Consider the following 111082-nt stretch of genomic DNA (forward strand, 5'->3'; position numbering starts at 1 on the left):
AGCCGCCAAGCAACAGGGCGCGCTATCAACGCCGTTGGCTGCCGATGGCGACGTCGAGCTTCCCACATCAGCCGAAGCGCCAAAGCCCAAACCAGCAAATGCGCCGAAACCCAAGGTCTCGAAGTCCGCATCGCAGCGCGACTCGGGCCTTCCGGGCGTTCGCAAACTCTACTCGCAGGGTGCCACTGACGATGCGTTGGCCACGACCTCGATGGGTGGTTTGCCGCGCAGTCAGCGGGGAGCCAAACTTTGTGCCAGTGTGTTGCAGCAGCAATTGCTGGACGCCTCTTACTTTCCCGACCTGATCCCAAGTGTCCCACTTAGAGCGGGCAATGTTGTTGACGGCTCGGATGTAGCCTTCCGCACCACAACTGCCTGGTATCATCTGGGCTTCCGGTGCGAGGTCGACACCAATGCGACGAGGGTCCTGTCCTTTAATTTCCGTGTGGGGCCAGTGATCCCGCGCGACCAATGGGCCCGCCTTAGGCTTTACTAGCTACGCCGGTACACCGAGCCCCGACAATTGCCGGCTCACTTCACTCCAGTCGGCGCAGACGAAATCGGCACCGGCGGCCATCAGCCGTGCGGCATGCTCCGCATAAGTATGTCCGCCACCTGTATAGCCGACCGCCGTCATGCCGGCGGCAACCGCGCCCTGGATGCCGAAAGGCGAATCCTCGATGACGACGCAGTCGGCCGGACTGGCGCCCATCGCCGCCGCGGCGAACAGGAAAATATCAGGCGCGGGCTTGCCGTTCTTGACCATCGAAGAGCTGTAGATCGCATCGCCGAAGAACCGCGCCAGCCCGGTGATGGCCAGGCTGTGGTTGATGCGTTCGACGGAGGACGACGAGGCAACGCAGCGGTCGCCGTCGAGCGTCTCCAGGAATGCGGCGATTCCCGGTGTCGGCTTCAATTCCTGCGAAAACAGGATCTTGGTCTCGGCCCAGATATCGCTGTCGGCGGCCGCGGGAAACTGATGGCCGGTCAATTCCTTGATCCTGACGATGATGTCGGCCTGTTTCATGCCGACGCACTGCGCGATGATGCCGCCGTGAACGCCCGGCATGCCATGCTTTTCATAGACGCGCTCGTAGGCCCTGGCGGCCAGGGGCTCGCTGTCGACGAGAACGCCGTCGCAATCGAAGATGATGGGCCTTGCTCGCGCCACGCGCTTGTCTCCTCAACTCAAATTTCGCACATCGCTATCGGCAAAAAGTCAGATGTTCAATAGCGCGGTGTTTTTTGGGGACATGCGAAAACCGGCGATGCTCAAAGCTGGCGCAACACGTCGCTGGCGCGGGAGGACCTCAGTGCCCGTTGCATGGCCTGCCGCGACTGCGCGCGGTCGGGCGTGATCCAGTTTGGCTCCGCGCCCAGGAAGCGGTCGAGGAACGCCACGGCATAGGCCGGGATTTCGGTGACGTTCTCGCGATAGGACCACCAGGTGCGCAGGTCGTCGGCGCATTTGTCGATACTGGGCGCCGAGCCGAACTCCTGCTCGTAGATGGCCGAAATCACCGAGACGCAGTAGTTGGTGTAGAGAAAGCCTTCCGGCCAGAAGCGGATGATGTCCAGCGTGCCGGCATTCTGATCCGTTTCGACGAGCTGGGTAAGACCGGAGATCTCCCTGGCCGGCGCCTGTTTTATCAGTTCGCGCAACACAAGGCCGGCGGCAAAGACGATGAAGTCGGCCCGGTCGATCGCGGCAAACCGCTTCTGCGCTTCCATGACCTCGACCCAGTCGAGAAAAGCCCGCGTCAGCTTCGCCTCGTCGATTTCGAAGCGTACGCCGAAAGTGTCCGAGACCACCTTGGCGCTGCCACGAAAGGTGGCGCGGAACCAGCGCAACTGCCGCAGCCGGTGGCGCAGGTCGGGCATGAGGGCCAATTCGTCCCTGAAGGGCAGTTCCATTGTATGCATCCCGTTTCACGACAGGCTAGCACAGCCGTGCCGCCGCCGAAATCGGCCGACGGCCCTGTGGATGACCGAGGTCGAGGTCAATATCATACATATTGACATTCGCGGAAACAAATGTTCTCACTTTGCTGTTGTTGCGTGCCGGTCCAAGGTGCGCCTCGACTGAGGCTTCGGGAGGAGAACCGAATGGCGATTTGGCAGTGGGGACTGCTTCTGCTGGTTATTGTGTGGGCGTTGCAGTCGCTCGGCGTCTGGCTGCAGATGCGGCACTATTCGGATGTCTTCCGGGGCGTCACTGACCAATACAAGGACGGCTTCGTCGGCGCAGGCAATTTTCGCGGCCGATTTGCCAAGGGGACCATCGCGCTGGTCGTGGTGACGCCTGACCTGATCGTGCGCCGGATGATGGTGATGAGCGGCCGTTCCGTGTTCACCAAATTCAAACGACATGAAGAATTCGAGGGTGTTCCCCTCGATCGACTCCGGTCCAACCCTGCGATCATGGGGGAGGGGGAACCCGGTGTGGCCGAGGCCGTGAAGCGGGCGATCGAACAGATCGACAAAGCACGGTCGGAGCCGGGGAAGAAGCCGGGCCTGGCCGGCTTGAACGTAGCAAGGGCATAGAGGAGGCCGTGCGCCGACTGGGACCACCCGGCGGGCCGGCATAAGGAGGAGAAATGTCTGTATTTTCGTTGTTGGCGCAGCATGCCGACATGGCCGTGCACAATCTGCATGTCGCGGGTGCCATGGTTTCGGATGCTGCTTTGCATGGTAAGCTCGCCGTCGAGCATGCTTCCGACCATCTCGTTGTCCTGGCGCAGGCCGACAGCGGGCCGATTACCGTCGATCAATTCAAGGAAAAGCTGAAGGACGTCCAGCAGGAAGAGCAGCTCGGCTGGCTGACCGCCATCGGCAAGTACTTCATCGGCATCTTCCAGAAGGGCGGCGAAGTGTTCGCCGGCTTCGTCACCGGTATCATCCCGACGCTTGTGGTGCTTATGACCGCCTTCTATGCCGTCACCGAACTGGTCGGCGAAGAGCGCGTGCATGGCCTGGCGCGCGGTGCCGGCAGGATCGCGCTGACGCGCTACACGCTGCTGCCGCTGCTGGCTGTGTTCTTCCTCACCAATCCGATGGCCTATACGTTCGGATCGTTTCTGGAAGAGAAGCACAAACCCGCCTTCTATGACGCGGCGGTCTCCTACGTGCATCCGCCGCTCGGCCTGTTCCCGCACATCAACCCCGGCGAATATTTCGTCTGGGGCGGCATTCTGGTCGCGCTGCTGGAGCTGGAAAAGAAGGGCGCCGTCGTCGCCGGTTACCACGTCAAGGTGGCGATCTGGTACGCCATCGTCGGCCTGGTCGTCATTCTGCTCAAGGGCATGCTGACCGAGCGCATCACCGCCATCATGGCACGCCGTCAGGGCGTCGAGCTGTAAGGGCGGGGAGGACATCATGGACAAGACATTCAAAGCCGTAAAGATCTCCCGGGGTAACACAGGCTGGGGCGGCCCGCTCGTCATCGAGCCGACCGCCCAGCGCGACAAGATCGTCTCCGTCACCGGCGGCGGCATCCATCCTGTCGCCCAACTTATCGCCGACATGACCGGCGCCACGGCCGTCGACGGCTTCAAGGCGCCGCCGATCGAAGGAGAGATGGCGGTCGTCGTCGTCGACTGCGGCGGCACCGCACGCTGCGGCGTCTATCCGCGCAAGCGCATCCCGACCGTCAATCTGACGCCGGTCGGACAGGCTGGGCCGCTCGCCCAGTTCATCACAGAGGATATCTACGTTTCGGGCGTGAAGCCGGCCAACGTCGCAATGGCGGACGGATCCGAAGCGGTCACCACTGCGGGGGGAGCAGCGCCGATGAGTTCAAACAACAGCACTTCAGCCGCCGCGCCACAGCCGCTGCCGAGCGAAGGCGGGCTTATCGGCCTGATCAGCTCGATCGGCCGCGTCATGGGCCGTGTGGTCGGCATCTTCTTCAATGCCGGCCGCCGCACGATCGACCAGGTGGTTCGCAACGTGCTGCCGTTCATGGCCTTCGTGACCATGCTGATCGGCCTGATCCTGTACACCGGCATCGGCGACGTGCTGGCGCAGCCGATGGGACCGCTGGCCAACAACATCGTCGGCCTGCTGATCATCTCGGCAATCTGCGGACTGCCGTTCCTGTCGCCCATCCTGGGACCAGGCGCCGTCATCGCGCAGGTCATCGGCGTGGCCATCATCGGCCCGCAGATCGCCAACGGCACGATTTCGCCGGCAATGGCGCTGCCGGCGCTGTTTGCCTACAACACCCAGGTGGGCTGCGACTTCGTCCCGGTCGGCCTGGCGCTCGGCGAAGCCAAGCCGAAAACCATCGAAATCGGCGTGCCTGCGGTGCTCATCAGCCGCCAGATCATGGGTCCGGTCTCGGTGCTGATCGCCTGGGTCGTCTCCCTGATCGTGTTCTAAACACCTGATAACGAGGTTCGCCATATGTCGGTTTTTCTCAAGACACGGGTCACGGCGATAGGACCCGAAGTGGCGGACCTTGCCGAAGGGGGCGTGGTCATCCTGTTCGCGGATGGCTCGCCGCCGGAGCTTGCCGAGGTCTCGGTGCTCCACAAGGCGGAGCTCGGACCCAGTGACGGCGCGCCTCAAAAGGGCGCGTCGATCACCCTTGGTCCGGTTACCGCCGTCATAACCGCCGTCGGCTCCAGCGCCTGGAGCAAGGTCCTCGAGATGGGCCACGTCGTCATCTCGTTCAACGGGGCCACCGAGGCCGAAAGGCCGGGCGAGATCTGCGCATCGCAGATCGATCGCCAAGCCCTCGTGGCCGCCCTGAAAACAGACGCGATCATCACCATCGCCGCCTGAAAGCATTCGCGCCCCGTCCAGTCTGGCTTTGGCGCCCAAAAAAGCAGAGTATTTGCCATGGAACGCTCGACCATCGTCAGAGTGCATGAAGGTTTGCACGCCCGCCCCGCCACACGCTTCGTGAAGCTCGCGAAGGGCTTCGAATCCGATGTCGAACTGGTCAAGGACGGCAAGGCGGTCAGCGCCAAGAGCTCGGTCAAGCTGATGCTGCTGGCGGTCAAGGAAAACCAGGAAGTCACCGTGCGGGCGAACGGCGCCGATGCCATCGAGGCGATCGAGGCGTTGATCGGCTATCTCGAGAACCCAACGGCCGGCCTCGACGACGAAGACACCCACGCTCCGGCGAATGACGCAGGCAAGGAAGCGGCGCCCGCGCCCCAATCCGCGCCGGCGGTATCAGGCGAGGCGAATGGTTTGCGCGGTGTCGCCGCAAGCGAAGGCGTCGCCATCGGACCCGCCTTCGCGCATTTCCCGCCTGATATCGCGGGACAGGGCCGCATGCTGCAGGCAGAAGAAATCGCCGGCGAAATCGACAGGTTCCGCGCCGCCGTCGCCGCCGTCCAGGCGCGCATGGACCGGGCGCTGGCGCAGGACAGTCTGTCGGCCGGTGACCGGGGCATCGTCGCGGCGCTCAGGGATATCGCCGCCGATGACAGCCTGACCGGCGAGGCCGAGAAGGCGATCAAGGGCGGCAATGACGCGGTGTCGGCCACGATCACCGCCGCTTCCACCATCGCCGCCGATTTCAGCGCCGTCGACGATCATTACCTCAATGCGCGGGCCGACGATGTCCAAGCGGTCGGACGGCAGATCTGCCTGGTGCTGCTGGGCCAAGACGACGTCAGCCTCGAAAATATCCCGCAGGGTGCGATCCTGATCGCCGATGATATCGGCGCCTGGGATCTGGCGCGCGCGCCGCTGAAACGCATCGGCGGCGTGGTGTGCGGCCATGGCGGCGCCACCTCGCACATCGCCATCATCGCCCGCTCGCACGGCATTCCGGCGGTGCTGGGCCTCGGCGACAAGATCAATGCCTTGCGCACGGCGCAAGAGGTGGCGCTCGACGGCAACAGCGGCCAGGTGATCATCGACCCCGATGCGGCCACACGCGCCGATTTCGCCGGCCGCGTCGAAGCGGCGGCCAAGGAGCGTGCCGGCCTGACCGCGTTCAAGACGGTGACGCCGAAGCTGGCGGACGGCAGGACTATCGAGGTCGCGGCCAATATCGGCTCGCTGGAGGAGATCGAGGCTGCGCAGGAAGCCGGCGCCATGGGTGTCGGCCTGTTCCGGACCGAGCTTCTGTTCATGCGCCATATGCACCTGCCGTCGGAAGACATGCAGGCCGAGACCTATGCGGCGCTGGCCAAAGCCTTCGCCCCCTATCCGGTCATCGTGCGCACGCTCGACATCGGCGGCGACAAGCCGATCGCCGGCATCGAGTTTCCCGACGAGGAAAATCCCTTCCTCGGCTGGCGCGGCATCCGCATGTGCCTCGACCGGCCCGATATCTTCAAGCGCCAGCTGAGGGCGCTGCTGAGGGCCGCCGTACACGGCAACATCAAGGTGATGCTGCCGATGGTGTCGGATATTTCCGAAGTGACGCGCAGCCGCGCACTGGTCGATGAATGCGCCGCCGAACTCAAGGCCGAAGGCGTGCCGCACGCCACGTTCGATCTCGGCGTGATGATCGAAACCCCGGCCGCGGTGCTGATCGCACCGGCACTGGCCAGGGAGGTGGCTTTCTTCTCGATCGGCACCAATGATCTCACCCAGTACATCATGGCCGCCGACAGGCTCAACCCGACCGTTGCGAAGCTTAACGACGTCACCAATCCGGCCGTGATGTCGGCGATCGAACTGACGGCCAGGGCCGGGGTCGCCGCCGGCATCATGGTGGGCATGTGCGGCGAGGCGGCAGGTCGGCCGGATCTCATTCCGGCCTTCCTGAAGATGGGCCTGACCGAGCTGTCGATGAGCCCGGCCTCGATCCAGCGCGCCAAGAAGACGATCACGGCGATGGCGGCCGGGGAGTAGTTCCTGCGACCGCTGCTGCTGGAGCTTACGGCAAGTGCGCAAGCAAGGTGGCGAAGACAGGTGTCAGTTCATCGACCGGGCTCGCCTTGGCGCAGGCCTGGACAATGCGCTCATGACGTATATCGGCGGCCAGCATCGCGATCTCCAGCATGTCTGGCTCCGGCGCGCCGTCGCGGCCGGTTGTCGCCAGGCCGCAAGCCAGGACGACCGGCGCCAGGCAGCTTATATCGAGCGCCCGGCCGCCAGCAGCATTCGATTCCGGCGCGGCTTCGCCAAAGCGGACCGGGCGCTGGTTGAGCAATTCGATCAAAAGCGCCGCGCAGGTGGCCGCGATTGCCTGCAGTCCGGCACCCGGCGCGGCCAGCGCGGCCAACAGATCGCCATGGCGCTTGCGCATGGCCGCGTGGACGGCGGCAAAACCGGCTTCATGGATACGGGCATTCTCGATCTTCAGCCCGGCAAGCACGGCCTTGCTCAGATAGTACATGTCGCGCCGGAACAGGCGCTCGGCGTTCAATTGCTGGTCTTCGTCCCCGGCCGGAAAATAGGTGCCGAGACCTTTGACGGTCGTTCCATCGACGCTTATCGGGCGTTCATGCGGGACGAAGGATTCGGCGATCGACAGCGCTTCGTCGACGGCGCTCGCGGCATGGCTGAGCAGGCCTTCGATGCCTTTGCCCGGAAACGGCGGAAGATGGCTGGTGGCTTCGCGCAGGGCGCTGGCGTCGCCGCTGCCGTCATGACGGCTCTGGCGGATGATGTCGCGGACTTCCCGCAGCCGGTCCTTGAGGTTGACGCGGACGTCTTCGGAGATTTGTCGGAGCATCGCGGTTTGCCTCGAATGTGCCGTGCGGGGCCAGCTGCAGTAGGGCGGCCACCGACTCTACATTGTTCCTATCGATTGGTAGATCAATAGGCGATACTAGACCAGCACGCAGAATCGGCGACGGCGCGCGTCCGCCGCCGCGGGGGAGGGATGATTTGGCCAGGGGACGACAAATCGAGGAAAAGGGGGTCGAGGAAAGGGGGGCCACCGAAAGGCGGGCAGGAGCCGAAGCGACCGAGCCGGTCATCAGCGAGAGCCGAACGGACCGCCTCAGGATCCGCGCCGCCTGGATGTATTTCGTCGAGCAGATGACGCAGAACGAGATCGCCGATGTGCTTGGCGTCGGCCGCGTCACCATCGTGCGCATGCTGGCGGAGGCGCGGTCGCGCAACGAGGTCAAGATCACCATCGAGAGCGAGCTTCTGGAGATCGTGCGGCTGGAGCGCGCGCTCGAAAGGACCTTCGGGCTGCAGCAGGCGCTGGTGGCGCCGTTGACCGCGGCCAATGCCGATCCGATCCCGGCGATCGCCGCCAAGACCGGCATGTTCCTGTCCGACGCGATGAAATCCGGCATGCAGGTCGGCGTCGGCTGGGGCAATACGCTGTTCCACACCTTGCCGTTCATCAGCGCCAAATCGCTGACCGATTTCAAGGTGATTTCGCTGCTTGGTGGCGTCGGCGTCGCGCGCCGGGTCAACCCGGCCGAGTTCGCGTGGCGCTTCGCCCAGATTTTCCAGGGCGATGGCTATCTGATGCCGACGCCGGCCGTCGTCGACAGCGTCGAGACCAAGATCGCGCTGGTCGAGCGCTGCGGCCTGCAGGAGGTTTTTGAGATGGCCGACGCGCTCGATGCCGTTCTGCTGAGTGTCGGCGGCATCGCTTCGGCCACCACCTTCTCGCGCGGCGGCTTCCTCAGGGAAGCGGACCGCGAGGCGCTGCTGGCGCGCGGCGCCGTCGGCGACCTTCTGTTCCATTTCTACGACCGCAATGGCGATCTGGTCGACCATCCCGTCAACAACCATGTGATGTCGGTGGATGTCGACCGGCTGCGCAAGGCGCCGATCCGCATTCTGACCTCCGGCGGCGCGGAGAAGACCGACGCGCTGCTCGGCGCCATGAATCTGATTGCGCCGACAATCCTGATCACCGACGAGGAAAGCGCAAGACGTATGCTGAATGCGGTCAGCGAAAGCTGAACGATCCCGTGATGTAGTCCGGCCAGGCCTTGTGCTCGCCGAAAACAGCGGCGAGGTCAGGCGCGCCGGCCAGGATCCCACCCAATACCAACGCGGTGGCGATGCCGACACCATTGCCGCCTGCAATATCGTGTTCGACGCTGTCGCCGACGCAGACCACGCTGTGGCGGTCCGGCTCGCCTGCCAGTGCAAGTGCGGCATCGAAGATCGCCGGATAGGGCTTGCCGATGCGGGTAACGCCGCCGCCCAGGTTCTCGTAGAGATCGGCGATCTCGCCGGCGCCGAAGCGCGGTCCGACCGCCGTCAGCATGATCCTATCGGGATTGGTACAGAAGCACGGCACTTGCCGCGCCGCTGCCGGGCCCAGCAGCCGGCGATAATGGTCGAGGTCGTGGCGGTCCCCCTCACTGGCCGAGATCAGCACCAGTTCGGCGTCCTCGCCGGCCTCTGTCAGCGCGAAGGGCAGGCCGTCGATCGCGCTGCGGTCGCCGTCGCGGCTGATCAACAGGCATTTCGTGCCGGACCGCAACACTCCTGCCGCCGCCATGTCATGGAAACGTCGCCACGCTACCTCGCCGGAAGACACAAAATGGTCCCAGCTGCCGACCTCGAAGCCGAGCTTCAGCAGGCGATCCTCGTTGGGCCGGGCGCGCTTGCCGGAATTGGAGATCAGCACCACGGTCTTGCCGGCGCGCTTCAGCGTGGACAATGCCTCCGCCGCACCGGGATACGGAGCTTGGCCGTCATGCAGCACGCCGAACTGGTCGAGCAGGAGGACCTGATAGCGTTGCGCCAGCGGCCCGATGCCGTCGAGACGTTCGACCTTTTTCATATTCATAGAAGCCCTGCCTCGCTGGCGCCTTTCAGCGCCAGCCGTGCCGTACCGGCGGCGGCCTCGTCCGACAATGCCGGCAGGAACGCGACGCCGAGCTTGCGCTGCCGGATCGCGCTCCATACCGGGTTGGCGGCGCCGCCGCCGACGCTGCGAATGGAGGTCAGGGCCGGCGCGCCGAGTTCGGCCAGCCTGCCGTAGCCAAGCGCTTCGATGGCCGCCATGCCCTCGAACATCGCCTTGAGGTAATCTGCATCGTCAGCAGGCCGTGGGGTGAGACGCGGCGGCAAGGCCGGATCGGCGATCGGGAACCGCTCGCCCGCCGTCCCAAGCGGATAGTAGTCGAGGCCGGTCTCGGTTGTGGGATCGATCATCGCGCTGAGTTCGATGATCCGCGTGAGCGGAAAATGCTGCGCCAGCACCTTGCCGCCGGAATTCGAGGCGCCGCCAGCCAGCCAGGTGTCGCCAAGACGATGGCTGTAGATGCCAAAGCGCGGCGCAGAGATCGGCCGGTCGGACAGGATCTTGATGGTCAGCGAGGACCCCAGCGCCGTGACGCCGTCGCCGGCCGCCGTGGCGCCTGTCGCCAGGAACGAGGCACAGCCGTCCGTGGTGCCGGCAACCACGACCACATCGCGCGGCAGGCCGAAAAGCGCGGCGGCGGCCGCGGTGAGCGTACCGATGACGTCGCCCGGCTCGACGACATCAGGCAGCAAATCCATGCGCATGCCGGTGGCTGCGATCCAATCCGGCCAGCGGCGCGCCTCGACGTCGTAACCGGTCTTGAGCGCATTGTTCTCGTCGCTGACGTCGAAGCCCCCGGACAGGTTGCCGGCGATCCAGTCGGCCTGGTGCAGCACGGCCGCTATGCCGGGCAGATGCTGGTACCGGAGCGCCTTGGCCAGGCCTGAAGTCGCCCCGTGGGCGGCGCTCGCTTCCGGCGCCGCGCGGGCGATCGCGGCCAGGATGTCGCCGTCATCGACCTTGTCGTTGTACATCAGCGGCTCGGCCAGAGGCCGCCCATCAGCGTCGACCGGCAGCAGGGTGCCCGATGTGCCGTCGATGGCGATGGCGCGGATCGCGGCGCGGTCGACGCCCGAAATCAGTTCCGTCAGCGCCGCCTGGACCGCCTGCCACCATGCCGAGGGGTCGCGTGGGTTCTGGCCGAATTTGTCGAGCCGGACAGCGGACTGGCCGGCAATGGAAAAATCCTGACGCATGGCGACGGCGCGGGCGCCGGAGGTGCCGATGTCGATGCCGACGACAAGTGGCGTCATGTCGCCCCTCGCTAGGCCGTGCCGGCCGCATTGAGCTTCTGGCGATACTGCTCGGCGTCCCAGTTGACCAGTTCGTCATTCTCGGCGGCGGTGAGATAGTTCAGCCGCGCCTTGCCATCGACGCGCGCGGTCACGTCGGCAAGGCAACGCTGCATGGCGTCGGCACCGGCGCCGGCGTCGCCGCGCATCAGCACGCCGGCGCCGGGAAACAGGATCGCCACGGGTGCCGCGCCGAGCCGCGCGGTGACGCCGGCCACGTTCTCGCCCGGCCTCGCAACCACCGAGCCCTGGCCTAGAAAGATGATGTGGTCCGGATAAAGGCTGCCGCCCTCGGCCATATCCAGGCTTTCCGAATCGAGCGCGACCGCATGCGCTTCGACATCCGCCGGCAATCGGTAGTCGCCGGCGAGCGCCGTCAAGGCGGCGATATCAGGCGGGGCGGTGGCGCGCGCCGGCCGCGCCAGCAGCGACCGGACGCGGTGCAGCAAAGCCTCCGCCTCGGCGACGGTTTCGGCAGCAACCACCAGCCCGTGATTGCCAAGGATCAGCACGTCGACCCCGGGCCGCAATTTCGCGGCAATGCCGCGGGCGAGCGGCAGACCCGGCCGGAAATAGGGCACCCAGGCCCATTCGATGCCATCCAGTCGCCTGGCCACCTCGGCCTCGCCATCTGCTTGCACGGCAAGCGAAATCGTGTCGACGCAATGGACATGCAGCACCACGCGTTGCGGCATCAAGGCATGCACGGTGGTCTCGATCGACGGGCGCAGGCCACGCGGATTGAGGTCTTCGATGGCGAAGGCCTGTGGCCTGTCGGCGGTTGGATCGCGCTGTTCGACGGCCTCGAGCAGCGGTGCCATCGCCACCGGCACCATGATGTCGGCGCTGAGCGCATCCTTCAGCCAGGTGCCCGAGGCCTTGATCCACAGCGTGTCGCCGGCCTTCAGCGAGGTGTTGCCGCCCGCCGCCTGCGTCATGTGCGGGTTCAGCCCGATGCTGGCCGAAAGCGCCCGCAAGGCGGCCAGTTCCTGTGCATCAGCTTGGGTTGCCACGGCGCCTTTCCTCCAACGTTTGCATGCGATCCCGTCACCGGGTCGCTGCTGGCGCTGATATCGCAGATATGAGCGATCTGCGTCAACAGTGATCTACTATCATCAAAACAAGCTTGCAATCCGGCTAGTGTTGATTAAGTTGCACCAATTGCCGTGGGAGATGGCGTCAGGGAGGAAGGGTTGAGCGACTTCGGCCGCCAGCGTCAGATCGTCGAACTGCTGCGGGACCGCCCGTTCGCCTCCGTGCGCGAGCTGCAGGAGCGGCTCGGGGTCTCGGCGGCGACGGTCCGGCGCGATATCGACCGGATCGACGAGGCCGGTGAAGCCCGCAAGGTCTATGGCGGCATTTCTGCACTCGACGGGGCTTCGCATGCGGGCGTCGCCTATGCCCGGCCCTATGACGAGAACCGTGACCTTGCCGTCGAGGCCAAGCGGCAGATCGCAGCCGCCGCCGCGACCATGGTGCGCGATGGCGATGCGGTCATCGTCCATGGCGGCTCGACCTGTTTCCATCTCGGCGTCAAGCTCGCCGACCGCAACATCCGGCTCTACACCAATTCGATGCCGCTCGCGGCCTATCTCAGCGACCATGGCCATTGCAGCCTGACCGTCGCCGGCGGTGACCTGCACCGCGAGCCCGGCATCATCCATTCACCGACCCAGGCGACGCCCTTCTATGCCTCGAAATTCTTTCTCGGGACGCAAGGCCTCAACCAGGAAGGGCTGCTGGAATCGCATCCGCTGCTGGTGCGCTCCATCGTCGATCTCAGCCTCTGCGCCGATCAGATCGTGGTGCTGGCCGACAGCCGCAAACTGTCGATCCACGCGCGCAATGTCGCGCTGCCGCTGTCGCGCATCGGCACGCTGGTCACCGATGACGGCCTCTCCGATGCCGATGCGCGCATGCTGGAGGACGCCGGCGTCATGGTGCGGATCGCTTCGACCTCGGGAGCCCTCGCGTGAACGTGGCGGTGCTCGACTTCGGCAAGACCAACTCGAAGCTGTTCGTCTTCGGCCAGGACGGGCGCATTCTCGACGAACGGCGGACGCAGCCGAAATGGGTGCAACAAGGCGGCTTCAGCGTACTCGACGAGGCAGCACTCCATGACTGGGCGTTCGGCGCCGTCACCGACGCGGTCGAAAACAATGGTGTGGAAGGGGTGATGGTGTCGGGTCATGGTTGCACCTTCGCCCTTGTCGACGGCAAGGCGCTGACCCATCCGATCCTCGACTACGAGCAGGAGCCGCCGGCCGAAATCGCGGTGCGGATCGACCGCCGCATCCCGGATTTCGCCGAAACCTTTTCTCCCCGCCTGCCGCTCGGCTTCAACTATGGCCGTCATATGCTGTGGCTGCAGCAGGTCGATCCCGACGCGTTTTCGAACGCGACATCAATTCTGGGCTATCCCCAGTACTGGAGCTGGCGCCTCGGCGGCAGGCCAGTCTCGGAAGTCTCCTATCTCGGCTGCCATTCGCATTTATGGGCGCCGCGCGAACGAGATTTCTCCTCGCTGGTCGACGCCGACGGCTGGCGCGGCCAGATGCCGGCTTTCGAACGTGCCGGCGCCGTCATCGGCGAGCAGCGCTTCGGCAATACCGAGCGATCGATCGCCATCCACAATGGCGTCCACGACTCCAATGCGGCGCTGTACGCCTATCGCCGGCAAGGGCTTGGGCCGCTGACCGTCGTCTCGACCGGCACCTGGGTCGTCGTGCTCAATCCAGACTGTCCGCTCGAGGCGCTCGACCACGAGCGCGACATGCTGGTCAATGTCGACGTCGACGGCGGCCCGGTGCCGACCATACGATTCATGGGTGGGCGCGAGTTCGCCGTCATCAGCGGCGGCTGGCAAGGCGCGATCCCGCATGGCTCGATACAACAGGCGCTCGACGCCGGTCTCATGGCACTGCCGAGTTTCGCGCCGGGTGGACCGATATCGGACCGTAGCGGCGAAATCATAGGCGGTACGCCCAGCGCCGTGCAACGCGCGGCGGTGGCGTTGCTCTACGTTGCGCTGATGGTCGACCTTTGCCTCGATCTCATCCATTCCGATAACACGGTGATCGTCGATGGCGGGCTGAACACTGGCGGCCTGCTTGCCGGACTGCTGGCGCAGCTGCGCCCCGGCCAGACCTTCCTGCAAGGCGCCTCGTTGGAAGGCAGCGCCACCGGTGCCGCGGCGCTCGCCTTCGAGAGCGTGGGACGCGACTTCGCCGCCGAGCCGCCGGAGCCGGTGCGGGCGACGCAATTCGGCGGTCTTGCCGGCTATCGCGAGGCCTGGCGCGACCGCGTTGCCGGGCACGGTGCCGCCGCCAAGGCAGCGGGTGGTGCGCGATGAGCGCGGCAGTCCAAATGCAGACGACACGCCAGCCGGTGCTGGAGATGCGCCACATCTCGAAGACCTTCGGCGCGATCCGCGCCCTGCAGGACGTCTCGCTCAGCGTCCACGCCGGCGAATTGCACGCGCTGATGGGCGAGAACGGCGCCGGCAAGTCGACGTTGATGAAGGTGCTGTCGGGCGCCTATCGGCCGGACCCCGGCGGCGAGATCCTGATCGATGGCGCGCCCGCCGCGACCGGCGATCCGATCAAGGCTCGCACGGCCGGCATCGCGGTGATCTACCAGGAGCTGTCGCTGGCGCCGAACCTGACGGTGGCGCAGAACATCTTCCTCGGCAACGAGCCGCGGCGCTTCGGCGTCGTCGACCGGGACCAGTGCAACCGGCGCGCCGCCGAGATCCTCGACCGGCTCGGCGTCGCCTTCTCGGCGCGTGCCCTGGTTTCCAGCCTGTCGCTCGGCGAGCGCCAGCTGGTCGAGATCGCCCGGGCGCTGTCGACGAATGCGCGCATCATCGTCATGGACGAGCCGACCACGTCGCTGACCTCGCGCGAGACCGACCGGCTGTTCGAGGTGATCGCGACGCTGAAGGCGCAAGGCATCGCCATCATCTACATCAGCCATCGCATGGAAGAGGTCTACCAACTCGCCGACCGCGTCAGCGTGCTGCGCGACAGCGGCTATGTCGGTACGCTGGAGCGCGCCGACCTCAACGCCTCGCGGCTGGTGTCGATGATGGTCGGCCGCGATCTCTCCGCCTTCTACAAGAAGGATCATCGCCCGCCGGACGAGAAACGCGCCGTGGCGCTCTCGGTGCGCGGCATGTCCGACGCGCACTTGCTGAAGAACTGTTCGTTCGACCTCCACCACGGCGAGGTTCTGGCGCTGGCCGGCCTCGTCGGCTCGGGCCGCACGGAGCTTGCCAGGCTGATCTTCGGCGCCGACAAGCGCAGCGCCGGCACGATGGAACTCGACGGCAAGGCCGTGACCATCGGCTCGCCGCGCGAGGCGCTCGATGCCGGCATCGCCTACCTTACCGAGGACCGCAAGGAACTCGGCCTGTTCCTCGACATGTCGATTTCCGACAACATCAGCATGGGCGTGCTGGCCAGGGACGCACGAGCCGGCGGATTTCGCGATTTCACCGCCGCCGACAGGAGAGCGGCGAAGGCCATTGCCGACCTCTCCATCCGCACCGGCTCGGCACAGGCCAATGCCGGCTCGCTGTCGGGCGGCAACCAGCAGAAGGTGCTGCTCGCGCGCCTGCTGGAGACGGAGCCGAAGGTCGTCATCCTCGACGAGCCGACCCGCGGCGTCGATGTCGGCGCCAAGTCGGAAATCTACCGGCTGATCGACAACCTCGCCAACAAGGGCATCGCCATCCTGATGATCTCCAGCGAATTGCCCGAGGTGATCGGCGTCGCCGACCGCGTGCTGGTGATGCGCGATGGCGCGATCGCTGGCGAGGTGACGGCATCGGAAGGCAAGCCGCTTCGTCAGGAAGCGATCATGGAACTTGCGACGGGAGCGTCTCAGCGATGACAGACAGGACGACCGGGACGAAGAGTGTGGATCAAGCGCCGGTCAGGAGTCGGCGGCTGCGCACCGCGCTTGCGGCCCTTGGCATGCTGCCGGTGCTGGTGCTGCTGGCCGCTGGCTTCCAGTTCATCAATCCGCGCTTTCTGACCGGCACCAACCTGCTGATCGTCACGCAGCAATCGTCGATCAACATCGTGCTTGCCGCCGGCATGACCTTCGTCATCCTGACCGGCGGCATCGACCTGTCGGTCGGCTCCATCCTTGCCGCCTCCGCGATGGTGGCGGTGCTGGTGTCGCTGGTGCCGGACTGGGGCCTGCTCGGCGTGCCGGCGGCCATCCTGGTCGGCCTTGGCTTCGGGCTCATCAACGGGTTGCTGGTCGCCTATATCAGGCTGCCGCCGTTCATCGTGACGCTCGGTTCGCTGACCGCCGTGCGCGGCGTTGCCCGCCTGCTCGGGCAGGACACGACGGTGTTCAACTCCGACCTGCCGTTCGACTTCATCGGCAACGGTTCGGTGCTCGGTATCCCCTGGCTGGTCATCATCGCGCTGTCGGTGGTGGTGCTGTCCTGGCTGGTGCTCAAACGCACCGTGCTCGGCACCTGGATCTACGCCGTCGGCGGCAATGCCGAGGCTGCGCGGCTGACCGGCATCAAGGTGCCGCTGGTGCTGCTCTTCGTCTATGGCGTTTCCGGTCTGCTCGCCGGCCTTGGCGGCGCTATGTCGGCGGCCCGGCTCTACGCCGCCAACGGCCTGCAACTCGGACAAAGCTATGAACTCGACGCCATCGCCGCCGTCATCCTCGGCGGCACCAGTTTCGTCGGCGGCGTCGGCTCGATCTGGGGCACGCTGATCGGCGGGCTGATCATCGCGGTGCTCTCCAACGGGCTCATCTTGGCCGGTGTCTCGGACATCTGGCAGTACATCATCAAGGGATTGGTCATCATCGTGGCGGTCGCCCTCGACCGCTACCGGCTCCAGGCAGGGGCAAGAACGTGAGTGACCTGGTCGCCGGCATCAACGACCGGCTCGTGCAACGCACCGTGAGAGGCGCGGTGCATCGGAGGAAGTAAGCGTAATGAAGATCATCACCAGACTGCTCTGCGGCGCCGCTTTCGCGGCCGTCGCCATCGCGCCGGCATCGGCCAAGGACCTCAACAAGGTCGGTATCTCGGTCGGCCTGCTCGGCAACCCGTTCTTCGTCGCCACCATCAAGGGCATCGAGGATGCGGCCAAGAAGATCAATCCGAAGGTCGAGGTGACATCGGTATCGGCCGACTACGACCTCAACAAGCAGGTCTCGCAGGTCGATTCCTTCATCGCCGCCGGCGTCGACGTGATCATGCTCAACGCGGTCGATGCCAAGGCGATCGCACCGGCTGTGAAGAAGGCGCAGGCCGCCGGCATCATCGTCGCCGCCTTCGACGTTTCGGCGCCGGGCGCCGATGTCACCGTGATGACCAACAACGTCAAGGCCGGCGAGGAAGCCTGCCAGTACCTGGTAGACCACACGGGCGGCAAGGGCGACTACGTCATCCTCAATGGACCGGCGTCGTCGTCGATCCTGGAACGTGTGAAGGGCTGCAAGAACGTGCTTGCCCAGCATCCCGACATCAAGATCCTGTCCGACGACCAGAACGCCGAAGGTTCGCGCGACGGCGGCCTGAAAGTGTTCCAGTCGCTGCTGACCCGTTTCGACAAGATCGACGCGGTGTTCGCCATCAACGATCCGACGGCGATCGGCGCCGAGCTCGCCGCCAAGCAGCTCAATCGTTCGGAGTTCATCTTCACCGCGGTCGACGGCGCGCCGGATATCGAGAAGGAACTTTCTTCCGGCAAATCGATGATCAAGGCTTCGGCCTCACAGGATCCCTATGTGATGGCCGGCCAGTCGCTGACCATGGCGGCCGATCTGCTGGCTGGCAAGAAGCCGGCGGAGGCCACCGTGCTGCTCGACCCGAAGCTGATCACGGCCGAGAACCTGAAGGACTACAAGGGCTGGACCGCGGCCCGCTAAGCCTCCCAAGGCTGGTGCGGCCGGCGCGATCCGGCCGCACCCATTCTCCCACCTCAATGCCGGAGACGATCATGTCGCGCATCGGAATCCATTCTTTCGTCTGGTCGGCAGGCTCGGCGCAGCACGAACTCGAACGCACGCTGGCCAATACCAAGGAGGCCGGTTTCGACCTGATAGAATTCTCCTATCTCGACCCCGCCGACGTCGATATTGGCGGGCTTGCCAAACGCATCGCCGATCTTGATCTCGGCGTGGCGATCAGCATCGGGTTGCCTGGTGATGGCGACATATCGAGCGCCGACAAGGCGATCGCCGCGCGCGGCGTCGAGATCCTCAACCAGACCATCGCGTTGACGCGCGACCTTGGCGGCGGCAAGGTCGCCGGCATTCTGTCGGCCAGCCATGGGCTGCAGGTCGAGGCGCCGACACGCGATCAATGGAACCGCAGCGCCGCGGCGCTGGCCAAGGTTGCCGAGACGGCGAAGGCGGCCGGCGTCACGCTCAACCTGGAAATCGTCAACCGCTTCGAAAGCAATCTGCTCAACACCGCCGCGCAGGGCCTGGCGTTCATCAAGGACACCGGGTCGGACAACATCTTCCTGCATCTCGACACCTTCCATATGAACATCGAGGAGGCCGATCTCGGGCTCGCCATCCGTCACGCGGCAGCCAAGATCGGCTATGTCCATATCGGCGAAAGCCATCGCGGCTTCCTCGGCACCGGCAATATCGACTTCGCGGCGATTTTCGATGCGCTGACCGCAATCGGCTACGCCGACGATCTCAGCTTCGAATCCTTCTCCTCGGAGATCGTCGACGAGAACCTGTCGAAGAAGACCGCAATCTGGCGCAATCTGTGGACCGACAATATGGCGCTCGCCAAACACGCGCGCGCCTTCATCGGCCTCGGAATGGAGACGGCGCAACGCAAGGCTGAACTCGTCTCCGCGCCACACAAACCGTAGCAACTCAAGGTCGACGCGGACAGCGGAAGGCATGCCCGGATGCGCGGCCGCGCCTGTTTCGCATGGCGCGGCATTGCTCCCGTCATGTGCATCGGCTATCCGACCTCGAACATATGAAGCAAACGGAGCCCGGCATGACGAACAAGACCATTCTCAAATTCGGCGCGGTCGAGCACGCGGAAGCCGGCGATCTGCCTGGCTGGATCGCGGTCGAGGGCCAGCCGACCATGCAGACCGCCGTCCAGCACACGACCGCGGATGGCAAGGTGATATCGGGCACATGGCGGGCGTCGCCCGGCACCTATCATGCGACCTACACCGATTATGAGTTCGTGCACATGATCGCCGGCCGTATCATCATCACGCCCGACGGGGGCACGCCGATCGAAGTGGGCCCCGGCGACGCCTTCGTAGTGGAAGCCGATTTCAAGGGCACCTGGAAGATCATCGAGCCGGTGACCAAGCATTTCGTCGTCCGGGTCGGCTGAGCCGGCCTGATCGCATTCGCGCATGAAAAATCCCGCCATGGTTCGCCATGGCGGGATTTTCGTTTGCGGCATTGGTTTCGACGGGTTGTTCCCTCGTTCAATGACCAGATGCATCGTAATGGGCCAGCACGTCTGGCACGGCATTTGCTGCTGTGGCGAGGCGGCCACAAGGCCGTCCCCATCCAACGGTTGGCAACGATGCATTTTCGTCAGTTTCTCATCGGAATGACCGCAACGTCGGCGTCCGTCGCGCTCGCGGCCTATTTCAGGACGGGTTCGCCATGGGTCGCCCTTGCATGGGCCGCCGCCAGCGCAACCCTGCTGCAAGCCGGCTACTTCATGCTGATCGTCAGGGAGATCTGTCGGCCGGCCGTCCCGGAAAGAACAGCGGCAAACCAGGATGCACGCCAGCCCGAGGTTCGGCTGCCGGTGCGCCTGCTTACGCTCGTTGCGATCACCATGCTGGCCAGCGCGGCGATGACGCAGACGACCCTTGCCGATGACGATGATACTTACTTCGACTGCGTCATCGGCAAGGCCGAGGCGATCATGAAACGGCAAACGCACAGGGATGCCGAAGCAGCGCTGGGGAAGGCCTATGCGCTGTGCCAGCCGATGGAACCGTCCCAGGAAGCGTTCTTGTCGCCCGGACCTGCCGCAACTGGTTGAAGTCGTTGACAATCAATGAGGGTTGTTTGCAACACGGTGCGACGTGGTCACCGCGAAAATCAATTCCAACCCTCTGATTTCGTTGGTGATCCCGACAGGAATCGAACCTGTGACCTACAGATTAGGAATCTGCCGCTCTATCCTACTGAGCTACGGGACCACGCGGCCCGACACATAGCCGCTTCGGACCGTTTCGCCAAGAGGCCGGCCGAAGGCAATTCGGCCGGCGCTTTACATGCATCAGGCGGCTAGCGCCGTCTCCGCCAGTTTTACCCAATAGCTCATGCCGTGCGGGATGGCTTCGTCGTTGAAGTCATAGGCCGGGTTGTGGAGACCGGCGGTCTCGCCATTGCCGATGAAGATGAAGGCTCCGGGCCGGGCTTCCAGCATATAGGAGAAGTCCTCGCCGCCCATCACCGGCTGGATCGCGCGGTGCACCTGGGCATCGCCGGCCACGTCGGCGGCCACGTCGCTGGCGAACACCGTCTCATCCGCATGGTTGAACGTCACCGGGTAATTCGCGTCGTAGTCGACCTCGATCGTCGCGCCATAGGCGGTGGCCAGCCCCGCGCAGATCGCGCGGATACGCTCTTCCGATTTCTTGGCCACCTCCTTCTTCAGCGTGCGCACCGTGCCGGCGATCTCGGCCGATTCCGGGATGATGTTGTAGGCGTCGCCCGCGTGGAACTTGGTCACCGACACCACCACGGCCTCGACTGGATCGGTGCTGCGCGAGGCGATCGTCTGCAAGGCGCCGACCAGCTGGCTGGTGATGACGATCGGGTCGATCGTGCCGTGCGGCATCGCCGCATGGCCGCCCCGGCCTTTCACGGTGATGGTGAATTCGGCGGTCGCCGCCATGATCGGGCCTGGACGGATGGCGAACTGGCCGACCGGCAGGCCGGGCATGTTGTGCATGCCGAACACTTTGGCGATATCGAAACGCTCCATCATGCCGTCCTTGACCATCTCGTTGCCGCCGCCACCGCCTTCTTCCGCCGGCTGGAAGATGACCGCCACGGAGCCCGTGAAATTGCGCGTCTCGGCGAGATATTTCGCCGCACCGAGCAGCATCGCGGTGTGGCCGTCATGGCCGCAGGCATGCATCTTGCCCGGAACGGTCGACGCGTAGGGCTTGCCGGTGATCTCCTTGAGCGGCAGGGCGTCCATGTCGGCGCGCAACCCGATTGTGGGGCCTTCCCCCTGACGGCCGCGGATGATGCCGACGACGCCCGTCTTGCCGAGGCCGGTCACCACATCGTCGCAGCCAAACTCTTTCAGCTTTTCGGTGACGAAGGCCGCCGTCTTGAAGACATCGAAGTTCAGTTCTGGCGTTTGGTGCAGATGCTGTCGCCATCCGGCGACTTCGTCCTGCATTTCGGCGGCGCGGTTCAGGATTGGCATGATGGTTCCATTTCGTTGTTGGTGCAGCCGGCTTCAGCCCGATGTTTTGGAATTGTGATTGTCAGGCGCTTTGCCATGTTGGCGTCACATAGGGTAAATAGCACCGCAATAATGCGGTCCGGTTTTTGAGGGTCGGATCCTTATGCTGGCGGTCACGTAACGAAATCTTACGGAGCCAGGGGCAATCAGGGCAAGAGGCGATTTCGGATTCGATCATGCGGCACAGGCATTTCCTCAAACTATTCCCGGCTGGCGCAATCATGCTGTCGGTCCTGGCTGGGCCGGCGCTGGCCAATCCGGTGGTGGTCTTCGACCTCAAGAGCGGCCAGATCCTGCAGCATCAGGATGCGTTCAAGCGCTGGTATCCAGCCTCGCTCAGCAAGCTGATGACCGCCTATGTGACCTTCAGGGCGATCGCGGCCGGGGAAGTCCAGCTCGATTCGCCGATCAAGGTGACCAAACATTCCGCCGGCGAACCGCCGAGCAAGATGGGTTTCAAGCCCGGCTCGGTGATGCGGCTCGACAATGCGCTGAAGATGATGCTGGTCAAATCGGCCAATGACATCGCCATGGCGGTCGGCGAGAATGTCGGCGGCTCGCAGGCAGCCTTTGCCGAAAGGATGAACGCCGAGGCGGCCCGGCTCGGCATGAACGGCACCCATTTCGTCAACCCGAACGGGCTTTACTCGCCCGACCAGTATACGACGGCGCGCGATCTCTCGATCCTGGTGATGGCGATCCGCCGCGAGTTTCCGCAATATGCGCCGTGGTTCTCGATCGAGGGGCTCGCGGTCGGCAAGAAGGCCATTTCCAACTACAATCTCCTGATCGGCCGCTATCCCGGCGCCGACGGCATGAAGACCGGCTTTGTCTGCCCGTCCGGCTTCAACATGATCGGTTCGGCGACCCGCAACGGGCGTACGCTGGTGGCGGTGGTGCTTGGCGAGAAGTCGGCGATCAGCCGTGCCGAAACCGCGGCCAAACTGCTCGATCAAGGCTTTGACGCGCCTGCCGCCGGGTCGACCACCGTCACCACGCTGGCGCCCTACGGCGATCTGATCTCGCCCAACGACATGCATGACGAGGTCTGCAAGAAGAAGACGAAGGCGGAGCAGTCCGAGGCGCCGCCAGCCGTCGCCGCCAAGGACGTGCCGAAATCGCCCTATCGGGAGAAGCTCGACCATGTGCCGACACTGGTTGCCGTCGGCCTCGGCGGCGCCACCGGTCCGGCGCCGAAAGCGATCCTCGACGAGGGCGCGCAGGAATATGCCGACGTGCCGATTCCGCCTTGGCGGCCCGACAAACCCGTACCGGCCGGCACCGGTCCGAAAGTCGTGGGTGCCGCCGCGCAAGGCGACCAGCCGACCAAAGCCGCGAATTAACCCGATGAGCGGTTTCCCGATACCCGTCTCGGTGCTGACCGGCTTTCTCGGCGCCGGCAAGACGACATTGCTCAACCGGCTCCTGAAGGATCCGGCCTTGGCCGACACCGCGGTCATCATCAACGAGTATGGCGAGGTGGCGATCGACCACCTGCTGGTCGAGCAGGCCTCCGACGGCATCATCCAGCTTTCCGACGGCTGCCTGTGCTGCACGGTGCGCGGCGAACTTGTCGATACGCTGGCCGACCTGGTCGACCGGCTGCAGACCGGCCGTATTGCCCGGCTTGCCCGCGTCATCGTCGAGACCACGGGACTGGCCGACCCGGCGCCGGTGCTGCAGTCGATCATGGCCCATCCGGCGCTGGTCCAGGCTTTTCGGCTCGACGGCGTCATCACCCTGGTCGATGCGGTCAACGGTGGGGCGACACTCGATGCGCATGTCGAGGCGGTCAAGCAGGTTGCGGTGGCCGACCGTATCGTGCTCTCCAAGGCCGATCTGGTCGCTGATCCCGGCGATCTCGAAACGCTGCGGGCGCGCTTGCGCCAGATCAATCCCGGAGCTCAACTGCTCGATGTCGGGGAGACGAAGACCGGCGTGGCGGCGCTGTTCGACTGCGGCCTCTACAATCCTGCCACCAAGTCCGCCGACGTGCGGCGCTGGCTTGGTGAAGAGGCTGCGCATCACGACCATGTTGACCATCATGGCCATGATAATCACGAGCATGCCCATGCCCATGCCCATCGCCACGATCAGCGCGTAAAAACCCATTCGCTGGTGCATGACGGGCCGGTGCCGTTTTCAGCCATCGAGATGTTTCTCGATCTCCTGCGTTCGACGCACGGCGAGCACCTGCTGCGGATGAAGGGCATCATCCAATTGCAGGAGGATCCGTCGCGGCCTTTGGTCGTGCATGGCGTGCAGAAGATCCTGCATCCGCCGGTGCGGTTGCCATCCTGGCCGGACAGCCAGCGTGGCACGCGGCTGGTTCTGATCACGCTCGACATGCCGGAAGACTATGTGCGCCGGCTGTTCGCCGCCTTCACCAACCGGCCGTCGGTCGATACGCCCGACCGCGCGGCGCTGGAAAACAACCCGTTGGCGATCGCCGGACTGTAAATCTTTCGATTATTGCTCGCCGCGCTCGACCAGAAAGCGATGGCCGCCTGAAACCGACGCTGTTTCAATCAGCTGGTGGCCGGCATCCGAGCAGAAGGCGGGGATGTCGATGACGGCCAGCGGGTCGGTGGTTTCCAGCCAGAGCCGGCTGCCCGGCTGCATGCCGGCCAGCCGCTTCTTCGCCTTCAGAACGGGCAGAGGGCAATTCAGCCCCTTCAGATCATAGACGGTGTCGCTGGCCACGGCGATCAGCCGCCGAACATGCCGAGCAGCTTGTTCTTCAGCTTCGTCACCCGGCTCTCGTCCGCGCTGGCGGCCTGCGTTTCGGCCGGCTGGGCTTCCGTCGGAGCAGCAATGGTCGCGGTGGCGACGGGAGCTTCCTTGGCGGCCTTGGCCGCTTCCTTTGCAGCCACGGCTTGCGCCTTGGCGGCTTCCTTTTCTGCCAACGCCTGCGCCTTGGCGGCTTCCTTGGCCTGTTTGGCGGCCTCAATGGCTGCCAGCCTCTGCTCCTCGGCCTTCTTCTTGGCCGCTTTTTCCGCGTCGAGCGCCGCCATCTTGCGGCCGGCGGGCGAATCGATGCGGCCCATGCGCGCCGTCTCGGTCACCGAACCGTCGGTGTTGAGCGAAGGCGGATCGATCGGCACGCGTTCGCCGCGCGCCCGGCGCTTCGACCAGTCGGAGACGATGCTGGCTTCCTTGATACCGGCGATGGTTGGCTTCGGCGGCGGCACGCTAGCCTTGAGCGCGCCGTTGAACGCTGCATCGTAAGTGCTCTGATAGGCGTTGTAGGCGCTCTTCAAGGAATCCGGCTGCGTGGTCGCCGGGCAGGCGCCGGTCGGATCGAAGGTCTGGCCGTCGGCGGCAACCTGGTTGAAGACGTAGCGCTTCTCGCAGACGTCGACCTTCGGCGGCACCTTGGTGACTTCGAAATTGTCGTAGCCGACCTTCAGCATCTTCCAGAACTCATAGTTCGGATCGTTGCGGTAGCGCGCCATGTTGGCCGCGGTCATGCGGAACGGAAAAGCCTGGATCTGGAACTCGGTCTGGCCACCCTGAAAGGCGTCGCGGCCGAAGGCATAGATCTGCTCGATCTGTGCGTCGGTCATCGAATAGCAGCCCGACGACGAGCAGGCGCCATGCACCATGAGGTTCTGACCCGTGCGGCCATTGGCACGGTCATAGGCGTTGGGGAAGCCGATGTTGAAGGACAGATGGTAGTTCGAGCGCGGGTTCATCTGCGATGGCCGCACCGTATAGAACCCTTCCGGCGCCTGGCGGTCGCCCTCGGTGTATTTCGGCCCGAGCTTGCCCGACCATTTGCAGATATCGTAGCTCGCCACCATGTCGTAGCGGCCGTTGGTCTTGGCCTTCCAGATTTCGAGCTTGCCTTCTTCCTTGAAGATACGGGCCATCACCGAGGAGGTGCGGATCATGCCCTTGGCCTTCATGTCGGCCAGGATCTTGTCGGGCAGCGGCTTGTTGGCTTCCGGGGCAAAATCCTTCATCGACGAATCATTGCAGCCGGCAACGACTATCGAGGCAATGAGGACTCCGGTGCGGGCAAACTTGGCAAACATGGATACGGCTATGTCTTTTTCCTCGGTCCATGGCCTCAAAGCGGCTGGACCCGTATGCTGAACACCGACGGACCGTAAGCCCGTTAACCTTGAAAATTCCTTACCGCAAGCGTCAGCCGACACCTGGCGGCATTTTCATAGACTCGAATGCGGCGGCATTTTTGTGGCGGAATCGTGCCCGCCGCCACTTTGCCGTGCGGTGGCCAGGGCAATTCCAGGGCGAACAGACGTTTGACGGATCCGGATTTGGCGGGCTCTAGTTAATGCCGGTACCGGAGCCACTGCTATTGTCCTCTGGCAGGGAGATCGCCTGCTGAGCCCTCAGTGCTTGCAGGCGAGCCGCTTTGACCAGCGCAGGTTTCTCGTATTTCTTCATCCCAAGCCCTCCGAAAGCGAAAAGCTTTATTAGCAGCGGTTAATGTAAAGTGTCCATGGCGACCCGGCCCCAGATCACGGGATAGTCTGGTTTGAACCCGCCGAAGACAGCGGCGAAAACCGCTTCACACTTTTCGGCATCATGCTCTAAGAGCGGTTCAGAGTTTGATGGAATCTCTGACCCGCTCTAACTTCTTGTTTTTACGCAATTCCCAAGGGGAAGCGCTAGGCGCTTCTCCCGGGAAAACCGCTACGCACTTTTCCTGGAATTACTCTAGAGGCTGCGGCCCATCGCCAGGTATTTCTCGCGGCGTTGTTCACGGAAATCGGTGTTGGCGCCGGCGAATTCCTTCATCGTCTTGGCGATGAGGTCGCCGGTCGCGGCTATCACCGTTTCGGGCGCGCGCTGGGCGCCGCCCATCGGCTCGGGGATGATGGCGTCGATGATCTTCAGTTCGAGAAGATCCTGCGCGGTGATCTTCATGTTGGTCGCCGCGTCCTTGGAGCGCGTCGTGTCGCGCCACAGGATGGAGGCGGCACCCTCGGGCGAAATCACCGAATAGATGGCGTGTTCGAGCATGTAGACGCGGTTGGCGGTGGCGATCGCGATGGCGCCGCCCGAACCGCCTTCGCCGATGACGACCGAGATCGACGGCACTTTCAGGCCAAGGCAGGCCGAGGTCGAGCGGGCGATGGCTTCGGCCTGGCCGCGCTCCTCGGCGCCGACGCCGGGATAGGCGCCGGCCGTGTCGACCAGCGTCAGCAGTGGAATCTTGAAGCGGTCGGCAAGTTCCATCAGCCGCACCGCCTTGCGATACCCTTCAGGACGCACCGAGCCGAAATTGTGCTTCAGCCGGCTCGCCGTGTCCGAGCCCTTTTCCTGGCCGAGGATGGCGACAGGTTCGCCGCGGAAACGGGCAAAGCCGCCGACGATCGCCTGGTCCTCGCCGAAATTGCGGTCGCCGGCGAGCGGCGTGAAGTCGCTGAACAGACCCTTGATGTAGTCGACGCAGTGCGGCCTGTCGGAATGGCGCGCCACCTGAACCTTCTGCCATGGCGTCAGTGCCTTGTAGAGTTCGCGCAGCGCGTCGCGCGAACGCTTCTCGAGCCTGGTGATCTCGTCGGCGACATCGACCGCCTCGCCGTTCTCGGCAAGCTTCTTGAGCTCGAGGATCTTGAGCTCAAGATCCTGCACCGGCTTTTCGAAATCGAGGTAATTGTACATGCTTGAGCGGACCGATGCGTCGGAAGGCAAGGACTGCGGAACCGTTGAAACCAAGGCTCCGGGCGGTGAAATGTCGTCCTCACATAGCGATATGAGGCCTAGTCGGCAAGCGGATGATGATCGTTGACCAGCCGCACCAGCCGCTCCTCAAGCACGTGGGTGTAAATCTGTGTCGTCGATATGTCGGCGTGGCCAAGCAGTTGCTGCACGGCCCTGAGATCGGCGCCGTTCTGCAGGAGATGGCTGGCGAAAGCATGGCGCAGCACATGCGGCGATATTTTCGCCGAGGCGATGCCGGCCCTTGCTGCCAGCCCTTTCAGGTCACGGGCAAAGACCTGGCGCGAGAGATAGCCGCTGTCCGATGCCGCCGGAAACAGGAACGGGCTGTCGCCGAAGGCAGGCACCTTGGCCCGGGCGTCAAGCCAGCTCCGCATCGCCGAGCGCGCCTTGGCCGACAGCGGCACCATGCGTTCCTTGTCGCCCTTGCCGCGCACCATGAAGAAACGGTCGTCGCGCTGCGCCACCGTCACCGGCAGGCCGACCAGCTCGGAAACGCGCAGACCCGTGGCGTAGAGCACTTCGACCAGCGCATGCAGGCGCAAGGCCGCCAACCTGTCGGCATGACCGAGCCCGGCATCGCCGGCTTCGTGCGCGGCGCGGTCGATCAGCCGGCCGGTTTCGGCCTCGCTCATCGTCTTGGGCAGTGGCCGACCCTTCTTAGGGCTGTCCAGCGTGCCGGTGGGGTCGTCGGCGCGCAGGCCTTCGGCATAGAGGAACTTGAAGAACTGGCGGATCGCCGACAGTTTGCGCGCCTGCGAGGTCGGCGCGAAGCCGCGCGCGGCAATGTCGTCAAGATAGGCGCGGATATCTGCGGTAGCCGCACCGGCAAGCCCGCCATCGATTTCTTGCGAGGCATCCTCCAGATCGCGGCGATAGGAGGAAAGCGTGTTCTCGGCCGCTCCCCGCTCGGCGCTCATCATTTCCAGGAAGGCCTCGATACGGGCGGCGCTGTTCATTTCCTTGAGGCGTTCCGAGACAGTTTCGGTGTGGTTCAGTTCTTCTTGGGATTGAGCTTTTCCGGCGGAATACGCACGCTCATTTCCGCTTTTTTCGGCTCGACGAACATCACCAGCGCGAACATCGTACCATAGGCAATGCCGGCCAGAATCGCGAGGGTCACGACAAAGCGAAACAGTGTCGGCATCAATTCTCGCCCGTCTTTTTGTTCTGCGTTTCCAAACCCTGTGCCCTTATGGGACGCCAATCCGGCCAATTCAAGGAGGAAGCGGGGGCGTGTTAGCAACTTCTGATGCGAGCGCCCCTCTGTCCATATCGAGCCCACGGCACTCGGCACGCTTGACGCAAACCGGCTTTTCATGTCGATACGCCGGCAAAGAGGGCCCAAGAAACAGCTGATGAACGCGCTACAGGCAAATCCTCCAGGCGAGACCCATGCCGCGCTGCTTGGCCGGCTGGGCGGCCGGTCCATTGTCTTTGTCGGCCTGATGGGCGCCGGCAAGACGGCGATCGGCCGCAAGGTGTCGACGATGCTTTCGCTGCCCTTCATCGACAGCGACCAGGAGATCGAGAGCGTGTCGCGGATGACCGTTCCGGAGCTGTTCGAGCGCTATGGCGAAACCGAGTTCAGGGCCTTGGAGCAGCGTGTCATCCTGCGCGTGCTTGAAAACGGTCCGCAGGTTCTGTCGACCGGCGGCGGCGCCTTCATGAATGCGCAGACGCGCGAGGCCATCGCCGCGCACGGGGTCTCGGTGTGGCTGAAGGCCGAGCTCGACCTTCTGATGGACCGCGTTTCCAAGAAGCAGAACCGGCCGCTTTTGAAAAGCGCCGATCCCCGCGCCGTGCTGGAGCGGCTGATCGGGGAACGCTATCCGGTCTATGCCACTTCCGACGTCACCGTGCCGACCCGCGACGACCGCAAGGAGATCATCGCCGCCGAGGTGCTTGAGGCGCTTTGCCGGCATTTCGGCATCGATACGATGGAAGCGACGGGCGAGGTCGAATCATGAGCGCGGATCAGCCTGTCATCGTCGAAGTCGGTCTCGGTGACCGGGCCTACGACATATTGATCGGCGCCGGCCTGCTGTCGCGCGCCGGTGCTGAGATTTCGCGCCGGCTGCCGGGCACACGCGCCGCCGTCGTAACCGACGAGAACGTCGCCGCGGCGCATCTCGATACGCTGAAGGCCGGGCTCGAGAAGGGTGGCATCCAGCCCACCGTCATCACGATGCCGCCCGGCGAGAAGACCAAGAGCTTTGCCCATCTCGAAGAGGTGGTCGATGGCGTCCTGGCCGCCAGGCTGGAGCGCGGCGACGTCGTCATCGCGCTTGGCGGCGGCGTCATAGGCGATCTCACCGGTTTTGCCGCCGGCATCGTGCGGCGCGGCATGAATTTCGTGCAGGTTCCGACCTCGCTGCTGGCGCAGGTCGATTCCTCGGTCGGCGGCAAGACCGGCATCAACAGCCCGCGCGGCAAGAACCTCGTCGGCGTCTTCCTCCAGCCCAGGCTGGTGCTGGCCGACACCGAAGTGCTCGACACGCTGCCGATCCGCGAATTCCGCGCCGGCTATGCCGAGCTTGCCAAATACGGGCTGATCGACCGGCCGGAATTCTTCGCCTGGCTGGAAGCGAACTGGGAAAAGGTGTTTGGCGGCGGACCGGAGCGGGCCGAAGCCATTGCCGAGGCCTGCCGCGCCAAGGCCGACGTCGTTGCCCGCGACGAGTTCGAAACGGGCGACCGCGCCCTGCTCAATCTCGGCCACACATTCGGACACGCGCTCGAAGCCGCCACGCAGTATGACGGCGCTCGGCTTGTCCATGGCGAGGGGGTCGCCATCGGCATGGCGCTGGCGCACCGGTTCTCGTCGCGGCTCAATCTCGCCAGCCCCGACGATGCGGCCCGCGTCGAGGCGCATCTGCGTGCCATCGGGCTGCCGTGGCGGATGGCCGATATCCCGGGCGATTTGCCCGATGCGGATACCCTGCTTTCATTCATCACGCAGGACAAGAAGGTGTCGCGCGGCGCGCTGACCTTCATTCTGACGCGCGGCATCGGCCAGGCCTTCATCGCCAAGGATGTACCAGCCTCGGAAGTGCTGTCGTTCCTCAGGGAAAGCCATCCAGCCAGCCGGAAAGCCGGCTGAGATGGACAATGGCTGGACCGTCGTCGCCGTCCTTGCCATCATCGTCCTGCTGGTCGTTGCCGTGCGCAAGCGTCTCCTCGCCATGTTCGGCTATGAACTGTCGCGCATCGAGCCGCAGCGCTCGAGCCAGGACGAATTGCGCGGCGCGGTCGACGATTTCCGCCGTGACGGGCAGGTGGTGCGCGAGGACCGCGACCGCATCGGCGGCCTGTTCGACCTCGAAGAGCTCGAAGTTTCCGACGTCATGGTCCACCGCACGAATATGCGCTCGGTCAACGCCGACAATGCGCCGGAAGCGGTGGTGCGCGAGATCCTGCAGAGCCCGCACACCCGCATGCCGCTCTGGAAAGGCTCGCTCGACAACATCGTCGGCGTGCTGCACGCCAAGGATCTGCTGCGCGCGCTGAACGAAGTCGGCAACGATTTCTCGCAAATCGACGTGATGAAGATCGCCTCAAAACCCTGGTTCGTGCCCGACACCACGACCTTGCAGGAACAGCTCAACGCCTTCCTGCGCCGCAAGGCGCATTTCGCCGTCGTCGTCGACGAATATGGCGAGGTCGAGGGGCTGGTGACGCTGGAGGACATCATCGAGGAGATCGTCGGCGAGATCGCTGACGAGCACGATGTCGACATCCAGGGCGTCAAGCAGGAGGCAGACGGCTCCATCGTGGTCGATGGCACGGTGCCGATCCGCGACCTCAACCGGGCGCTCGACTGGAACCTGCCCGACGAGGAGGCGACCACCATTGCCGGCCTCGTCATCCACGAGGCGCAATCGATCCCCGAGGAGAAGCAGGCTTTTACGTTCCACGGCAAGCGCTTCGTCGTGATGAAGCGCGACAAGAACCGCATTGCCAGGGTCAGGATCCGGCCGGCCGGCGACGCCTGAAGCCTGTCTTTATGCTAGTTGCCCCAAGGCCGCTGCGCACTTTTTGATCGATATGCGCCGGGCCTGAGCCACGGCATCGGTGCAACAACCAAGCCTCATTCCGCGATCTGGCTCGTCGACCGTTCATGGACCGTCAGGCCCGTCTCAGCGTCGACGGCGGCCAGGCTGACCTCATAGCCCCAAAGCCTCCGGATGTGACGAAGCGTGGCGTCGCGGCTGGTGTCCTCAAGAAGGATGCCCTGTTTCACCTTGTGCTGCAGTCGCAAATGCCGATCGCCGAGCAGATCGACATCCACCACCTGGATGTCCGGTCGGTTCGCGCCGACGTCGTAGTTGTGAGCGAGCGCGGCGCGTATCTTTTCATAGCCGCGCTCGTTGTGGATCGAGGCGACCTCACAATGCGGCTGGTCGGCAGCGTCGCCGAGCACAAAAAACCGCCATTTCCGGATCAAGGCCGGGCTGAGGTACTGGCGGATAAAGGACTCGTCGCGGTGGTCTGCCCAGGCGTCGAGGAGGACCTCGCGCCAGTTGCCGTGGCCGGCGATGTCGGGAAACCAGTCTCGATCCTCGGCCGTCGGCTTGGTCGAAATGCGCCTGATGTCCTGCATCATGTCGAGGCCGAGAGCGTATGGATTGATGCCCGAAAAACGCGGATCATCGAACGCCGGCTGGAAGACCACGTTGGAATGATTGCGCAGGATTTCGAGCATGGCGCCCTCGCTGATCCGGCCGCGGTCGAACAGCGTGTTCATCACGGTGTAGTGCACGAAGGTGGCGCAGCCCTCGTTCATCACCTGTGTTTGCCGTTGCGGATAAAAATATTGCGCTATGACGCGAACGATCCTGATGATCTCGCGCTGCCAGGGCTCCAGGACCGGACTGTTCTTTTCCAGGAAATAAAGGAGGTTTTCTTCGGGCAGGTTGAGCGATTTCTTCCACTCCGGGTCCTGGACCTTGACGTCGGCCCTTTGCTGCGAATGCGGCAGTGTGCGCCACAGATCGTTATAGGAGCGCTCTTCGTATTCGAGACGCTCGCGAAGCCCTTCGCGCAGTCGCTCCGACGACAGCTTCGGCGGCCGCTGATAGCGGAACACGCCCTGTTCCATCAGCGCGTGGGCGGAATCGAGAACGGCCTCGACGGCAGCGAGACCGTGCCGCTCCTCGCAACGGACAATGTAGCTCTTGGCGAAGTCCAGGTAGCCGAGGATCGCCCCAGCGTCCGTCCACTGCTTGAACAGATGGTTATTCTTGAAGAAATGGTTGTGCCCGAGCGCGGCGTGGGCCGTCACCAAGGCCTGCAGGGCCATGGTGTTCTCCTCCATCAGATAGACGATGCAGGGATTGGAATTGATGACCAGTTCATAGGCAAGCCCGCGTCCGCCTTTGCGATAGAGCAGATCCTGGTGGAGGAAGTGTTTGCCGAAAGACCAATGTCGGTACATCAGCGGCATACCGACTGACGAGTAGGCGTCGAGCATCTGCTGGGAGGAGATGATCTCCATCTGCACGGGATAGATATCGAGATGGAGCTCTTCGACCGCGATCGCCTCGATCGCATCATAGACCCGCGACAATTTCGTAAAATCCCAGTCGGATCCGGAAAAAAGCAGTTCGGAATTAGCGGCTTGTGTGGCCATCAGCTCCCTCACGCTCTCTTAAGGAGAGTCGGCTGTCTGCCGAAGAGCTGGCGAAAGACCGGGTAGATATCGGCGGGCGTGGCGATGCGGCTCATCTGGAAGTTCGGCCATTTCAGGTCGATCGCGCTATAGGCACGCCATAGCGATGTCCCGTTCTCGGTCGTGCCGAATATATGGGCTTCGCGCTCGTCGATGATCTCGACATAGGCAAAATACTGGCACAGCCGCATGAGCTTGCCGTCGAGCAGGGCTATGCAGCGCTCGGAATCGGTGATGGAATTGTCTCCGTCCGAGGCCTGGGCGGCATAGATGTTCCACTGGCTGGCCGGATATCGCTGCTCGATGATGCGATGCATTTCCTCGAGCGCGGTGGAAACGACGGTACCGCCGCTTTGGGTGCAATTGAAGAATGTCTCCTCGTCAACCTCCTGCGCCTCGTGGGTATGGCGAATGAAGACGATTTCGATCCGGTCATAACGCCGTTTCAAAAACAGGTGCAGCAGCACGAAGAAGCGCTTGGCCAAATCCTTTTCGCGCTCACCCATGGACCCGGACACATCCATCAGACAGAACATGACGGCATTGGCGTTCGGCACGGGCTGGGGATCGAAGCGGTTGAATCGAATGTCGACAGGATCGACATAGGCAATTCGCCTGCGCCGCCGCTCCAATCGGTCCAGCTCCTCGCGCAATGCCGCAATGCGCTGGCGCGTTGCCGCGCTGGATTGCACCAACTCGAGCATGGCGATCTCCTCGAGGATCGCGTCCAGCTCGCCCTGCTTGGGGCGCCTCAGCGCAATACGCCGGCCATGACTGTTACGCATCGTGCGCCCAACATTGATGTTGGTGGGTGAGCCGGTAGCGGCGAAGCCAGCCCGGCGCGGCTTGAAGGCAAGGATTTCCTTGAGGTTGAGCTTGACCATATCCGGGAGTTCGAGATCCTCGAAAAAAAGATCGAGCACCTCTTCGCGTGACAGCACAAAACGAAAGTCGTCTTCAGACACGGTGTTTCCCGGGGACGACGCCCCGGCGCCGCCGCCCTGGCCGGGCTTGGGGATCAAATCTCCAGGAGAGAAATGCCTGTTGCCCGGCAGGATGTACTGGCGCCTGCCGCTGTTCCTGGCGTTGTTGAAGGTCGGCTCGCCCGTGCCTCTGTCGGGCATGGGCACTGCGTGCTCGGCATCCACGTCGGCGATCCTGCCGATGCGGATCTGATCGCGCAGGCTTCGCTTGAGTTCTTCCCGAGCGCGCCTGAGGAACCGCTGGCGATTGCCCAGGCTCTTGTCCTTCGGATTCAGGCGGCGGTCGATGAAAATAGGCATGGAACCATTCGGGCCTCTCTTAACCCGCCTTGTTCACCCGCATGTACCAGTCGACAAGCCGGCGCACCTGCCGCTCGGTGTAGCCGCGTTCCACCATGCGCTGCACGAATTCATTGTGCCGCTTTTCCGTGACGCTGTCCTGCTTGGAGCCGAAACTGATCACCGGCAAGAGGTCTTCGACCTGGCCGAACATCCGCTTCTCGATGACCTCGCGAAGTTTCTCATACCCTGTCCAGGACGGGTTGCGGCCGTGGTTTCGCGCCCGGGCACGCAACGTGAATTTGACCACTTCATTGCGGAAGTCCTTGGGATTGGCGATGCCGGCCGGTTTCTCGACCTGTGACAATTCCTTGTCCAATACCTCGCGATTGAGAATCTGGCCCGTGTCGGGATCCTTGTAGTCCTGGTCCTCAATCCAGGCATCGGCATAGGCGATGTAGCGGTCGAAGAGGTTCTGGCCATATTCGCTGTATGATTCCAGATAGGCCTTCTGAATCTCGTGGCCGATGAACTCGGCATAGCGCGTTGCCAGTTCCGATTTGATGAAGTCGAGATAGGCGCCTTCCGTTTCCTTTGGAAACTGCTCGCGCTTGATCGCCTCTTCCAGGATGTACATCAGGTGCACGGGATCGGCAGCCACCTCCTTGGTGTCGTAGTTGAATGTCTGGGACAAGATCTTGAAGGCGAAGCGTGTGCTTACGCCGGTCATGCCTTCGTCGACGCCGGCGGCATCGCGATATTCCTGGACCGACTTCGCCTTGGGGTCGACCTCCTTGAGATTCTCGCCGTCATAGGCGCGCATCTTAGTGTAGAGCGGCGAATTATCGTGCTCGGCAAGGCGGGTCGAGACCGTGAATCGGCTGAGAATGTCCATCACTTCAGGTGCGCAGGGGCTTGCGGCCAGGTCGCTCTCGCGCAGCAGCTTTTCATAGATCTGCCGCTCTTCGGTGATCCGCAGGCAATACGGTACCTTGACCACGAGGATGCGGTCGAGAAAAGCCTCGTTGTTCTTGTTGTTTTTGAACTGTTGCCATTCCGATTCGTTGGAATGGGCAATGATGATGCCCTGGTAGGGAAAGGCGCCGAAATTCTCGGTACCGTTGTAGCTGCCTTCCTGGGTCGCCGTCAGCAACGGATGCAGGACCTTGATGGGTGCCTTGAACATCTCGACGAATTCGAGCAGGCCCTGCGTGGTCCGGTTCAGTCCGCCGCTGTAGGAATAGGCGTCCGGGTCGGATTGGCTGAAATTTTCCAGCTGTCTGATGTCGACCTTGCCGACCAGGGCCGAGACATCCTGATTGTTTTCGTCGCCAGGCTCTGTCTTGGCAATGCCGATCTGGCGCAGCCGGGAAGGCATCAACTTGACCACGCTGAATTTGGAAATATCGCCGGACAGTTCGTCGAGCCGCTTGGCCGCCCAGGGTGAGATGAGCCCATTCAGCCGGCGTCGGGCTATGCCGTATTTATCCTCCAGCAGGTCGCCCATGCGATCGGGGTTGAAAAGGCCAAGTGGCGATTCGAAAACCGGGCTGATCTGGTTGCCGACCTTCAGCGTGTAGATCGGGCGCTGTTCCATCAATTTCTTCAGCCGTTCGGCCAGGGAGGATTTGCCGCCGCCGACAGGGCCGAGGAGGTAGAGGATTTGCTTGCGCTCCTCGAGTCCCTGGGAGGCATAGCGAAAATAGCCGGCGATACGCTCGATCGTTTCCTCCATGCCGTAGAAGTCGGAGAAGGAGGGATAGATTTTAAGGGTGCGGTTCGAAAAGATGCGGCCGAGCCGTTCGTCCTTGCTGGTGTCGACCAGGTCGGGTTCGCCGATCGCCTCGACCATCCGTTCAGGCGCCGAGGCATACATTGATTTGTCCTCTCGGCAGGCAAGGAGATACTGCTGGAGGCTGGTTTCTTCCTGGGCGGCGTTGGCATAAATCTCCGAAAAAAGGTCGAAGACGTCGGACTGATTGTCGCGCATAGTGCTTTGCCCTCAGAGCCGTGCTGGCTACCTAATGGCTCATCACATATTCAACTGCCGGAACGCATGGTGGTTCCCTTTATTAGGAGCGCGCGTGCATTTGGCATCGAAACCCGAGACGCCAGCCATCTGGCCGAAATGCTTACCCAATACTTAGGTGGTGATGGCCAGACGAGGTCGTCAAGGGGCAGATATTGATTTCGTGATCTGCACGGTATTGAAGCGCGTTGATGCGGCCTGAGGCGGCGAGAGTTGCGACCCGGTTCTGGACGCGCGTGGCGCCTGCGAGCACTGTTGGCCTGCACAGCCGGGAGACCGCGATGATCGATCGACGAAACCTCATCCTGACCTCCGTGGCGGCGATGCTGCCCTTGGAAGCATGGGCCGCGCCGCGCCAGGGCGCGCCAGAAACGTTCGACTACGGACCGGCTCGACTCGACCTTTATGCACCGGAGGACGCAAGCGGGCTGCCGGTGGTGTTTTTCGTTCATGGCGGCGCCTGGCGGCTCGGCAAACGCAGCCAGGTGGGCGCCAAGCCGGCCTTCCTGCTTGCCAACGGCTTCTGCTTCGTCTCGATCGACTACCGCATGCTGCCGCAGGCCGATGTCGCCACCCAGGCGGGCGACGTCGAAAAGGCCTATGCCTATGTCAGGGCCAACATCGCCCGGCATGGTGGCGACCCCAATCGCATCGTCGGCATGGGCCATTCGGCCGGCTGCCACCTGATTGCCCTGACCGGCATGCGCGGTGGATTGCCCGGCGTCGCCGGGCTGCTTCTCGATGATACCCGGGCCTATGATCTCGCCGCGCTCGCCGAAAATGGCGGCATGGTGCGGGCCTATGCGCGCGTGTTTTCCGATGCTTCGCAATGGGCGGCGCTTTCGCCGGCGAGCTATGTGGACGGCCGCAAGCATCCGCCGACCTTCATCGCCTATTCTCGTGCCGACGGTCGCGGCGAGCAGTCCACGACCTTTGCCGAGCGCCTGCGCGCCACAGGCACCGAGGTGACGCTGTTCGATGGCAGCGCGTATACGCATATGTCGATCAACCGCGATTTCGGCAGGGATGGCGATGCGCTGACCGCCGCCGCGCTGACGTTCCTGAAATCGGTGGTCGGTTGACTCAGCCGATTGTCGCTCGCCCATTCCGTCGCTGGATCATGCCAAAAGCGTCGGCGGAATATTGCGGCGCGGACATGCGCGGGTGCAATTGCTCCTCGTTAACGGGAGAAAATTTGCATGAATGGCGCCGATGTCCTGTGCGACGTGCTGCTGGCCAATGATGTTACGGTGTGCTTCGCCAACCCCGGCACATCCGAAATGCATTTCGTCGCCGCGCTCGACCGCAAGCCGCGGATGCGTTGTGTGCTTGGCCTGTTCGAGGGCGTGGTGACCGGTGCGGCCGACGGCTATGCGCGCATGACCGATCGCCCCGCAGCGACGCTGCTTCACACAGGGCCGGGGCTGGCCAACGGTCTTGCCAACATGCACAACGCAAGGCGCGCCAGGAGTTCGATGATCAACATCGTCGGCGACCATGCCTCATACCATCTGCCGCTCGATGCGCCGCTGACCAGCGATATCGGAGGCCTGGCGGCGCCGATGTCCAACTGGGTGCGCCGCATCGAAGGGCCTGCCGATGTCCAGCCGGCCACGGAGGCGGCCTTTCGCGCCTCGCTGACGCCGCCGGGCGTCACGACGCTGATCCTGCCGGCGGACGCGGCCTGGGGGGAGGCTGACGCGGTTTCGCTCGGCAAGGTTGTCCTTTCACCGCCGCCGGTGGTTGACGTGGATGCGGTGCGTCAGGTGGCCGCGGCGATCCGCTCCGCGCCCGGCCGTGTTGGCATGATCGTTCGCGGGCGGGCGGCGCGCGCCGATGCGCTCGAGATCGCCGGCCAGATTTCGGCGGCCTGCGATGTCAGGCTGTTCAGCGAGGTCCTGATCGCCAGGATGCAGCGCGGGCGCGAACGTGTCGCGCCGACGCGCATTCCCTATCCTGTCGACGCGGCGACGGCAGCGCTCAGGGATATCGATGTTCTGGTGCTGGTCGGCGGAAAGGAGCCGGTCGCCTTCTTTGCCTATCCGGGAAAACCGGGACGGCTTGTCCGTGACGACTGCCAGGTGCTGACGCTCGCCGACCATGGGCAGGACCTGCATGCGGCGCTGGAAGCGCTTCGCGGTGAACTTGGCGTCAAGCCATCGCAACGGACGGCGGTTGCCAGCGCGTTTCCCGACGAGGCAACGCCGAACGGCCCGCTGACGGAAGACGCCATCGCACTGTCTGTCGCGAGAAAGCTGCCGGCCGACGCGATCGTCTGCGACGAGGCCGTCACCTCGGCGCGGCGTTTCTTCGCGCTGTCGGCCTTTGCCGCGCCGCACGATTACATGATGGGCACGGGCGGGTCGATCGGCGGCGGCATCCCGCTGGCGACGGGTGCGGCGATCGCCTGTCCCGGCCGCAAGGTGATCAATCTCGAGGCCGACGGCAGCGGCATGTACACGGTGCAGGGCCTGTGGACGCAGGCGCGGGAACGTCTCGACGTGGTGACGATCGTCTTTTCCAACCGCACCTACGCGATCCTGCATGGCGAGATGAAGAATGTCGGCGTGAATGCGATCGGCGAGAATGCGCGGCGCATGCTCGATCTCGATCATCCGGCGCTGGACTGGGTTTCGCTGGCCAAGGGCATGGGCGTGGAGGCTGCGCGTGCGGATACCTGCGAGCGGTTCGACGCGCTGCTCGACGCTGCCTTGTCTCGCCCGGGGCCGTTTCTGATCGAAGCGGTAATCTGACCGGTTCTTACCAGCGCGTCTGTTCGCCGGGCGCCGCAGGCTCGATCGCCAGCGCGTGCACGCCGGCCTTCAACTCGTCGGCCAGCAGTTCGTTGACGGCGCGGTGACGGTCGATGCGGCTCATGCCGGCGAAATTCGGCGAGACGATGCGGACACGGAAATGCGTCTCGCCGGTGCCGTCGAACTCGGCGTGGTGGCCGGATTCCACGTGATGATGGCCGGCGTGCAGATGGCTTTCGTTGAGGATGACCAGCCGGTCCGGCGAAAATGCCTTGTTGAGCTTGTCTTCCATGGTCGCCTGTATGGACATCGTTTTCTCCCTTCACCACATATGGTTGGCGCTGCCGTGAAAACCAGAAATCGGTCTCACCAGGCCGCTGGCGCGCAACAAAATCAGTCATTCGCCTGCTTTAAGCCGCGATTCAGCGGTTAGGGCGATGATCGCGAAAATGTCAATTCTTGTTTCGCATCTGCGAACGCCCCATAAATGGGTGAGATGAAGCCGTATCCCAAATATTTCGAGAAGATTCGCGTTCGCCCCGACAAGGACGCGGAGGTGAAGTCGCACGCGCCGATCTGCCAGTGGGATGGCTGCAAGGAGGCGGGCACGCATCGCGCGCCGGTCGGGCGCATGAAGGAGGGCGAGTATTTCCGCTTCTGCTTCGACCACGTGCGCGAGTACAACAAGGGCTTCAACTACTTCTCCGGCGTGCCGGACACCGAGGTCGCGCGCTTCCAGAAGGAAGCCATGACCGGCCACCGGCCGACCTGGAAGATGGGCGTCAACGGCGCCTCGACACGCTCCTCGCCCGATATGGCGCAGATGCGCTCCGGCCGCGCCGGCTACTACAACCGCATGCGCGACCCGTTCGACCTGTTCAAGGGGCCGAAGGATCCGCGCGAGGCGCGCGAGCGCAAGGCGAAGCCCCTTGAGGCCAAGGCGCTGGAAACGCTTGGCCTTGATACAAAGGCGACTGGCAAGGACATCAAGGCGCGCTATAAGGAACTGGTGAAGCGTCACCATCCGGATGCGAATGGCGGCGACAGAGGTTCGGAAGACCGGTTCCGCGATGTGCTTCAGGCCTATCGCGTGCTCAAACAGGCGGGCCTGTGCTGAGCGACCCTACGGTTCGTGTCGTTTTCCAACTTTCATAAGGTTGGAAAAGGCTTTAAGACCGCCCCCGAACAAAATCGATTGCCGGCGAAACGCGACGTTTCGCTTGTGGAGACGTTGAGAGATATGAACAAGGTCGATCGCGATATCGCCAACCTGCCCGATACGACGGTGTCGGTGAAGGAGAAATTCGGCTTCGAGTCCAAGATGGTGGTGCCGGCCTATTCGGTGACATCAGAGCATGTGCCCGACATTGATCCCGACTATCTGTTCGACAAGGCGACGACCTTGGCGATCCTCGCCGGCTTTGCCTACAACCGCCGCGTCATGGTGTCGGGCTATCACGGCACCGGCAAGTCGACCCATATCGAACAGGTTGCCGCCCGCCTCAACTGGCCTTGCGTGCGCGTCAACCTCGACAGCCATGTCAGCCGTATCGACCTCGTCGGCAAGGACGCGATCGTGGTCAAGGACGGCTTGCAGATCACCGAATTCCGCGACGGCATCCTGCCCTGGGCCTATCAGCACAATGTCGCGCTGTGCTTCGACGAATACGATGCCGGCCGTCCCGACGTGATGTTCGTCATCCAGCGCGTGCTGGAATCGTCCGGCCGCCTGACGCTGCTCGACCAGAGCCGGGTCATCCGCCCGCATCCCGCGTTCCGGCTGTTCTCGACCGCCAACACCGTCGGTCTGGGCGACACCACCGGCCTCTATCACGGCACCCAGCAGATCAACCAGGCGCAGATGGACCGCTGGTCGATCGTCACCACGCTGAACTATCTGCCGCACGACAATGAAGTGAACATCGTGCTGGCCAAGGCCAAGCACTATCGCGACACCAAGGGCAAGGACATCGTCAACAAGATGGTGCGCGTCGCCGATATGACGCGCTCGGCCTTTATCAATGGCGACCTGTCGACGGTGATGAGCCCGCGTACCGTCATCACCTGGGCCGAGAATGCCGAGATCTTCGGCGATGTCGGCATGGCGTTCCGGCTGACCTTCCTCAACAAGTGCGACGAGCTGGAACGCTCGGTGGTTGCCGAGTTCTACCAGCGCGCCTTCGGCCAGGATCTGCCCGAGAGCGCGGCCAACGTGGTGCTGGGCTAAGCAGAGCCTCGATGGCGGGTCCGGGCGACAATACGCGCAACAAGTCGAAGACGGGGTCTGAAGCCGATAGCTTCAAGCGCGCCGTCACCGTCTGCATGCGCGCCATCGCCGGCGACAAGGAGATGGAAGTCGGCTTCGCCAAGGACAGGCCGGCGCTGGCTGGCAGCCGCGCGCGGCTTCCTGAACTGCCCAAGAAGGCATCGAAGACCGACATCGCGATCACCCGCGGGCTCGGCGATTCCATGGCGCTGAAGCGCGCCTGCCACGACGTGCGCATCCACAGCAAGCTGGCGCCCGAAGGCAAGGCTGCCCGTGCCATCTACGACGCGGTCGAGCAGGCCCGCGTCGAGGCGATCGGCAGCCGCGCCATGCAAGGCGTCGCCGACAATATCGGCTCGATGCTGGAGGACAAATACGCCAAGGCCAACCTCGTCGACGTCAAGGACAAGGCCGACGCGCCCATCGAGGAGGCGCTGGCGCTGATGGTGCGCGAAAAGCTGACCGGAAGGCCGGTGCCGAAGAGCGGCGAGCGGCTGGTCGAACTCTGGCGGCCGTGGGTCGAGGAGAAGGCCAAGGCGGACCTCGACGGCCTGTCGGAAAAGCTCGAGGACCAGCAGGCCTTCGCCCGCGTTGTACGCGAGATGCTCGCCTCCATGGAAATGGCCGAGGAACTCGGCGACGACCAGGAGACCGAAGACTCCGAGGACAATGACGACAACCAGCCGCAAGGCGAGGAACAGAGCGAGGAGGGCGGCGAAGACGATTCCGGCTCCGAGCAGTCGCAATCCGAGGACGCCGAGGCATCGGCGGACGACGAGCAGTCGGCGGAGACCGAGGCCTCCGACGCGACGGCCGACGATCTGTCGGATGACGACGATGCCGATGCCGAGACGCCCGGGGAGGCGCGCCGCAACGACAATCCCTTCACCAATCTGCCGAAGGAAATCGACTACAAGGTCTACACGTCAGCTTTCGACGAGACGGTCGGCGCCGAGGAGCTCTGCGAAGAGGAAGAGCTCGACCGGCTGCGCGCCTTCCTCGACAAGCAGCTCGCCAACCTGTCCGGCGTCGTCGGACGGCTCGCCAACCGGCTGCAGCGCCGCCTGATGGCGCAGCAGAACCGGTCCTGGGACTTCGACCTGGAAGAGGGCTATCTCGACCCGGCGCGGCTGGTGCGCGTGGTCATCGATCCGATGCAGCCGCTGTCGTTCAAGCAGGAACGCGATACCAAATTCCGTGACACGGTGGTGACGCTGGTGCTCGACAATTCCGGTTCGATGCGCGGCCGGCCGATCACGGTCGCCGCCACCTGCGCCGACATTCTGGCGCGCACGCTGGAGCGCTGCGGCGTGTCGGTCGAGATCCTCGGCTTCACCACGCGGGCCTGGAAGGGTGGGCAGGCGCGCGAGAAATGGCTGAAGGACGGCAAGCCGCCGAACCCCGGTCGGCTCAACGACCTGCGCCATATCATCTACAAGTCGGCCGACCACCCGTGGCGGCGGGCGCGGCGCAATCTCGGCCTGATGATGCGCGAAGGCCTGCTCAAGGAAAACATCGACGGCGAGGCGCTCTTGTGGGCGCACAACCGGCTGATTGCCCGGCCCGAACAGCGCAAGATCCTGATGATGATCTCGGACGGCGCGCCCGTCGACGATTCGACGCTGTCGGTCAATCCGGGCAATTATCTCGAACGCCATCTGCGCGCCGTCATCGAACTGATCGAGACGCGTTCGCCGGTGGAGTTGCTGGCCATCGGCATCGGCCATGACGTCACGCGCTATTACAGGCGCGCCGTCACCATCGTCGATGCCGAGGAACTGGCCGGCGCCATGACCGAGCAACTGGCTTCGCTGTTTGCCGAGGAAAGCGCGAAGGATACGCGTCGCGGCGGCATGCGGCGCGCCGGATGATCTTTTTCCGAGGCGGGTTTCGGCACACGCTTTTCGCCGCCTTCGCCTTGCTTGCCGGCATGGCTTCGGCGCCAGCCGGTTCGGCCGACTCGGCTCCGGTTGAGCCTGTCGCGGTCTCGGCCCGCCCGATCACCGAATTCCATATTGGCCGTACCGACAAGCAGTTTGGCCAACTCGAATTCGTCGGCGGGCTGGAAATGACCTCGCCATCACGTGATTTCGGGGCGCTGTCGGCCTTCCGGTTTCTGAAAGCCGGCAGTGATTTCATCGGCGTGGCCGACACCGGTTACTGGTTCTTCGGATCGGTGGCCCGCGACGCTGACAGGCGGCCCGTTGGCATCCAGAATTTTCGCATGCAGCAGCTGGTCGACCAGAACGGCCAGCCGATCGACGAAAAATGGGAAGTCGACGCCGAGGGCCTTGCGGTCAAGGACGGCATCGCCACCGTTGGTTTCGAGCGCAACCATAGCGTCGCCCAGTTCAAGATTGACCAAGACAATATGAAGGGGTCGTTCCGGCAGTTGGATTTCCTGGTGCCGGCGCGGGAGCTGCGGCAGAATCGCGGCTTCGAGACCGTCACCCATGCCAATGCCAACGGCCAGCATCAGGGCGGCCTGGTCGTGGTCTCGGAGAAGAGCCTCGACAAGGCCGGCAATATCTACGCCGCCATCATCGAAGGCCCGCACAAGGGCGTCTTTACCGTCAAGCGCAACGACGATTTCGACATCACCGATGGCGCCTTCCTGCCGGATGGCGATCTTTTGCTGCTGGAGCGCAGTTTCACCATGGCGGGCGGCCTCAAGATGCGGCTGCGGCGCATTTATGGAGAGAGCGTCGAGAAGGGCGCCGTCGCCGATGGGCCGGTGCTGCTGCAGGCCGACATGGGCTACCAGATCGACAATATGGAAGGTCTTGACGTCTGGACCCGCGATGACGGCGCGCTGATGGTGTCGCTGATCTCCGACGATAACCACTCGATCCTGCAGCGCAATCTCTACCTGGAATTCATCCTGCACCAGGATTGACTGGCACTCTGCCTGCTTGAAGTAGGGTCGACTGTCCGTCACTCGATCTACGCTGATCAAAACACTTTAGCACAGACTTGACTATTCGTGCGATCGGCGTAATACTCAAGTCCATGCTTAACCATTCCGAGATCGACAGCATCCTTCGCGCTCTCGTCGAACCCACCCGCCGGCAGATCCTGGAACGGTTGAGCAGCGGACCGGCCACCGTCAGCCAGCTGGCGGAGCCGTTCGGCATGACCTTCGCCGCCGTGCTGCAGCATCTCCAGGCGCTGGAGGCCTGCGGGCTGATCCGCAGTGAAAAGATTGGGCGGGTGCGCACCTGCCGGATCGAACCGGGCGGGCTCGCCCCGCTCGCCGACTGGATTGCCGAACGCCGCATTCCGGCGGAACGCCATCTCGACCGTCTTGGCCAGATTCTGGCCGAGCCAGAGCCATCCCCAAAAGGCCAATCCTCCGAGAAAAGTCAGGATCAGGAAAAGGACAAACAGCAATGAACCAGATAGCCCCCGTCAAGGACGAGCATTCCGTCATCCATTCCACCTTCACCATCGAGCGCACCTATCCGCAATCGCCGTCGCGGGTCTTCCATGCCTTCGCCGACAAGGCGACGGTGCGACGCTGGCGCATCGAAGGCGATGGTTTTGCCGTTGCCGAGTTCAGCTTCGACTTTCGTGTCGGCGGCGGCGAGGTGTCGAGGTTCAGCTATGGCGGCGGTCCGGAGGTCAGGCTCGACGCGCAATTCCAGGACATCGTCGCCGACCAGCGCATCGTGTTTTCCTACAGAATGGCGGTCGGATCGCAGCCCATGTCGGCATCCCTCACCACCGTGGAGCTGACGCCGTTGGGCGACGGCACAAGGCTGACCTATACCGAGCAGGGCGTCTTTTTTGATGGTGTCGATTCCGCCCAGGGGCGGGAAGAGGGGACCCGTGGCCTGCTGGAGACCCTTGGCGCGGAACTTCAGAAGTCAAAGTAAGCGCGGACGCCGCTGGCGGCCTCGGTCAGGACCGTGAGCCGTTGGTGGCGATCCAGATGACATGGCGCGCGCCGCGCTTGCCGTTGGCGCGCGTGTTGACCTCCTCAAAGGCGAAGCCGGCCTGTTTCAGCCGCCGCGTGAAGCCGGCATCCGGGCCTTGCGACCACACCGCCAGCACGCCGCCCGGCTTGAGGGCGCTACGCGCGTCGCCGAGCCCCGCCAGGCTGTAGAGAGCGTCATTGCCCTTGTGGACGATGCCTTCGGGGCCATTGTCGACGTCGAGCAGGATTGCGTCCCAGGCTGCGGGCTCGGACCGTATCAACTTGCCGACATCGGCCTCGCGGATGGTGACGCGGGAATCGCCGAGCGAGCCGGCGAAAATCTCGGCCATCGGGCCGCGCGCCCAGGCGACGACGGCCGGCACCAGTTCCGCGACAACGATTTCGGCATTTCTGCCCAGTTCGGCGAGAGCAGCGCGCAGCGTAAAACCCATGCCAAGTCCGCCGATCAGCACCCTCGGCTGCCGATGGCCCGCGATCCTCTGGCAGGATAGTTTCGCCAGCGCCTCCTCGGATCCGCTGAGGCGGCTGTTCATCAACTCGTTGGTGCCGAGCATGATCGAGAATTCGGAACCGCGCCGTTTCAGCCGCAGTTCCTGTTGGCCATCAGGCGTTTTCGCGGAGTCCAGCTGGATCCAGGGAATCACGGCTTAGGCCGCGGCAACGGCCGGCTGGCTCCAGCGGGCGGCGAGCAGCCGGTAAGGGATCAGTGCCACGACAGCGATGATCAGTTTCACGCTGAGGTCGCCGAGCGCCCAGGACACCCAACGCATGGCCTCGACATGAAACACGCCCATCAACGGGGCGCTCTCCAGCGCGAAGCTGTCGCTTGGGCCGGCGAAGGCAAAGGCGGCCGAAAAGGCCACGCCGAAGAACACGACGGTGTCGAACACCGATCCGACCAGCGTGCCGACGATCGGCGCCCGCCACCAGCTCTGCCGGCGCAGCCGGTTGAACACGGTGACGTCGAGCAATTGCGCGGTCAGGAAGGCAGCGCCCGAAGCGGCCGCGATACGCACCAGCCGGTCGGCCGACGTCTCGAATTCGATGAAGCCGTGGCGAAACAGGAAGGGTGGGATCAGGATCGAGCACACTACCGCCGTCATGAAGCCGACAAAGACGATGCGGCGCGCCACGGCAGGTCCGTAGCGCCGGTTGGCAAGGTCGGTGACCAGGAAGGAGAAGGGGTAGGTGAACGCGCCCCAGGTCAAAACGTCGGCGAGCGACAGGCCGCCAATCTGGCCCTGCATGGGAAACTGCACGAGGATGTTCGATGCCACGACGACAAGCGCCATGGCGGCCACGAAAGGCAGGTATCGCGAAAAAGAAGACATTTTTTTATCCTGGGTAATGGAACCAGCGGAGCATCATGCCGATCGGGCGGTGCCCGCTTCGCAGTTGGGCATCGGATTGTCGAGCCTTGCGGATCTATCCGATGCTCAGTGGCCAACAAAAGATTGGCCAGAGGCCAACAAGAGGTTGGCCGGGGCGGTCGTCCCCCGCCTTATCTGATGTTACGCAGCGACCTGCTCGGCGAGCTTCTTGGCGATCTGCTTCTTCAGCAGGCGCGCGCGCTGCGACAGTTCCTTGACGTCGGCCTTGGCCAGGAAAGCGTCGAGACCGCCACGATGTTCGACCGAACGCAGCGCGTTGGCTGAGATGCGCAGGCGCACGTTCTGGTTCAGCGCTTCCGAAATCAGCGTCACATTGACGAGGTTCGGCAGGAAGCGACGCTTGGTCTTGTTGTTGGCGTGGCTCACATTGTTGCCGGTCTGGACTGCTTTGGCAGTGAGTTCGCAGGTGCGGGACATGGGTTCTAACCTTCAGTTCTTTCGTGACCTGCCAAACCTTTGTGCCCACGCCGGGTGGCGCGCGGTTCTGGTCAGGCGGCCTTATGGAAAAAGTTGGCGTTCCATAGTTGCATTTCACCGGGGCGTCAAGCTCCGGCTTCGCCACGGAACCGCCCGGCATTTCATATTAAGGCCGGATTTCCCCCTATAAGCGGTCTCATAGGGACATGCCAGACCGGAGTCGCCCGCCTCCGGCCCAAAATCAAGGATCCGATCCGCCATGCCTCGTTTGTCTCACGCGCTCGTCACCGCGCTTGCCATCGCCTTGCCGTCCGCCGCGTCGGCTGCGTCGCCGCAATCCTTCAAGGGCGAATACACGGTGTCGTTCCTGGGGCTCTCGATCGCGAGATCGACTTTCTCCAGCAGCTATCAGAGTGGCGTTTATGCGATCAATGGCACCGTCTCCGCAGCGGGTCTGGCCAAGCTGTTCGACGACACGCGTGGCACAATCTCGTCCAAGGGTACGATCTCCGGGCAGAAAATGGTGCCGCAGGCATTCCGTGCCGATTACACTTCCGGCAAGAAGGCATCCTCGATCGACATTCGCTTTGCCAATGGCAACGTGGCGTCGACGCAGGTCATCCCCGCGCCGGGCAAGCGCGACCCCAAGGCCTGGATACCGCTCGGTGCCGGCGATCTGGCATCGGTACTCGATCCGATGGCCGCCACCGTCATCCATGCCGACAGCCCCGACCAGGTCTGCGGCCGCAAGGTCAAGTTCTATGATGGTGAGATGCGCGCCGACCTGACGCTGACCTACGCCTCGAAAGGAACGATCTCGGTGCCGGGCTACAAGGGCGACACAGTCACCTGCCAGATGGGTTTCGAGCCGGTGGCAGGCTACCGCAAGGGCCGCAAGGCGCTCAATTATCTCAAGAGCAAGAGCCGCATGATGGTGACGTTTGCACCGCTTGGCCAAACCGGCGTATATGCGCCGATCCACGCTACGGTCGGAACGCAGATCGGCACCTTGACCATCAGCGCCGGACGTTTCGAAGCGGTACAATAAGGCAGGCCATCGGGGACAGAATGGGGCGCGCCACTGGAGACAAAATGGGGCGCGCAACACTGATCGGCTTTTCGGCGGTCGCCATGTGGGCGTTGCTGGCGTTGCTGACGGACGCATCCGGCAAGGTGCCGCCATTCCTGTTGTCGGCGATCACCTTCTCGATCGGCACCGGTGTCGGGCTAGTCGCACGGCTGTTCATGCCGGCTGCCGACAGGGGCCAGAAAATCCCACCCCAGGTGTGGGTGATCGGCATTGCCGGCCTGTTCGGCTACCACTTCTTCTACTTCACCGCGCTGCGCAACGCGCCGGCGGTGGAGGCGAGCCTGATTGCTTATCTCTGGCCACTGCTGATCGTGCTCGGCTCGGCGCTGATGCCGGGCGAAAAACTGGCGTGGCACCATGTCGTCGGCGCGCTGCTCGGCCTTGCCGGCACCGTGCTGATCGTCACCAAGGGTGGCGGCCTGGCCTTCGATGCTCGCTATACCTTCGGCTATGCCATGGCCGCCGTCTGCGCCTTGCTATGGTCGTCCTATTCACTGCTGTCGCGACGTTTCCCGTCGGTGCCGACCAGCATCGTCACCTGGTTCTGCGCGGCAACCGCCGTGCTGTCGCTCGCCTGCCACCTGGCGCTCGAGGAAACAGTGCTGCCGGTCGGCGCCGGCCAGTGGCTGGCCGTGCTCGGCCTTGGCCTGATGCCGGTGGGCGCGGCCTTCTATGCCTGGGACATCGGCGTCAAGCGCGGCAACATCCAGGTGTTGGGTGCGGTAAGCTACGCGGCGCCGCTTTTGTCGACGCTGGTGCTGATCGCGGCTGGCGTCGCCGAGCCTTCGTTGCGCATTCTGGCCGCCTGCGTGCTCATCACCGGCGGCGCGGCGCTGGCGGCAAAGTCGCTGTTTCTGCGCAAGTCCATTGCTATCGAGAGCGGAGCCGGGGCATCCGAAGACGGAGCCAGGGTATCCGAAGGTGGAGCCCGGGCATCCGAAGACGGAGCCAGGGCATGACGATGCCGTTTGCCGGCGGCATCGACGCCAACGCCAATGCAACGCTGATCTTTTCGATGGTGGCGGCGGTGATCTATGCCTTCACATCAGGCATGCCGCCGACGCTGGCCCGCTCGGCGGCAAAGACGCTCTCTGTGGCCATGCTCGCCGCACTCGCCGCAATGCAGGGCGGCCCGCTGCTGCTGGTTGCCGCCCTTGCGCTGAGCGCGATCGGCGACGCCTTCCTGTCGCGCGACGGGGAAAGGGCATTTCTCGGCGGGCTGGCGAGCTTTCTCGTCGCCCACATCGTCTATGTCGCGCTGTTCCTGCGTAGCGGTGGCGGATTGGAGCTGCTTTCCGCCGAATCCTGGCGAGGCGCGATTGCACTGGCCATGGGGGTGTTCGCGATCGTGATGCTGGCAGCGCTCTGGCGCCGTGTCGGCCCCGGCCTGCGTATCCCGATCGCCGTCTATGTCCTTGCGATCCTGGCGATGGGCATGTCGGCGCTGACGACAAACAGTATCTGGGTGATCGGCGGCGCCGTGCTGTTCATGGCATCGGACGGGCTGCTTGCCACGGAGAAATTCCTGGTGGCCGCCATCTCGCCGCATCGCGCCTGGATGCGCGTCGCAGTCTGGGTGCTGTATTACGCCGCCCAGCTCGCCATTACCCTGGGTTTCCTGCTCGGTTAGGCTGCCAGCCCGGCTCGGCCAGTTCGAAGGCGGCGAAATCGAAACCCGGCGCGACGGTACAGCCGACCAGCGTCCACTCGCCCAGACTGCGCGCCGATTGCCACCAGCCTGCCGGCACGACGATTTGCGGCCTTTCGCCCGCCGCGAGGTCGATGCCGAGAACCTGCTCGATAACGGCGCCGCCTTCTTCACACATCGACAGCGCCAACGGCGCGCCGGCATGGAAATGCCAGACCTCGGCGGCATCCCTGACCCGATGCCAGGCTGAAAGCTGGTGCCGTTCCAGCAGAAAATAGATTGCGGTCGAATGGCCGCGCGCACCGCCGGCCTCGTCGCGAAAGGTTTCGGCATACCAGCCGCCTTCCGGATGCGGCTTCAGTGCGAGCGTTGCTATGATTTGCGCGGAACTGGTCATCGGCAGGAAGCTCGCATGGCGCTCAGAAATTGTCCTTGCGCTTGCGGATCTCGGCGAAGACCTCGGCATCCCCGGCCCTTTCCATGCCCAGATGCTTGCGGATTGCCGGATCGTGCCAGCGCAGGAAGGGATTGGTCGACAGTTCCTCGCCGATCGTCGTCGGCAGTGTCGGCTTGTTGTCGACCCGCAGCGCTTCAATCCGCGCGGCGCGTTCCTTCAATGCCGAATTGGTGGGGTCGACGCTCAGCGCGAAACGGGCATTGGCGAGCGTGTATTCGTGGCCGCAATAGATTGTCGTCTCGGCCGGAAGGGCTGCGAGCTTCTTCAGCGATTCGTACATGACCGGCGGCTTGCATTCGAACAGCCGCCCGCAACCCAGCGCGAACAGCGTATCCGCGGTGAACGCGACTTTCGCTGCCGGCAGATGGTAGGAGAGATGGCCGGCGGTATGCCCGGGCGTGGCGATCACCTCGATGCGCTCATCGCCGAGATGAAGGACGGAGCCTTCTTCGACCGTTTCGTCGATGCCGGGGATTTTCGCCTTCTCCGCCTCCGGGCCGACGATGCGCAGCTTGAAGCGCTCCTTCAGCGCCAGGTTGGCCTCGACGTGATCCATATGATGATGCGTGGTCAGGATCATCGTCGGCGTCCAGCCGGTGCGCTTGATGGCGGCCAGGATCGGCGCTTCCTCGGGCGCGTCGATGATCGCGGTCTGGCCGCTATTGGGATCATGCACTAAGACGCCGAAATTGTCGGTGCGGCACATGAACTGTTCGATTTCGACCGGCATCGCGTCTCTCCATTAGAGCGCCGTGCGTCCAGCTGGACGCACAAAAGACGCTCTAACATTTTTAGTTGTTGCATCGGCCGCAGACATAGGGCGCCGCTGCGTGAATGTCATCCCGGGTGACAAAGCGAATAATCATCCTGGGATGTCAAAATGACATCCGCCGCACCGACCACTTGGGCCTTTTGTTGAATCCAGCCGATATCACGGCTACATCCCTGACATGCATTCCGACATCGTCGACCTTCGCTCCTTCTATTCGACAACGCTCGGCCGGTTCGCCGAGCGCTCGATCACCATGGCGCTGTCGTCGATATGGGCCGCGGTGCCCAATGAGCGGCTGGTCGGCCTCGGCTATACCTTGCCCTGGCTGGAGCGCTTCGGCTCCGATGCCGAGCGGGTCTTCGCCTTCATGCCGGCGACACAGGGCGCCGTGGTCTGGCCGGCGACCGGGCCGACGGCAACGGCACTGGTCTTCGACGAGGAGCTGCCGCTGGTCGATTCCTGCATCGACCGCATGCTGCTCGTCCATTCGCTCGAACATGTCGAGAACCCGCGCGAAACGCTGAACGAGATCTGGCGGGTCCTGTCGCCGGCGGGGCGCGTCGTCATCGTGGTACCCAACCGGCGCGGTGTCTGGGCGCGCTTCGAGCATACGCCGTTCGGCAACGGGCGGCCGTTCTCACGCGGGCAGCTCACCGAACTGCTGCGCGAGGCGAATTTCACGCCGGCCGCCTGGTCCGATGCCCTGTTCTTCCCGCCATCGCGGCGGCACTTCATGATGCGCTTCCACAATGTGCTGGAGCGTGCCGGCCGGCGGCTGTGGCCGATCTTCTCCGGCGTCATCGTGGTGGAAGCGCAGAAGCGGCTTTATCAAGGCGTGCCGGTGGCCCAGCGCGCATCTCGCCGCGTCTTCATGCCGGTGCTGTCGCCGCATGGCGCGACGCGGCTCGGCCGCCGGGCCGAGGGAAGGGGTGCAGCATCGTCGGCTCGGCAAGTGACACCTTCGTGATCGCAATGGAAACTTGCATCGCGCGGCATGTTTCCGACCTATCTGTCGTGCTGGGCTCGCGGAGTGCTTGAGGGCTGCCGCCGTCGGCTCTCTTCATCCGGTTTCAGCTTCGCTACTGAATGCAAGGATCTCGGCCATGGCTGATCAACTGGACAATCAGGCCACCGTTCAACCGGTCGCCGTGGCCAGCAGCCTGCGCGATCAGGTGGCGACGATCAAACGGGCGCTCATCGGATCGCCGGTTCGCAAATGGTTGCTGTGGACGTCGGCCGGCATCATGGCCGTCATCGTCGCGACGTCGATCGGCCAGGTTCTGCTCAATCGCTGGAACCAACCCTTTTACGATGCGCTCGCGCGCCGCGACATGGCCGCCTTCCTGCATCAGCTTCTCGTCTTTGCCATGATCGCCGGCGGGCTGCTGGTGCTCAACATCGGCCAGACATGGCTCAACCAGATGATCCGGCTGAAGCTGCGCGAGGCGCTGACGCTGGATTTGATCGACCAGTGGATGCGGCCGGCGCGTGCTTTCCGGCTGGCCAATGCCGGCGCCATCGGCGTCAATCCCGATCAGCGCATGCAGCAGGATGCCGCGCATCTGTCGGACCTGTCGACCGATCTTGGTGTCGGCCTGCTGCAGTCGTTCATCCTGCTCGTGTCTTTCGTCGGCGTGCTGTGGGAGCTGTCCTCGGGCTTTGTGTTCCACATTGGTGGCTTGTCGCTGGCGATACCGGGCTACATGGTCTGGGCGGCGTTCCTCTATGCCGGCACCGCCTCCTGGCTGAGCTGGCTGGTCGGCCGGCCGCTCATCCGTCTCAACAGCGACCGCTATACGCGCGAAGCGGAGCTGCGCTCCTCGATGGTGCGCGTCAACGAGAACGTCGATGCCATCGCGCTGTACCGGGGCGAGGATGACGCCAGGCGACGGCTCGAACTCGACCTTGGCACGGTGCTGGGTGCCATGCGGCGCATCTACACCGCCCAGATCAACCTGTCCTGGGTAACCGACACCTATGGCTGGATCACCGTCGTGGCCCCGATCCTGGTTGCCTCGCCGGTCTATTTCTCGGGCGATATCAGCTTTGGCGGGCTGATGATGGCGGTCGGCGCCTTCAACCAGGTGCATTCATCGTTGCGCTGGTTCATCAACAACATCGGCAGCATCGCCGACTGGCGTGCCACGCTGATGCGTGTCGCCGACTTCCGCATCGCGCTCGATGAAACCGATGTGCTGCACGACAAGGAGAAGCGTATCTCCTTCGATGAAAACGCCAATGGCAGCCTGACGTTCGAGAAACTCCAGGTGGCCTCGCCGGAGGGTTGTACGAAGCTCTCCGACCAGCATGTCGAAATCCATGTCGGCGAGCGCGTGATGATCACCGGCGAGCCCGGCGCCGGCAAGACGCTGTTCTTCCGCGCCATTGCCGGCCTGTGGCCATGGGGGGGCGGAAAGATCGGCATGCCGGCGGGAGAAGCCCCCATCTTCGTGCCTCGTGTCCCTTACTTCCCCGCCGGTACGCTGCGCGAGGTGCTCGACCATCCCTATGGTGTCGCTCCGGCAAGCGATGCCGATATTTCGGCGGTGCTTGCCGAAGTCGGCCTCGATCGGCTGTCATCCTCGCTCGACCGGTCGGCCCGCTGGGAGCGTGAGTTGGGCGATGACGAACAGCGATCGCTCGCCTTCGCCAGGCTTGCCTTGCGGAAGCCGAAATGGGTGATCATCGATGAAGCGATGGATGCGTTCGACGGCCCGTCGCTGAGGCGTGTGCTGTCGCTCATGGATAAGCATCTGAAAGGTGCCGCGATCATCAATATCGGGCGCGGCCTGCACAACAATCAGTTCTTCCCGCGTTCCCTGACGATCGTGAAGGATACCGGCGTGCCCCCGCTGAAACCCGCCCGTGTCAGGGCGGGCGCCATCGAACCGCCGCCAGTCGCCGCTCGGCGCAAGACATAGAACGGCCGGCATTCGGACTGGGCGGCCACGCCTGCCACAAGCTTTATTTCGCCGTGATCGCGAGCGAATGTCGCGATCGAAACATCGCTCGTGCTGGCCATGCTTGAGATAATGAGCCTGCTTGCCTGCCTGGCTTGCGCCGAGGCCGCCCCGGTTCCTTCGGCGCCAAATACGCTGGCCGTCGACGTCGAACTGGTGCTGGCGGTCGATATCTCGCTGTCGATGGACGAGACCGAGTTCGCCCTTCAACGCGCCGGCTATGTCGAGGCGCTGCGGCACGCCGATTTCATCCAGGCGGTCCGTTCCGGCCATACTGGGCGCATTGCGCTCGCCTATTTCGAGTGGGCCGGCACGGTGCGCGATGACGCGGTCATCGGCTGGCAGATCATCGACAGTGCGCAGAGCGCCAACAGCTTTGCCGACAAGCTTGCGGCCCGCCCTTTCCGGAGTTTCCGCGGTACCTCGATTTCGAGCGCGCTTGCTTTCGGCGCCGAGCTTTTCGACGGCACCAATTTCGCGAGCGAACGCAGCGTCATCGACATATCTGGCGACGGCCCCAACAATATCGGGCCGCCGGTCACTGTGACGCGCGATGCGGCCATTGCCAAGGGCATCGTCATCAACGGCCTGCCGATCCTGATCAAGCCATCACCGACCTTCAGCCATCTCGATCAGTATTATGCGCAGTGCGTGACCGGCGGACCTGGTTCCTTCGTGCTGCCGATCCATGCGGCCGCCGAATTCTCAACGGCGATCCGGCGCAAGCTGATTCTCGAAGTCAGCGGCATTCAGGACAAGCCCAAAATCATGCCCGCCGAGATGGACGCGCCGATCGACTGCCTTCTGGGAGAACGGGACAGGCGGTTCCTGTCGGATCCCTATTTCCCGGAACTGGACCGATAGGCCTGGCCGTGGGCCAGGCAGGCCCCTGCAACGCGCCGTACTCGATCGCTGAGCTGCCGCCAGGTCAGGCCGGTGGAATTCCAAACTTCCCACGAACTTCGTCGTAGAGGCCGCGCCGCCAGCGGCGGCCGTAGAGATAACCGGCGATCAGTTCCGGCAATGAATAACCAAGCGCGTCGGACGAGCGGTTGGCCATGTATCCAGCAAATGCCTGTGGTATCCGCCCCCGGAGAATATCGGCGATGATCTGCCGCGTGATCATAAAGGGTGGGACATGGGGGTAAGAGCGAGCGATGTGCGGGTGCTTACTCATCAGGATCGCATAGGCTTCGACATAGCCGTCCCGGCGGCCCGAAATCGAATTCTGCGAATTGTGCTTCGTCCAATCGATATCTTCCGATAATTGCGCGCCGAAGCGCTGTGCGAAGCGCAGCAGAAGCTCCCGGTCCTGCATCCGGGGAATGTCGCTGTCATAGCCGCCGATGGCCAGCAAAGCCTCTCGCCTCGCCGTTATCGCCGACCCGGCGATGAAGGCCGTCTGCGCAACCACCGCCCGCTCCAGCATCGCCGGATTGAGGAAGGCACCGCGGTTGACACAGGCGGTGCCACGGCCACCCTTCACCGAGACATATGAGGAGAGCAGGACTTCGAGCGCCGGATTGTCGTCGAACCATGCCAGCGTCCGTTCGAGCCGGTGTGGCAGGAAGAGATCGTCCGAATCAAGAAAAGTCACCACGGGCGCCCTCGCCAGCTCGATGCCGGCATTCCTGGCGGCATTGGCGCCGCGCCATTTCGCGCCGACATAGATCAGCCGAGGGTCGCGAATGCGCGCAAGCGCCGCTTCCGTCCCGTCGGTCGAGCCATCGTCGACGACGATATGCTCAAACCGCGCCATGCTCTGAGAAAGCACGCTTTCCACCGCGCGGAGCACCGTTTGGCGCCGGTTGTGAGTCGGGGTGATGACCGTGATGAGGGGCAAATGCTCCACGTCAGCTGTTTCCAGCGCGAAAATGCACTTTCCGATAGCTCTTCAGGATGGTTGAATGGATCGGACTTCCCCCTGGCTGGCCCTCATCGGGATTAAGTGCGACGCTACAAAAAACAACCTGTTATGTCACCCATTGTGCCGTCGTTCTGACGACAAGGGAATGGTGAATTCCGGCGCCTAGCGCTTCAACCGCAACACTTTTGCCACCGCTGAAATTGGCGGAAGCTCTTCGCGGTTGCGTCCATGTGGTGTTGGCCGACGGCGTGGAACATCCGCACAAGGCCACGGATGTCCTGGCATAGGAGGCCGACGGCGGCCTTATCGCTTCAACAAAAACACCGCCTGCTGGCCAAAGAAATTCCAGAACCACCAGGGCATCGACAGGCCGATCTTCTGGCCGTTGGCGTCGAGCGCGGTCGCCTTTTCCACCGTCGCGCCAAGCTCCTCGCACAGATTGACGAAGTCGCGGATGGTGCAGAAGTGGATGTTGGGCGTGTCGTACCAGGAGTAGGGCAGATCCTTGGTCACCGGCATGCGGCCCTTGACGAACAGCGACAGGCGCACCCGCCAATGGCCGAAATTGGGGAAGGACACGATCGCCCGATTGCCGATCCGGAGCAGTTCGTCGAGCACCAGCTTCGGGTTGCGGGTGGCCTGCAGGGTCTGCGACAGGACGACGAAGTCAAAACCCTTGTCGGGATAGAATTCGAGATCCATGTCGGCATCGCCCTGGATGACCGAGAGGCCGCGCGCCACGCATTCGTTGACGCCGCGCTGCGAAAGCTCAAGGCCGCGACCGTCGACCTGCTTGGTTTCCTGCAGCAATTCGAGCAGCGAGCCGTCGCCGGAGCCTACGTCAAGCACGCGCGATTGCGGCGGGATGAGGTTGGCGACGACCTCAAGGTCGACACGCTGGCTGCCATTGACGCTCATGGCTTCGCCTCCTGAGTGGCGCATGACGATGGTCCGAAAAGTCCGCAATTTTTCTGGGTCATGGCTTCGCCTTTCCGTCTGACGCATGACCGTGGTCCGAAAAGTCTGCAACATTTCGGGGTCATGCGCCGAGCCCCCTGGCGCGCGCGGCCGAACCGATAAAGCCGTTGATGGCGGCAAACAGTTCCGGTTCGTCGAGCAGGAAGGCGTCGTGGCCGCGGTCGGTCTCGATCTCGACGAAGGAAACCGAGGCACCGGCGGCGTTGAGCGCGTGCACGATCGAGCGGCTCTCTTCGGTCGGGAACAGCCAATCCGACGTGAAGGACACCAGGCAGAAGCGGGTCTTCGTGCCGGCAAAGGCGTCCGCCAGCCGGCCGCCATGGTCGGCGGCAAGGTCGAAATAATCCATCGACCGTGTCATGTAGAGGTAGGAGTTGGCGTCGAAGCGGTCGACGAAGGTCATGCCCTGGTGGCGCAGATAGCTCTCGATTTGGAAATCGGCATCGAAGCCGAAGGTCAGCGCTTCGCGGTCCTGCAGGTTGCGGCCGAATTTGCGGTGCAGGGCGGCTTCCGACAGATAGGTGATGTGGGCGGCCATGCGCGCCACCGCCAACCCCTTTTCCGGGCGCTTGCCGTGCTCGAAATATTTGCCGCCATGCCAGTCCGGATCGGCCATCACGGCCTGCCGCCCGACCTCGTGGAAGGCGATGTTCTGTGACGAATGGCGTGCGCCGGTGGCGATCGGCAGTGCCGAGAACACCCGCTCGGGATAGCTCGACGCCCATTGCAGCACCTGCATGCCGCCCATCGAACCGCCCAGCACGCAGAAAAGCTTCTCGATGCCGAAATGGTCGACCAGCATCTGCTGCGCACGCACCATGTCGCGGATGGTGATGACAGGGAGGTCGAGCCCATAGGGCTTTCCCGTGGCGGGGTTGGTCGAAGCCGGCCCGGTGGAACCAAGGCAGCCGCCGATAACGTTGGAACAGATGACGAAGAAACGGTTGGTGTCGATGATCTTGCCGGGGCCGATCAGCACTTCCCACCAGCCTGGCTTGCCGGTCACCGGATTGGTGTTGGCGACATGCTGGTCGCCGGTCAGTGCATGGCAGACGAGGATGGCATTGGAACGGGCATCGTTCAGAACGCCATAGGTCTGATAGGCGATCTGGAACGGCGACAGCACCGTGCCGGCATCGAGCTTGAGCGGCTTGTCGGGTCCGAAACGCAACACCAGGCTCGACGGATTGTCGACCTCGTTGTTGGTCCTTGCTGCGCGCAGAGCGGCCATTCCTAATCTCTCTTGCTGCATCGTTTCTTGCGAAAATCTCCGCTGATTTTCGCGGCGCCGATGCGGTCGTCCGGGCCGGTAGCGGACAATAAAAAACCGGCATTGCCTTCGCAAAGCCGGTTACGTCACGCAAACGGCCCTTTAGCGAATTGTTTAACGTGGCTGCAAGCCGACCGGCCAAATCACCACGGAACTGTCACCGCCCTTCTAGAACCCGCCCGCCTCGCCGTCAATGGCGGCGGCTGGCACTAGTGCCGCCTCTCGACATTGCCGGCCATGGCTTGTATTTCCGCAGCGGCTTCCGGATGGAGGCATTTTCGACGGATTTTGCAAGACATGAACCAGACACCGGATCAGGCACGTCCAACCCCCCGCGCGGGCATCATGGACATAGACGCCTATGTGCCCGGCAAGAGCACGGCGCCGGCCGGGGTCGCCAAGGTCTACAAGTTGTCGTCGAACGAGAACCCGCTTGGGCCGTCGCCGAAGGCGATCGAGGCCGCGCGTGAGGTCGCCGGCAAACTCGACATCTATCCCGACGGCACCGCCAGGCGGTTGCGCGAGGCGATCGCCGAGGTGCATGGCCTCAACGCGCAGAACATCATCTGCTCCAACGGTTCCGACGAGATCCTTGGCCTGTTGGCACAGACCTATCTCGCGCCCGGCGACGAGGCCATGTTCACCGAACACGCCTTCATGGTCTACAAGATCTACATCCAGTCGGCCGGCGCCACCCCGGTCGTGGTCAAGGAGACCGACGAGCGCGCCGACATCGATGCGATGCTGGCGGCTGTGACGCCGCGCACGAAAATCGTGTTCCTGGCCAATCCCAACAATCCGACCGGCACCTATGTGCCGTTCCAGGAGGTGCGTCGCCTGCATGCCGGACTGCCGAAAAACGTGCTGCTGGTGCTGGACGCGGCCTATGCCGAATATGTCCGCCGCAACGATTACGAAGCCGGCATCGAGCTGGCCGGCAGCGCCGAGAACGTGGTGATGACCCGCACCTTCTCCAAGATCGGTCTCGGCGGAGCGCGTATCGGCTGGATGTATGGTCCGATGCACATTGTCGATGCGATCAACCGCGTGCGCGGCCCCTTCAACGTCAATGCGACCGCGATCGAGGCCGGCATCGCCGCGATCCGCGACCGCGCCCATGTCGAGCGCAGCGTGGCGCATAACGAGACCTGGCTCGCCTGGCTGAGCGAGGAGATGACTGGACTCGGACTGCGCGTGACGCCCAGCGTCGGCAATTTCCTGCTCATTCATTTTCCCGACGACCAGAGGCATTCGGCGGCTGCGGCGGATGATTATCTGAGCGCGCGCGGCTATATTCTGCGGCGCGTTTCAGGCTACGGCTTTCCCAACGCGCTGCGAATGACCGTCGGTACCGAAGAGGCCAATCGCGGCGTTGTCGCCGCGCTCAAGACATTCCTGAAAAGCTAGAACGCCTGAAAAGTTACACACCATGGCATCACCGATGTTCGAAAAAATCGCGCTGGTCGGCATCGGCCTGATCGGCTCGTCGCTGGCCCGCGTCATTCGCCGCGAAGGCCTGGCTCGCCATGTCGCGATCTCGACGCGCAGTGTGGCAACGCTCAAGCGAGCCGAGGAACTGGGACTAGGCGATTCCTACACCACCGATTCCAGGGAAGCTGTGCGTGATGCCGATCTGGTCATCGTCTCGGTGCCGGTGGGCTCATCCGGTGCGGTGGCGCAGGAGATTGCGCCGGCGCTAAAAAAAGGTGCGATCCTCACCGATGTCGGCTCAACCAAGGCCTCAGTCATCGCGCAGATGCAGCCGCATGTGCCTGAGGGCGTCCATTTCATTCCCGGCCATCCGCTGGCGGGTACCGAAAAATCCGGCCCGGATGCCGGATTTGCCGACCTGTTCGACAATCGCTGGTGCATCTTCACGCCGGTGCCGGGCACCGATCCGGAGGCGCTGGAACGGCTGTCGGAATTCTGGCGCCGCTGCGGCGCCAACATCGACACGATGGATCCGCAGCATCACGACATGACGCTGGCCATCGTCTCGCATCTGCCGCACATCATCGCCTACAACATCGTCGGCACCGCCGACGACCTGGAATCGGTGACCAAGACGGAAGTGATCAAATATTCCGCCTCCGGCTTTCGCGATTTCACGCGTCTGGCCGCCTCCGATCCGACCATGTGGCGGGACGTGTGCCTGCACAACAAGGATGCCATCCTGGAAATGCTGGCGCGCTTCTCGGAAGATCTGGCGTTCCTGCAGCGCGCGATCCGCTGGGGCGATGGCGACAAACTCTTCGACCTGTTCACCCGCACCCGCGCCGTGCGCCGCTCGATCATCGAGGCGGGCCAGGATATCGACGCGCCGGACTTTGGCCGCCAGGCGGTCGAGCATCCGGCAAAGAGCTAAGCTGTTTCAGGCCAGGTCGCTGCCATCATGGCGAGCGTTTCCGCCCGATCCGGCGCGCCCAGCCTGCCGCCGAAGCGCAGGCATTTGAGCGCGGCGGCGGCACTCGCAAAGCGCAGTGCGTGCTCGATCGCCATGGCTTCCGCCAGCCCAACGGCAAAGGCGCCATGAAAGACATCGCCGGCGGCCAGCGTGTCGACCGCCTTGATCCTCGGCGCCTCGACATGGCGGGATGATCCGGCGCTTCGATCGAACCACCAGGTACCCGCCGCGCCGCCGGTGACCGCGACGAAGGCGTCGGTGCTGGAGGCGAGATCCTCGCAAGCGGTCTCCAGATCCAACGCGTGGCCGCAGATGATACGCACTGCCGGTTCGGAGGCGACGATGTGCGAGGCCAGCGGCAACAGTTGCTCCAGCACCGCCAGCGGCGCGGTATCGGCATCGAGGATAGCCGGCCTGCCCGCGGCGCGCGCCGCGTTCAGGGCAAGTGCCGCTGCACCCGGCCAGCGCACGTCGGCCAGCACGGCATCGAACGCCGTGATGTCGGGAAACGGCAAGGCTTCGGGATCAGCCTGCGCGCGCGTGTCGTAGAACGGCACGATGATACGCTCGCCATGCGCATCGACCAGGATCGAGGCCAGCGCCGAGCGTGCGCCGCTGACGCGGCGCACATGGCTGCAATCGACGCCCTCGGCCTCGATTCCAGCGATCAGCTGATCGCCGACAGGATCGTCGCCAGCACTCGCCCATAGCGATATCTCGGCGCCGAGACGACGTGCGGCGCAGGCCGCGCTCGTGGCCATGCCCGAGGCGATCTGGACGCCGTCCGAGGCGATGAATTTTCCCTGATGCGTCGGAAGCGACTCGACGCGCAGGATGGTGTCCAGCGTCAGCGCTCCAACACTCAAGAGCCTCACGGGTCTTGCCATGGGTGCTATTGCACCGGCTTGATCTTGCCCAGCGGGATAAAGCCGAGCGAGGCCTTGCCCTTGACCACCTTCAGCGGCATCGACGGCTCGCTGCCGAGTAGAGCCAGGGCGCCAAAACCTTGCTCGATCGCATTCTTCTGCTCGGGCACGGCGCCGGCAAGGATAGATGCCACGGCCTTCGGATCCTTGATCCTGATCATCAGATCGGCATCGACCAGGCCTTCTGCATCGACCGACAGCGGTCCGGAAACGGTGACACGCGCCGTCCCCGACGACAGATCGAGATTACGGATTTCGATCCTCTGGCCGCGCAGGCTTTTCACCTGCGTGCCGACCAGCGCCACGCCGTTCTTCAGTGTCACGTCGCCGCTGGCATCGAGCGCCGGCAGCACGCGCCCGCCGATCGTGTCGGGATCGATTTCAAGATCGCCAAAGCTGCCGACATAGTCGATATCCGCGCCATTCGGCTGCAACTGGCCTGATGCCTTGCCGGCACTGAACAGCTCGACTGGATCGGTATCGTCGGCCGGATCGGTCTGGCCCGACAGGCCCTCGGCCTGCAGCGCTATACGTCGCGGCAGCGGATACCACAGTTTGACGTTGGCCTGCAGATTGTCCCAGTCGATCCAGAGCGGCATCATGCCCGGGACGGAGGTTCGGAGCGGACCGCGCAGATTGGCAACCGGCGACAAGGGCTGGGCGATCTGGGCGGTGGCATTGAAGGAGCCGGCCGAGGCGGCAATGTTCTTGGCATCGTCCTCGTAGGCGAGATTGTCGCAAGAGACGGCAAAGCTCAGCGGATAGCCACTGACCTCGAGGTTGGCGCAGCCAGCCTGGATGCCGCTCTTATTGAGCGTGGCAACCGCCTTGTCGGCCTCCGACCTGACCCTGTTGGCCAGATAGAACCATCCGGCGCTGTATATGGCGAACAGCACCAGGATGAACGCGGCAAGCCACCATAGGCGGCGACGGTTACCCGGTCGGCGTTCGTCACTTGACGTCATGCTTTGGCTCTCATTAACGCATGGATGGTGTGAACGGATTCTCGATTCCGGGAACACCAGTGGACAGAGACGATAGGTAGACGGACACGAGCGGAAAAAACACCGGTTTCCGGTGCGGTGTTGCCATTCTTTTGCAATCAGGCGCGGTGATATGGGCGATTTTTGGGTGTTCGGCTACGGTTCGCTGATCTGGCGGCCCGGTTTCGCGCATGTCGAGACACGGCGTGCGCGCCTGCATGGCTACCGCCGCTCGCTTTGCGTCTATTCCTTCGTGCACCGCGGCACGCGCCAGCGGCCGGGACTGGTGCTTGGCCTCGACCATGGCGGGTCCTGCGTCGGCCTCGCCTTCCGCGTGCCCGGCGAACTGCGCGACGAGGTCATTGCCTATCTGCGTGAGCGCGAGCTTGTCACCAGCGTCTATCTCGAGCGGACGCTCAAGGTTCGTCTCGACGGCGGCGGCGCGGTCGAGGCCGTGGCCTACATCGTCGACCGCAAGCATGAGCAATATGCCGGGGCGATGGACGCGGCGGATGCAGCGGCCGTGGTGCGTGGCGCGGTCGGCCGATCGGGCAACAACGAGGACTATGTGCTGAGTACGCTGAAGCATCTGGAAGCACTGGGCATCCGCGACCACTGGCTGGAGGAGGTGAAACGGGGGATAGCGTCTTTGTGAAGCGCTGGCTCTGCGGAAAACGGTGGCCAGGGCCTTTGACCTCGATGCGGCAAGACCTAGGTTAGGCTCCGAACCCAGCCAGCGGGCGGCATCGCCCGGCCCCAATCATCACGGAGATCCGTCTTGCAGAAACGCCGTCTCGGTCGCACCGACCTTTCCATCGCGCCGCTGGTTCTGGGCGGCAATGTCTTCGGCTGGACCGCTGACGAGAAGACCTCCTTCGATCTGCTCGACCGCTTCGTCGGCGCGGGCCTCAATGCCATCGATACGGCCGACGCCTATTCGCGTTGGGTTCCCGGCAACAAGGGCGGTGAATCGGAAACCATCATCGGCAAATGGATGAAGGACCGCGGCAATCGCGACAAGGTCGTGGTGGTCACCAAGGTCGGCTCGGATATGGGGCAGGGCCACAAGGATCTGTCCGCCGCCTATATTGAAAAGGCCGTCGATGCATCGCTGAAGCGGCTGCAGACCGAATTCATCGATCTTTATCTGTCGCACTGGCCGGATCCGACGACGCCCTATGAGGAAACGCTCGGCGCCTATGAGAAACTGCTCGCCAAGGGCAAGATCCGCTATGCCGGCTGTTCCAACCTCGATGCCGGCCAGTTGCGTGCTGCACTTGACGTGGCAAGCCTGCGCGGCCTGCCGCGCTACGAGGTGCTGCAGCCGGAATACAATCTCTACGACCGCTCCTCCTTCGATGGCCCGCTGCGCGACCTCTGCGTGGCCGAGGATGTCGGCGTCATCACCTATTTCAGCCTGGCCAAAGGTTTCTTGAGCGGCAAGTACCGCACGGAAGCCGATCTTGGCCAGAGCGAGCGCGGGGAGGATGTCGGCGGCTATCTCAATCCACGCGGCACGCGCATTCTGGCGGCGCTCGACGCCGTATCCGCCAGGCATTCGGCCAAGCAGGCGGAAGTGGCGCTTGCCTGGGCCATGGCGCGGCCGGGCGTCACCGCGCCGATCGCCAGTGCCACCAAGCCAAGCCAGATGGACAGCCTGATCAGGGCGGTGTCGTTGAAGTTGAGCGCCGACGATATGGCCGAGCTCGACAAAGCCAGCGCCTGAGGGCTGCCGGCAAGACGGGACGCACGAACGTCCAAGACGATCCTCATGCCTTGCCATACCGTCCTTCGCACGGGCTCAGGGCGGAGGACCAGATGGACGGATCGCTTCTTTCGCAGCCGGAGCCTTGGCGCCAATTGCTTGCGCTGTTGCTGGCCGCCACCGTCGTCATGGGCAGCCCTGGGCCGGCGACGATAAGCGTTACCGCCGTCGGCGCCGCCTTCGGCCTGCGCGATTCGCTTCGCTACACCGGCGGCATCGTCCTAGGCACGATCGCCGTGCTGCTGGTTGTGGCGACCGGGGTTATGGCGGTGCTTGGGTCGATGCCGAAGCTGGCGCCGTTGCTGGTTGTCGCGTCGGCGGCCTACATTCTCTATCTCGCCTTCAAGATCGCCACCGCGCCGGCGCTGGCCGCACGTGCCGCCGAGGCTTCGCGCCCAACCTGGCTGGCTGGATTTCTCCTGGCGGTCGCCAACCCCAAGGCCTATGTGGCGATCGCTGCCGTGTTCGCCGGCACCTCGTCGAGAAAGGGCGATGTCGAGCTCGGCCTGTGGACGAAACTGACTGTTCTGGCGGTGATGATCGTCGTCATCCACGCCGTGTGGCTTGTTGCCGGCGCGGCGTTCGCACGCTTCCTGCGCAGGCCTGTCGCCTCGCGGATCATCAATCTGGTCTTTGCCGCGACGCTGCTGTTGACCACGGTGCTGGCTGTGTACGGTTGACGATCAGGCCGCGGAGCCGTCAAGCTTCGCGCCGAGTTCCCGCAACCGCTTTGCCGCCGTTGTCGGCAGGGCCGGCGGGTTGGGCGCGCGTGATGCCTCGACAAGAAGCTGGTCACAGGCGGCTTCCGTCTCGCCGATCAGCCGCGCCATGAACTCTTCCTTGCCAAGACCCGGCGGTATGGGCGGCAGGAAGCGTGCCTTGATGGTTCCGGGATAGCGGAGGAACTTGCGGCGCGGCCAGTAGAGGCCGGCGACATGGGCGACCGGCACCACCGGAACGCCAAGCTGCGAATAGATTTCAACGATACCGTATTTGTAGGCCGGCTCGTCGCCCGGAGCCCGGCGGGTGCCCTCGGGATAGATGATCAACTGGCGCGGGTTGCGTGCCATTTCTTCCTTGGTCGCGGCGACCACCGCCTTCAAGGCCTTGGAGCGGCTGCCGCGATGCACCGGGATCATGCGCATCTTCAAGATGTACCAGCCGAAAAACGGGATCCAGGTCAGCTCGCGCTTCAGGATGTAGAGCGGGTCCTGGAGGTAAGGGAAGAAGGCGATAGCGTCCCAGAACGACTGGTGCTTGGGCGCCAGGATGAACGAACCCTCGGGCAGGTTTTCCTGCCCGGTGATGTCATTCTTCGTTCCGGCGATCTTGTCATAGAGCCACATCGAGGTGCGCGACCAGAATTTCGGCACGAACCAGGCACGGTGACGCGGCGACAGGAAATAGTAGGGGGTCCAGAGGATCATCTGGACGATCAGATTGACGTAGAAGACGAAATTGAACGCCAGCGATCTGACATAGAGCATGGGGGAGGTCCGGTGAGGAAGTGTGCGTTGGTTACACCAAGCGCGGGGAAAAAGGAAACGGTGCGATGCTGCCCGTCCTACCAGGTTGCCTGCGCCAGGCGTTCCCTCAGGCGTGGGGCGGCAAAGTCCAGGAAGGCGCGCAGTTTCACCGGCAGCCGGCCCTGGCCCGCATGCACCAGGTTTACCGGCCAAGGCTCGGGTTCGAAATCCCCGAGCACGGGGCGCAGTGTTCCTGATCGTGCGGCGGCAACGATCTGGTAGGAAAGCACCCGCGTCAATCCGACACCGGCGATCGCCGCATCGATCGCCGCCTCGGCGGTGTTGACCCGGAGCCTCGAGCGGACCGGTACGATAAAATCAGCCTTGTCCACGCTGAAGGTCCAGGTGGCAAGCGAGCCAAGGCCCTCGAAGGTGATGCAGCTGTGCGTCTCGAGCTCTCCCGGGGTCCGTGGAATGCCGTGCGCGGCCAGATAGGCCGGGCTTGCGCAGACAACATGACCGATCGAGCCGACCCTGATGGCGACCAAGCGCGAATCCGGCAGCCTGCCGATGCGGATGGCGAGGTCGATATGGTCCTCGGCCAACTGGCTTATCCTGTCGCCGAGCGTGAGGCGGATATCCACCAGGGGATAGGCGGCCAGGAAGTCGGTGACGACGGGCAGAACGTGAAGGCGGCCGAAGACAATCGGCGCGGTGATGATCAATTCCCCTGTCGGGGCGCTGTATTCGCCGCCGGCGGTGCGTTCGGCATCGCCGACCTCGTCCAAAATGCGGCGGCAGGCCGCGAGATAGGCATGGCCCGCATCGGTCAGTGTGAGCCGCCGCGTCGAGCGGTTCAACAGCCGTGTCTTCAGGTGCCGCTCCAGCTCGGAGACCTTGCGGCTGACCGTTGCTAGCGGAACGTCCGAACGGCGCGCGGCGGCGGAAAGGCTGCCGCCTTCCGCCGCCGCGACGAAAAGGGACATGGCTTCAAGACGATCCATCATTTCTTCCAGAAAATGGAAGGGTTGATTGCAAATATGGCATCTACATCCGCAACATGGAAGGCTGCATATAAGCGAGGCATCTCAACAAGGAAATCTTCATGCCCCGCATTGCCACGCCTTCGTCGATCGCAACCGCTCCCGCCGCCGCGCAGCCGATGCTGCAGGCCGTGGAAAAACAGCTCGGTGTCGTGCCGAACCTGTTTCGGATGGTCGCCAACAGTCCGGCCGCGCTGGAAGGTTATCTCGGCATGATGGGAGCTTTGGCCAAGGGCCGGCTTGCGGCGCCGACGCGCGAGCGCATCGCGCTGGCGATCGCCGAGATCAATGGCTGCAACTATTGTCTGTCCGCGCACAGCTATCTCGGCAAGACGCTCGCCAGGCTCGACGATGCCGAGATGATCGCCAACCGCCACGGCGGCTCCTCGGACCCCAAGGCAGCTGCGGCGGTGCGTTTTGCCGCCAGCGTTGCGCAAAGCCGAGGACAGGTCGGCCAGGAGGATCTCGCCGCTGTCAGGCTCGCAGGCTATGACGATGGGGAGATCATCGAGATCGTCCAGCATGTCGCCCTGAACGTCTGGACCAACTATATCAATGAGGTTGCCCAGACCGACATTGATTTTCCGGTTGTTTGCGCCCGAGATGCTGCCTGAATCCGGATAGGAGTGGCGGTGCCCGTCGGTCCCCACCCTTCATGCCGCAGAGGAATCCCATGTCTGAGAGCCGCCCGCCGCTTCCACCCTTCACCGCCGAGACGTCAGCCCAGAAGGCGCACATGGCGGAGGATGCCTGGAACTCGCGCGACCCGGCGCGGGTGGCGCTTGCCTATACGGCGGACAGCCGCTGGCGCAACCGCGCCGAATTCCTGCAAGGGCGCGATGCTATCCAGGCCTTCCTGACCCGCAAATGGAGCCGCGAACTCGACTACCGGCTGATCAAGGAGGTGTGGGCCTTCCACGGCAACCGCATCGCCGTGCGCTTCGCCTATGAATGGCACGACGACAACGGTTCATGGTTCCGCAGTTATGGCAACGAGAACTGGGAATTCGATGAGCACGGGCTGATGCGCCTGCGCATCGCCAGCATCAACGACCTGCCGATTGCCGAGGCCGAGCGCAAATATCACTGGCCGCTCGGCCGGCGGCCGGACGACCACCCGACGCTGTCGGAGCTCGGGCTCTAGAAACATGCAAGGAGGTCTCGATGAACGCACACGCTTTTACGAGCGATGTCGCCTTCACGCCAACAGTCAAGGCGATCCAGGCGCGCAAGGGTTCGCGCCAGTCCTATGCCCGCGTCGAGGAGCGCGGCGGCTGGCAATCGGCGATCACACCGGACCTTGCCGCTTTCATCAGAATGCAGACCAGCGTCTTCCTGTCGACTGCCAATGGCGATGGCCAGCCCTATATCCAACACCGCGGCGGCCCTGCCGGCTTTCTCAAGGTGCTCGATGAGAAGACGATCGGCTTCGCGGATTTTTCCGGCAATAAGCAGTTCATCACGCAGGGCAATCTGGCCGACAATCCGAGGGCCTTCCTGTTCCTGATCGATTACATGATGCGCCAGCGCATCAAGATCTGGGGTACGGCGCGCGTTGTCGAAGACGATGCCGAGTTGACAGCGAGGCTGATGCCGCCGGACTACAAGGCGCGTCCCGAGCAGGTCATCCTGTTCACCGTCTCGGCGTGGGACGCCAATTGCCCGCAACATATACCGCAGCGCTTCGAGGCGGCTGATGTGGCGGCGGCGCTTGCCGAGCGCGACCGGCGCATCCAGAACCTTGAACAGGAGATCGCGCGCCTCAAGGGCGTTTCAGGGGCTGGCGCCAAGGAATGACGCGGGCTCAGCCGCCGGCGGCGGTTTCGGCCAGCGCGATGCCTTCGGGCGTCGGCTTCACCGGGATAATACCACGTGCCAGCGCCAGCAGATATTTGGTGTATTCGGTGAACAGCACCCGCAACGCCCGCGGCTTGGTCAGCCAGCCGCCATTGTCGAGATTGGAATTGACCACCGGATAGGGCTCAAGCTTGGCGCCATGCAACAGCCGTCCCATCTCCAGCAGGCTGCGTGGCATGTGATAGTTGTTGGTGACCAGGATGACCGTGCCATAGGCATGGTTTTCCACCCATTTGGCGCTCTCCTCGGCATTGCCGATCGTGTCGAGCGCGGCCCGATCGATGTCGACGCAGCAGGAAAACAGTTTCTTGTCGCCGCCGGTCGCCGCCTGAAGCTGGCGACGGCTGGCCGAGGGATGGACGCCGCTGATCAAGAGCCGCTCGCCCTTACCGGACGCGAGCAGTTCCATCGCGGCGTCGAGCCGCGATTGGCCGCCGGTCAACACGATGATGGCATCGGCCTTGGCTGGGTTGGCGGGCGTGGTCAGGTGACTGACCTTGCTGGCAAACCAGCCGAAGCCGCCAGCGAACACCATTGCGAGCATAAGCAGCGAGAGAGCGGAGAGACGCAGGGCGGTCCTTAAACGGCTAACCTTGCTATGGCCGCGCCAACGGGCAACCACCACTGGCAGCTGTCCAGCCGTCCCGGTCGAATCCCGCACGTCCATAGCCATATGGTTAATCCCGAAATGCGGCGTTTGGTAGGTAAAAGACGCACTTTGCGTTACGCAAATTCTCCATCCGTGATCGCGCTCGTTCCATCCACGCCAAGACGAACTCCTTTCATGCGTCGGGTTGGCGAACGTCGATGTCGCTGAGATAGGCGACGACGGTGGCGTGTGAGGTCGCCGCCGTCAGCGCGCCAATCACCAGCACCATCAGGACGACACCCAGGTAACCCGCCGAGCCGATGGCGAAGTTGCCGAACAAAGCGGTTGCCTGATCGGCCTGTGGTGTTGCCATGTTGCGCGACGACCACCAGGAGAAAACGATGAAGACGAGCACCGCCGCCGCTCCGCCGGCAGCCGCGCCCTTCATGCCTGTGACCAGGAAATGCCGGCGGAATTCGCGCGCGATGAACTGCGCTTCAGCGCCGACGAAATGCAGCACCTCGATGATGTGGCCGTTGCCGGCCATGGCGCCGCGGGTGGCAAAGACCACCGTCAGCACGGTTGCCGACAGCATCAGGGCCAGAACGGCGATGCCGATGGTCACCGTGGTGCGGGCCATGGCTACCAGCCGGTCGACCCAGGTGCGGTGGTCGTCGAGCGATGCGCTCGGCAGTTTCGGCGCGATCGCGGCGCGCATGGCGGCGAAGTCTGGCGGGCTGTTCTCGTCGATGGTGACGATGATCAGGCGCGGCACCGGCAGGTCGTCGATATTGAGGCCCGAACCTAGCCAGGGCTCCAGCAGCCTGGCGGTCGCTTCGCGGTCGATGATCCGGGTCGACTTCACGCCGGGGAATTCGCTGGCGATCTGCGAAGCCTGGGTAAGTGCTGCCTCCATGTCGAGGCCGTCGGCCGGTTTGATCTGGATGGTCGCCTCGCGCGAAATCTGGTTTTCCCATACCGAGGCCGTATCGCGCACCAGCGTCACCGCGCCGAAGGTCAGGCAGGACAGGAAGGTCATGATGGCGATGACCAGCACCAAGGCGCGGCCGGCAATGTTCTGCGCCGGCACGATCGGCGCCATCTTGCGCTGGGCGCGCGGTCTTGCGACGGCTGCCTCGGCGTCCTGCTCTTCGAAATGCTCGGCGGACAGATCAGTCATAGATATCCAGCCTTCCGCCGGCCAGGATCATGCGGCGCGCGTCGACCTGTTCCATCAAGCCGAGATCGTGGGTAGCGATCACCACCGCGGTGCCGAGGCGATTGAGCTCGATGAACAGCCGCAGCAGGCGCCGCGCCAGCGGCGGATCGACATTGCCGGTCGGCTCGTCGGCGAGCAGGATTTCCGGCTGTTCGATCAGGGCGCGCGCGATCGCGGCGCGCTGCTTCTCGCCGCCTGACAGGACCGGCGGCAGCACATGCATGCGCTCGCCGAGCCCCACCCATTTCAAGAGCTCGGTGACGTCGGTGCGGTAGCTCGCCTCCTCGCGCCCGCGCACGCGCAATGGCAAAGCGACGTTTTCGTAAGTGGTCATGTGGTCGAGCAGGCGAAAATCCTGGAACACCACGCCGATGCGCCGGCGCAGGTGCGGCAGCTCGGTGCGTGAGATGCGGGAGCGGTCCTTGCCGAAGATGGTGATCAGCCCACGCGTCGGCTTCAGCGACATGAACAAAAGGCGCAGCAACGTCGTCTTGCCGGCGCCCGAAGGCCCGCTCAGGAATTGGAAGGAGCGCTCCGGTATATGCAGGGAGATGTCGCGGAGGATTTCCGGACCCATGCCATAGCGGAGGCCGACATTTTCGAAGCGAATCAATTTCGATGACCTGAGGTTCCTGGCCGCGGCGAGCCAGCCTGTTCTGTGAAAAGACCATCGGCCGGCATGGTTAACCGGCGGTTAATTCCTGGCTTGTTTCGGCTCTTCAAGAGGGCTCCGGTGGGGAAGCGTTAACCATTTGTGTTTACGCAAAAGAAACGAAAAGCGAACGTGCCGCAATGCTGGGGCCATGATGGCTGAGGAACGAACCGCGCGCCCGGTTTCCGGCGAAATCATGACCGAACCGCCGGCAATTGCCATGGCGGACCGGATCGTGCGCGGTCCGGTGGCAGATATCGTCGATGCGGACTATGTTGTGGTGTCGCGGCCCGTTTCACCGGTCGAAAACGTTTCGCCGCTGCCGCGCCTGATTGTCACCCCGCCCATCGAGGGCATGGACATGCTGCGCAAGCCGGAAGCGCCGGCGGAGCAGCGGCCGGCCTCGCGCGGCGGTCCGATTTTCTGGATCGCCGGCATCGGTGCAGCCCTTGCCGCGTTCTGGGTTTCCGGTGGCCACGCGCTGGTGCGCCAGGCGCCGTTCCTGGCCGGCGCGCAAGCGTCGGCGCTGACCATTTCAGGCGTCACCTCACGCGTCGACGTCTCGGGCGCCAATCCGGTGCTGTTCGTCGATGGGGAGGCCGCCAATGACGGAACAAGCCCAGCGACCCTGCCGCCGCTCGAAATCCGGGTGACGTGCAATGACGGGCGCACGACCCGCTATACGTTGGGGACATCCGGCCATTCGCTGGCATCGGGCGAAAGATTCGGCTTTGCCAGCCGGCTCGACGTGCCTAAGAACGGCGTAAGAACCGTTTTGGTTACTTTCGCCGAGTAGGCGACACCAGGGAAGATCAACAATGCCCATCGTACGCAGCAAGGACATCGAAGTCCTGTTTTCGGCATCGGCGATCGCGCGGCGCAATCTCGAACTCGCCAAGGAGATCGCCGGGCACGACTATCATGATCTCTTGGTGATTTCGGTGCTGAAAGGCTCGTTCATCTTCGCCGCCGACCTGATCCGGGCCATGCACGATGTCGGTCTGTCGCCGGAAGTCGAGTTCATCTTCATTTCCAGCTATGGCGCCGGCACCAGCAGCGGCGAGGTGAGGGTGCTGCGCGACATCGACAACGAGGTTGCCGGCCGCGACGTGCTGTTGATCGACGACATTCTGGAATCGGGCAAGACGCTGAGCTTCACCCGCGACCTGATGCTGTCGCGTGGCGCGAAAAGCTGTTCCATCGCCGTGCTGCTCGACAAGCGCATGCGCCGCCAGACCGCGCTCAATGCCGACTATGTCGGCTTCGACTGCCCCGACTATTTCGTCGTCGGCTATGGCATGGACGTTGCGCACGCCTTTCGTGAATTGCCGTTCGTGGGTGTCGTCAAAGGCGACGTTTGAGCCACTCCCCAAAAAGACTTGCTGACCCGTCCCGCCTTCAGGAAAAGTCAACTTTTCACCGCCAAATATGCCGGCCATGGCAAAGCTTCTGATCGTCGAGGACGATGAGTCCGTCCGCACCCTGGCAGCCCGCGCGCTCGAACGCGCCGGCCACGCAATCGATATCGCCGCCGATGGCGCGCAGGGGCTTTCGCTGATCCGCGCCGCAAACGGCGGCTACGATCTCGTCGTCTCCGACATCCGCATGCCGGAGATGGACGGCATCGAGATGGCGGTTGCGGCCGCGGCGCTTTTCCCGGCGATGAAGATCATGCTGATGACCGGCTATGCCGACCAGCGCGAGCGCGCCGAGGAATTGAACGGCATCATCCTCGATGTCGTGCAAAAGCCCTTCACGCTGGCCGAGATCCGTTCGCGCGTCGAACGGGCGCTGATCTGCTTCGCCTGATCAGGCTGGATCCCTGGCGACAAGCGCCGGCGCCGGAGCGGTCCGCCGCTCGGTGTTGAGCGCCAGCAGGCCGGCGCCGATGATGAGCGCCGCGCCGATCACGGTTGTCGAGCGTGGTACCTCGGCGAAGAACAGGAAACCCCACAGCGGCGACCACAGGATGCCGGTGTATTCGAAGGTGGCGACGCGGTTGGCCGGCGCCAGCCGGTAGCCTTGCGAGAGCAGGATCATGCCGGCCGAGGCGACGAACCCGCACGCCGCCATTTTCAGGAAATCCGGCAGTGACGGCCAGATCCACGGCCGCACCAGGAATTCGAGGCTCGGATGGACGGCGTGGGTTATGCCGGCGAGGTGGAACGTGCCGGCGACCACGGCGGCGCCGACGAGATAGGCGCCGTTCTGGTAGAAGGCCATGACGGTAGACGATTCGGTGTCGCCGATCTTGCGGGCCATCAATTGCGAGAAGCCGTAGAGCGCCGCCGAGCCCAGCGACAGCAAGGCCGCCCAATCGAACAGCCCAGCGCCTGGACGCACCATCACGACCACGCCGAGCAATCCGATCAGCACGGTCGCCAGCGTCCGCCAGGAAACGCGTTCGCCAAGATACGGCCCGGCCAGTGCCATGATGAACAGCGGCGCCATGAAATAGAGCGCCACGGCGTCGGCCAGCGGCAGGGCGGCGATGGCCAGGTAGTACACCGTGTAGGAGGTGAACTGAATGAAGGCGCGTATCGTCAGCAGGCCGAAGCGCCGCGACAGGATGGCACGCAAGCCGACATCGGCATGGACGAGAACGATCAGGATCGGCAAGGCGACGATCGAGCGGATCGCCATCACCTCGGTCACCGGGTAGCCGCTCGACACGGCTTTGACGAGCGGGTCCTGCAGCGAGAACACCAGCACGCCCAGGCACAGGCTCAGGATGCCGCGCACCATCCTATTGTGCATCCGTGTTCAGGCTCCCGCGCATACGATCCGGCACCCCTGTCCAGATCAAAAAGAACCCGCCACCGTTTTCGGGCAGCGGGCACGAGTGAGGACTCTTCGATTGGTCCGCAGCCGATTTCGCGGCTGCATATCCAATGGGTGAGGCGACTATCGGTCGACGTTTGACATGTTGCAAACGAATTGGAATGATGCCAGCAATCAAATTTACTTATGATGGATGCCATGCGGCCAACCCTCGACAGCGATCTCCTGCGTACCTTCGTGGCCATCGCCGAGGCCGGCAATTTCACGAGGGCCGCCGAACAGGCCGGCCGCACCCAGTCGGCCGTGTCGATGCAGATGAAGAAGCTCGAGGAGTTGGTCGGCGACACCTTGTTCGAGCGCGGTTCACGTGGCGTCGCACTGACGCGGCGTGGCGGCGAACTCATCGTCAATGCCCGCCGCATCGTCTCGCTGCTCGACGAGACGGCTGCGTCGATGGCGGCGGCGCCGCTGGGCGGGCCGGTGCGCATCGGCATTCCGGAGGAATATGGCCACGCCATCCTGTCGCGCGCGCTCGGCGCATTCTCGAAGCGCCATCCAAAGGTCGAAGTCACGGTGCGCTACGCCCATTCGTGGGCGCAGGTCGCGGCGCTCGCCGCGGGCGAGCTCGATCTCGCCGTGGTCTTCGAGTGGCAGGACCTTTCCGGCGGCGAGGTGCTGATGCACGACCCGACCGTGTGGGTGACGTCGATCCTGCATCACATGCATGAGGAACAGCCGCTGCCGATCGCGCTCTACAACCGCGCCGGCTGGTGCAAGGACTTCGCCATCAAATCGCTGGAGCAGCGCGGCCTTGCCTATCGCGTCGCCTATACCAGTGACACCAATGGCGGCCTGAAGCTTGCCGTCACCTCAGGGTTGGCGATCGCGCCGATTTCGCGCAGCAACATTCCGGCGGACTGCCGCGAACTGACGTCCGCGGATGGGTTCGGCGACATCGATTCCTCCAATGTGGTGATGCACCGCAACCCGAACGCTTCCGGTGAAGCGATCGACGGCATGCAGGAGGCGATCCGCGAGGCGTTCGTCAACAGGCAGGTCCAACCGGCGTCATAGACGTCTTCGGTTGCTCCGCCGTTTACTATTTCAGTTCCAGCAACCGTTCCAGATAGCTGCGCTCGATATCGGGGCTGAGCGCGTTTCCGAGCCGCTTGCGGATCGCTTCCAGGATCTGGCGCGCGCGCTGCACGTCGATCTCATCGGGCACTTTCACCGAATCGCCGAAATCGGGACCCTGGCTGGCGCGCGGCCGGCCGAGCGGGTCACGGTCGGCGTCCTGCTGACGGCCACCTTCCTGGCTGCCGCCCTGGTCGCCCTGCATGGCCTGCATCTGCTTCATCATGTCCTTGGCGCCCTTGCGCAGCGCCTCGAGCGCCCGGCCCTGGTGGCCGACGGCCTCGTCGCCCTGACCCTCGCCAAGCGCCTGCTCGGCGCTGCCCATGGACTTGCCGGCTTCGCCAAATCCTTCATTGGGCTCCATGCCCATGCCTTCGAGGCCCTTCTTCAGCTGTTCGAGATCGCTTTTCAGCTGCCCCTGGCCTTCTTGCAACTGCTTCAGCGCATCGGCGAATTCCTGCGGCGTCATCGGCTTTTGCCTGGCGAGCGGATCGCGGTCCTCGCCAACCCCTGGCTTGTCCTGGTTCTCGCCGCTGCCTTCGCCGAGCTGCTCGTCGCGATTCTTGCCACGCTGTCGCTCGCCACGCTGCATCTGGTCCATGCGGAACGTGTCGTTCATCATCTCCTGCTGGCGCCGCAAAATCTCGCCGAGCTTGTCCATCTGCTGGCGCATCTGGCTGTCCTGCTCACCGCCCTGCTGCTGGCGGCCGGCCTGGAGGTTGTTCATCATGTCCTGCAGTTGCGACAGCAATTGCTGCGCCTTGTCGCGGTCGCCCGACTTCGCCAGGTTCTCGATCTGGTCCATCATGCGGTCGATGTCGCTCTGGCGCAGTTCCTGGCCGTTCTGCTGCATCTGCGGCGCATTCGGGTTCTGCTTGGCGCGTTCGGCGAATTCCTGCAGGAACTGGTTCATCGCCTCGCGCAGTTCCTTCATCGCCTTCTCGATCTCGGCGTCGCTGGCGCCGTTCTTGATGGCGTCCTGCAGCGCCTGCTGCGCCTGGCGCAGCCGCTTTTCGGCGGCCGATAGATTGCCCTCCTCGATGCCGAGTGCGATTTCCCAGAGATAGGCGACCTCGCCGCGCAGCTGATCGTCATTCCCGGCCAGTTTCAGCCGGCTCATCGCACTCATGATGGCGAGGTAGTGGGACATATTGTCGAACGTGTCTTCAGGCCGCAGCGTGATGGCGTCCATCAGGTCGAGCACGCGCGGCCTGGCATTGGTGTCGAGCGCGAGCAGGCGGCGCTGTTCGATCACGGCGCGCGCCAGCGGGTTGGCGAATGGCCGCTCGGGCATCACGAGCGTCTTGGTCTCGCTGGACGCGGTGTGTCCGGCGTCGTCGGTGGCGACAAGCGTCAGCTTGATGCTGCCGCCGGCCCAGACATGCTCTGTCAGGTCCTTCGTGGTCCGGGCGGCATTCGACTTGCCGCCGCGGCGCGGCAGCGTCAGCGGCATGTCGGGGGGGCCATAGAGCGGATGCGCACCTGGCGCTTGCGGATCGGCCAGCGCGAAGACCGCCTTGGCGGTGGCGGCGCCATAGTCATCGTCGATCTGGTAGTTGAGCTCGAAGGCGCCGTTGGCTGCGCGCTTGGGCTCGCCGACGAAGCGGATCTGCGGCGGCTTGTCAGGGATCACGGCGAAGGCCCAGCGGCCAAGCTGATCATCACCCGATTTAAGCGTCAGCGTGCCGTCGCCAGTCAGCTTGCCGGTGAATTGGCGCACCTTGGACGGTGCCGGGCTTGCGGCCGGTTTGGCCGTGGCGGCGGCTTGCGGGCTGGCCGGTTCAATGGCGCGCGCGTTGCCGTCCTGGTCAGCATAGGCAAGCGTTTCCTCGCCCGAGCCTCCGGTGACGCGCAAGGAGACGTCGCTACCCTCGGGGACGTGAAAAGTTGGCGTGGCCTGGTTGGCGTCGGCGGTCAGGAAGATCGGCGGCTTGCCGGTATAGGCCGGCGGCGTCACCCAGGCGTCGATGCGCGGCGGCACGGCGTCGAGCGTGCCATGTGCGCTGAAACCGTCTGCTATCCTGCCGCCGGTCGGCCCGAAGGAGAAGGCAAAGGCGGTGACGAGCAGGAGCGCCGCCACGGCGCGAAGTCCCCAGGGGTCGCGCTCCGGCACGCGCGTGCGTGGCAGGTCGGCGCCGAGACTGTCGAGCTTTCCAGCCATGCGCTTCTGGTGCTCGCGCCAGAGCGCCTGCGAAAAGCTGCTTTCCTGGCCGCTGGGCCGGTCGCTCTGCACCTGTACGGGGCTGTGCAGCAGTTTGTTGGCGGCCTCGATGCGGCGATCGACCTCGGCGGCGCCAGGCATGCGGAAAAAGCGCAGCGGGTAGAGCGCGGCCAATCCTGCCAGGCCGAACAGGGCGACAAGGCCGATGCGCACCACATCGGGCAGCCGGGGGAAAATGCCGAACCAGGAGGCGCTGAGGAAGAGAGCGGCGACAACGACGAGCGGGAGCAGCAGCGGCCAGCCACGCTCGACCGTCATCGCGATCCGCGTCGCCAGCCGGCTCAAGGCAAGGCGTCCGGCCAGGCCGCGGTCGTTGCTGAAGATGGGTCGTTGCGTCATCGGCCCTTCCCAGAGCCGGTTCCATCCCGAAGGCCCGGGAAGGGGCTCTATTTCCTTGAGCATGATCTGTTCCGAAAACCGGATTCTCGGGACCATGCCATCGGGCGGGGCAGGATAGCCCAAGCCTCACGACTCGAAGAATACCAGCAAACACGGCAAACGCGAGGCGGTTTGAGAAAACGTGAAGCCGGCCGAATTGGTTGCGATCAGAAATTGGCGGGGTTTGCGTTGGCGCCACAGACCAGCACGGCCACCCGTTCGCCCGGCGTCGGCGCGTAGCGGCCGGACAGGATCGCGGCGAAGGCGGCGGCACCACCCGGCTCCGAGATGATGCGCACGCGGTTCCAGAGCGCTTTCTGGGCGGCGATGATGTCGTCGTCGCTGACCAGGATGGAGCGTTCCACGAAGGCTTCGGCGATCGGGAACATCATTTCGCCAACGCGCTTTGGCGCCAGCGAATCGGCGGCGATGCCTTCGGCCGGCGCGTCGACCGGATGGCCGGCCTCGAAGGCGCGATGAAGCGTCGGCGCGCCCTCGGGCTCGACGGCGACGATGCGGATGCGGCCGGCATACCAGGCGGCGATGCCGCCGATCAGGCCGCCGCCGCCGACGGCGACCAGCAGCGTGTCGATCTCAGGCAGATCGCTTTCGATCTCAAGCCCGAGCGTGCCCTGACCGATCAACGTTTCCTCCTGGTTGAAGGCGTGGATCTGCAAGGCGCCGGTTTCCTCGGCGAAACGTTCGCTGGCGGCCAGCGCCTCGGCATAGCGGGCACCGCCGACGACGAGGTCGGCGCCATAGCCGCGAATGCGATCCAGCTTGGCCTGCGGGCTCACTTCGGGAACGAAGATGGTCGCCTTGTGCCCAAGCCGCATGGCGGCGTAGGCGACAGCGGCGCCATGGTTGCCGCCCGACGCGGCAACGACGCCGGCGCCGGGAACCGGCCGCTCCAAAAGGTTGGTGAAGGCGCCGCGCGCCTTGAACGAGCCGGAATGCTGCAGGCATTCGAGCTTAAGGTCGACCGCCAGTGGCGGCTGGTCGAAGTCGGCCATGTCGATGCGCAGCACCGGCGTGTGCCTGACATAAGGGCGGATACGCGGTTCCATCGCGGCAATGCGTTCGCGTGTGACGGTGTTGCCCTTCGACATCAAAATCTCCTCGGGATTGACAGCAATTAGTAACTTGGCAAAATGGCTAAATGCAAGAGGTTGATGTCTTCAAGGCGATCGCCAACGAACGCAGGCTGCAGATTCTCGACTGGCTCAAGGATCCGCGTGCGCATTTCCGGGCACAGGCGGATGGCGATCTGGTCGAGGACGGCGTCTGCGCGCTGCTGATCGCCGAGAAGCTCGGCATCACGCAGGCGACGCTTTCAGAGCATATGCGTGTGCTTACCCAGGCCGGCCTGCTCAGAACCAAGCGCATCAAGCAATGGACCTTCTACCGCCGCGACGAGGACAGGATCGCCGACACAAGGGCGCTCATCCAGAACCGGCTATAGCGTCGCGGCCAGGGCGGCTTCTATGCAAGCCAGTCCGGCACCGAATCCAGCCCTATCAGCGCGTCATAGGTCAGGCGCGGACGAACGACATGGAAACGGTCGCCGTCGACCAGCACCTCCGGCACCAGCAGGCGGGTGTTGTAGGTGCCGGCCTGGACCGCGCCGTAGGCGCCGGCAGTGGAAACGGCGACGAGATCGCCCGCCTTCAGCCTCGGCAGGTCGCGGTCGAGGCCGAGATAGTCACCGGTCTCGCAGACCTGGCCGACCACATCGACCATCATGCGCGGCGTGTCGGCCGGCGGCTGCACGACCGGCCTGATCTCGTGAAAAGCATCGTAGAGCGTTGGCCTGATCAGGTCATTCATGGCGGCGTCGACGACGAGGAAGTTCTTGGCGTCGCCTTCCTTCACGAAAATCACTTCCGAGACCAGGATGCCGGCATTGCCAACGATCAGCCGGCCCGGCTCGAACATCACCTTCATGCCCAACTTGGTGACATGCTTGCGGACGACCTGGGCATAGGCGTCGGGCAAGGGGGGAGGGTTGTTGTCGACGCGATAGGGAATGCCGAGGCCGCCGCCGAGATCGACATGCTCTATCGCATGTCCGTCGGCGCGCAGCGCGCCGACCAGGTCGACCAGCAAAGCGAAGGCGTCGTCGAAAGGCTGCAGTTCGGTGATCTGGCTGCCGATATGGGTATCGATGCCGGTGATCTTGATGCCGGGAAGCGTTGCCGCGCGGGCATAGACCTGGCGCGCCCGCTGCCACGGAATGCCGAACTTGTTCTCGGCCTTGCCGGTTGAGATCTTCTTGTGGGTCCTGGCGTCGACATCGGGATTGATGCGCAGCGAAACCGGCGCCACCTTGCCGAGAGCCGAGGCGCGGGCCGACAGGAGTTCGAGCTCCGGTTCGGATTCGACGTTGAAGCAAAGGATGCCGGCCTCGAGCGCAAAGTCCATTTCACGCGCCGTCTTGCCGACACCGGAGAACAGGATCTTGCTGGCCGGGACGCCGGCGGCCAGGGCCCGGCGCAATTCGCCTTCGGAGACCACGTCGGCGCCGGCGCCGAGCTTGGCCAGGGTCCGCAGCACGGCCTGGTTGGAATTGGCCTTCATGGCGTAGCAGACCAGCGCGTCGAGCCCGGCAAAGGCCTTGACGAAGACACGGTAGTGCCTGGTCAGGGTCGCCGTTGAATAACAGTAGAACGGCGTGCCGACCTGTGCGGCGATATCAGGGATTGCCACGTCCTCGGCATGCAGCACGCCGTCGCGGTAGTCGAAATGGTTCACGAGAGTGGTTCCGGAAGTTGGCGGGTGCTAGATCAGCGGGTCGAGGATGAACTTCTTGTCCACGACCGGTTTTTCCGGTTCCGGCGGCACGGGCTGGTGGGCCTTCTCGGCATCCTTGCGCGCCTGGACAGCCGCCTCATACGGCGTATCGAGGCCGGCCTTGCGGCCGCAGGCGGTCACGGAGGCAAGCGCCGCAAGCAGCGTCAGCGTTACCAAAATCCTGCTTCCGGTCATCGATCCATCCGTCCGAAACGTTTGCCAGCCGCCGCTTTTAGCCGAGTTCTCAACGTATTGCACCCCGGATATTGCCGATCGCAACATCGGGATATTTCTGGTCGCAACATCGGGATATTGCTGATCGCAATATCCGGGATCACGCCTTGGCGATACGCTTTTTCCAGGCGCGGATCTGCTTCCTCACTTCCGACGGCGCGGTGCCGCCGAAGCTGGTGCGGCTCTTGACCGAGTTCTGCACCGCCAGCACCGAGAATATATCGGAAGTGATGCCCGGGTTGATCGATTGCAGATCCTCCAGCGCAAGCTTCTCCAGGCTCACCTTCTTCTCTTCGGCCAGCGCCACTGCGCGGCCGGTGACATGATGGGCTTCGCGGAACGGCAGGCCCAAAGTGCGCACCAGCCAGTCGGCAAGGTCGGTGGCGGTGGCGTGGCCGGAGCCGGCGGCCTTCTTCATCGCGGCTGCGTTCACCGTCATGTCCGAGACCATGCCGGTCATCGCCGCCAGCATCAGGTCGAGCGTCTCGGCGGCGTCGAAGACCGATTCCTTGTCTTCCTGCATGTCCTTGCCATAGGTCAAAGGCATGCCCTTCATGACCGTCAGCAGGCCGACCAGATGGCCATTGACGCGGCCGGTCTTGCCGCGCACCAGTTCGGCGGCGTCGGGGTTCTTCTTCTGCGGCATGATCGAGGAGCCGGTGGAAAAGCTATCCGACAGCCTGATGAAGCCGAATTGCGGCGTCGACCAGATGATGATCTCTTCCGCCAGCCGCGACAGATGTGTGGCGCAGATCGCGGCCATGGCGAGGAACTCCAGCGCGAAATCGCGGTCGGAGACGCTGTCCAGCGAATTGCGCATCGGCTCGCGGAAACCGAGCGCCCTGGCGGTCTGGTGGCGGTCGATCGGGAAGCTGGTGCCGGCAAGGGCGGCGGCGCCGAGCGGGCTCTCGTCCATCCGTTCGATGGCGTCGCGCACGCGCGACAGGTCGCGCGAAAACATCTCGACATAGGCCATGCAATGGTGGCCGAAGGTAACCGGCTGTGCTGCCTGCATATGGGTAAAGCCCGGCATCACGGTCGCCGCATGCTCCCCGGCCCGTTCCAGCAGCGCCCCGATCAACCCCTTCAACGCCTCGGCGACGCGAAAACACTCGTCCTTGACCCAGAGCCTCAGATCGACCGCCACCTGGTCGTTGCGCGAGCGGGCGGTGTGCAACCGGCCGGCCGCCGAGCCGATCAGGTCGGCGAGCCGGGCCTCGACATTCATGTGGATGTCTTCCAGCCTGGTCGAGAACTCGAACGTGCCAGCTTCGATCTCTTTCAGGATCGTGTTCAGGCCGTGAGCGATTTTTTCTTGATCGGCAGCCGAAATAATGCCCGTCTGCGCCAGCATCTCGCTATGGGCGATCGAACCGCGAATATCCTGCGCGTAGAGTTTGCGGTCGAACGAGATCGACGCGTTGATGGCTTCCATGATCGCGGCCGGACCCGAGGCAAATCGTCCGCCCCACATCTGGTTGCTGGTCTTCTTGTCGCTCATCGCTATAAAACCCGTGCTTCGGAGCAGTTTTGAGAAAATGGCAGACGGAAACAGATTTTTCCCGGCCCCGCGCCTGATTCTCGCCGCCCTGGTGGCGGGAGCGCTGGCCGGCGCGGTCGCGGTATATGTCAGCGAGAGCCGGTCTGGCAACAACGCACCGGCGCAGGTGGCCGCCGGCGACAGCAAGGACGACGTCGCCTGCGCCGCCAAGAGCGATCGCGCCAAGAAGGTGGCGGCCGCGGCCACCGGTGAGGTCGCGGCACTTTTGCCGGCCGATCCGCCGCAGTCGATGAGGAGCCTCGCCTTCAACGGGCCGGACGGCAAGCCGATGACGATCGCCGACCATGCCGGCAAGACGGTGCTGCTCAATCTCTGGGCGACATGGTGCGCGCCATGCCGTGCCGAAATGCCGGCGCTCGATGCGCTGCAAAAAGAGAAAGGCAGCGACGCCTTTCAGGTCGTCGCCGTCAACGTCGATGCCGGCGACGATGTGAAGCCGAAGAAGTTTCTCGCCGATACCGGTGTGCACACGCTCGGCTACTACCGGGATTCGACGATGACACTGTTCAACGACCTCAAGACGCGCGGTCTGGCGCTCGGCCTGCCCGTCACCATGCTGATCGACGGCGAAGGCTGCCTGATCGCCCATATGAACGGTCCGGCCGAATGGTCCGGGCCGGACGCCAAGCGGTTGGTCGAGACGGCGCTCGGGTCGTGAGCCAACGCATGTCGCGCTTTAAGCCGAGCGCACGCTCGGCTTGAGCAGCACGAGGCTGCCATCCCGGCGGCCGGCACGCACCGGAGTGGGCTTGCCGTGGCCGGTCAGGTCGTCGAACGCCTCGATCGGCGCCGGCTTGCCGAGATAGTAGCCCTGGCCGATCTCACAGGCCTCGGCGTCAAGGAACTTCAACTCGCCAAGCGTCTCGACGCCTTCGGCCAGAACCGGCAGGCCAAGGCCGCGCCCCAGCCCCAGCACCGCGCGCACGATCGCCGCGACCTGGCCGTTCGTGTCGACCGCCTTGATGAAGGAGGAATCGATCTTGATCTTGTCGAAGGGGAAGGCGCGCAGGTTGGAAAGAGAGGAATAGCCGGTACCGAAATCATCCATGGCCACGCGCACGCCGAGCGACTTGGCCTGGCGCAGGGTTGCCAGCGCACGCGGCATGTCCTTCACCAGCGCGGTTTCGGTGATCTCGAGTTCGAGCCTGGTCGGGGCAAGGCCTGTCTTCAGCAAGGTCTCGTGGACCTTGCGGCTGAAATTGGGGTTGTGGAGTTGCACCGCGGAGACGTTGACTGCGACCGTCAGCGGGTTTTCCCAGCGCGCGGCTTCCTCGCAGGCCGCTTCGAGCACCCAATCCCCGATCTGGCCAATCGCGCCGCTGTCCTCGGCCACCGGAATGAAAGTTGCCGGGGAAACCTCGCCACGCTCAGGATGGCGCCAGCGGATCAGGGCCTCGAAGCCAACCATCTTGCCGCTGCTGATCTCCTTCTGGGGCTGGTAGACGAGGTAGAATTCACCGCGCACGACGGCCTGGCGCAATTCGTGCTCCATCACGCGCTTGTCGCGAGCCTCGGCGCCCATCGAGGCTTCGAAATAGCGAAACGTGTCCCTGCCTTCGGTCTTGGCGCGATAGAGTGCCGTATCGGCATGGCTGATCAGGCTGGTCTGGTCCTCGGCATCGAGCGGATAGATCGCGATGCCGATGCTGGCCGAGACCAGCCCGCCACCGACCGCTGCCCGGTTTTCCTCACGCATGGCGGCGAGCACCGCATTGGCGATGCGGCCCGCCGCCTGCGGGTCGGGCAAATTGGGGGCTATGATGGCGAATTCGTCGCCGCCCAGGCGCGCAAGCATCTGGCCGTGGCGCAGAACGCCGGACGCGCAGCTTGCCACTTTCTGCAACATGGCATCGCCGGCGCCGTGCCCGTAGAGGTCGTTCACCTCCTTGAAGCGGTCGAGGTCGAGCAGCAAGAGCGCAAGATGCCGGCCCTTGATGTTTGCGTCGGCAGTCGCGACGCGGTTCATCGATGCGATTTCCGCGTCGAGACGGCTGGAGAAACTGCGGCGATTGGCAAGCCCCGTCAGCGGATCGAAATGGGCAAGGCGAAGGATCTCCTGCTCCGCCTTCCTGCGTTCGCGTATGTCGCGTACGGCGATGACATTGTGGGGCTTGCCGCAATAATCGATGCTCCTGGCGATCAGTTCGACGGGTATTCTCGTCCCATCGCGGCTCCTCAACTCCGCTTCCTGCGGCTGGCCCTCCAGGCTGGTCGCATCGGATGCTGCGCGTTCGTCGAAAAGTTCGCCCAATTGCATGCCGTTCAGGGCCGTAGCCGGCGCGCCGGTCAGCTTGCCCATGCTGTCATTGGCGCTGACGATGCGACTGCCATCGCAGACGATCAGGCCTTCCACGGCTGCATTGGCCAGGCCATGCATGCGGTCGACCTCGAGTTTCTGGCGACGGAAGCGCAGGTCGATCCACAACGCCGATGCCGACAGAACCAGGATCACCAGGGTGGCGGCCGCGGCCGCGAAAGCCTGCGAGGTCGGCGCGATCGTGTACTGCGATATGACAATCGAGGAATCGGGAAAGATCGAGACGGCGTCCATGCCGATGAAATGCAAGGTGCAGATAGCCAGCGTCAGCAGCACCGCGCCGGCGGATGTCGCTGACAAGGAAGGGCGGCGCAGAACGACATGCAGCGCCAGTGCCGCAAGCGTCATACCGGCCAGCAGGGAAACGGCGACAAGCATCAGGTTCCATTCGATCCGCCCCTGGACCTCGAACGCCGCCATGCCGACGTAGTGCATGGCTGCGATGCCGCCGCCCAGGATGGCGCCGCCGACGAGATGGTAATCGATCTCGTCCCGCAAGGTGGCGATCCACATGCCGGCCGCCGTCAATGCGACCGAGGCGGCGAGCGAGATCACGGAGAGCCCCGGATCGTAAGCGCTGGGGATGCCCGGCGTGAAGGCGAGCATGGCAATGAAATGCGTTGCCCAGATGCCGAACCCCGTCGAAGTCGCCGATATCATCAGCCAGACCAGCCGGTTACGGTCCGTCGAGCGGCTGATGTGGTGAAGCAGGTTTACAGCAGAGAAACAGGAAATTCCGCAGATCAGCGCTGCCAGTGCGACCAGTCGCAGATCGTGCTGGTGCACGATGCAGTTATAGACCGTCAGCATCTTATTTCCCCCTAGCCCACAGGAAATAAAAAAGAAATATGACTGATTAATGCTTGGCTGTTGAAGGATCGATAAAGTCGCCTGCAACCATAGCGTGCCTTCGTGGCGCAGGCTGGCCGCAAAGGCACCGACCGGTTCAGCCGCATCGACTTGAAGATGGCGGCTATTTCAGGCGAACGGTCACGGTCAGGGCTTCATGATCCGAGCTCGGGCTGCCGTCCGGCAACACCGCCGGAGGGACCGCCGGCGCGCTGGCCGCGAGGCCGCGTGTGAAGAACCAGTCGATGCGGCCGACCGGCATGCCGGCAGGCCGGCGCTGGGTGGGCAGGTCCATGTCGTTGGCCGCCTGCCAATCATAGCCGCGCTCGGCAAGGGCCGCGAACAGCGGCTCATGGCGCTTGCTTCACCAGCATTTCATCATCCCTTTAGCCGGATAACCATGACGGCCTTTACGTCCCTGACAGCCGCCCTAGCTACCTAAGGCGCCGGTGTGACGTTTTCATGCCGGCGCAACCGCCGAGGGGGAGGAAAGACCGGCTGTCCACAGGCCCGGGAGGCCACAACAGAACTGTCACATACCTTCTCTAAGAGAGCGGGCAAGGACTTGCGCAGACCCTTGTCAACAGTCATTCAAGAGGGAAGAAATCATGACGATCATCAAGCGGGGCCTCGCTGCCCTTGCCGCAGGCGTGCTCAGCACGGCGGTGGCGGTTCCTGCCTTCGCGGAACCGGTAAAATTCGATTTCTGGTTCGGCCTTTCTGGCGATCTTGCCCGCGTCGTCGATACGCTGTGCAAGAACTTCAACGCCTCGCAGAAGGATTATGAAGTCACCTGCACCAGCCAGGGCAATTACGACGCGACGCTGCAGAACACCATCGCCGCCTTCCGCGCCGGAAAGCAGCCCGCCGTCGTCCAGGTCTACGACGTCGGCACCGCCACCATGATGCTGTCGGGCGCCTACAAGCCCGCCGACAAGCTGATGGAAGAAAACGGCTACAAGATCGACTACGCCGACTATTTCCCCGGCATCGCCCGCTACTACGCGACGTCGAAGGGCGAGATGCTGTCCTTTCCGTTCAATTCCTCGACCCCGCTGATGTACTGGAACAAGGATGCTTTCGCCAAGATCGGCAAGACCGAAGCGCCCAAGACATGGGAAGATGTCGCCACCGATCTCCAGGCCTTGAAGGACGCCGGCTATGAATGCCCGATGGCGATCAACATCTCGGCCAATGAAAGCTGGCAGCTGATGGAGCAGTTCTCGGCGCTGCACAACCAGCCGATCGCCACCAAGAACAATGGCTATGACGGTCTCGATGCCCGTCTGGAAGTCAACAAGACCAAGTTCGTCCAGTACGTCACCGATCTGAAGAAGTGGTATGACGCCGGCCTGATCAAGATCAAGTCGAAGGATCTCGGCCAGGACATGGTGCAGGCCTTCGCCACCGGCACCTGCCAGGTCATTCTGACTTCGGTCGGCGACCACGGCACGGTCGGCCGCACGCAGAAGGAAGGCATGAAGTGGGATGTCGCCGAACTGCCGGTCTATGCCGGCACCGAGCGCAAGAACTCGCTCGTCGGCGGCGCTTCGCTGTGGGTGCTGTCCGGCAAGTCGGACGCGGAATACAAGGGCGCGGCCGCCTTCCTCAACTTCATCCATGACCCCAAGACCGCTTTGTTCTGGTCGACCAACACCGGCTACATCCCGGTGACCAAGTCGGGCTTCGAATACCTGAAGTCGCAAGGGTTCTACGACAAGGCGCCCTACAAGGGCCGCGAAGTCGCGATCGCCAGCCTGACCGCGTCGGAGCCGACCGAGATCACCCGTGGCGTGCGCCTGGGCAACTTCACCCAGATCCGCGCCGAGTTCGGCACGCAGATGCAGGCGATCTTCGCCAACAAGGTCAGCGTCCAGGAGGGTCTCGACACGCTGGTCAAGAATGGCGACGCCATCCTCGACCGCTTCCAGCAGACCTATCCGGGCAAGACGCTGCCCTGATCCGCTGAAATGCACTGGCCGTCCGGCGACTCCGTTGAGCATGATCGCGAAACCGTTCTCCACTTTCCGGGATCATGCTTGGGTCGACGGGCGGCCATTTCGTTATTAGTCTCACCTTGCACCAAGCGAGCCGCTTGAGCGGCGTCGGCGGACCGATGGAAAAACGCGTCACTTTCAGCAGATGGACGATCGGTATCCTGTTCGCGGTGCCGCAGCTGTTCCTGATCTTCACCTTCTTCTACTGGCCGGCCGGCCAGGCGGTATACTGGTCGCTGACGCTGCAGCAGCCTTGGGGCGGCGGCAACATCTGGGTCGGCCTCGACAATTTCCGCTCGATCCTGTCCAACGCCGATTACTGGAACTCGATCACCGCCAGCCTGATTTTCGCGGCCATCAGCACCGGCCTGGCGATGTTCATCGCGCTGGTGTTGGCCGCCTTGACCGACCGGCAGCTTGCCGGCTCGTGGCTGTATCGCGTGGTGCTCATCTGGCCCTACGGCATCGCCGCGCCAGCGCTGGCGCTGGCATTTCGGTTCATCCTGGCGCCGGAAGCCGGCTTCATGGCCGTCGTCAACCAGGTCTGGCCCGGCTTCTGGGATCCCGGCCTCGACGGCGCTGATGCCATGGCCTCGATCATCGTCGCCTTTTCCTGGAAATATGTCGGCTACAACTTCATCTTCTTCCTCGCGGCCTTCCAGGCAATCCCGCGATCCCTGATCGAGGCGGCGGCGATGGACGGCTCCGGTGTCCTCAGGCGCTTCTGGGACATCCAGTTCCCGCTGATCACGCCGACCATCTTCTTCCTGCTCGTCATCAATATCACCGAGAGCTTCCAGGACTCCTTCGGCATCGTCGACATCATGACATCAGGCGGACCGGCGAACGCCACCAACCTGATGGTCTACAAGATCTACTCGGACGGCTTCAAAGGCCTCGACTATTCGGGCGCGGCCGCGCAGAGCATTATCCTGATGGTGCTGATCGTCGCCCTCACCATTGTCCAGTTCCGCTTCATTGAGCGGCGCGTGCACTACAGGTGAGATGATCATGGTCGAACGCACCCCGTTCCTCAATTTCTTCACGCATCTGATCCTGTTCGTCGGCTTCGTTTTCTGTGTCGCGCCGTTCGCCATCGTGGCGATCGCCGCGTCGCACAATCTCAAGGACGTCAACGATGTGCCGATGTCGCTGTTGCCGGGCAGTGACTTCTGGGTCAACATCAAGACGGCCTGGGTGACGGCCGATCTCGGCCCCAAGCTGCTCAACAGCTTCATCATGGCGTTCGGCGTCGCGGCGGGCAAAGTGATCATCTCGGCGCTCACCGCCTTCTCGATCGTGTACTTCCGCTATCCTGGCCGCATGCTGATCTTCTGGCTGATCTTCATCACGCTGATGCTGCCGCTCGAAGTGCGCATCGTGCCGACCTACGCCGTGGTCGCCAACGTGCTCGAGCCCTATCAGACGATCCTGGACCTGACCGGGCTGTCCTGGCTGATCGAGAAAGTATCGGGCGTGCGGGTTGCACTGAGCCTGGGGCTGCTCAATTCCTATAGCGGCCTGATCCTGCCGCTGGTCGCCACCGCGACCGGAACGTTCCTCTACCGGCAGTTCTTCCTGACCGTGCCGGACGAGTTGACCGAGGCCGCGCGCATGGACGGTGCCGGGCCGCTGCGGTTCTTCATCGACGTGCTGCTGCCGCTGTCGCGCAACAATATGGCCGCGCTCGGCACCATCATGTTCCTGTGGGCCTGGAACCAGTATCTGTGGCCGCTGCTCATCACCACCGACCAGTCGCATGCGATGGCGGTGACCGAGCTCAAGCAGCTGATCCCCAATGTCGGTGGCGCCCCGGAATGGCACATCGCCATGGCCGGAACGCTCATCATCATGCTGCCGCCGATGATTGTCGTGGTGTTGATGCAGCGCTGGTTCGTGCGCGGCCTGATCGCCACCGAGAAATAACAGGGAGACAGAAGAATGGCCTCCATCGCAATACGCGGCGTCAAGAAGAATTATGCCAAGACGCAGGTCGTGCATGGCGTCGACCTCGACTTCGCATCGGGCGAGTTCGTCGTCATCCTGGGGCCGTCCGGCTGCGGCAAGTCCACGCTGCTCAGGATGATCGCCGGGCTGGAGGAGATTTCCGACGGCACGATCGCCATCGACGGCACGGTGGTCAACAAGCTCGAACCACGCGAGCGCGGCTGCGCCATGGTGTTCCAGAATTACGCACTCTATCCGCATATGAGCGTGGCCCAGAACATCGGCTATTCGCTGAAGGTATCAGGTGTTCCCTCGGCCGAGCGCAACCAGCGGATTCAGGCGGTGGCCCGCACGCTGGAACTTGAACAGCTGCTCGACCGCAAGCCGATGGCGCTATCGGGCGGCCAGAGGCAGCGCGTCGCCATGGGCCGCGCCATGATCCGCGAGCCGAAAGTCTTCCTGTTCGACGAACCGCTGTCCAATCTCGACGCCAAGCTGCGCGTTCAGATGCGCTCGGAAATCCGCAAACTGCATCGCCGGCTGAACGCCACCTCCGTCTTCGTCACCCACGATCAGGTCGAGGCGATGACGCTGGCCGACCGGCTGGTGGTGATGAATGGCGGACGGGTCGAACAGGTCGGCACGCCAGGTGAGATCTACACCCGCCCGGCCAGCCGCTTCGTCGCCACCTTCGTCGGCGCGCCGGCCATGAACATTCTTGAAGGCACCGTCGAACTCGACGGGCTGTCGCTGCTCGGCGGCAGCCGGCGCCTGGCCATGGCTCGCGCCGGCCTGCCGGTCGGTACGAAGGTGGCGATGGGCATCCGGCCGGAAACCGTCCGGCTGGTGGCGCCGGGAACGCCGGGCGCGCTCGATGCCACTGTCGACCTAGTCGAGGAACTGGGTGCGGGGCGGGTGATCTATGTCGACCTCGACGGCGCGCCGTTCTCGGTGATGACCTCGGAGGCCGTTCATCCCGAACCCGGCAGCACCGTCGGCCTGAAGATCTCGCCAGACGACATGCACTTCTTCTCGTCGGAGACAGGGACCCGCCTGGATGTCTTCAAGGCTTCGGTACCCGAGCCGGCGCTTTGATTTCCCAAACGCGCTCAGCCAAGAGACGCACATGAAAATCATCCAGGTCACGGACGTGCATCTTGGCCGGCGAGGTGAGCGCCGCTATGGGGCGGACCTGCATCAGCGGCTGGATCAGTGCATCGCGCACATCAATGCGCATCATCCCGACGCCGCGCTTTGCGTCTTCACCGGCGACCTGACGGAGACCGGTGCGCCGCAAAGCTATGCCGATCTGCGCGTTGCGCTTGGCACGCTGTCGATGCCGTACAGGCTGCTGCCGGGCAACCATGATAGGCGGGCCAGCCTCGTCGCCGCGTTTCCCGAAATTCCGGTCGACGAAAACGGTTTCGTGCAGTCGGTCCATGATACCGGCAACGAAGTGCTGTTGTTTCTCGACTGCCTGGCGGAAGGACGCATCGAGGGCGAACTGTGCGACGGCCGGCTTGCCTGGCTCGAAGCCCGGCTGGAACAATCAGGCGGCAGGCCAGCCTACGTTTTCCTGCATCATCCGCCGGTCGCGCTCGGCCTGCCGCAGCTCGATCCGCTGGCGCTCGAACAGCCCGAGCGGTTGCTCGGCCTGCTGCGGGGCCATGGCAACGTTCGCCACATCTTCTTCGGCCATGTCCATCGCGACATTGCCGGCACCGTGGCCGGAATTCCGTTCTCGGCGCAGCGCGGCCTGCATGCCCGGTTCGAGCTTGCCCTCGACCGATCGAGCGAGATCGTCGAACAGGCGCCGCCGTCCTACGCCGTCATCCTCGTCGACAGCGCCAACCAGTGGGTGGTGGTGCACGGTTGCGATTTTCTCGAGCAATGGCCGATCTATTCAGCGGAAACCGGCGAACGCATCACGGCGTGAGCTGGCCACTTCGCTTGGGTTCAGCGCCTTCAGCCGTCGCTCTCAAGTGAAGACATGCGCCTTGCCCGATACGGTCAGCCGTACGATCTCGCCGACCGCTGGTGCGTCCATGCCGGATTTGCGCAGGATCAGCGGCGTGCCGCCGATGGCGGCGGCGTCCGGCGGATCGGAATTGTTCAGAAGCCGAACCGCGACCGTGCATGTCGAGCCGGCGAACTCCGATTCCGTCACCTCGCCGAACAGCATGTCCGATGTGCCCGACATGCCCTCGCGCGAGGTGCGTTTCAGCCCGATCTGTTCCGGCCGCAGCATGATGCGGACGATATCGCGGCTGTCCGGCGTGTCGACCGCGATGCGGCCGAGCGGGGAGCTGGCGAAGCCGCCCGAGACGCTGGCCGGCAGGATGATGGCATCGCCGAGGAACTCGGCGATCATCCTGTCCTTCGGCTTGAGATAGAGTTCGCGCGGCGTGCCGACCTGGGAAAATTTTCCATCGCGCATCACCGCCACCTGGCTGGCGAAGGACAGCGCCTCGGCCTGGTCGTGCGTCACCAGGATGGTGGTGATGCCGGCCGCCTCCAGAAGTTCGGCCACGGCCTTGCGCATCGAGGCGCGCAGGCCGGTGTCGAGGGCCGAGAACGGCTCGTCGAGCAGCATCAGCCGCGGCTTCATCGCCATGGCGCGGGCCAGCGCCACGCGCTGCTGCTGACCACCGGAGAGTTCGTGCGGGCGGCGTTTCAGGATCGCCTTGTCCAGTCCAACGATATAGGCAAGTTCGACGATGCGCTCGGCGCGCTTGTCGTCGTCCCGGCCCATGCCGAAGCCGATATTGTCCGAGATGGTCAGATGCGGGAACAGGGCGCCGTCTTGCGCCACCACGCCAATGCCGCGGCGATGCGCCGGAACGGCAGCGCCGCCATTGGCCAGCACCTGCCCGTCGAGCACGATGCGGCCCTGATCCGGCGCCTCGAAGCCGGCGATCAGCCGCAGCAGGGTCGTCTTGCCGCAGCCGGAAGGTCCTACGATCGCCGTGCGGCTGCCGCTGGCGACATTCAGGTCGACGCCGGCCAGTGCGGCGACCGGGCCGTAATGCTTGTGCAGATTGCGGAGTTCAAGAAAGCTCATCGTCCGGCCATCCGCTTCGACTGGACATAGAGCAGCCAGGTCAGGGGCAGCGACATCGCCACCATGATGAAGGCGTAAGGGGCGGCCGAGGCGTAGTCGATCTCGCTGCTGTAGGACCAGAACGCCATCGCCAGCGTGCGGGTGCCGTTCGGCGCCAGCATCTGGGTCGCGGTCAACTCGTTCATGATGCCGAGCGCCACCAGCGCCATGCCGGCCGCGGCACCCGGCGCCGACAGGCGGATTGTCGTCGACCACAGCGCGTTGAGCGGCCGCCGGCCAAGGCTCGACGCGGCGCGCTCGAGCTCGACCGGTGCCTGGGCGATCGAGGCGCGCAGGCTGACCAGGGCACGCGGCAGGAACATCAAGGCATATGCGACCAGGATGGTGAACAGGGTCTGGTAGAGCGGCAGGGCGATGCGCACGGTGATGGTGACCAGCGCCAGCGCAATGACGACACCCGGCAGCGAGCCGACAATGTAGTTGCATCCCTCCATAAGGCGCTGCAGCGGTCCCGGCGCGCGGATCGAGATCCAGGCCATCGGCATCGCCGCGACAGTGGCAAGCAGCGCCCCGGCAAGGGACAGGAACAGCGTCTGGCCGAGTGCCAGTCCAATCTCGTCGAGACGCCAGACATCGGCGCCGCCGGCGAGGAGCCAGCGCCCGATGGTGACGAACGGCACGCCAAGCGCCAGCAGCGTGGTGACGAGGAGCAAGGCAAGGCTCGGGATGGTGGCGCGGCCTAGGCCGATGCGTTGCTGATACCGCGCAGCACCCGAGCCGACACGGGCATAACGTTCCTCGCCGCGCACCAGCACTTCGAGACCGAGCAGCACGAAACAGCAGGTCACCAGCACGCCGGCCAGCATGTTGGCGGCCGGGCCGTTGAAGGTCGACTGGAACTGGTCGACGATCGCGGTGGTGAAGGTGTCGAAGCGGATGAAGACGTAGAGGCCATATTCGGCCAGCAGATGCAGTCCGACCAGCAGCGAGCCGCCGCATATTGCGAGCCTGAGCTGCGGCAACACGACACGCCAGAACACGCGCCAGGGTCCGAGACCAAGCGCCGCCGCGGCATCCTCCAGGGCAGGATCGAGGCGGCGCAGCGCCGCCGATACCGGCAGGTAAAGGAAGGGAAAATAGGCGATGACGGAGACCAGCACGCCCGCCCACAGGCCGTGCAGCCCCGGCACCATGGTGATCCAGGCATAGGAGTGGACGAAAGCGGGGATGGCGAGCGGCGCCACGCAGAGCCAGGCCCAGAGCCGGGCGCCGGGCAGGTCGCTGCGTTCGGTCAGCCAGGCCAGCGTCACCGACAAGGTGATGGCGATCGGCACGGCCAGCAGCACCAGCAGGCCGGTGTTGACCAGCAGTTCGCCGACACGTGGCCTGAAGATCAGCGCCGAGACGGTCTCCCAGCCGGTCTGCACCGCGATCCCTATGATGAAAGCGAGCGGCAGCAGCGCCAGCAGGGAGACAGATATGGCGGCGGCGACAAGCCAGGGCGCCGCCCGCCGTTGCGCCCGCCGGCGCATCTTGGGCGGCAGGCCCGGGCGCGCGAGATGGACCGCGGACTGCATCAGCTCACACGCCGCGCCATTGCCGCCCGGCGGCGGCAATTGAAGGACCACGGTCGCGGTCGAATAAGCAACGTGTCGTCATCGACGAATGCAATCTCGAAAAACAAAACGCTCCCGCGGAAAGAGAGTCCGCGGGAGCACGGTCTGACGTTCTTATTAGGACGAACGCCAACTAAAGCAAGCCGGCTGCCGTCATCAGGTCGGTGACCTTCTTGGAGTTGAGCGTCGTGGCGTCGACCTTCGGCGCCTGCAGGTCGGCCAGGGGCACCAGCTTCGGATTGGACTGGGCGTCCTTGCCGACCGCATATTCGAAGGAGGTTCCGTTCTTTAGCACGTCCTGGCCACCCTTGCCGGTCACCCATTTCAGGAAGGCCTGGGCTTCCTTCTGGTGCTTGCTCGAGGCGAGCACGCCGCCCCCGGAGACCGACACGAAAGCGCCCGGATCCTGGTTCTTGAAATAGTGCAGCGCGACGTTCTTGGAGTTTTCGCCGGTCTTGGCCTGATCGCCAAAGTAGTAATAGTGGTAGATCACGCCGCCTTCGATCTCGCCGGCATTGACCGCCTTCATCACCGTGCTGTTGCCCTTGTAGGCGGTGAAATTCTCCTTCATCGCCTTCAGCCAGTCGGCCGTGGCGGCCTCGCCCTTGAGTTGCAGCAGCGCGCTGACGATGGCCTGGAAATCGGCGCCGGAAGGCGAAGCCGCCCAGCGGCCTTTCCAGCTCGGATCGGCGAGATCGAGCATCGACTTGGGCAACTGATCAGCCTTGAGCTTGGTCGTGTTGTAGGCAAAAACGGTGCTGCGCGCGGCCACGCCCACCCATTTGCCGCTGGCCGCCTGATAGTCCCGCGGGACCTGAGCCAGCGTGTCGGCATCGACCGGCGCGAACAGGCCGGCATTCTCCACCAGCGCCATGGCCGGCGAATTCTCCGTCAAAAACACGTCGGCGGGCGAGGCGGCGCCTTCGGAGACGATCTGGTTGGAGAAGTCGCTGTCGCCGCCGTTTCGCAAGGTGACCTTGATGCCGGTTTCCTTGGTGAACCCTTCGGCCCATTCCTTGGTCAGGCTTTCATGCTGGGCATTATAGACGATGATGCCGGCATCTTCGGCCGTTGCCGGACCGGCGGCCAGGCTGATTGCAAGCACCGCTACGCTGGCCAGGGCAAGAAGGGGGGATTTCATAAGGTACTCCTCGGGTTGCCCGCACTGCGGGTGCGTCCGAGTATCAATTCATGAATAGGTTAGTCAAGATTGAAAGCCAATCGGCATCATCACGGTTTCGCGTGTCGGACGCATTTGACATCACCCGATATGCGGTGCCGGTGGCTGCTCCTGCGGAATGCAGCCATCGACCATGGGATGAATGGTCCAGCGCTGATCCAGGCCCTGCTGTGTTCGTTTGGTCTCCGGATCGAACGCGTCGTTCAGCATGGCGCACCAGGTTCTGCGCAGGTTCTCGCAGCGTGTCCTGAATGCCGTGCTGCCAAGCCCGTCACGCATATCCTGCGCGGTGAGGTCGGTGGCCTCGCCCGGCGGTTTGGGCGGGACTGTGCCCATGTCGGGAAAGTCCGGGTTCCACTGAAGATAGTGTTTTGCGTCGACACCGGCGGCCGCATCGAATTTGACCACCGCCATCAGCGGATGAAACTCGTGCCAGCCCTGGTGATAGCCGTCATAGACATGTTCGCCGAGGACGGCGACATGATCGCCCATCCTGATGGGGCCGAGCGCCTTGTCGCCGACATTGGCGTCCTCGACATTGCCGGGGTTCCAGTTGAACAGCCCCTGCAGGACCGGCTTGACCCCGCCGAAGTAGGACGCCGCGCCGCCGATCGCGCCGCCAATGGCCGCCCCGAGCAATCCTCCCAGGAACGAGCCGATGGCGCAGCCCAGCGCACCCAGGAAAAACGACCCTATGGCGCAGCCGACGGCCGCCCCGACACCGGCGCCGGCGGCCGCCGCGGCCGCCGTGACGACCAGAGCCGCCGTCAGCAGGATGACGATGGCCGGCGCCCATTGGCGCATCTTGATCCAGAAGTCGCCCTCGGCCTCGCAGTGCAGGCCCCAGCGGGCATGGTCGTCGGTGGGTGCGTAGCCGAGGTCGGTCTTAAGATCATCGCGCGGCAACAGCAGCTCATGACCCTGAAAGCCGTCATTGAGAATGTCGTTGGCCGGATGGGCCGCGATGCTGGCGGCGAATTCCGCGACGACGCTGCCGTCGGCATTGTAGCGATTGGCGGCCGCCAAAGCCGCCTCGTTGGTCTCGGCGTTGAGGATCTCGGCCGTCGGATGCGGCATCAGGATGACGTCGAAATACTGGTCGTTGTCGAAGGCGCCGAGATCGCTGCGGAACGGATTGTAGGAGACGATGCCGACCGCGCATTTCGGATTGTCCTTGTCGAGGCAGACCAGGCGATGGTTGAGCCATTCCCCGGCGGCCTTGTCGATCGTGGCGGTGGCGGACGCCAGAAATGCGATTGCCGCGGCAAGTGCCGCACCGACCGGCCCCAGCAGCAACCCGAAGGCGGCTGCCAGCCCGGTGATAACGATGATCTGCAGCGCCTGGCCGGCGAGGAAAGCCAGCCGGTCGTCCTCGTTGTAGGGCTTGCCACCGGCGGGATAGAGGAAGCAGCTCGTATAGTGCCTGTAGGCCATCGGAACGTTCAGCCTTTCGTGGCGGTGAGCGTCACACCGCCGGTCATGGTGCGCGATCCGCTTTCGCCAATCGTGAACACATGGACATTGAAGGTCTTCGAGCCACGGAAGGCGGCGTCCTTCGCTTCGATCTCGACGGCGATCTCGGTGATCTGGCGCGGCTGCAGTGAAAGCGTTCTTGGAACGATCCTGACCGACCAGTCGTCCGGGATGGGAAACCGGCCATAGGCCTGGTCCTCGAGGGCCCTGGCCCAGCGTGCCTTGCTCTCGGCGAGCCGCGGCTGCGGGGTGTCGGTGCTCTCGCCCCGACCTTGGCCGCGTGGCGGGGCACATGGCTGCAGCTTCGGCAGGCCGTAGCAGTCCGCCTCGATCTGGAAACGCCGGACGACCGAGGCCTCGTTGCGTACGCTGAAGACGAACCTTGCCGGTGAGCGCATCTCGGCAATGTTGACGTTCTTCTGGCCTAGGTTGTTGCCGGGGTTGGCGTCATCGCCCCAGGAGAGCTGTGCCTGCAGGCAATAGTGGCCGCTGGTGGCGGGCGTGGTCCAACTGAACTCGGCATAGGCAGGGCAATCGATCGTGCCCTTGGCCCCGAGATTGACGGCGGTGCTGGCGATCGGACGGGAAACGGTCTGTGCGCCGAAGGACAGGTAGGACAGCGCCACTCCGACGCCGATGGCCGGGGCGTCGTAAGACCCGTTCCAGACACGCACGCGAACGCGATATGTGTGTGCTGGCTGGAGCGCGCCGGTGACTGGCGCGGCGCCGTCGAAAATGTCGATGTCGGGATTGTCCCAGGTGACCGCGAGGCCCTGCGCCATCAGATAGTACTGGGCATAAAGAAGAGGATCGGCGCGCTTGTAGATGTCGGGCGGCAGCTGGATACAGCAATCGTTCTGCGCCGGGCTTGGCAGCCGCTGGCCCTTGGCCAGCCGGCATAGCAGCATGCGGATCGTCGCAAACAGCACTTTCAGCCCGGTGGCAAGACGCTTCCAGAATTCGGCGGCGAACAACAGCAGGGCCGCGGTTCTGATGTGGTTGACCAGAGATCCTGCCATGTCGTGTTTCCCACGCTGAGAGGACGCAACGGTAATGTTTTTCCTGGCGGACGTGTCCCCGCCGATTTTCCAGCGGCTATTTCTTCAGTGATCTCTGTCTCCGGTAGAAGTAGATGGCGGCGACAAGGACCATGGCCGCAATGACAAGGCTGCCCTCGAAAGTTCCCGAGCCATTGTCCGGAGAAAATCCAAAAATGCGTTCAATGAAATCCATTTCGGCCGCCCTCCGATCCTTTGACGCTACAGAAGGGTTTACCCTACGTCAACAAAGCTTGGTCCGTGCTGTCCTCGCCCCTGGACTGGAAACCAGAGAACCCATCCGGGAATTTCGCGGACCATCCCGCAAACTTTCGTGATTTGCCGGTAGTTTGGCTTGGACATTATTTCGCGGGCCACGTAACAAATCAGTGCCGAGGCGCGAAGATCGGGGAGTGAACTCTTGTGAGCGGCAAAGACGAGGCCGAGCTTTCCCGGCTGATGCGGGCCGCGATCGCGGGAGATGAAAAGGCCTATGCCGACTTTCTCCACCGGATTGCCGCGCTCATCCGCGGCTTTGTCAGGCGCAAGATCGTGCAGGGCGGGGTCGATCCCGAGGACGTCGTGCAGGAAACCTTGCTGGCAATTCATGTGAAGCGACACACCTGGCGCCAGGACGCGCCGGTCCTGCCTTGGGTCTATGCGATTGCCCGTTTCAAGCTGATCGACGCGTTCCGGCGGCGCGGACGGCGCATCGAGATCGATGTCGACGACATCGCCGAGACTTTTGCCGAGCCGGAGACCGATACGGTCAGCGAACGCGACATCAACCGGGCGCTCGACGGCCTGCCGCCGGCACAGCGTTCCGTGGTTTCGGCCGTGTCCGTGGAGGGTCGCTCGATCGGCGAGACGGCGGCGAAGTTCGGCATCAGCGAGACGGCGGTGCGTGTATCGCTGCATCGGGGACTTGCCGCCATAGCCAAGCGATTCGGACAGGGGCGGTTCGGACGGGAATGACATGAAGACCGACGATCTCATCAAGGCGCTCGACGCCGATGCCCGCAGCAAGGCGATGCCGTTGCGCCTGGCTTGGTGGCTGGCGGCCGGCGCGGCCGTCGTCGTCGCGGCCGCTGTTTTCATGATGACGATCGGGCCGCGCCCCGACTTCATGGTTGCCGCGCACACGATGCGCTTCCTGTCCAAGTTTGTTTTCACCATCGTGCTCGCCATCAGCGCCTTCGCCCTGATCCGAGCCCTGTCGACTCCGGGTGCGGCGACAGGCCGGGCAATGGCGGCGATGATCGCCGCGCCGCTGCTGGTCGCGGTGGCCGTGGTGCTGGAGCTCTTCATGGTACCGCAGGCGCTGTGGGGCACGCGCATGATCGGTTCGAACATGATGATCTGCATGACCTTCATCCCGCTGATCGGCATCGGTCCGCTGGCCATCTTCCTGTGGATGCTGCGCTATGGCGCGCCGACACGGCCGGTGCTTGCCGGCGCGGCCGCGGGGCTGCTTGCCGGCGGGCTGGCGGCGACTTTCTATGCGGCGCACTGCTTCGACGATTCGCCGCTTTTCGTTGCCACCTGGTACACGATCGCCATCGCGGCCCTTGCCTTGCTTGGCGCGCTCGGCGGTCGGTTTTTCGTGCGTTGGTAGCAGGATACCGCGCCCAGACCCCGTGAATACCGATCCTTAATCATGCCGGCAATTGTTTGCCGGTTGTCCATATCGCCGATGCCCCGGACGCAACCTTTCCTTAAAATCGATCCTTCAGGGTTTCGATGGAAAAAAAGCGATTGCCCACGGGGGTGGCATAAATCGTGACATTGCGAAGTATCATCGGGCCGGGACGGTACAAGCATGCAGCGCTGGCGCTGCTTGTGGCCGGTCTTGCCGTGGTGGCCGCCTCGCTTGTGCCGTCAAGGCTGGACCTCGGCGCGGAAGCACTCAGACTTTGCCTTCAAATATCGGTCGCCGTGACGGTCTGCGCGCTTTTCCTGGCATATCTGTTCATCGGTCGAATCTCGGAGGATCGACGGCAGATCACGGAGAGCGAGCAGCGGTTCCGCCGGGCCATGGAGGACTCGGCCATCGGCATCGCCATCGTCAGCCTCGACGGGCGTATTCTCCAGACCAACCCCGCCTTCGCCACCATGCTTGGCTACAGCCGCGAGGAAATCGAGGCGTTGACCTTCTTCCAGATCACGCATCCCGACGATCTGCAGATCGGACGCGAAACGATGGCCGGCCTGAGGGCGGGCACCGTCGATACTTTCCACTTCGAGAAGCGTTATCTCAAGAAGGACGGTACACCCGTCTGGGCTAATCTTGCCGGCTCCGTCATTCGCGATGGGAGGAGTGGGCGCCCGCTTTATCTCGTCTCGCAGATCGAGGATATCGACGCGCGCAAGCAGGCCGAAGCGCGCATCACCGAGGCCGAAACGCGGTGGAACTTCGCGCTCGCCGGCGCCGGTCAAGGTGTCTGGGATTTCGACATGCGCAAGGGGGGCACGACCTATTCCGCCACCTGGGTCAAGATGCTGGGCTATGGGGATGGCGAGCTCGATGGCGACCCCGACCGCTGGCTGACGATGATCCATCCAGACGACCGCGCCACGGTCGCGGAGGCCGATCGCGCCCATCTCGACGGCCAGACGGAATTCTTCGAGGCCGAGTTCAGGATGCGCCACAAGGACGGCCGCTGGATCTGGATCCTCGACCGTGGCAAGGCAATCGAGCGCGATGCCGACGGACAGCTGGTCAGAGCGATCGGCAGCTTGACCGACATCACCTTGCGCAAGCAGGCCGAAGAACGGCTCATCGTCGCGGCGGCGATGCTGGCCGACGAGAAGGAGCGGCTTAAGGTGACGCTGCAATCGATCGGCGATGCGGTCATCTGCACCGATGCCGCGAACCGCGTCACCTTCATGAATCCGGTGGCCGAAAAGCTGACCGGCGTTTCCAGCGACGACGCGCTGGGCAAGACGCTGAGCCATGTCTACTGGGCTGTCGACGAGGAGACGGGCCACAGGATCGGCATGACGCGGCCGGCGACAGGCGAAGAGGCGCGCTCCGACCAGAACAGCCGCGCGGTCCTCATCCGTCGCGACGACACACGCTGCAGCATCCGCCAGGTCGTGTCGCCGATCATCAACGAACGCAACGAATTCGGCGGTCTGGTGATCGTCTTCCAGGATTTCACCGATGCGCGCGCCCTGCAGCGCCAGCTTGCCCATGCCGCCGCCCATGATGCGCTGACCGGGCTTGCCAACCGCTCGACCTTCATCCGCGCCATGGAGGGACTGGTCGATCAGGCACGCAAGGACGGCACGACGGCTGGGGGCCACCATCAGTTCATGTTCATCGACCTTGACCATTTCAAGCTGGTCAACGACACGGGCGGTCACGCGGCGGGAGACGCCCTGCTGAAGCGGGTCGCCGAGGCGGTGCGCGGCGTGCTTGGTCCTGAAGACATCGTCGCGCGCCTGGGCGGCGACGAATTCGCTGTCATCCTGAAGTCGGGTTCCGCACCCGGCGCGAGGATCGCGGCGCGCTCCATCATCGATGCGATAGCCGGCCTGAACTTCAGCTGGGATGGCCGGCCCCACGCGATCGGCGCCAGCATCGGGCTGACGGCGATCTGCGCCAATTGCGGCGAAGTCGACGAGATCATCGCAAGGGCCGACGCCGCCTGCTATGCGGCCAAGGCGGCCGGGCGCGGATGCGTTTCCGTGGCGCCGGACGGCAAGATCGGCGACGACAGGTCAGAACCGCCCAAGCCGCTCGCCGCGGCCTCGTGAGCGGACGCGTCAGCGTGTCGGAACGGGGTGCTCGCCGCGATAGTCGTAGAAGCCGCGTCCGGTCTTGCGGCCGAGCCAACCGGCCTCGACATATTTGACCAGCAGCGGGCAGGGGCGATACTTCGAATCCGACAGGCCGTCATGCAGCACCTGCATGATCGACAGGCAGGTGTCGAGGCCGATGAAATCGGCAAGCTGCAGCGGTCCCATCGGATGGTTGGCGCCGAGCCGCATGGCGGTGTCGATGGCATCGACCGATCCGACGCCCTCATAGAGGGTGTAGATCGCCTCGTTGATCATCGGCAGAAGGATGCGGTTGACGATGAAGGCCGGGAAATCCTCCGAGACCGTGATCGTCTTGTCGAGCTGCTTCACATAGGTCTTCGCCGCCTCGAAGGTCTGGTCCTCGGTGGCGATACCGCGCACCAGTTCGACCAGCTTCATCAGCGGAACCGGGTTCATGAAATGAATGCCGATGAAGCGCTCCGGCCGGTCGGTCTGCGCGGCTAGCCTTGTGATCGAAATCGACGAGGTGTTGGTCGCCAGGATCGCTTCGGGGTTGAGCTGCGGGCAGAGCTGCGCATAGATCTTGCGCTTGACGGTTTCGTCCTCGGTCGCTGCCTCGATCACCAGATCGGCGCCGGCAAGATCGGCCATCGCCGGTGCCGACGCGATGCGTGCCATGGCCTGGTTGCGGAGTTTCTCGTCGAGCTTGCCGGACCCCACCTGACGGGCCATGTTGCCGCTGATGGTGGCGATGCCCTTCTCGATACGGTCGGGCGATATATCGTAGATCAGCACCTTGTAGCCCGAAAGCGCGGAGACGTGGGCGATGCCGCCACCCATCTGGCCCGCACCAATGATGCCGATCGTCTCGATCTTGCTCATTACCCGATCCCGTCCGGAGCGTTTTTCGCCACAATCGCGAACCGCCCCATCTCTTTGTTTTCCCGCAATTCCCGGCGCAAAAACCCCTGCGCACTGCCGCTGGAATTGCTCTCAGCCTTGTGGCCTGCTTATTGTGCGGTGCAAACTAAAAGGGTGGGGCGACTTCGTCTACCCCACCCCTCGTAATTTAATACGGTTGCGCGGAAGCGTCAAAGCGCCTTCTGCAACTCCGGCAGGATGACGAAGAGATCGCCGACGAGGCCGTAGTCGGCAACCTGGAAGATCGGCGCTTCCTCGTCCTTGTTGATGGCGACGATGACCTTGCTATCCTTCATGCCGGCGAGGTGCTGAATGGCGCCGGAGATGCCGACCGCAATGTAGAGATCGGGGGCGACGACCTTGCCGGTCTGGCCGACCTGCCAGTCGTTCGGCGCATAGCCTGCATCGACGGCGGCGCGGGAAGCACCAACGGCGGCGCCGAGCTTGTCGGCGACCGGCAGGATGACTTCCTGGAATTTTTCCGAGGAACCGAGCGCGCGGCCGCCAGAGATGATGATCTTGGCCGAGGTCAGCTCCGGACGATCGGTCTCCGACAGCTTGTTCTCGACGAAGGTCGAGAGGCCGGGATTGGCCGCCGCATGAACCGTCTCGACCGAAGCAGAACCACCCTCGGGTGCCGCCTGGAAGGAAGCGGTGCGCACGGTGATCACCTTCTTTGCATCGGTCGACTGTACCGTCTGGATGGCGTTACCGGCGTAGATCGGCCGCTTGAAGGTGTCAGGCGACACCACTTCGATGATCTCGGAAACCTGCGCAACATCGAGCAGGGCCGCGACGCGCGGCGCGATGTTCTTGCCAGCGGACGTCGCCGGCGCGATGATCGTGTCGTAAGCGCCAGCCAGCGAGACGACCAGTGCCGCCGTCGGCTCGGCCAGGCGCTCGGCGAGTTCGTCGGCCTCGGCGAGCAGCACCTTGCCGACGCCCTTCAGTTTCGCGGCTGCATCGGCAGCGGCCTTGGCGCCTTTGCCGGCCACCAGCACATGAACGTCCGAGCCGATTTGCAGGGCGGCCGAAAGCGCCTTGGCGGTCTGGTCGGAAAGGGTGGCGTTGTCGTGTTCGGCGATGAGGAGAATTGCCATTTTATCTGTTCCTTTCCCGATCGCTTACAAAACGCCGGCTTCGTTCTTGAGCTTGTCGACCAGCTCGGCGACGCTCTTGACCTTGACGCCGGCCTTGCGGCCACCCGGCTCCTCGGTCTTGATGACCTTCAGGCGCGGCTTGACGTCGGCGCCGTAGTCGGCCGGGCTCTTCTCGTCCAGCGGCTTCTTCTTGGCCTTCATGATGTTGGGCAGCGAGGCATAGCGCGGCTGGTTGAGGCGAAGGTCGGCGGTGACGATCACCGGCAGCTTCAGCTCCACCGTCTGCAAGCCGCCGTCGACCTCCCGCGTCACCTTGGCCTTGTCGCCTTCGAGCACGACCTTGGAGGCGAACGTGCCCTGGGCCCAGCCAAGCAGGGCGGCCAGCATCTGGCCGGTCTGGTTGGAATCGTCGTCGATCGCCTGCTTGCCGAGAATGACAAGGCCTGGCTTCTCCGCATCGACCACGCCCTTCAGCACCTTGGCGACACCGAGCGGCTCGGTCTGCTCGTCGGTCTTGACCAGGATGGCGCGGTCGGCGCCCATGGCGAGCGCGGTGCGCAGTGTTTCCTGCGCCTGCTGCGGGCCGATCGACACGACGATGATCTCCTCGGCCTTGCCGGCTTCCTTGATCCGGATCGCTTCCTCGACCGCGATCTCGTCGAACGGGTTCATCGCCATCTTGACGTTGGCGAGTTCCACAGCCGAACCATCGGCCTTCACGCGAACCTTCACATTCGCGTCCACAACCCGCTTCACGGGCACAAGGATCTTCATTTGCCTGTCACCTCTTCACGCTAGTTGGGCGCGCTATAGCAGCCTGCGCCCGTTCTGAGTTGTCGAAAGCCGACATTCCTGACTGAATTCCGGCCAGACGGAATTCTGGCCGGATGGAAATTCTGGTCTTTGCCCGCCTTGGGCTGCGACGGAGACGTTTCCGTAATTGTGGCGACCCTTGCCGTCAATACGCTGGAAGCTGCTCAAATCGGTTCAGTTTGGGCCAGAAGGGTTTCCCCGGCCCCAGCGCGCCGTGGTGGCGGACGTTTGGGGCGTCGCTGGTTCGCCAACGGCCGGCGGCTGTTCGGGGGTCGGAGCCACGGCATCCTCGTCGGCGGGGGCAAATAGCGGCACGCCGCGACTGCGCAGGACCAGCACCAGGACCGCGCCGGCAATGATGCCGCCGATGTGGCACGCCCAGGAGATCCGATCCTCGCCGCCGGCCGCGAACATGACGACCTGGAACGCCACCCACAGTATGAGCGGGATGAAGGCTGGAATGCGCAAAGGGATGCGGGCAAAGGCAAGCACCCACACCTTCACCCTGGGATAGAGGATCAGGTAGGCGACGACCACGCCGGCAATGGCGCCCGAGGCGCCGATCAGCGGCACTTGTGAATCCCAGGCGATGAGCCCCTGGAAAGCGGCTCCGGCGATGGCGCACAGGAAATAGAAGATCAGGTATCTGATATGGCCGAGCGCGTCCTCGACATTGTCGCCGAACACCCAAAGGAACAGCATGTTGCCGCCGAGATGGAAAATGTCGGCGTGCAGGAAGGAGTAGGTGAGGTAGCTCAGGCTCTCGGGGATGATGACAAAGCGGGGGTCGAGTTCGGCCGTGTCGTGAACGACGGAGGGGATGAAGCCGAGGCCAAGCACGGCGGCATTGGTGAAGTCCTTGCCGCCGAGCGCCGTGGCGCAATAGATCACGGCGTTGGCGACGATCAGCCCGATCGTTACATATTGCAGCCTGATATGGCGCAGCCTGTTGGTGTCGTAAAGCGGGATGAACATCGGTCGTCGGCCCCTCCCGCCCTCCGGTCCGTTTCAGCGGTTCTTGCCGGGAACCCATAGCACGTCGGCATTTCCATTGTCATTGACCACCCGAGCGGCGACAAACAGGAAATCCGAGACGCGGTTGATGTACTTCAGCCCGTCGCGATTGACGTGTTCGGCCGGGTCCTGCGCCAGGGCCACCATCAGCCGCTCGGCTCGCCTGGCCACGGTGCGGGCGAGATGGAGGGCGGCCGCCGCCGGCGTGCCGCCGTTCAGCACGAAGGATTTCAGCGGCTGGAGGTCTTTGTTGAGGAGGTCGATGTCGTGCTCGACACGGTCGGTCTGGGCGGCAACGATGCGCAGCGGCTCGTAGCCGAGCGGCTTGCCGTCATCAGGCACGGCGAGGTCGGCGCCGAGGTCGAAAAGGTCGTTCTGGATGCGGCCAAGCATGGCGTCGATCGCCTGATGGCTCTGTGCGGTATGCACGCGGGCCATGCCGATACAGGCATTGGCTTCGTCGACCGTGCCATAGGCGTCCACCCGCAGATCGGATTTCAGCCGCCGTTCGCCAGTGCCGAGGCCGGTTGTGCCGTCGTCTCCGGTGCGGGTGTAGATCTTGTTGAGCTTGACCACATCGCCTCCGAAAGGCCCTTACTTGCGGGTGAAATACACGGCCAGCAGGATCAGCGCCAGCGCCACGGCCTGCAGCAGAACGCGGGCCTGCATCAGCTTGTTGGACGTCACGCCGGAGCCGCCGCGCATCATGTTGATGAGGCCCCTGATCAGCACGACCACCACGGCGGCCATGACCAGAATGGCAAGGATGTTGAAGACGGTGGCCATTTTTTGCGTTTCCAGTTCTCTGCTTGTTCAGGCGCGCCTGGCAAGCAGGCGGTGGAGCATTGGGGCCGGCAGGATGCGTTTGAGCACGGCCCCGATCCTGGCCGACATTGTTACCACATAGTGTGGGCGCGGGTGCCGCGACAGAAGTGCATGGCGAAGCGCCTTGTGGACCACTTCCGGCCCGGGCTTCAGGGCCGATTGGCTGCCGCCGGCGCGCATGCGCTCCAGCTGCGCGGCATAGTCGGCGCGATGCACGGAATTCTCGTGATCGATATTCCTGAGGAACCAGGGCAAGCCATTGCTGGCGATCTTCGATTTCACCGGCCCCGGCTCGATCAGCGAGACATGGATGCCGCTGCCGGTTAGTTCCTGGCGCTGGCAGAGCATCAAGGCTTCCAAGGCGTGCTTGGATGCCGAATAGGCGCCACGGAAGCGCACCGGCACGAGACCCAGGATCGACGAGCAATGGACGAGGCGGCCGTGGCCCTGGCGGCGCATCACCGGAACCAGACGGCGGGTCAGGTCGTGCCAGCCGAAGAAATTGGCCTCGAACTGCTCTTTGAGCGCCGCAACGGACAGATCCTCGACGGCGCCGGCCTGGGCGTAAGCGCCGTTGTTGAACAGGGCATCGAGCTTGCCGCCGGTGCGCTCGAGTACGGCCGATGCCAGGGCGGCGATGGATCCCGGTTCCGTGTAGTCGAGATAGAAAGCCTCAATTCCGTCCGCTTCGAGCGCGGCGATGTCTTGCGGCTTGCGCGCCGTCGCGAACACCCGCCAGCCCTCGGCCTTCAATGCGCGGGCGCAATAGGCGCCTATGCCGGAAGACGCACCGGTGACGATGATGGTGCGCAACTCTGCCGCTGGAGAATTCGGAGTTTGACGAAGGGTTGCCATTTGCCGCATTCCCTTCCCATATTCGCGGCGTCGAGACAATCGAAGGGAGCGCGCGTTCTTGCTGCGGAATATTGTCGCCCTGCGTCGCGTGCTCTACGACGCGCTCGGCCATTTCAACACCGATGACGGCTGGGCGATGGCCAGCCATCTGGCGATCACCTCGCTGATGGCGCTGTTTCCGTTCCTGATCTTCGCCACGACGCTGGGCAGCTTCCTCGGCGCCCAGGCGTTCGCCGACACGGCGGTGCATCTGGTCTTCGACACATGGCCCGAGCAGATCGCCAAACCGATCGCGCATGAAGTGCTCAACGTGCTGACCGTCAGGCGCAGCGACCTGTTGACCTATGGCGTGCTGCTTGCCGCCTATTTCGCCTCGAACGGCATCGAGGCGCTGCGCACGTCGCTCAATCGCGCTTATCGGGTCACCGAGACGCGCGGCATCATCTACCGCCGGGTGCAGAGCATCTTCTTCGTGCTGATCGCGACCGCCGGGTTCCTGGCGATCAGCGTGCTCCTGGTGTTCGCGCCCCTGCTGGCGCGGTTGGCGGAGGCCCATTTCGAGTGGATCAAACCCTATACGGGCACGATCACGCTGTGGCGTTACGTCATTGCCTCGACCGTCATCATCGGCGGACTTTTCGCCGTTCACTACTGGCTGCCGGCCGGCAAGCGCCGTTTCGTCTCGCTGGTGCCGGGCATCATCTTCACGCTGGCGGCATGGCTTATCGGCTCGACGATGTTTGCCACCTATCTCGACCATTTCTCGTCCTATGTGACGACCTATGCCGGTCTCGCCTCGATCATGATCGCGGTGGTTTTCCTCTACATCGTCTCGGCGATCTTCATCCTCGGCGGCGAGCTCAACGCCGCGATCAGCCGCTATCTGGAGGCGCGTGCCCGGGTGGGTTGACCGGCGGAATTGAAGAACGGAGGAATTGAAGGAATGAGGAATTGAGGAGTTGAAGAACTGAGGAATTGGAGAAAAAGGCGCCATATCCGGCGCCGTGCACTTCTTCTTCAATTCTTCAATTCTTCAATTCTTCAATTCCTCAGTTCTGCAATTCCTCCCCTGGCCGGTCGCGCCGTTGCCAGGCCCACGCCAAAGGTGGTGATCGCCATGCCGGCGATTTGAAGTGCGTTGAGCTGTTCGTTGAACAGAGCCCAGGCGATGATGGCCGTCACCGCCGGCACAAGGTAGAACAACGACGCCACTTTCGACATCTCACCGTCGCGGATCATCACCATCAACAGGAAGATTGCGCCGAGCGACAGCACCAGCACCAACCAGGCCATGGCGAAGATCAGTTCGCCGTTGATGACGACGGCGTGCGTTTCGAAGGCGAGCGCGGCCACGATCATCAGCGAGGCGCCGCCGATATATTGCCACATGGTGGCCGCGACGAGGTCGCCGCCGGAGGCAAAGCGCTTCTGCCAGATGGTTCCGGCGCTCATGCCGAGCACCGAGACCAGCGAGGCAGTCAGCGTCGCCACCGTTACGCCGCCGCCGAGCGCGCCGAGTTTTGGCCACAGCACAATGACGATGCCGACCAGGCCGATGCCAAGGCCAAGCCAGTGGCGCGGCAGGATGGCCTCGCCCAGGAACTTGCCGGCAAGCACCGCAGTGATCAGCGGCTGCAAGCCGACGATAAGGGCCGAAAATCCGGCGGGCATACCCCTGTGGATGGTCCAGAAGACGGCGCCGAGATAGACGCCATGCATCAGCACGCCGGCACCGGTGGCATGCAGCGCCTCCTCGCGGCTGGCTCGCTTCGAGCCCAGCACAAGCATCAGCACTGCCAGCAGGATGGCGGCTATGACGAAACGCGCCGCGAGGAAGGTGAATGGCTCCGCCCACGGCATGGCGTAGCGGGCGCCGATGAAGCCGGTTGCCCACAAGACAACGAAGGTGGCGGGGATGAACCGCTTGATGCTGTGCATTTTTCCGGAGACCGCCGTACTGGTGAGAATTGACCGTGGCGATGCTCTAACCCTGTTCAACCTGGCGCGCAAAACCAAACCGTTGATCCATACATCACCGGAATTCAACGGGTGAAGGGCTCAAAAAGGTGTCTCCCAAGGATTGCTGGGCTCAGAGCCCGATCGTCCGCCTGATGTCGTCTGGCGTCGTGCCGGCATCACGCAAGCCGGCAAGTCCGGTATCGCCAAGGCTCTTCGACAGTTTTCGCCCGTCCGGCCCGAGGACCAGCCGATGGTGGAAATAGGCGGGTGGCTGCAATCCCAGAATCTCCTGAAGCAGTCGCTGCACGCCGGTCGCGGAAAACAGGTCCTGTCCGCGCACGACATGGCTGACGCCTTGCAGCGCGTCGTCGACGATGACGGCGAGGTGGTAGCTGGTCGGGATGTCGCGGCGCGCCACGATCACGTCGCCCCAGTCCTGCGGACGGGCCTCGACCAGGTGCGTCGCGGATAGCGTCTCATCGGTGAATTCGGCCCATGCGAGGTCCTTGCCGGCACGCGCCATGGCGGCGCCGACGTCCAGCCGCCAGGCGAAGGGTGTATTCTCGGCAATCCGCCGCCTGCGTTCCTTCATCGGCAATGCCTTGTCGGCTGGCGGATAGAGCGGCACACCGTCGGGATCGCGCGGCCAGTCGCGCCCGCGCATTTCGCTGTCGGCGATGAAAGCCCTGATCTCGCCACGGCTCATGAAGGCGGGATAGACCAGTTCCTCGCGGATCAGGCGCTCGAGCACCGTCCGGTATTCCGCGAAATGCTCGGACTGGCGGCGCACGGGCTCTTGCCAGCCAAGCCCCAGCCATTTCAGGTCGGCAAGCATGCCCGCCTCGAACTCCGGCGTGCAGCGTGTGGTGTCGATATCCTCGATGCGCAGCAGCAGACGGCCGCCTGACGCCTTTGCCAGCTTCTGGTTGAGCAACGCCGAATAGGCGTGGCCCAGATGCAGTTCGCCATTGGGGCTGGGCGCGAAGCGGAATGTCAGGAGCGTCATGTCTCGGGCGGCAATCGGGTTGTGCTGCGGTTTTGGCGGTTGCTACTTTGCGGCACATTCGCGGACAAGGATACCATGCAGCGCATCGCGACACTGGACGACGTTGAACGGGGACTGGATGCGCTTTGCATCATCGATCCGCGCCTGGAAAAAGTGCGCGGCATGGCCGGCGAGGTGCCGCTCAGGCTTTCGGAGCCCGGGTTCAGGAGCCTCGCCTCGATCATCGTGTCGCAGCAAGTTTCCCGGGCGAGTGCCGATGCCATCTTCGGCCGGCTGACGAAACTGGTCGATCCGCTAACGCCGCGGGCTATCCTTGCCGCCGGCGAGGACATGTTTCGCGAGGCCGGCCTGTCGCGGCCCAAGGAGCGTGGTCTTGTCGCGGCCGCCCAAGCGGTGGCCGACGGCCTCGACCTGCATCATCTCTGTTCGCTCGACGCCGGGGAAGCGATCGCGGCAATGACAGCGGTGCCTGGTATCGGCCCCTGGACGGCGGAAGTGTATCTGTTGTTTGCCGCCGGACACCCCGATATTTTCCCGGCGCGTGACGTCGCCCTGCAGAGCGCCGTCGGCCACGCGCTCGGCATCGACCCGCGCCCGCCTGAGAAAACACTGATCGCCTTGGCCGAATCATGGAGCCCGTGGCGAGGTGTCGCATCGCGGCTTTTCTGGTCCTATTATCGCGAAACCAGGGGCCGAGACGCCGCACCGCCGGCCTGAATCCGCAAAAAAGCATAAAAATCATGTGTTTTTGGCACGCCGCGCCCGCGACAATCCGCTTCACATCCCTGTCATGTCAGGCTTACAGTATCCGCGCCGAACGGTCGGGCTTTTGAAGCAGCACGTGACCCTTTCCGAAAGTCGAATTCGATTTTCGGGATCATGTGCGAACCAAGGAGGTCAACAAGGTGACGGTTGCCGTATCTCCGGATGGGCTTCCAGCGCTGGTGCTGAATGCGGATTACCGTCCGCTCAGCTATTACCCCTTGTCGCTCTGGTCCTGGCAGGACGCCATCAAGGCGGTATTCCTCGACCGGGTGAACATCGTCGCCGAATACGAGCATGCGGTGTCCTCGCCGACCTTCTCGATGAAGCTGCCGAGCGTGGTCAGCCTGAAGGCCTATGTGAAGCCGTCGAGGCACCCGGCGTTCACCCGCTTCAACGTCTTCCTGCGCGACCGCTTCCAGTGCCAGTATTGCGGCACGCCCGAGGACCTGACCTTCGACCACGTCATCCCGCGTCATCGCGGCGGCGCGACGACATGGGAGAACGTCGTCGCCGCCTGTTCGCCTTGCAATCTGAGGAAGGGCGGCATGATGCCGGCGCATGCCAAGATGTTTCCTCTGCAGAAGCCCTACCAGCCGACGGTGCATGATCTGCACAACAACGGCCGGCTGTTCCCGCCCAACCATCTGCATGAAAGCT

Annotated in this window: 112 protein-coding genes, 1 tRNA gene and 1 riboswitch (2 of these 114 only partly in view); of the genes, 59 read left to right on the forward strand and 54 right to left on the reverse strand. The window is 63.8% G+C overall.

The genetic code is table 11. The annotated features are described in order from the left end of the window. A protein-coding gene (locus EN824_RS29105; protein WP_135932973.1) for a DUF930 domain-containing protein crosses the window boundary here: on the forward strand, positions 1 to 496 show its 3' end. Its footprint begins 554 nt before the window's first position; 496 of the gene's 1050 nt are visible here — the last part of the coding sequence; its start codon lies off the left edge, out of view; the stop codon is at positions 494 to 496. On the opposite strand, the gene EN824_RS29110 is transcribed toward EN824_RS29105, so the two are convergent. Both EN824_RS29110 and EN824_RS29115 read right to left on the reverse strand, forming a co-directional pair. Further along, complete coding sequence (locus EN824_RS29110; protein ID WP_127279230.1) at positions 497 to 1171, reverse strand: HAD family phosphatase; 675 nt, start codon at positions 1169 to 1171, stop codon at positions 497 to 499. 101 nt (positions 1172 to 1272) lie between these two features. Continuing rightward, positions 1273 to 1914, reverse strand: a complete 642-nt coding sequence (locus tag EN824_RS29115) for a hypothetical protein (RefSeq protein ID WP_127279229.1) — start codon at positions 1912 to 1914, stop codon at positions 1273 to 1275. Positions 1915 to 2106: 192 nt separating this feature from the next. Between EN824_RS29115 and EN824_RS29120 the strand changes: the two genes are divergently transcribed. Genes EN824_RS29120 through ptsP form a run of 5 tightly spaced genes read left to right on the forward strand, consistent with a single transcriptional unit; the run spans position 2107 to position 6819 of the window. Then, positions 2107 to 2544 carry a transcriptional regulator GutM gene (locus tag EN824_RS29120; protein WP_015315467.1) on the forward strand — a complete coding sequence of 146 codons (438 nt, stop codon included), beginning with the start codon at positions 2107 to 2109 and terminating at the stop codon, positions 2542 to 2544. Between the two features lie 53 nt (positions 2545 to 2597). Then, entirely contained in the window at positions 2598 to 3359 is a 762-nt protein-coding gene (locus tag EN824_RS29125) for a PTS glucitol/sorbitol transporter subunit IIC (protein WP_127279228.1), read from the forward strand. A gap of 16 nt (positions 3360 to 3375) precedes the next feature. Beyond that, on the forward strand, positions 3376 to 4380 hold the full coding sequence (locus EN824_RS29130) for a PTS glucitol/sorbitol transporter subunit IIB (protein ID WP_135867582.1): 1005 nt from the start codon (positions 3376 to 3378) through the stop codon (positions 4378 to 4380). A gap of 24 nt (positions 4381 to 4404) precedes the next feature. After that, positions 4405 to 4785, forward strand: coding sequence for a PTS glucitol/sorbitol transporter subunit IIA (locus tag EN824_RS29135; protein ID WP_135867581.1), 381 nt, complete (start codon positions 4405 to 4407; stop codon positions 4783 to 4785). Between the two features lie 57 nt (positions 4786 to 4842). Beyond that, positions 4843 to 6819 carry a phosphoenolpyruvate--protein phosphotransferase gene (gene ptsP, locus EN824_RS29140; RefSeq protein ID WP_135867580.1) on the forward strand — a complete coding sequence of 659 codons (1977 nt, stop codon included), beginning with the start codon at positions 4843 to 4845 and terminating at the stop codon, positions 6817 to 6819. Between the two features lie 25 nt (positions 6820 to 6844). On the opposite strand, the gene EN824_RS29145 is transcribed toward ptsP, so the two are convergent. Next, complete coding sequence (locus EN824_RS29145; protein WP_127872184.1) at positions 6845 to 7645, reverse strand: hypothetical protein; 801 nt, start codon at positions 7643 to 7645, stop codon at positions 6845 to 6847. A gap of 155 nt (positions 7646 to 7800) precedes the next feature. On the opposite strand from EN824_RS29145, the gene EN824_RS29150 reads away from it, so the two are divergent. After that, positions 7801 to 8841 carry a sugar-binding transcriptional regulator gene (locus EN824_RS29150; protein ID WP_245521039.1) on the forward strand — a complete coding sequence of 347 codons (1041 nt, stop codon included), beginning with the start codon at positions 7801 to 7803 and terminating at the stop codon, positions 8839 to 8841. Here the strand turns inward: EN824_RS29150 and EN824_RS29155 are convergent. From EN824_RS29155 to EN824_RS29165, 3 genes are read right to left on the reverse strand one after another with little or no spacing between them, the layout of a single operon-like run. Beyond that, the gene (locus EN824_RS29155; RefSeq protein ID WP_135932974.1) at positions 8828 to 9679 is read right to left on the reverse strand and encodes a TIGR01459 family HAD-type hydrolase; all 852 of its coding nucleotides are present in this window, start codon (positions 9677 to 9679) and stop codon (positions 8828 to 8830) included. The genes EN824_RS29150 and EN824_RS29155 overlap by 14 nt on opposite strands. Then, positions 9676 to 10950, reverse strand: a complete 1275-nt coding sequence (locus EN824_RS29160) for an FGGY-family carbohydrate kinase (RefSeq protein ID WP_135867577.1) — start codon at positions 10948 to 10950, stop codon at positions 9676 to 9678. The genes EN824_RS29155 and EN824_RS29160 overlap by 4 nt, the downstream gene beginning before the upstream one ends. A gap of 11 nt (positions 10951 to 10961) precedes the next feature. Beyond that, a complete protein-coding gene (locus EN824_RS29165) occupies positions 10962 to 12002 on the reverse strand; it encodes a class II aldolase/adducin family protein (RefSeq protein ID WP_135867576.1) in 1041 nt (346 codons plus the stop codon). A gap of 180 nt (positions 12003 to 12182) precedes the next feature. On the opposite strand from EN824_RS29165, the gene EN824_RS29170 reads away from it, so the two are divergent. The 8 genes from EN824_RS29170 (at position 12183) to EN824_RS29205 (ending at position 20017) form a co-directional block, all read left to right on the forward strand. Next, entirely contained in the window at positions 12183 to 12965 is a 783-nt protein-coding gene (locus EN824_RS29170; protein ID WP_127279097.1) for a DeoR/GlpR family DNA-binding transcription regulator, read from the forward strand. Then, positions 12962 to 14341 (forward strand): carbohydrate kinase, encoded by a 1380-nt coding sequence (locus EN824_RS29175; protein ID WP_135932975.1) that lies wholly within the window; start codon positions 12962 to 12964, stop codon positions 14339 to 14341. The genes EN824_RS29170 and EN824_RS29175 overlap by 4 nt, the downstream gene beginning before the upstream one ends. Continuing rightward, on the forward strand, positions 14338 to 15882 hold the full coding sequence (locus EN824_RS29180; RefSeq protein ID WP_135932976.1) for a sugar ABC transporter ATP-binding protein: 1545 nt from the start codon (positions 14338 to 14340) through the stop codon (positions 15880 to 15882). Before EN824_RS29175 ends, EN824_RS29180 begins: the two co-directional genes overlap by 4 nt. Continuing rightward, positions 15879 to 16877, forward strand: coding sequence for a ribose ABC transporter permease (locus tag EN824_RS29185; RefSeq protein ID WP_135932977.1), 999 nt, complete (start codon positions 15879 to 15881; stop codon positions 16875 to 16877). Before EN824_RS29180 ends, EN824_RS29185 begins: the two co-directional genes overlap by 4 nt. Positions 16878 to 16956: 79 nt before the next feature. After that, the gene (locus EN824_RS29190; protein ID WP_127872188.1) at positions 16957 to 17895 is read left to right on the forward strand and encodes an ABC transporter substrate-binding protein; all 939 of its coding nucleotides are present in this window, start codon (positions 16957 to 16959) and stop codon (positions 17893 to 17895) included. Positions 17896 to 17966: 71 nt separating this feature from the next. Continuing rightward, positions 17967 to 18860, forward strand: a complete 894-nt coding sequence (locus EN824_RS29195; protein ID WP_135932978.1) for a sugar phosphate isomerase/epimerase — start codon at positions 17967 to 17969, stop codon at positions 18858 to 18860. A gap of 134 nt (positions 18861 to 18994) precedes the next feature. Continuing rightward, complete coding sequence (locus EN824_RS29200) at positions 18995 to 19348, forward strand: cupin domain-containing protein (RefSeq protein WP_127279584.1); 354 nt, start codon at positions 18995 to 18997, stop codon at positions 19346 to 19348. Between the two features lie 198 nt (positions 19349 to 19546). Beyond that, on the forward strand, positions 19547 to 20017 hold the full coding sequence (locus EN824_RS29205; protein WP_245511775.1) for a hypothetical protein: 471 nt from the start codon (positions 19547 to 19549) through the stop codon (positions 20015 to 20017). Positions 20018 to 20100: 83 nt separating this feature from the next. On the opposite strand, the gene EN824_RS29210 is transcribed toward EN824_RS29205, so the two are convergent. Both EN824_RS29210 and EN824_RS29215 read right to left on the reverse strand, forming a co-directional pair. Beyond that, positions 20101 to 20177 (reverse strand) — tRNA-Arg (locus EN824_RS29210). 80 nt (positions 20178 to 20257) lie between these two features. Beyond that, positions 20258 to 21421, reverse strand: coding sequence for a M20 aminoacylase family protein (locus EN824_RS29215; protein ID WP_127872191.1), 1164 nt, complete (start codon positions 21419 to 21421; stop codon positions 20258 to 20260). A gap of 215 nt (positions 21422 to 21636) precedes the next feature. On the opposite strand from EN824_RS29215, the gene EN824_RS29220 reads away from it, so the two are divergent. Both EN824_RS29220 and EN824_RS29225 read left to right on the forward strand, forming a co-directional pair. After that, a complete protein-coding gene (locus EN824_RS29220; RefSeq protein ID WP_127279581.1) occupies positions 21637 to 22803 on the forward strand; it encodes a D-alanyl-D-alanine carboxypeptidase family protein in 1167 nt (388 codons plus the stop codon). 4 nt (positions 22804 to 22807) lie between these two features. After that, positions 22808 to 23920: a GTP-binding protein gene (locus tag EN824_RS29225; protein WP_135932979.1), complete on the forward strand. Its 1113-nt coding sequence runs from the start codon at positions 22808 to 22810 to the stop codon at positions 23918 to 23920. A 9-nt stretch (positions 23921 to 23929) separates the two neighbouring features. On the opposite strand, the gene EN824_RS29230 is transcribed toward EN824_RS29225, so the two are convergent. From EN824_RS29230 to EN824_RS29255, 5 genes are all read right to left on the reverse strand, one after another. Next, the gene (locus EN824_RS29230) at positions 23930 to 24163 is read right to left on the reverse strand and encodes a sulfurtransferase TusA family protein (protein WP_167531493.1); all 234 of its coding nucleotides are present in this window, start codon (positions 24161 to 24163) and stop codon (positions 23930 to 23932) included. Between the two features lie 5 nt (positions 24164 to 24168). Further along, a complete protein-coding gene (locus EN824_RS29235) occupies positions 24169 to 25497 on the reverse strand; it encodes a murein L,D-transpeptidase family protein (RefSeq protein WP_135883507.1) in 1329 nt (442 codons plus the stop codon). Between the two features lie 649 nt (positions 25498 to 26146). Then, on the reverse strand, positions 26147 to 27097 hold the full coding sequence (locus EN824_RS29245) for an acetyl-CoA carboxylase carboxyltransferase subunit alpha (RefSeq protein WP_127872194.1): 951 nt from the start codon (positions 27095 to 27097) through the stop codon (positions 26147 to 26149). A 98-nt stretch (positions 27098 to 27195) separates the two neighbouring features. After that, positions 27196 to 28113 (reverse strand): site-specific tyrosine recombinase XerD, encoded by a 918-nt coding sequence (locus EN824_RS29250; protein WP_135932980.1) that lies wholly within the window; start codon positions 28111 to 28113, stop codon positions 27196 to 27198. A gap of 35 nt (positions 28114 to 28148) precedes the next feature. Further along, positions 28149 to 28301 (reverse strand): hypothetical protein, encoded by a 153-nt coding sequence (locus EN824_RS29255; RefSeq protein WP_015315495.1) that lies wholly within the window; start codon positions 28299 to 28301, stop codon positions 28149 to 28151. Between the two features lie 211 nt (positions 28302 to 28512). On the opposite strand from EN824_RS29255, the gene EN824_RS29260 reads away from it, so the two are divergent. The 3 genes from EN824_RS29260 to EN824_RS29270 are packed head-to-tail and all read left to right on the forward strand — an operon-like array spanning position 28513 to position 31149. Beyond that, entirely contained in the window at positions 28513 to 29124 is a 612-nt protein-coding gene (locus EN824_RS29260; protein ID WP_135929473.1) for a shikimate kinase, read from the forward strand. Continuing rightward, the gene (gene aroB, locus EN824_RS29265; RefSeq protein ID WP_135932981.1) at positions 29121 to 30257 is read left to right on the forward strand and encodes a 3-dehydroquinate synthase; all 1137 of its coding nucleotides are present in this window, start codon (positions 29121 to 29123) and stop codon (positions 30255 to 30257) included. The genes EN824_RS29260 and aroB overlap by 4 nt, the downstream gene beginning before the upstream one ends. A 1-nt stretch (position 30258) precedes the next feature. Next, positions 30259 to 31149, forward strand: coding sequence for an HlyC/CorC family transporter (locus EN824_RS29270; protein ID WP_135867568.1), 891 nt, complete (start codon positions 30259 to 30261; stop codon positions 31147 to 31149). 95 nt (positions 31150 to 31244) lie between these two features. Here EN824_RS29270 and EN824_RS29275 read toward each other — a convergent pair whose 3' ends face one another. The 3 genes from EN824_RS29275 to EN824_RS29285 are packed head-to-tail and all read right to left on the reverse strand — an operon-like array spanning position 31245 to position 36077. Further along, positions 31245 to 32786 (reverse strand): SpoVR family protein, encoded by a 1542-nt coding sequence (locus tag EN824_RS29275; protein ID WP_135867567.1) that lies wholly within the window; start codon positions 32784 to 32786, stop codon positions 31245 to 31247. 8 nt (positions 32787 to 32794) lie between these two features. Beyond that, positions 32795 to 34108, reverse strand: coding sequence for a YeaH/YhbH family protein (locus EN824_RS29280; protein ID WP_135867566.1), 1314 nt, complete (start codon positions 34106 to 34108; stop codon positions 32795 to 32797). Positions 34109 to 34127: 19 nt separating this feature from the next. Beyond that, entirely contained in the window at positions 34128 to 36077 is a 1950-nt protein-coding gene (locus tag EN824_RS29285) for a PrkA family serine protein kinase (protein WP_135932982.1), read from the reverse strand. 320 nt (positions 36078 to 36397) lie between these two features. On the opposite strand from EN824_RS29285, the gene EN824_RS29290 reads away from it, so the two are divergent. Then, the gene (locus EN824_RS29290) at positions 36398 to 37198 is read left to right on the forward strand and encodes an alpha/beta hydrolase (protein WP_135932983.1); all 801 of its coding nucleotides are present in this window, start codon (positions 36398 to 36400) and stop codon (positions 37196 to 37198) included. Positions 37199 to 37315: 117 nt separating this feature from the next. After that, positions 37316 to 38869: an acetolactate synthase large subunit gene (locus EN824_RS29295; RefSeq protein ID WP_135932984.1), complete on the forward strand. Its 1554-nt coding sequence runs from the start codon at positions 37316 to 37318 to the stop codon at positions 38867 to 38869. A 7-nt stretch (positions 38870 to 38876) separates the two neighbouring features. Here the strand turns inward: EN824_RS29295 and EN824_RS29300 are convergent, their stop codons facing one another. After that, a complete protein-coding gene (locus EN824_RS29300) occupies positions 38877 to 39179 on the reverse strand; it encodes a BolA family protein (protein WP_127276016.1) in 303 nt (100 codons plus the stop codon). A 177-nt stretch (positions 39180 to 39356) separates the two neighbouring features. On the opposite strand from EN824_RS29300, the gene EN824_RS29305 reads away from it, so the two are divergent. The 6 genes from EN824_RS29305 (at position 39357) to EN824_RS29330 (ending at position 45010) form a co-directional block, all read left to right on the forward strand. Then, on the forward strand, positions 39357 to 39986 hold the full coding sequence (locus tag EN824_RS29305; protein ID WP_127276015.1) for a J domain-containing protein: 630 nt from the start codon (positions 39357 to 39359) through the stop codon (positions 39984 to 39986). Positions 39987 to 40109: 123 nt separating this feature from the next. Beyond that, positions 40110 to 41096, forward strand: a complete 987-nt coding sequence (gene cobS, locus EN824_RS29310; protein ID WP_127276014.1) for a cobaltochelatase subunit CobS — start codon at positions 40110 to 40112, stop codon at positions 41094 to 41096. Between the two features lie 11 nt (positions 41097 to 41107). After that, positions 41108 to 43006 carry a cobaltochelatase subunit CobT gene (gene cobT, locus EN824_RS29315; RefSeq protein WP_127872205.1) on the forward strand — a complete coding sequence of 633 codons (1899 nt, stop codon included), beginning with the start codon at positions 41108 to 41110 and terminating at the stop codon, positions 43004 to 43006. Beyond that, on the forward strand, positions 43003 to 44031 hold the full coding sequence (locus EN824_RS29320) for an esterase-like activity of phytase family protein (protein ID WP_135932985.1): 1029 nt from the start codon (positions 43003 to 43005) through the stop codon (positions 44029 to 44031). Before cobT ends, EN824_RS29320 begins: the two co-directional genes overlap by 4 nt. A 113-nt stretch (positions 44032 to 44144) precedes the next feature. Beyond that, the gene (locus EN824_RS29325; RefSeq protein ID WP_127872354.1) at positions 44145 to 44528 is read left to right on the forward strand and encodes a metalloregulator ArsR/SmtB family transcription factor; all 384 of its coding nucleotides are present in this window, start codon (positions 44145 to 44147) and stop codon (positions 44526 to 44528) included. After that, a complete protein-coding gene (locus EN824_RS29330; RefSeq protein WP_135932986.1) occupies positions 44525 to 45010 on the forward strand; it encodes an SRPBCC family protein in 486 nt (161 codons plus the stop codon). The genes EN824_RS29325 and EN824_RS29330 overlap by 4 nt, the downstream gene beginning before the upstream one ends. Positions 45011 to 45035: 25 nt before the next feature. On the opposite strand, the gene EN824_RS29335 is transcribed toward EN824_RS29330, so the two are convergent. From EN824_RS29335 to rpmB, 3 genes are all read right to left on the reverse strand, one after another. Then, positions 45036 to 45716: a hypothetical protein gene (locus EN824_RS29335; RefSeq protein ID WP_135867564.1), complete on the reverse strand. Its 681-nt coding sequence runs from the start codon at positions 45714 to 45716 to the stop codon at positions 45036 to 45038. Between the two features lie 3 nt (positions 45717 to 45719). Next, positions 45720 to 46403 (reverse strand): queuosine precursor transporter, encoded by a 684-nt coding sequence (locus EN824_RS29340; protein WP_135932987.1) that lies wholly within the window; start codon positions 46401 to 46403, stop codon positions 45720 to 45722. A 180-nt stretch (positions 46404 to 46583) separates the two neighbouring features. Then, on the reverse strand, positions 46584 to 46880 hold the full coding sequence (gene rpmB / locus EN824_RS29345) for a 50S ribosomal protein L28 (protein WP_010911765.1): 297 nt from the start codon (positions 46878 to 46880) through the stop codon (positions 46584 to 46586). 259 nt (positions 46881 to 47139) lie between these two features. Here rpmB and EN824_RS29350 point away from each other — a divergent pair, with 259 nt between their 5' ends. The 3 genes from EN824_RS29350 to EN824_RS29360 are packed head-to-tail and all read left to right on the forward strand — an operon-like array spanning position 47140 to position 49600. Beyond that, complete coding sequence (locus EN824_RS29350; RefSeq protein ID WP_135932988.1) at positions 47140 to 47928, forward strand: DUF3108 domain-containing protein; 789 nt, start codon at positions 47140 to 47142, stop codon at positions 47926 to 47928. A 44-nt stretch (positions 47929 to 47972) separates the two neighbouring features. Continuing rightward, on the forward strand, positions 47973 to 48929 hold the full coding sequence (locus tag EN824_RS29355) for an EamA family transporter (RefSeq protein ID WP_135929463.1): 957 nt from the start codon (positions 47973 to 47975) through the stop codon (positions 48927 to 48929). After that, positions 48926 to 49600, forward strand: a complete 675-nt coding sequence (locus tag EN824_RS29360) for a lysoplasmalogenase (protein ID WP_135883498.1) — start codon at positions 48926 to 48928, stop codon at positions 49598 to 49600. Before EN824_RS29355 ends, EN824_RS29360 begins: the two co-directional genes overlap by 4 nt. On the opposite strand, the gene EN824_RS29365 is transcribed toward EN824_RS29360, so the two are convergent. Together EN824_RS29365 and gloB are read right to left on the reverse strand one after the other, a co-directional pair. Further along, positions 49575 to 50015 carry a cupin domain-containing protein gene (locus tag EN824_RS29365; RefSeq protein WP_135932989.1) on the reverse strand — a complete coding sequence of 147 codons (441 nt, stop codon included), beginning with the start codon at positions 50013 to 50015 and terminating at the stop codon, positions 49575 to 49577. The genes EN824_RS29360 and EN824_RS29365 overlap by 26 nt on opposite strands. Positions 50016 to 50037: 22 nt before the next feature. Then, entirely contained in the window at positions 50038 to 50805 is a 768-nt protein-coding gene (gloB, locus tag EN824_RS29370; RefSeq protein WP_135932990.1) for a hydroxyacylglutathione hydrolase, read from the reverse strand. Positions 50806 to 51025: 220 nt separating this feature from the next. Between gloB and EN824_RS29375 the strand changes: the two genes are divergently transcribed. The 3 genes from EN824_RS29375 to EN824_RS29385 all read left to right on the forward strand — a co-directional run bounded on the left by EN824_RS29375 (position 51026) and on the right by EN824_RS29385 (position 54671). Continuing rightward, the gene (locus EN824_RS29375; RefSeq protein WP_127280784.1) at positions 51026 to 51814 is read left to right on the forward strand and encodes a methyltransferase domain-containing protein; all 789 of its coding nucleotides are present in this window, start codon (positions 51026 to 51028) and stop codon (positions 51812 to 51814) included. A 136-nt stretch (positions 51815 to 51950) separates the two neighbouring features. Beyond that, positions 51951 to 53768 carry an ABC transporter ATP-binding protein/permease gene (locus EN824_RS29380; protein ID WP_135920163.1) on the forward strand — a complete coding sequence of 606 codons (1818 nt, stop codon included), beginning with the start codon at positions 51951 to 51953 and terminating at the stop codon, positions 53766 to 53768. Between the two features lie 99 nt (positions 53769 to 53867). Further along, positions 53868 to 54671 carry a DUF1194 domain-containing protein gene (locus EN824_RS29385; protein ID WP_135883494.1) on the forward strand — a complete coding sequence of 268 codons (804 nt, stop codon included), beginning with the start codon at positions 53868 to 53870 and terminating at the stop codon, positions 54669 to 54671. 64 nt (positions 54672 to 54735) lie between these two features. On the opposite strand, the gene EN824_RS29390 is transcribed toward EN824_RS29385, so the two are convergent. The 3 genes from EN824_RS29390 to EN824_RS29400 form a co-directional block, all read right to left on the reverse strand. Further along, entirely contained in the window at positions 54736 to 55659 is a 924-nt protein-coding gene (locus tag EN824_RS29390) for a glycosyltransferase family A protein (protein ID WP_135932991.1), read from the reverse strand. 318 nt (positions 55660 to 55977) lie between these two features. Further along, a complete protein-coding gene (metW, locus tag EN824_RS29395; protein WP_135932992.1) occupies positions 55978 to 56592 on the reverse strand; it encodes a methionine biosynthesis protein MetW in 615 nt (204 codons plus the stop codon). Positions 56593 to 56713: 121 nt separating this feature from the next. Next, positions 56714 to 57883 (reverse strand): homoserine O-acetyltransferase, encoded by a 1170-nt coding sequence (locus tag EN824_RS29400; RefSeq protein ID WP_127872217.1) that lies wholly within the window; start codon positions 57881 to 57883, stop codon positions 56714 to 56716. A gap of 121 nt (positions 57884 to 58004) precedes the next feature. Further along, positions 58005 to 58082: riboswitch (SAM riboswitch) on the reverse strand. A gap of 137 nt (positions 58083 to 58219) precedes the next feature. On the opposite strand from EN824_RS29400, the gene hisC reads away from it, so the two are divergent. Together hisC and EN824_RS29410 are read left to right on the forward strand one after the other, a co-directional pair. Then, positions 58220 to 59329: a histidinol-phosphate transaminase gene (gene hisC / locus EN824_RS29405; RefSeq protein WP_127278632.1), complete on the forward strand. Its 1110-nt coding sequence runs from the start codon at positions 58220 to 58222 to the stop codon at positions 59327 to 59329. A gap of 22 nt (positions 59330 to 59351) precedes the next feature. Next, a complete protein-coding gene (locus EN824_RS29410) occupies positions 59352 to 60287 on the forward strand; it encodes a prephenate/arogenate dehydrogenase family protein (RefSeq protein ID WP_189343785.1) in 936 nt (311 codons plus the stop codon). Here the strand turns inward: EN824_RS29410 and EN824_RS29415 are convergent. Both EN824_RS29415 and EN824_RS29420 read right to left on the reverse strand, forming a co-directional pair. After that, positions 60284 to 61213, reverse strand: coding sequence for a sugar kinase (locus EN824_RS29415; protein WP_127278634.1), 930 nt, complete (start codon positions 61211 to 61213; stop codon positions 60284 to 60286). The two genes, EN824_RS29410 and EN824_RS29415, sit on opposite strands and share 4 nt — an antisense overlap. Before the next feature lie 5 nt (positions 61214 to 61218). Continuing rightward, positions 61219 to 62217, reverse strand: a complete 999-nt coding sequence (locus EN824_RS29420; RefSeq protein WP_127278635.1) for a DUF2125 domain-containing protein — start codon at positions 62215 to 62217, stop codon at positions 61219 to 61221. A gap of 151 nt (positions 62218 to 62368) precedes the next feature. Here EN824_RS29420 and EN824_RS29425 point away from each other — a divergent pair, with 151 nt between their 5' ends. From EN824_RS29425 to EN824_RS29435, 3 genes are all read left to right on the forward strand, one after another. Further along, positions 62369 to 62890, forward strand: a complete 522-nt coding sequence (locus EN824_RS29425; protein WP_127278636.1) for a gamma-glutamylcyclotransferase — start codon at positions 62369 to 62371, stop codon at positions 62888 to 62890. 123 nt (positions 62891 to 63013) lie between these two features. Further along, positions 63014 to 63961 carry an aldo/keto reductase gene (locus tag EN824_RS29430; RefSeq protein ID WP_127872218.1) on the forward strand — a complete coding sequence of 316 codons (948 nt, stop codon included), beginning with the start codon at positions 63014 to 63016 and terminating at the stop codon, positions 63959 to 63961. 92 nt (positions 63962 to 64053) lie between these two features. Further along, positions 64054 to 64680 carry a LysE family translocator gene (locus EN824_RS29435; protein ID WP_127280818.1) on the forward strand — a complete coding sequence of 209 codons (627 nt, stop codon included), beginning with the start codon at positions 64054 to 64056 and terminating at the stop codon, positions 64678 to 64680. Between the two features lie 3 nt (positions 64681 to 64683). On the opposite strand, the gene EN824_RS29440 is transcribed toward EN824_RS29435, so the two are convergent. Both EN824_RS29440 and EN824_RS29445 read right to left on the reverse strand, forming a co-directional pair. Further along, entirely contained in the window at positions 64684 to 65487 is an 804-nt protein-coding gene (locus EN824_RS29440; RefSeq protein WP_127280817.1) for a 1-acyl-sn-glycerol-3-phosphate acyltransferase, read from the reverse strand. A 77-nt stretch (positions 65488 to 65564) separates the two neighbouring features. Next, positions 65565 to 66470: a LysR family transcriptional regulator gene (locus EN824_RS29445; protein WP_127872219.1), complete on the reverse strand. Its 906-nt coding sequence runs from the start codon at positions 66468 to 66470 to the stop codon at positions 65565 to 65567. A 101-nt stretch (positions 66471 to 66571) separates the two neighbouring features. Here EN824_RS29445 and EN824_RS29450 point away from each other — a divergent pair, with 101 nt between their 5' ends. The 3 genes from EN824_RS29450 to EN824_RS29460 are packed head-to-tail and all read left to right on the forward strand — an operon-like array spanning position 66572 to position 68306. After that, positions 66572 to 67123, forward strand: a complete 552-nt coding sequence (locus tag EN824_RS29450) for a peroxidase-related enzyme (RefSeq protein WP_127279428.1) — start codon at positions 66572 to 66574, stop codon at positions 67121 to 67123. 59 nt (positions 67124 to 67182) lie between these two features. Next, positions 67183 to 67653, forward strand: coding sequence for a DUF1348 family protein (locus EN824_RS29455; RefSeq protein ID WP_127279429.1), 471 nt, complete (start codon positions 67183 to 67185; stop codon positions 67651 to 67653). A gap of 20 nt (positions 67654 to 67673) precedes the next feature. Then, complete coding sequence (locus EN824_RS29460; RefSeq protein WP_135932993.1) at positions 67674 to 68306, forward strand: pyridoxamine 5'-phosphate oxidase family protein; 633 nt, start codon at positions 67674 to 67676, stop codon at positions 68304 to 68306. A 7-nt stretch (positions 68307 to 68313) separates the two neighbouring features. Here the strand turns inward: EN824_RS29460 and EN824_RS29465 are convergent, their stop codons facing one another. The 3 genes from EN824_RS29465 to ftsE form a co-directional block, all read right to left on the reverse strand. Then, entirely contained in the window at positions 68314 to 69039 is a 726-nt protein-coding gene (locus EN824_RS29465) for a YdcF family protein (RefSeq protein WP_127872222.1), read from the reverse strand. A gap of 109 nt (positions 69040 to 69148) precedes the next feature. Continuing rightward, positions 69149 to 70135, reverse strand: a complete 987-nt coding sequence (locus EN824_RS29470; RefSeq protein ID WP_135867560.1) for an ABC transporter permease — start codon at positions 70133 to 70135, stop codon at positions 69149 to 69151. Beyond that, entirely contained in the window at positions 70128 to 70787 is a 660-nt protein-coding gene (gene ftsE, locus EN824_RS29475; protein WP_010911739.1) for a cell division ATP-binding protein FtsE, read from the reverse strand. Before ftsE ends, EN824_RS29470 begins: the two co-directional genes overlap by 8 nt. A gap of 190 nt (positions 70788 to 70977) precedes the next feature. Between ftsE and EN824_RS29480 the strand changes: the two genes are divergently transcribed. The 3 genes from EN824_RS29480 to EN824_RS29490 all read left to right on the forward strand — a co-directional run bounded on the left by EN824_RS29480 (position 70978) and on the right by EN824_RS29490 (position 72635). Beyond that, positions 70978 to 71622, forward strand: coding sequence for a hypothetical protein (locus tag EN824_RS29480; protein ID WP_135932994.1), 645 nt, complete (start codon positions 70978 to 70980; stop codon positions 71620 to 71622). Between the two features lie 22 nt (positions 71623 to 71644). Beyond that, the gene (gene hpt / locus EN824_RS29485) at positions 71645 to 72187 is read left to right on the forward strand and encodes a hypoxanthine phosphoribosyltransferase (protein ID WP_135932995.1); all 543 of its coding nucleotides are present in this window, start codon (positions 71645 to 71647) and stop codon (positions 72185 to 72187) included. A 76-nt stretch (positions 72188 to 72263) separates the two neighbouring features. Continuing rightward, a complete protein-coding gene (locus EN824_RS29490) occupies positions 72264 to 72635 on the forward strand; it encodes a response regulator (protein ID WP_167531492.1) in 372 nt (123 codons plus the stop codon). Here EN824_RS29490 and EN824_RS29495 read toward each other — a convergent pair whose 3' ends face one another. Beyond that, positions 72636 to 73583, reverse strand: a complete 948-nt coding sequence (locus EN824_RS29495; protein ID WP_135867558.1) for a DMT family transporter — start codon at positions 73581 to 73583, stop codon at positions 72636 to 72638. Between the two features lie 222 nt (positions 73584 to 73805). Here EN824_RS29495 and EN824_RS29500 point away from each other — a divergent pair, with 222 nt between their 5' ends. After that, the gene (locus EN824_RS29500) at positions 73806 to 74681 is read left to right on the forward strand and encodes a LysR substrate-binding domain-containing protein (protein ID WP_135929449.1); all 876 of its coding nucleotides are present in this window, start codon (positions 73806 to 73808) and stop codon (positions 74679 to 74681) included. A gap of 25 nt (positions 74682 to 74706) precedes the next feature. On the opposite strand, the gene EN824_RS29505 is transcribed toward EN824_RS29500, so the two are convergent. Continuing rightward, positions 74707 to 77301 carry a TIGR02302 family protein gene (locus EN824_RS29505; RefSeq protein ID WP_135932996.1) on the reverse strand — a complete coding sequence of 865 codons (2595 nt, stop codon included), beginning with the start codon at positions 77299 to 77301 and terminating at the stop codon, positions 74707 to 74709. Positions 77302 to 77507: 206 nt separating this feature from the next. Beyond that, positions 77508 to 78449, reverse strand: coding sequence for a threonine/serine dehydratase (locus EN824_RS29510; protein ID WP_135932997.1), 942 nt, complete (start codon positions 78447 to 78449; stop codon positions 77508 to 77510). Between the two features lie 50 nt (positions 78450 to 78499). Between EN824_RS29510 and EN824_RS29515 the strand changes: the two genes are divergently transcribed. Then, complete coding sequence (locus tag EN824_RS29515; RefSeq protein WP_127279851.1) at positions 78500 to 78802, forward strand: metalloregulator ArsR/SmtB family transcription factor; 303 nt, start codon at positions 78500 to 78502, stop codon at positions 78800 to 78802. A 20-nt stretch (positions 78803 to 78822) separates the two neighbouring features. Here the strand turns inward: EN824_RS29515 and lysA are convergent, their stop codons facing one another. From lysA to argH, 3 genes are all read right to left on the reverse strand, one after another. Next, positions 78823 to 80091 (reverse strand): diaminopimelate decarboxylase, encoded by a 1269-nt coding sequence (gene lysA / locus EN824_RS29520; protein ID WP_135932998.1) that lies wholly within the window; start codon positions 80089 to 80091, stop codon positions 78823 to 78825. 27 nt (positions 80092 to 80118) lie between these two features. Next, on the reverse strand, positions 80119 to 80325 hold the full coding sequence (locus tag EN824_RS29525; protein WP_015315543.1) for a lipoprotein: 207 nt from the start codon (positions 80323 to 80325) through the stop codon (positions 80119 to 80121). Between the two features lie 139 nt (positions 80326 to 80464). After that, on the reverse strand, positions 80465 to 81865 hold the full coding sequence (gene argH, locus EN824_RS29530; protein ID WP_127872228.1) for an argininosuccinate lyase: 1401 nt from the start codon (positions 81863 to 81865) through the stop codon (positions 80465 to 80467). A 37-nt stretch (positions 81866 to 81902) separates the two neighbouring features. On the opposite strand from argH, the gene EN824_RS29535 reads away from it, so the two are divergent. Then, complete coding sequence (locus EN824_RS29535; protein WP_135883474.1) at positions 81903 to 82583, forward strand: TlpA disulfide reductase family protein; 681 nt, start codon at positions 81903 to 81905, stop codon at positions 82581 to 82583. An 18-nt stretch (positions 82584 to 82601) separates the two neighbouring features. Here the strand turns inward: EN824_RS29535 and EN824_RS29540 are convergent, their stop codons facing one another. Continuing rightward, a complete protein-coding gene (locus tag EN824_RS29540) occupies positions 82602 to 85052 on the reverse strand; it encodes an EAL domain-containing protein (RefSeq protein WP_135932999.1) in 2451 nt (816 codons plus the stop codon). Positions 85053 to 85215: 163 nt separating this feature from the next. After that, positions 85216 to 85386, reverse strand: coding sequence for a hypothetical protein (locus EN824_RS29545; RefSeq protein ID WP_245521040.1), 171 nt, complete (start codon positions 85384 to 85386; stop codon positions 85216 to 85218). Between the two features lie 313 nt (positions 85387 to 85699). On the opposite strand from EN824_RS29545, the gene EN824_RS29550 reads away from it, so the two are divergent. From EN824_RS29550 to EN824_RS29570, 5 genes are all read left to right on the forward strand, one after another. Continuing rightward, a complete protein-coding gene (locus EN824_RS29550) occupies positions 85700 to 87052 on the forward strand; it encodes an extracellular solute-binding protein (protein ID WP_127872231.1) in 1353 nt (450 codons plus the stop codon). Positions 87053 to 87207: 155 nt separating this feature from the next. Beyond that, positions 87208 to 88092: a sugar ABC transporter permease gene (locus EN824_RS29555; RefSeq protein ID WP_127279190.1), complete on the forward strand. Its 885-nt coding sequence runs from the start codon at positions 87208 to 87210 to the stop codon at positions 88090 to 88092. A gap of 7 nt (positions 88093 to 88099) precedes the next feature. Beyond that, on the forward strand, positions 88100 to 89014 hold the full coding sequence (locus tag EN824_RS29560) for an ABC transporter permease subunit (RefSeq protein ID WP_135920199.1): 915 nt from the start codon (positions 88100 to 88102) through the stop codon (positions 89012 to 89014). Positions 89015 to 89029: 15 nt separating this feature from the next. Next, positions 89030 to 90130 (forward strand): sn-glycerol-3-phosphate import ATP-binding protein UgpC, encoded by a 1101-nt coding sequence (locus EN824_RS29565; protein WP_135933000.1) that lies wholly within the window; start codon positions 89030 to 89032, stop codon positions 90128 to 90130. 31 nt (positions 90131 to 90161) lie between these two features. Then, complete coding sequence (locus EN824_RS29570) at positions 90162 to 90971, forward strand: phosphodiesterase (RefSeq protein WP_135929442.1); 810 nt, start codon at positions 90162 to 90164, stop codon at positions 90969 to 90971. A gap of 42 nt (positions 90972 to 91013) precedes the next feature. Here EN824_RS29570 and EN824_RS29575 read toward each other — a convergent pair whose 3' ends face one another. The 5 genes from EN824_RS29575 to EN824_RS29595 all read right to left on the reverse strand — a co-directional run bounded on the left by EN824_RS29575 (position 91014) and on the right by EN824_RS29595 (position 97384). Then, positions 91014 to 92096 (reverse strand): ABC transporter ATP-binding protein, encoded by a 1083-nt coding sequence (locus EN824_RS29575; RefSeq protein ID WP_135929441.1) that lies wholly within the window; start codon positions 92094 to 92096, stop codon positions 91014 to 91016. Next, on the reverse strand, positions 92093 to 93673 hold the full coding sequence (locus EN824_RS29580) for an iron ABC transporter permease (RefSeq protein WP_189521864.1): 1581 nt from the start codon (positions 93671 to 93673) through the stop codon (positions 92093 to 92095). The genes EN824_RS29575 and EN824_RS29580 overlap by 4 nt, the downstream gene beginning before the upstream one ends. A 172-nt stretch (positions 93674 to 93845) precedes the next feature. After that, positions 93846 to 94853, reverse strand: coding sequence for an iron ABC transporter substrate-binding protein (locus EN824_RS29585; RefSeq protein WP_135933002.1), 1008 nt, complete (start codon positions 94851 to 94853; stop codon positions 93846 to 93848). A 120-nt stretch (positions 94854 to 94973) separates the two neighbouring features. Then, positions 94974 to 96326 carry a hypothetical protein gene (locus EN824_RS29590; protein WP_127280288.1) on the reverse strand — a complete coding sequence of 451 codons (1353 nt, stop codon included), beginning with the start codon at positions 96324 to 96326 and terminating at the stop codon, positions 94974 to 94976. 8 nt (positions 96327 to 96334) lie between these two features. Further along, positions 96335 to 97384, reverse strand: a complete 1050-nt coding sequence (locus tag EN824_RS29595) for a hypothetical protein (protein WP_127872234.1) — start codon at positions 97382 to 97384, stop codon at positions 96335 to 96337. 441 nt (positions 97385 to 97825) lie between these two features. Between EN824_RS29595 and EN824_RS29600 the strand changes: the two genes are divergently transcribed. From EN824_RS29600 to EN824_RS29610, 3 genes are all read left to right on the forward strand, one after another. After that, positions 97826 to 98377 carry a sigma-70 family RNA polymerase sigma factor gene (locus EN824_RS29600; RefSeq protein ID WP_127280286.1) on the forward strand — a complete coding sequence of 184 codons (552 nt, stop codon included), beginning with the start codon at positions 97826 to 97828 and terminating at the stop codon, positions 98375 to 98377. Position 98378: 1 nt separating this feature from the next. After that, positions 98379 to 99017 carry an NrsF family protein gene (locus EN824_RS29605; protein ID WP_127872235.1) on the forward strand — a complete coding sequence of 213 codons (639 nt, stop codon included), beginning with the start codon at positions 98379 to 98381 and terminating at the stop codon, positions 99015 to 99017. A 164-nt stretch (positions 99018 to 99181) separates the two neighbouring features. Continuing rightward, positions 99182 to 101161 carry a PAS domain S-box protein gene (locus EN824_RS29610; protein ID WP_135933003.1) on the forward strand — a complete coding sequence of 660 codons (1980 nt, stop codon included), beginning with the start codon at positions 99182 to 99184 and terminating at the stop codon, positions 101159 to 101161. A 9-nt stretch (positions 101162 to 101170) separates the two neighbouring features. Here the strand turns inward: EN824_RS29610 and EN824_RS29615 are convergent, their stop codons facing one another. The 7 genes from EN824_RS29615 to EN824_RS29645 form a co-directional block, all read right to left on the reverse strand. Further along, positions 101171 to 102049 (reverse strand): 3-hydroxybutyryl-CoA dehydrogenase, encoded by an 879-nt coding sequence (locus tag EN824_RS29615; protein ID WP_013892834.1) that lies wholly within the window; start codon positions 102047 to 102049, stop codon positions 101171 to 101173. Positions 102050 to 102258: 209 nt separating this feature from the next. Beyond that, entirely contained in the window at positions 102259 to 103188 is a 930-nt protein-coding gene (locus EN824_RS29620; protein ID WP_135929434.1) for an electron transfer flavoprotein subunit alpha/FixB family protein, read from the reverse strand. A gap of 24 nt (positions 103189 to 103212) precedes the next feature. Next, complete coding sequence (locus EN824_RS29625) at positions 103213 to 103962, reverse strand: electron transfer flavoprotein subunit beta/FixA family protein (RefSeq protein ID WP_127872238.1); 750 nt, start codon at positions 103960 to 103962, stop codon at positions 103213 to 103215. 213 nt (positions 103963 to 104175) lie between these two features. Then, positions 104176 to 104976 (reverse strand): rhomboid family intramembrane serine protease, encoded by an 801-nt coding sequence (locus EN824_RS29630; protein ID WP_135883466.1) that lies wholly within the window; start codon positions 104974 to 104976, stop codon positions 104176 to 104178. 33 nt (positions 104977 to 105009) lie between these two features. Beyond that, the gene (locus EN824_RS29635) at positions 105010 to 105591 is read right to left on the reverse strand and encodes a cob(I)yrinic acid a,c-diamide adenosyltransferase (protein ID WP_127277871.1); all 582 of its coding nucleotides are present in this window, start codon (positions 105589 to 105591) and stop codon (positions 105010 to 105012) included. 18 nt (positions 105592 to 105609) lie between these two features. Further along, positions 105610 to 105801 carry a twin transmembrane helix small protein gene (locus EN824_RS29640; protein WP_127277870.1) on the reverse strand — a complete coding sequence of 64 codons (192 nt, stop codon included), beginning with the start codon at positions 105799 to 105801 and terminating at the stop codon, positions 105610 to 105612. 27 nt (positions 105802 to 105828) lie between these two features. Further along, positions 105829 to 106695, reverse strand: a complete 867-nt coding sequence (locus tag EN824_RS29645; RefSeq protein ID WP_127872240.1) for an SDR family oxidoreductase — start codon at positions 106693 to 106695, stop codon at positions 105829 to 105831. A 58-nt stretch (positions 106696 to 106753) separates the two neighbouring features. On the opposite strand from EN824_RS29645, the gene EN824_RS29650 reads away from it, so the two are divergent. After that, positions 106754 to 107605, forward strand: coding sequence for a YihY/virulence factor BrkB family protein (locus EN824_RS29650; RefSeq protein ID WP_127277868.1), 852 nt, complete (start codon positions 106754 to 106756; stop codon positions 107603 to 107605). 131 nt (positions 107606 to 107736) lie between these two features. Here EN824_RS29650 and EN824_RS29655 read toward each other — a convergent pair whose 3' ends face one another. Both EN824_RS29655 and gluQRS read right to left on the reverse strand, forming a co-directional pair. Beyond that, complete coding sequence (locus EN824_RS29655) at positions 107737 to 108633, reverse strand: DMT family transporter (protein WP_135933004.1); 897 nt, start codon at positions 108631 to 108633, stop codon at positions 107737 to 107739. A 151-nt stretch (positions 108634 to 108784) separates the two neighbouring features. After that, positions 108785 to 109660 carry a tRNA glutamyl-Q(34) synthetase GluQRS gene (gene gluQRS / locus EN824_RS29660; RefSeq protein ID WP_135933005.1) on the reverse strand — a complete coding sequence of 292 codons (876 nt, stop codon included), beginning with the start codon at positions 109658 to 109660 and terminating at the stop codon, positions 108785 to 108787. A gap of 75 nt (positions 109661 to 109735) precedes the next feature. Between gluQRS and EN824_RS29665 the strand changes: the two genes are divergently transcribed. Next, entirely contained in the window at positions 109736 to 110377 is a 642-nt protein-coding gene (locus EN824_RS29665) for a DNA-3-methyladenine glycosylase (protein WP_135929430.1), read from the forward strand. Between the two features lie 188 nt (positions 110378 to 110565). After that, on the forward strand, positions 110566 to 111082 hold the 5' portion of the coding sequence (locus EN824_RS29670; protein WP_027031236.1) for an HNH endonuclease. It continues 41 nt past the right edge of the window; only the first 517 of its 558 coding nucleotides appear in the window; the start codon lies at positions 110566 to 110568; the stop codon falls past the right edge of the window.

This window comes from Mesorhizobium sp. M8A.F.Ca.ET.181.01.1.1 (genome assembly GCF_004792025.1).
Classification (GTDB): Bacteria; Pseudomonadota; Alphaproteobacteria; order Rhizobiales; family Rhizobiaceae; genus Mesorhizobium.

Coding starts and splice junctions, on each gene's coding strand:
- EN824_RS29115 (WP_127279229.1), bottom strand. CDS start 1,914: ATGGAACTGCCCTTCAGGGACGAATTGGCCCTCATGCCCGACCTGCGC.
- EN824_RS29120 (WP_015315467.1), top strand. CDS start 2,107: ATGGCGATTTGGCAGTGGGGACTGCTTCTGCTGGTTATTGTGTGGGCG.
- EN824_RS29125 (WP_127279228.1), top strand. CDS start 2,598: ATGTCTGTATTTTCGTTGTTGGCGCAGCATGCCGACATGGCCGTGCAC.
- EN824_RS29130 (WP_135867582.1), top strand. CDS start 3,376: ATGGACAAGACATTCAAAGCCGTAAAGATCTCCCGGGGTAACACAGGC.
- EN824_RS29135 (WP_135867581.1), top strand. CDS start 4,405: ATGTCGGTTTTTCTCAAGACACGGGTCACGGCGATAGGACCCGAAGTG.
- ptsP (WP_135867580.1), top strand. CDS start 4,843: ATGGAACGCTCGACCATCGTCAGAGTGCATGAAGGTTTGCACGCCCGC.
- EN824_RS29145 (WP_127872184.1), bottom strand. CDS start 7,645: ATGCTCCGACAAATCTCCGAAGACGTCCGCGTCAACCTCAAGGACCGG.
- EN824_RS29155 (WP_135932974.1), bottom strand. CDS start 9,679: ATGAATATGAAAAAGGTCGAACGTCTCGACGGCATCGGGCCGCTGGCG.
- EN824_RS29160 (WP_135867577.1), bottom strand. CDS start 10,950: ATGACGCCACTTGTCGTCGGCATCGACATCGGCACCTCCGGCGCCCGC.
- EN824_RS29180 (WP_135932976.1), top strand. CDS start 14,338: ATGAGCGCGGCAGTCCAAATGCAGACGACACGCCAGCCGGTGCTGGAG.
- EN824_RS29185 (WP_135932977.1), top strand. CDS start 15,879: ATGACAGACAGGACGACCGGGACGAAGAGTGTGGATCAAGCGCCGGTC.
- EN824_RS29190 (WP_127872188.1), top strand. CDS start 16,957: ATGAAGATCATCACCAGACTGCTCTGCGGCGCCGCTTTCGCGGCCGTC.
- EN824_RS29195 (WP_135932978.1), top strand. CDS start 17,967: ATGTCGCGCATCGGAATCCATTCTTTCGTCTGGTCGGCAGGCTCGGCG.
- EN824_RS29200 (WP_127279584.1), top strand. CDS start 18,995: ATGACGAACAAGACCATTCTCAAATTCGGCGCGGTCGAGCACGCGGAA.
- EN824_RS29205 (WP_245511775.1), top strand. CDS start 19,547: ATGCATTTTCGTCAGTTTCTCATCGGAATGACCGCAACGTCGGCGTCC.
- EN824_RS29215 (WP_127872191.1), bottom strand. CDS start 21,421: ATGCCAATCCTGAACCGCGCCGCCGAAATGCAGGACGAAGTCGCCGGA.
- EN824_RS29220 (WP_127279581.1), top strand. CDS start 21,637: ATGCGGCACAGGCATTTCCTCAAACTATTCCCGGCTGGCGCAATCATG.
- EN824_RS29225 (WP_135932979.1), top strand. CDS start 22,808: ATGAGCGGTTTCCCGATACCCGTCTCGGTGCTGACCGGCTTTCTCGGC.
- EN824_RS29235 (WP_135883507.1), bottom strand. CDS start 25,497: ATGTTTGCCAAGTTTGCCCGCACCGGAGTCCTCATTGCCTCGATAGTC.
- EN824_RS29245 (WP_127872194.1), bottom strand. CDS start 27,097: ATGTACAATTACCTCGATTTCGAAAAGCCGGTGCAGGATCTTGAGCTC.
- EN824_RS29250 (WP_135932980.1), bottom strand. CDS start 28,113: ATGAACAGCGCCGCCCGTATCGAGGCCTTCCTGGAAATGATGAGCGCC.
- EN824_RS29255 (WP_015315495.1), bottom strand. CDS start 28,301: ATGCCGACACTGTTTCGCTTTGTCGTGACCCTCGCGATTCTGGCCGGC.
- EN824_RS29260 (WP_135929473.1), top strand. CDS start 28,513: ATGAACGCGCTACAGGCAAATCCTCCAGGCGAGACCCATGCCGCGCTG.
- aroB (WP_135932981.1), top strand. CDS start 29,121: ATGAGCGCGGATCAGCCTGTCATCGTCGAAGTCGGTCTCGGTGACCGG.
- EN824_RS29270 (WP_135867568.1), top strand. CDS start 30,259: ATGGACAATGGCTGGACCGTCGTCGCCGTCCTTGCCATCATCGTCCTG.
- EN824_RS29275 (WP_135867567.1), bottom strand. CDS start 32,786: ATGGCCACACAAGCCGCTAATTCCGAACTGCTTTTTTCCGGATCCGAC.
- EN824_RS29280 (WP_135867566.1), bottom strand. CDS start 34,108: ATGCCTATTTTCATCGACCGCCGCCTGAATCCGAAGGACAAGAGCCTG.
- EN824_RS29285 (WP_135932982.1), bottom strand. CDS start 36,077: ATGCGCGACAATCAGTCCGACGTCTTCGACCTTTTTTCGGAGATTTAT.
- EN824_RS29290 (WP_135932983.1), top strand. CDS start 36,398: ATGATCGATCGACGAAACCTCATCCTGACCTCCGTGGCGGCGATGCTG.
- EN824_RS29295 (WP_135932984.1), top strand. CDS start 37,316: ATGAATGGCGCCGATGTCCTGTGCGACGTGCTGCTGGCCAATGATGTT.
- EN824_RS29300 (WP_127276016.1), bottom strand. CDS start 39,179: ATGTCCATACAGGCGACCATGGAAGACAAGCTCAACAAGGCATTTTCG.
- EN824_RS29305 (WP_127276015.1), top strand. CDS start 39,357: ATGGGTGAGATGAAGCCGTATCCCAAATATTTCGAGAAGATTCGCGTT.
- cobS (WP_127276014.1), top strand. CDS start 40,110: ATGAACAAGGTCGATCGCGATATCGCCAACCTGCCCGATACGACGGTG.
- cobT (WP_127872205.1), top strand. CDS start 41,108: ATGGCGGGTCCGGGCGACAATACGCGCAACAAGTCGAAGACGGGGTCT.
- EN824_RS29320 (WP_135932985.1), top strand. CDS start 43,003: ATGATCTTTTTCCGAGGCGGGTTTCGGCACACGCTTTTCGCCGCCTTC.
- EN824_RS29325 (WP_127872354.1), top strand. CDS start 44,145: ATGCTTAACCATTCCGAGATCGACAGCATCCTTCGCGCTCTCGTCGAA.
- EN824_RS29330 (WP_135932986.1), top strand. CDS start 44,525: ATGAACCAGATAGCCCCCGTCAAGGACGAGCATTCCGTCATCCATTCC.
- EN824_RS29340 (WP_135932987.1), bottom strand. CDS start 46,403: ATGTCTTCTTTTTCGCGATACCTGCCTTTCGTGGCCGCCATGGCGCTT.
- rpmB (WP_010911765.1), bottom strand. CDS start 46,880: ATGTCCCGCACCTGCGAACTCACTGCCAAAGCAGTCCAGACCGGCAAC.
- EN824_RS29350 (WP_135932988.1), top strand. CDS start 47,140: ATGCCTCGTTTGTCTCACGCGCTCGTCACCGCGCTTGCCATCGCCTTG.
- EN824_RS29355 (WP_135929463.1), top strand. CDS start 47,973: ATGGGGCGCGCAACACTGATCGGCTTTTCGGCGGTCGCCATGTGGGCG.
- EN824_RS29360 (WP_135883498.1), top strand. CDS start 48,926: ATGACGATGCCGTTTGCCGGCGGCATCGACGCCAACGCCAATGCAACG.
- EN824_RS29365 (WP_135932989.1), bottom strand. CDS start 50,015: ATGACCAGTTCCGCGCAAATCATAGCAACGCTCGCACTGAAGCCGCAT.
- gloB (WP_135932990.1), bottom strand. CDS start 50,805: ATGCCGGTCGAAATCGAACAGTTCATGTGCCGCACCGACAATTTCGGC.
- EN824_RS29375 (WP_127280784.1), top strand. CDS start 51,026: ATGCATTCCGACATCGTCGACCTTCGCTCCTTCTATTCGACAACGCTC.
- EN824_RS29380 (WP_135920163.1), top strand. CDS start 51,951: ATGGCTGATCAACTGGACAATCAGGCCACCGTTCAACCGGTCGCCGTG.
- EN824_RS29385 (WP_135883494.1), top strand. CDS start 53,868: ATGCTTGAGATAATGAGCCTGCTTGCCTGCCTGGCTTGCGCCGAGGCC.
- metW (WP_135932992.1), bottom strand. CDS start 56,592: ATGAGCGTCAATGGCAGCCAGCGTGTCGACCTTGAGGTCGTCGCCAAC.
- EN824_RS29400 (WP_127872217.1), bottom strand. CDS start 57,883: ATGGCCGCTCTGCGCGCAGCAAGGACCAACAACGAGGTCGACAATCCG.
- hisC (WP_127278632.1), top strand. CDS start 58,220: ATGAACCAGACACCGGATCAGGCACGTCCAACCCCCCGCGCGGGCATC.
- EN824_RS29410 (WP_189343785.1), top strand. CDS start 59,352: ATGGCATCACCGATGTTCGAAAAAATCGCGCTGGTCGGCATCGGCCTG.
- EN824_RS29415 (WP_127278634.1), bottom strand. CDS start 61,213: ATGGCAAGACCCGTGAGGCTCTTGAGTGTTGGAGCGCTGACGCTGGAC.
- EN824_RS29420 (WP_127278635.1), bottom strand. CDS start 62,217: ATGACGTCAAGTGACGAACGCCGACCGGGTAACCGTCGCCGCCTATGG.
- EN824_RS29425 (WP_127278636.1), top strand. CDS start 62,369: ATGGGCGATTTTTGGGTGTTCGGCTACGGTTCGCTGATCTGGCGGCCC.
- EN824_RS29435 (WP_127280818.1), top strand. CDS start 64,054: ATGGACGGATCGCTTCTTTCGCAGCCGGAGCCTTGGCGCCAATTGCTT.
- EN824_RS29440 (WP_127280817.1), bottom strand. CDS start 65,487: ATGCTCTATGTCAGATCGCTGGCGTTCAATTTCGTCTTCTACGTCAAT.
- EN824_RS29445 (WP_127872219.1), bottom strand. CDS start 66,470: ATGGATCGTCTTGAAGCCATGTCCCTTTTCGTCGCGGCGGCGGAAGGC.
- EN824_RS29450 (WP_127279428.1), top strand. CDS start 66,572: ATGCCCCGCATTGCCACGCCTTCGTCGATCGCAACCGCTCCCGCCGCC.
- EN824_RS29455 (WP_127279429.1), top strand. CDS start 67,183: ATGTCTGAGAGCCGCCCGCCGCTTCCACCCTTCACCGCCGAGACGTCA.
- EN824_RS29460 (WP_135932993.1), top strand. CDS start 67,674: ATGAACGCACACGCTTTTACGAGCGATGTCGCCTTCACGCCAACAGTC.
- EN824_RS29465 (WP_127872222.1), bottom strand. CDS start 69,039: ATGGCTATGGACGTGCGGGATTCGACCGGGACGGCTGGACAGCTGCCA.
- EN824_RS29470 (WP_135867560.1), bottom strand. CDS start 70,135: ATGACTGATCTGTCCGCCGAGCATTTCGAAGAGCAGGACGCCGAGGCA.
- EN824_RS29480 (WP_135932994.1), top strand. CDS start 70,978: ATGATGGCTGAGGAACGAACCGCGCGCCCGGTTTCCGGCGAAATCATG.
- hpt (WP_135932995.1), top strand. CDS start 71,645: ATGCCCATCGTACGCAGCAAGGACATCGAAGTCCTGTTTTCGGCATCG.
- EN824_RS29490 (WP_167531492.1), top strand. CDS start 72,264: ATGGCAAAGCTTCTGATCGTCGAGGACGATGAGTCCGTCCGCACCCTG.
- EN824_RS29495 (WP_135867558.1), bottom strand. CDS start 73,583: ATGCACAATAGGATGGTGCGCGGCATCCTGAGCCTGTGCCTGGGCGTG.
- EN824_RS29500 (WP_135929449.1), top strand. CDS start 73,806: ATGCGGCCAACCCTCGACAGCGATCTCCTGCGTACCTTCGTGGCCATC.
- EN824_RS29505 (WP_135932996.1), bottom strand. CDS start 77,301: ATGACGCAACGACCCATCTTCAGCAACGACCGCGGCCTGGCCGGACGC.
- EN824_RS29510 (WP_135932997.1), bottom strand. CDS start 78,449: ATGTCGAAGGGCAACACCGTCACACGCGAACGCATTGCCGCGATGGAA.
- EN824_RS29515 (WP_127279851.1), top strand. CDS start 78,500: ATGCAAGAGGTTGATGTCTTCAAGGCGATCGCCAACGAACGCAGGCTG.
- EN824_RS29525 (WP_015315543.1), bottom strand. CDS start 80,325: ATGACCGGAAGCAGGATTTTGGTAACGCTGACGCTGCTTGCGGCGCTT.
- argH (WP_127872228.1), bottom strand. CDS start 81,865: ATGAGCGACAAGAAGACCAGCAACCAGATGTGGGGCGGACGATTTGCC.
- EN824_RS29535 (WP_135883474.1), top strand. CDS start 81,903: ATGGCAGACGGAAACAGATTTTTCCCGGCCCCGCGCCTGATTCTCGCC.
- EN824_RS29540 (WP_135932999.1), bottom strand. CDS start 85,052: ATGCTGACGGTCTATAACTGCATCGTGCACCAGCACGATCTGCGACTG.
- EN824_RS29545 (WP_245521040.1), bottom strand. CDS start 85,386: ATGGACCTGCCCACCCAGCGCCGGCCTGCCGGCATGCCGGTCGGCCGC.
- EN824_RS29550 (WP_127872231.1), top strand. CDS start 85,700: ATGACGATCATCAAGCGGGGCCTCGCTGCCCTTGCCGCAGGCGTGCTC.
- EN824_RS29555 (WP_127279190.1), top strand. CDS start 87,208: ATGGAAAAACGCGTCACTTTCAGCAGATGGACGATCGGTATCCTGTTC.
- EN824_RS29560 (WP_135920199.1), top strand. CDS start 88,100: ATGGTCGAACGCACCCCGTTCCTCAATTTCTTCACGCATCTGATCCTG.
- EN824_RS29565 (WP_135933000.1), top strand. CDS start 89,030: ATGGCCTCCATCGCAATACGCGGCGTCAAGAAGAATTATGCCAAGACG.
- EN824_RS29570 (WP_135929442.1), top strand. CDS start 90,162: ATGAAAATCATCCAGGTCACGGACGTGCATCTTGGCCGGCGAGGTGAG.
- EN824_RS29575 (WP_135929441.1), bottom strand. CDS start 92,096: ATGAGCTTTCTTGAACTCCGCAATCTGCACAAGCATTACGGCCCGGTC.
- EN824_RS29580 (WP_189521864.1), bottom strand. CDS start 93,673: ATGCAGTCCGCGGTCCATCTCGCGCGCCCGGGCCTGCCGCCCAAGATG.
- EN824_RS29585 (WP_135933002.1), bottom strand. CDS start 94,853: ATGAAATCCCCCCTTCTTGCCCTGGCCAGCGTAGCGGTGCTTGCAATC.
- EN824_RS29590 (WP_127280288.1), bottom strand. CDS start 96,326: ATGGCCTACAGGCACTATACGAGCTGCTTCCTCTATCCCGCCGGTGGC.
- EN824_RS29595 (WP_127872234.1), bottom strand. CDS start 97,384: ATGGCAGGATCTCTGGTCAACCACATCAGAACCGCGGCCCTGCTGTTG.
- EN824_RS29605 (WP_127872235.1), top strand. CDS start 98,379: ATGAAGACCGACGATCTCATCAAGGCGCTCGACGCCGATGCCCGCAGC.
- EN824_RS29615 (WP_013892834.1), bottom strand. CDS start 102,049: ATGAGCAAGATCGAGACGATCGGCATCATTGGTGCGGGCCAGATGGGT.
- EN824_RS29620 (WP_135929434.1), bottom strand. CDS start 103,188: ATGGCAATTCTCCTCATCGCCGAACACGACAACGCCACCCTTTCCGAC.
- EN824_RS29625 (WP_127872238.1), bottom strand. CDS start 103,962: ATGAAGATCCTTGTGCCCGTGAAGCGGGTTGTGGACGCGAATGTGAAG.
- EN824_RS29630 (WP_135883466.1), bottom strand. CDS start 104,976: ATGTTCATCCCGCTTTACGACACCAACAGGCTGCGCCATATCAGGCTG.
- EN824_RS29640 (WP_127277870.1), bottom strand. CDS start 105,801: ATGGCCACCGTCTTCAACATCCTTGCCATTCTGGTCATGGCCGCCGTG.
- EN824_RS29645 (WP_127872240.1), bottom strand. CDS start 106,695: ATGGCAACCCTTCGTCAAACTCCGAATTCTCCAGCGGCAGAGTTGCGC.
- EN824_RS29655 (WP_135933004.1), bottom strand. CDS start 108,633: ATGCACAGCATCAAGCGGTTCATCCCCGCCACCTTCGTTGTCTTGTGG.
- gluQRS (WP_135933005.1), bottom strand. CDS start 109,660: ATGACGCTCCTGACATTCCGCTTCGCGCCCAGCCCCAATGGCGAACTG.
- EN824_RS29665 (WP_135929430.1), top strand. CDS start 109,736: ATGCAGCGCATCGCGACACTGGACGACGTTGAACGGGGACTGGATGCG.